Source organism: Chloroflexota bacterium (assembly GCA_016219275.1).
Taxonomy (GTDB): domain Bacteria; phylum Chloroflexota; class Anaerolineae; order UBA4142; family UBA4142; genus JACRBM01.
Genome location: JACRBM010000105.1, coordinates 1 through 97,301 on the forward strand (window position 1 = coordinate 1; position 97,301 = coordinate 97,301).

73 protein-coding genes are annotated in these 97,301 nt (G+C 57.3%); 51 read left to right on the top strand and 22 right to left on the bottom strand.

The window, feature by feature from the left end:
- Positions 1-172 precede the first annotated feature (172 nt).
- The 6 genes from tkt to pgl all read left to right on the top strand — a co-directional run bounded on the left by tkt (position 173) and on the right by pgl (position 8,535).
- Positions 173-2,233, top strand: coding sequence for a transketolase (gene tkt / locus HY868_27200; protein ID MBI5305845.1), 2,061 nt, complete (start codon positions 173-175; stop codon positions 2,231-2,233).
- Between the two features lie 69 nt (positions 2,234-2,302).
- Positions 2,303-2,629 (top strand): NIPSNAP family protein, encoded by a 327-nt coding sequence (locus HY868_27205; protein MBI5305846.1) that lies wholly within the window; start codon positions 2,303-2,305, stop codon positions 2,627-2,629.
- A gap of 81 nt (positions 2,630-2,710) precedes the next feature.
- Positions 2,711-3,163, top strand: coding sequence for an RpiB/LacA/LacB family sugar-phosphate isomerase (locus HY868_27210; protein MBI5305847.1), 453 nt, complete (start codon positions 2,711-2,713; stop codon positions 3,161-3,163).
- A gap of 99 nt (positions 3,164-3,262) precedes the next feature.
- The gene (locus HY868_27215; protein MBI5305848.1) at positions 3,263-6,055 is read left to right on the top strand and encodes a bifunctional transaldolase/phosoglucose isomerase; all 2,793 of its coding nucleotides are present in this window, start codon (positions 3,263-3,265) and stop codon (positions 6,053-6,055) included.
- Positions 6,056-6,108: 53 nt separating this feature from the next.
- Entirely contained in the window at positions 6,109-7,641 is a 1,533-nt protein-coding gene (zwf, locus tag HY868_27220) for a glucose-6-phosphate dehydrogenase (protein MBI5305849.1), read from the top strand.
- A gap of 96 nt (positions 7,642-7,737) precedes the next feature.
- Positions 7,738-8,535 carry a 6-phosphogluconolactonase gene (gene pgl / locus HY868_27225; protein ID MBI5305850.1) on the top strand — a complete coding sequence of 266 codons (798 nt, stop codon included), beginning with the start codon at positions 7,738-7,740 and terminating at the stop codon, positions 8,533-8,535.
- A 57-nt stretch (positions 8,536-8,592) separates the two neighbouring features.
- Here the strand turns inward: pgl and HY868_27230 are convergent, their stop codons facing one another.
- Complete coding sequence (locus tag HY868_27230) at positions 8,593-11,415, bottom strand: helix-turn-helix domain-containing protein (protein ID MBI5305851.1); 2,823 nt, start codon at positions 11,413-11,415, stop codon at positions 8,593-8,595.
- 321 nt (positions 11,416-11,736) lie between these two features.
- Here HY868_27230 and HY868_27235 point away from each other — a divergent pair, with 321 nt between their 5' ends.
- From HY868_27235 to HY868_27295, 13 genes are all read left to right on the top strand, one after another.
- Entirely contained in the window at positions 11,737-11,940 is a 204-nt protein-coding gene (locus tag HY868_27235; protein ID MBI5305852.1) for a helix-turn-helix transcriptional regulator, read from the top strand.
- 14 nt (positions 11,941-11,954) lie between these two features.
- A complete protein-coding gene (locus tag HY868_27240; GenBank protein MBI5305853.1) occupies positions 11,955-12,170 on the top strand; it encodes a hypothetical protein in 216 nt (71 codons plus the stop codon).
- On the top strand, positions 12,167-12,643 hold the full coding sequence (locus HY868_27245) for a hypothetical protein (GenBank protein MBI5305854.1): 477 nt from the start codon (positions 12,167-12,169) through the stop codon (positions 12,641-12,643). Before HY868_27240 ends, HY868_27245 begins: the two co-directional genes overlap by 4 nt.
- Positions 12,644-13,052: 409 nt before the next feature.
- The gene (locus HY868_27250; GenBank protein ID MBI5305855.1) at positions 13,053-13,871 is read left to right on the top strand and encodes an ABC transporter ATP-binding protein; all 819 of its coding nucleotides are present in this window, start codon (positions 13,053-13,055) and stop codon (positions 13,869-13,871) included.
- Positions 13,872-13,919: 48 nt separating this feature from the next.
- Positions 13,920-14,468 carry a GNAT family N-acetyltransferase gene (locus HY868_27255; protein ID MBI5305856.1) on the top strand — a complete coding sequence of 183 codons (549 nt, stop codon included), beginning with the start codon at positions 13,920-13,922 and terminating at the stop codon, positions 14,466-14,468.
- On the top strand, positions 14,465-15,031 hold the full coding sequence (locus tag HY868_27260) for a GNAT family N-acetyltransferase (protein MBI5305857.1): 567 nt from the start codon (positions 14,465-14,467) through the stop codon (positions 15,029-15,031). The genes HY868_27255 and HY868_27260 overlap by 4 nt, the downstream gene beginning before the upstream one ends.
- Positions 15,032-15,189: 158 nt before the next feature.
- Entirely contained in the window at positions 15,190-16,014 is an 825-nt protein-coding gene (locus tag HY868_27265; protein ID MBI5305858.1) for an ABC transporter permease, read from the top strand.
- An 86-nt stretch (positions 16,015-16,100) separates the two neighbouring features.
- Positions 16,101-17,315: an MFS transporter gene (locus HY868_27270; protein MBI5305859.1), complete on the top strand. Its 1,215-nt coding sequence runs from the start codon at positions 16,101-16,103 to the stop codon at positions 17,313-17,315.
- A gap of 153 nt (positions 17,316-17,468) precedes the next feature.
- A complete protein-coding gene (locus HY868_27275) occupies positions 17,469-18,437 on the top strand; it encodes a hypothetical protein (protein MBI5305860.1) in 969 nt (322 codons plus the stop codon).
- 86 nt (positions 18,438-18,523) lie between these two features.
- Positions 18,524-19,474, top strand: a complete 951-nt coding sequence (locus HY868_27280) for a GNAT family N-acetyltransferase (protein ID MBI5305861.1) — start codon at positions 18,524-18,526, stop codon at positions 19,472-19,474.
- A gap of 29 nt (positions 19,475-19,503) precedes the next feature.
- The gene (locus HY868_27285; GenBank protein MBI5305862.1) at positions 19,504-20,853 is read left to right on the top strand and encodes a GNAT family N-acetyltransferase; all 1,350 of its coding nucleotides are present in this window, start codon (positions 19,504-19,506) and stop codon (positions 20,851-20,853) included.
- A 98-nt stretch (positions 20,854-20,951) separates the two neighbouring features.
- Complete coding sequence (locus HY868_27290; GenBank protein ID MBI5305863.1) at positions 20,952-22,598, top strand: ABC-F family ATP-binding cassette domain-containing protein; 1,647 nt, start codon at positions 20,952-20,954, stop codon at positions 22,596-22,598.
- A gap of 95 nt (positions 22,599-22,693) precedes the next feature.
- Entirely contained in the window at positions 22,694-22,918 is a 225-nt protein-coding gene (locus HY868_27295; protein ID MBI5305864.1) for a hypothetical protein, read from the top strand.
- Between the two features lie 180 nt (positions 22,919-23,098).
- Here the strand turns inward: HY868_27295 and HY868_27300 are convergent, their stop codons facing one another.
- From HY868_27300 to HY868_27325, 6 genes are all read right to left on the bottom strand, one after another.
- Positions 23,099-23,881, bottom strand: coding sequence for a 2-oxo acid dehydrogenase subunit E2 (locus tag HY868_27300; GenBank protein MBI5305865.1), 783 nt, complete (start codon positions 23,879-23,881; stop codon positions 23,099-23,101).
- A gap of 57 nt (positions 23,882-23,938) precedes the next feature.
- The gene (locus HY868_27305) at positions 23,939-25,129 is read right to left on the bottom strand and encodes a hypothetical protein (protein ID MBI5305866.1); all 1,191 of its coding nucleotides are present in this window, start codon (positions 25,127-25,129) and stop codon (positions 23,939-23,941) included.
- 214 nt (positions 25,130-25,343) lie between these two features.
- Positions 25,344-26,171: a carbon-nitrogen hydrolase family protein gene (locus HY868_27310; GenBank protein MBI5305867.1), complete on the bottom strand. Its 828-nt coding sequence runs from the start codon at positions 26,169-26,171 to the stop codon at positions 25,344-25,346.
- A gap of 115 nt (positions 26,172-26,286) precedes the next feature.
- The gene (locus tag HY868_27315) at positions 26,287-28,407 is read right to left on the bottom strand and encodes a RecQ family ATP-dependent DNA helicase (GenBank protein ID MBI5305868.1); all 2,121 of its coding nucleotides are present in this window, start codon (positions 28,405-28,407) and stop codon (positions 26,287-26,289) included.
- Positions 28,404-28,814 (bottom strand): PIN domain-containing protein, encoded by a 411-nt coding sequence (locus HY868_27320; GenBank protein ID MBI5305869.1) that lies wholly within the window; start codon positions 28,812-28,814, stop codon positions 28,404-28,406. Before HY868_27320 ends, HY868_27315 begins: the two co-directional genes overlap by 4 nt.
- Positions 28,811-29,161, bottom strand: coding sequence for a ribbon-helix-helix protein, CopG family (locus tag HY868_27325; protein MBI5305870.1), 351 nt, complete (start codon positions 29,159-29,161; stop codon positions 28,811-28,813). Before HY868_27325 ends, HY868_27320 begins: the two co-directional genes overlap by 4 nt.
- 160 nt (positions 29,162-29,321) lie before the next feature.
- Between HY868_27325 and lysA the strand changes: the two genes are divergently transcribed.
- From lysA to HY868_27340, 3 genes are all read left to right on the top strand, one after another.
- The gene (gene lysA, locus HY868_27330; GenBank protein ID MBI5305871.1) at positions 29,322-30,656 is read left to right on the top strand and encodes a diaminopimelate decarboxylase; all 1,335 of its coding nucleotides are present in this window, start codon (positions 29,322-29,324) and stop codon (positions 30,654-30,656) included.
- A 109-nt stretch (positions 30,657-30,765) separates the two neighbouring features.
- Positions 30,766-32,367 (top strand): hypothetical protein, encoded by a 1,602-nt coding sequence (locus tag HY868_27335; protein ID MBI5305872.1) that lies wholly within the window; start codon positions 30,766-30,768, stop codon positions 32,365-32,367.
- A complete protein-coding gene (locus HY868_27340) occupies positions 32,364-33,890 on the top strand; it encodes a UDP-N-acetylmuramoyl-L-alanyl-D-glutamate--2,6-diaminopimelate ligase (protein ID MBI5305873.1) in 1,527 nt (508 codons plus the stop codon). The genes HY868_27335 and HY868_27340 overlap by 4 nt, the downstream gene beginning before the upstream one ends.
- A 73-nt stretch (positions 33,891-33,963) precedes the next feature.
- Here the strand turns inward: HY868_27340 and opgC are convergent, their stop codons facing one another.
- The 3 genes from opgC to HY868_27355 form a co-directional block, all read right to left on the bottom strand.
- Entirely contained in the window at positions 33,964-35,109 is a 1,146-nt protein-coding gene (gene opgC, locus HY868_27345) for an OpgC domain-containing protein (GenBank protein ID MBI5305874.1), read from the bottom strand.
- A gap of 254 nt (positions 35,110-35,363) precedes the next feature.
- On the bottom strand, positions 35,364-37,505 hold the full coding sequence (locus tag HY868_27350) for a bifunctional (p)ppGpp synthetase/guanosine-3',5'-bis(diphosphate) 3'-pyrophosphohydrolase (protein ID MBI5305875.1): 2,142 nt from the start codon (positions 37,503-37,505) through the stop codon (positions 35,364-35,366).
- 76 nt (positions 37,506-37,581) lie between these two features.
- Positions 37,582-37,815: a hypothetical protein gene (locus HY868_27355; protein MBI5305876.1), complete on the bottom strand. Its 234-nt coding sequence runs from the start codon at positions 37,813-37,815 to the stop codon at positions 37,582-37,584.
- An 88-nt stretch (positions 37,816-37,903) separates the two neighbouring features.
- On the opposite strand from HY868_27355, the gene HY868_27360 reads away from it, so the two are divergent.
- Positions 37,904-38,902 (top strand): hypothetical protein, encoded by a 999-nt coding sequence (locus HY868_27360; protein MBI5305877.1) that lies wholly within the window; start codon positions 37,904-37,906, stop codon positions 38,900-38,902.
- 65 nt (positions 38,903-38,967) lie between these two features.
- On the opposite strand, the gene HY868_27365 is transcribed toward HY868_27360, so the two are convergent.
- Positions 38,968-39,309 (bottom strand): STAS domain-containing protein, encoded by a 342-nt coding sequence (locus HY868_27365; protein MBI5305878.1) that lies wholly within the window; start codon positions 39,307-39,309, stop codon positions 38,968-38,970.
- 278 nt (positions 39,310-39,587) lie between these two features.
- Here HY868_27365 and HY868_27370 point away from each other — a divergent pair, with 278 nt between their 5' ends.
- Positions 39,588-41,591 (top strand): carbon starvation protein A, encoded by a 2,004-nt coding sequence (locus tag HY868_27370; GenBank protein ID MBI5305879.1) that lies wholly within the window; start codon positions 39,588-39,590, stop codon positions 41,589-41,591.
- Between the two features lie 70 nt (positions 41,592-41,661).
- Here HY868_27370 and HY868_27375 read toward each other — a convergent pair whose 3' ends face one another.
- Complete coding sequence (locus HY868_27375; GenBank protein ID MBI5305880.1) at positions 41,662-42,306, bottom strand: hypothetical protein; 645 nt, start codon at positions 42,304-42,306, stop codon at positions 41,662-41,664.
- 125 nt (positions 42,307-42,431) lie between these two features.
- Here HY868_27375 and HY868_27380 point away from each other — a divergent pair, with 125 nt between their 5' ends.
- From HY868_27380 to topA, 5 genes are all read left to right on the top strand, one after another.
- Positions 42,432-42,719, top strand: a complete 288-nt coding sequence (locus HY868_27380) for a hypothetical protein (GenBank protein ID MBI5305881.1) — start codon at positions 42,432-42,434, stop codon at positions 42,717-42,719.
- Positions 42,720-42,746: 27 nt separating this feature from the next.
- Entirely contained in the window at positions 42,747-43,037 is a 291-nt protein-coding gene (locus tag HY868_27385; GenBank protein MBI5305882.1) for a hypothetical protein, read from the top strand.
- Between the two features lie 108 nt (positions 43,038-43,145).
- Positions 43,146-44,117: a TRC40/GET3/ArsA family transport-energizing ATPase gene (locus HY868_27390; GenBank protein MBI5305883.1), complete on the top strand. Its 972-nt coding sequence runs from the start codon at positions 43,146-43,148 to the stop codon at positions 44,115-44,117.
- A 12-nt stretch (positions 44,118-44,129) separates the two neighbouring features.
- Positions 44,130-45,113, top strand: a complete 984-nt coding sequence (locus HY868_27395) for a TRC40/GET3/ArsA family transport-energizing ATPase (protein ID MBI5305884.1) — start codon at positions 44,130-44,132, stop codon at positions 45,111-45,113.
- 367 nt (positions 45,114-45,480) lie between these two features.
- Positions 45,481-47,748, top strand: coding sequence for a type I DNA topoisomerase (gene topA, locus HY868_27400; protein ID MBI5305885.1), 2,268 nt, complete (start codon positions 45,481-45,483; stop codon positions 47,746-47,748).
- A gap of 514 nt (positions 47,749-48,262) precedes the next feature.
- Here the strand turns inward: topA and HY868_27405 are convergent.
- Genes HY868_27405 through HY868_27425 form a run of 5 tightly spaced genes read right to left on the bottom strand, consistent with a single transcriptional unit; the run spans position 48,263 to position 55,935 of the window.
- Positions 48,263-50,962 carry an Eco57I restriction-modification methylase domain-containing protein gene (locus tag HY868_27405; protein MBI5305886.1) on the bottom strand — a complete coding sequence of 900 codons (2,700 nt, stop codon included), beginning with the start codon at positions 50,960-50,962 and terminating at the stop codon, positions 48,263-48,265.
- Positions 50,963-51,015: 53 nt separating this feature from the next.
- Positions 51,016-51,507, bottom strand: a complete 492-nt coding sequence (locus tag HY868_27410; GenBank protein MBI5305887.1) for a hypothetical protein — start codon at positions 51,505-51,507, stop codon at positions 51,016-51,018.
- Positions 51,504-52,658, bottom strand: coding sequence for a hypothetical protein (locus HY868_27415; GenBank protein MBI5305888.1), 1,155 nt, complete (start codon positions 52,656-52,658; stop codon positions 51,504-51,506). Before HY868_27415 ends, HY868_27410 begins: the two co-directional genes overlap by 4 nt.
- Entirely contained in the window at positions 52,655-54,175 is a 1,521-nt protein-coding gene (locus HY868_27420; GenBank protein ID MBI5305889.1) for a radical SAM protein, read from the bottom strand. Before HY868_27420 ends, HY868_27415 begins: the two co-directional genes overlap by 4 nt.
- Positions 54,176-54,201: 26 nt before the next feature.
- Positions 54,202-55,935 (bottom strand): DUF2207 domain-containing protein, encoded by a 1,734-nt coding sequence (locus HY868_27425; protein ID MBI5305890.1) that lies wholly within the window; start codon positions 55,933-55,935, stop codon positions 54,202-54,204.
- Between the two features lie 204 nt (positions 55,936-56,139).
- On the opposite strand from HY868_27425, the gene HY868_27430 reads away from it, so the two are divergent.
- From HY868_27430 to HY868_27450, 5 genes are read left to right on the top strand one after another with little or no spacing between them, the layout of a single operon-like run.
- On the top strand, positions 56,140-57,084 hold the full coding sequence (locus HY868_27430) for a glycosyltransferase family 2 protein (protein ID MBI5305891.1): 945 nt from the start codon (positions 56,140-56,142) through the stop codon (positions 57,082-57,084).
- Positions 57,085-57,134: 50 nt separating this feature from the next.
- Entirely contained in the window at positions 57,135-58,304 is a 1,170-nt protein-coding gene (locus HY868_27435) for a glycosyltransferase (GenBank protein MBI5305892.1), read from the top strand.
- Positions 58,291-59,283 (top strand): flippase-like domain-containing protein, encoded by a 993-nt coding sequence (locus tag HY868_27440; GenBank protein MBI5305893.1) that lies wholly within the window; start codon positions 58,291-58,293, stop codon positions 59,281-59,283. The genes HY868_27435 and HY868_27440 overlap by 14 nt, the downstream gene beginning before the upstream one ends.
- Positions 59,276-61,195 (top strand): glycosyltransferase family 39 protein, encoded by a 1,920-nt coding sequence (locus HY868_27445; protein MBI5305894.1) that lies wholly within the window; start codon positions 59,276-59,278, stop codon positions 61,193-61,195. The genes HY868_27440 and HY868_27445 overlap by 8 nt, the downstream gene beginning before the upstream one ends.
- Complete coding sequence (locus tag HY868_27450) at positions 61,192-63,807, top strand: hypothetical protein (protein ID MBI5305895.1); 2,616 nt, start codon at positions 61,192-61,194, stop codon at positions 63,805-63,807. Before HY868_27445 ends, HY868_27450 begins: the two co-directional genes overlap by 4 nt.
- A gap of 74 nt (positions 63,808-63,881) precedes the next feature.
- Here HY868_27450 and HY868_27455 read toward each other — a convergent pair whose 3' ends face one another.
- Positions 63,882-65,381 (bottom strand): hypothetical protein, encoded by a 1,500-nt coding sequence (locus tag HY868_27455; GenBank protein ID MBI5305896.1) that lies wholly within the window; start codon positions 65,379-65,381, stop codon positions 63,882-63,884.
- Between the two features lie 173 nt (positions 65,382-65,554).
- On the opposite strand from HY868_27455, the gene HY868_27460 reads away from it, so the two are divergent.
- The 15 genes from HY868_27460 (at position 65,555) to HY868_27530 (ending at position 90,169) form a co-directional block, all read left to right on the top strand.
- Positions 65,555-67,501, top strand: a complete 1,947-nt coding sequence (locus tag HY868_27460; GenBank protein ID MBI5305897.1) for a DUF2079 domain-containing protein — start codon at positions 65,555-65,557, stop codon at positions 67,499-67,501.
- 66 nt (positions 67,502-67,567) lie between these two features.
- Positions 67,568-68,857: a glycosyltransferase family 39 protein gene (locus HY868_27465; protein ID MBI5305898.1), complete on the top strand. Its 1,290-nt coding sequence runs from the start codon at positions 67,568-67,570 to the stop codon at positions 68,855-68,857.
- Between the two features lie 1,806 nt (positions 68,858-70,663).
- Positions 70,664-71,422 (top strand): glycosyltransferase family 2 protein, encoded by a 759-nt coding sequence (locus tag HY868_27470; protein ID MBI5305899.1) that lies wholly within the window; start codon positions 70,664-70,666, stop codon positions 71,420-71,422.
- The gene (locus HY868_27475; protein ID MBI5305900.1) at positions 71,422-72,426 is read left to right on the top strand and encodes a site-specific DNA-methyltransferase; all 1,005 of its coding nucleotides are present in this window, start codon (positions 71,422-71,424) and stop codon (positions 72,424-72,426) included. The genes HY868_27470 and HY868_27475 overlap by 1 nt, the downstream gene beginning before the upstream one ends.
- Positions 72,427-72,481: 55 nt before the next feature.
- Positions 72,482-73,117 (top strand): restriction endonuclease, encoded by a 636-nt coding sequence (locus tag HY868_27480; protein MBI5305901.1) that lies wholly within the window; start codon positions 72,482-72,484, stop codon positions 73,115-73,117.
- Positions 73,118-73,162: 45 nt separating this feature from the next.
- The gene (locus tag HY868_27485) at positions 73,163-74,155 is read left to right on the top strand and encodes an NAD-dependent epimerase/dehydratase family protein (GenBank protein MBI5305902.1); all 993 of its coding nucleotides are present in this window, start codon (positions 73,163-73,165) and stop codon (positions 74,153-74,155) included.
- Positions 74,156-74,191: 36 nt separating this feature from the next.
- A complete protein-coding gene (locus HY868_27490) occupies positions 74,192-75,295 on the top strand; it encodes a DegT/DnrJ/EryC1/StrS family aminotransferase (GenBank protein MBI5305903.1) in 1,104 nt (367 codons plus the stop codon).
- Between the two features lie 88 nt (positions 75,296-75,383).
- A complete protein-coding gene (locus HY868_27495) occupies positions 75,384-75,779 on the top strand; it encodes an EamA family transporter (protein MBI5305904.1) in 396 nt (131 codons plus the stop codon).
- A complete protein-coding gene (locus tag HY868_27500) occupies positions 75,776-78,169 on the top strand; it encodes a glycosyltransferase family 39 protein (protein MBI5305905.1) in 2,394 nt (797 codons plus the stop codon). Before HY868_27495 ends, HY868_27500 begins: the two co-directional genes overlap by 4 nt.
- Before the next feature lie 171 nt (positions 78,170-78,340).
- Positions 78,341-79,579 (top strand): hypothetical protein, encoded by a 1,239-nt coding sequence (locus HY868_27505; protein MBI5305906.1) that lies wholly within the window; start codon positions 78,341-78,343, stop codon positions 79,577-79,579.
- 81 nt (positions 79,580-79,660) lie between these two features.
- Positions 79,661-80,719: a hypothetical protein gene (locus HY868_27510; GenBank protein MBI5305907.1), complete on the top strand. Its 1,059-nt coding sequence runs from the start codon at positions 79,661-79,663 to the stop codon at positions 80,717-80,719.
- Between the two features lie 66 nt (positions 80,720-80,785).
- A complete protein-coding gene (gene ltaE / locus HY868_27515) occupies positions 80,786-81,826 on the top strand; it encodes a low-specificity L-threonine aldolase (GenBank protein MBI5305908.1) in 1,041 nt (346 codons plus the stop codon).
- Positions 81,827-82,097: 271 nt separating this feature from the next.
- Positions 82,098-83,699: a hypothetical protein gene (locus tag HY868_27520; GenBank protein ID MBI5305909.1), complete on the top strand. Its 1,602-nt coding sequence runs from the start codon at positions 82,098-82,100 to the stop codon at positions 83,697-83,699.
- Positions 83,696-88,810, top strand: a complete 5,115-nt coding sequence (locus tag HY868_27525) for a GAF domain-containing protein (GenBank protein MBI5305910.1) — start codon at positions 83,696-83,698, stop codon at positions 88,808-88,810. Before HY868_27520 ends, HY868_27525 begins: the two co-directional genes overlap by 4 nt.
- A 231-nt stretch (positions 88,811-89,041) precedes the next feature.
- Positions 89,042-90,169: a GGDEF domain-containing protein gene (locus tag HY868_27530; protein MBI5305911.1), complete on the top strand. Its 1,128-nt coding sequence runs from the start codon at positions 89,042-89,044 to the stop codon at positions 90,167-90,169.
- A gap of 48 nt (positions 90,170-90,217) precedes the next feature.
- Here the strand turns inward: HY868_27530 and HY868_27535 are convergent, their stop codons facing one another.
- Positions 90,218-91,060: a DUF333 domain-containing protein gene (locus HY868_27535; GenBank protein MBI5305912.1), complete on the bottom strand. Its 843-nt coding sequence runs from the start codon at positions 91,058-91,060 to the stop codon at positions 90,218-90,220.
- Between the two features lie 111 nt (positions 91,061-91,171).
- Between HY868_27535 and HY868_27540 the strand changes: the two genes are divergently transcribed.
- On the top strand, positions 91,172-91,921 hold the full coding sequence (locus HY868_27540) for a corrinoid protein (protein ID MBI5305913.1): 750 nt from the start codon (positions 91,172-91,174) through the stop codon (positions 91,919-91,921).
- A gap of 6 nt (positions 91,922-91,927) precedes the next feature.
- Positions 91,928-92,818 carry a DMT family transporter gene (locus HY868_27545; protein MBI5305914.1) on the top strand — a complete coding sequence of 297 codons (891 nt, stop codon included), beginning with the start codon at positions 91,928-91,930 and terminating at the stop codon, positions 92,816-92,818.
- 399 nt (positions 92,819-93,217) lie between these two features.
- On the opposite strand, the gene HY868_27550 is transcribed toward HY868_27545, so the two are convergent.
- The 3 genes from HY868_27550 to HY868_27560 form a co-directional block, all read right to left on the bottom strand.
- Positions 93,218-94,129 carry a universal stress protein gene (locus HY868_27550; protein ID MBI5305915.1) on the bottom strand — a complete coding sequence of 304 codons (912 nt, stop codon included), beginning with the start codon at positions 94,127-94,129 and terminating at the stop codon, positions 93,218-93,220.
- Positions 94,130-94,286: 157 nt separating this feature from the next.
- Positions 94,287-95,606: an Nramp family divalent metal transporter gene (locus tag HY868_27555; protein MBI5305916.1), complete on the bottom strand. Its 1,320-nt coding sequence runs from the start codon at positions 95,604-95,606 to the stop codon at positions 94,287-94,289.
- A gap of 156 nt (positions 95,607-95,762) precedes the next feature.
- Positions 95,763-97,181: an IS701 family transposase gene (locus HY868_27560; protein MBI5305917.1), complete on the bottom strand. Its 1,419-nt coding sequence runs from the start codon at positions 97,179-97,181 to the stop codon at positions 95,763-95,765.
- Between the last annotated feature and the right edge of the window lie 120 nt (positions 97,182-97,301).

Here is a 97,301-nt window from a genome sequence, read left to right on the forward strand (position 1 = left end):
CGTATCACGGCGCGGATGGCTTTGAGCGCTGGGTCGGCTGGGGCATCTTGGTCGCTAACTTGGTCGTCATTGCCCGAACACTGCACAAGCGGCGGCACCGCAAACGTCATGCTCAAAACTGAATTTTCCAACAAGAACTAATTAGGAGAAATAGATCAATTTTGGAGAACCTATGACCACCCAACCACCCCCCCAGCTCGACCAACTCTGCATTAACACGATTCGCTTTCTCGCGGTGGACGCGATTCAAAAAGCGAACAGTGGACACCCTGGCTTGCCGATGGGCGGCGCGCCAATGGCGTACACACTCTGGACGCGTTTTCTCAAACACAGTCCCAGCAATCCGCAATGGTTCAACCGCGACCGGTTCGTCCTGTCCGGCGGACACGGCTCGATGTTGCTCTATTCGCTCTTGCACCTCACCGGCTATGGCGTCTCGCTCGACGACCTGAAACAATTTCGCCAGTGGGAAAGCATCACGCCAGGTCATCCCGAACGCGGACTTGCACCCGGCGTCGAAACGACGACGGGACCTCTCGGACAGGGGTTTAGCAACGCGGTCGGCATGGCAATCGCGGAAAAATTTCTCGCGGCGCGGTACAACAAACCGGGACACGACATCGTCAATCACTTGACGTACGCGATGCTCGGCGACGGCGATATGATGGAAGGCATCACCGCCGAAGCCGCGTCGCTCGCCGGTCATCTCAAGCTCGGCAAGTTGATTTGTCTGTACGACAACAACTACATCTCGCTCGCCGGCGCGGCGGCGCTCTCGTTCAGCGAAGACCGCGCGAAACGCTTTGAGGCGTACGGCTGGCAAACGATCAGCGTAGACGATGGCAACGATACCGCCGCGATTGAGCGCGCGATTCGCGCCGCGCAAGCCGAAACGACCATGCCGACCTTGATTCTCGTCCGCACGATCATCGGCTTTGGCGCGCCGCACAAACAAAACACGTTCGAGATTCACGGCGCGCCGCTCGGTCCCGATGAAGTCAAGGCGACGAAAGCAAACCTGGGATGGAATCCGGACGAATCGTTCGTCGTGCCCGGCGAGGCGCTCGAACATTTCCGCGAAGCAATTGACGCCGGAAAAAAATCGGAAAACGAATGGAACGCAAAATTCGCCGCGTACGCGAAAGAATTTCCGGAACTTGCGTCCGAGTTGCAACGCGCGCTCAAAGGTGAACTGCCGGCGGGTTGGGACGCGAACATTCCGATTTTTCCGGCGGACGCGAAAGGTCTCGCGACGCGCGCGGCAGGCGGTCAAGTGCTGAACGCGATTGCGAAAAATATCCCAACACTTATCGGCGGCTCGGCGGACTTGAATCCCTCTACGAATACCGCGATGAAAGGTCTCGGCGATTTTCTCCCACCCGGACTCGCGAACGGCGACACACAAGGCGCGGTCGGCGGCGGCATCGGTTACACAGGACGCAATTTGCACTTTGGCGTGCGCGAGCACGCGATGGGCGCGATTGCGAACGGACTGGCGGCGCATGGCGGCATCTTGCCCTTCACCGCGACGTTCCTCACGTTCAGCGATTACATGCGCGGCGCGATGCGCCTCGCCGCGATTATGGGGACACACGTCATTTTCGTTTTCACGCACGACAGCGTCGGCGTGGGCGAGGATGGACCGACGCACCAACCGGTCGAACACTTTGCCGCGTTGCGCGCGATTCCGCACCTCACTGTGATTCGCCCCGGCGATGCGAACGAAGTCGCGGTCGCGTGGCGCGTCGCCATCGAAACAAACGCGCCGGTCGCGATTCTGCTCACGCGCCAAAACCTCGCGACATTGGATCGCACGCAGTACGCATCGGCGGATGGCGTGCGACGCGGTGGGTACATACTCGCCGATGCCGCAAGCGGGCATCCTGAAATCATTTTGATGGCGACCGGTTCCGAAGTGCCGTTGATCGTTGGCGCGCAAAAGAAACTCGCCGAGCAGGGCATCGCCGCGCGTATCGTCTCGATGCCATCCTGGGAATTGTTCGACGCGCAACCGAAAGAATATCGCGATGCGGTTTTGCCGCCGAGCATTCGCGCGCGTCTCGCCGTCGAAGCGGGCATCACGCAGGGCTGGCACAAGTACGTCGGACTCGACGGCGATGTGATCGGCTTGGATCGCTTTGGCGCGTCCGCCCCGTTCGCCGTGATTTTCGAAAAGCTGGGATTCACGGTGGATAACGTTGTCGCTCGCGCGAACAAGTTGTTGGGACGTTAGATAGTTGGATAGTTGAATCGTTGGAATAGCCAACGACCCAACTATCCAACTACCAAACAAAGGTAAAACATGATTTACGAATTGCGAATTTATCACGCCACGCCGGGCAAGCTGCCCGCGCTTATCAAACGATTCGAGACGACGACGCTCAAGTTCTGGGAGAAACACGGCATTCGCCAAGTCGGTTTTTGGACCTCCATGATCAGCGAGAGCAATCAGGATTTATACTACATGCTCGAATGGACCGACCTGGGTGAGCGTCACAAAAAGTGGGACGCGTTTATGAGTGATCCGGACTGGAACAAGGCAAAAGCCGAAACGATTAAAGACGGCGAACTTTACACACACATCTCGAATGTCATTCTCGCGCCGACCGCGTTCTCGAAATTAAAATAATAATTTCACTGCGAAGGCGCCGAGGCGCGAAGAAGATGAAAAAAATCTTTTGCGTCTTGGCGGTAGAAGTTTGAGGTCGAAATGAAAATAGCAGTTGGCGCTGATCACGGCGGCTTTACGCTCAAGCAAACGGTGATTGACGAACTGACCAAACTTGGGCATACTATTGTGGATTGCGGCGCGCGCGCGTACGATGCCGCCGACGATTATCCGGATTTCGCGCGCGCGGTCGGCGCGGCGATTCAACGCGGGCAAGCCGAACGCGGTATCGTGTTGTGCGGCAGCGGCGTTGGCGCGGCGATTGCCGCGAGCAAAATGCGCGGCGTGCGCGCGGGGTTGTGTCACGACACGTACTCGGCGCGGCAAGGCGTCGAGCACGACCACATGAACGTGCTCGCGCTCGGCGCGCGCATCATCGGCGACGAACTCGCGCGCGAATTGGTGCGCGCGTTCGCGTCCGCGCAATTTTCGCTCGATCCGCGCTTTCAACGGCGGCTCGACAAGGTTATTGCACTCGAAAAGGAAAATTCTTGATTTTCGAGTGCCGATTTTCGATTACCAGACCAAAATCGCAAATCAAAAACATCGTCCTGAGCAAAGCGAAGGATCGAAAATCGAAAATAGGAGAACACGATGTCAACGAATCCACTTCTCGACCTGAAACAACTTGGACAATCCATCTGGCTCGACAGCATCCGCCGCTCGCACATCACGTCGGGCGGACTCAAGAAATTGATTGACGACGACGGCGTCGCCGGCGAAACGTCCAACCCGAACATTTTCGAAAAAGCGATTGCCGGCAGTCACGATTACGATGACGATGTGCGTGACCTGATCGCGGCGGGCAAGCGCGCACTCGAAATTTACGAAACGCTCGCGATCAAAGATGTTCAAACCGCGTGCGATGTGTTTCGCCCGGTGTACGATGCGACCCAGGGCGGCGACGGATTTGTGAGTCTCGAAGTCTCGCCGAAACTCGCGTACGACACCGCCGGCACGATTGCCGAGGCGAAACGTTTTTTCAAAGCGGTCAATCGTCCGAACGTGATGATCAAAATTCCGGGGACGCCCGCGGGCGTCCCCGCGGTTGAAGAATGTCTTTATAGTGGGTTGAATGTCAACGTCACGTTGTTGTTCGCGGTCGAAGCGTACGAGCAGGTCGCGTGGGCGTACGTGCGCGCGCTCGAACGCCGCGCGGCGGAGGGAAAACCGATTGATCGCATCGCGTCGGTCGCGAGTTTCTTCGTCAGCCGCATTGACACGCTCGGCGATAAATTGCTCGCGGACAAAATGAAAGCGACGACGGATCCCGCGCTCCAGGCGAAACTCGAAGCGTTGGGCGGCAAAGCCGCGATTGCGAATGCGAAGCTCGCGTACCAACTGTTCAAGAAAATTTTTGGCGACGCGCGTTTTATCGCGCTCAAGTCGAAAGGGGCGCGCGTGCAGCGACCACTCTGGGCGAGCACGAGCACCAAGAATCCAAATTATCCCGACGTGCTGTACGTCGAAACGTTGATCGGTCCCGATACGATCAACACCTTGCCGTTGGAAACGATTGACGCGTACCGCGATCACGGCAAGCCGCGCGTCACGATTGAAGACGCTATCCCCGGCGCGTTGCGCGTGTTGCAAGACCTGAGTTCGGTCGGCATCCGCATGCAAGCGATCACCGATCAGGTGCTCGACGAAGGCGTGGTCAAGTTCGACCAAGCGTTCGATCAATTGCTGGGTAGCATCGAAGCCAAGATTACCGCGGCGGCGAACGCGCGCCACAGCGCGAACCTCGGCAAGTTTGCGCGCGAGGTGGACGAGGCGCTCCGCGTCGCGCAGAACTCCAAGATCGTGCCGCGCATTTGGCAAAAAGACCCGGCGGTGTGGAAAGCGAAACCCGCGGAGCAACATGAAATCGTGGACCGTCTCGGCTGGCTGACGGTTGCAACGGAGATGCGAAAAAATATCGCCGACCTGCGCGCGTTTTCGGACGAAGTGAAACGCGCCGGGTACAAATCGGTCGTGCTGTGCGGGATGGGCGGCAGTTCGCTCTGCGTCGAAACGTTGCGCGACACGCTCGGCGTCGCGCGCGGTTTTCCGAAAATGTTCGTGCTCGATACGACCGATCCCGCGACGATTCGCGCGCTCGAACGCAAACTCGATGTCAAGCGAACGCTGTTCATCATCGCGAGCAAATCGGGCGGCACGGTCGAAACGTCGTCGCACTATAAATACTTTGCGAAACAAGTGTCCGCGCAAAGTTTTGTCGCGATCACGGACGCGGGCACCTCGCTCGATCAACTCGCGCAAGCGCAAGGTTTTCGCCACGTGTTCCGCAATCCCGCGGACATCGGCGGACGCTACTCGGCGCTCTCGTTCTTTGGTCTCGTGCCCGCCGCGTTGATGGGGATTGACTTGGATCGTCTGCTGACACGCGCGGAAGAAATGGCGCGCGCGTGCGCGAGCGACGCGAATCCTGGGTTGTGGCTGGGTGTGGTGTGGGGCGCGCTTGCGAAACACAAACGCGACAAGATCACCGTCATCACCTCGCGTGGTCTCGAAACGTTCGGCGCGTGGGCGGAGCAACTCATCGCAGAATCTACCGGCAAGGAAGGCAAGGGGCTGACGCCGGTGGACGGCGAGCCGCTCGCGCCGTCGTCGCAGTACGGCGATGATCGCGTGTTCGTTTATTTGCGATTGGCTGGCGCGAAGAACGCCGCGCTCGACCGCAAAGTGACCGCACTCGAAGAAGCCGGGCAACCGGTCGTGCGTTTGCACATGCGCGATGTGTACGATGTGGGCGCGGAATTTTTCCGCTGGGAATTTGCGACCGCCGTCGCCGGCGCGCAGATCGGCATCAACGCGTTCGATCAACCGAACGTGCAAGAATCGAAAGACAACACCAAGCGCGTGCTGGCGACCAAGAAACCCAAAGCCGAAAAACCGGTTTGGAAGAACAAGCAGTTCGAAGTGTTTGCGACCGAAAAAATGTCCAAGGTCAAAACGCTGCGCGACGTGTTTCGCGCGTTCATGGCGCACGCGCAGCCGAACGATTATTTCGCGCTAATGGCGTACGTCGAGCGGTCGCCGAAAAATCATCGTGCGTTGCAAGCGATACGGGTCGGGGCGCGCCGCGCGGGCAAACTCGCGACGACGTTGGGTTTCGGTCCGCGCTTTTTGCACTCGACAGGACAGTTACATAAGGGCGGCGCGAACACCGTCCTGGGTCTGCAAATCGTCGCCGACGACGCGGCGGACGCGAAAATTCCCGGCGAGGCGTACTCGTTCGGCGCGCTCAAACGCGCGCAGGCGCTCGGCGATTGGCAAGCGCTGCAAAGTCACAAACGCCGCGCGTTGCGGGTGCGCGTGAAACGCGGCGGGTCGCTCGCGCAACTGGCGAAGGAATTTGTAAATGCGTTGAAGGAGCGGAAATAAATTGTAGGGGCGGGGTCACCCCGCCCCTACAACTTGACGGACGAGGTAATTAGATGAATCCAACCGATAGCACTGTCACACCGCAACTGCGCGTCGGCATGACGCCGCAACGTCTGCCGCCGCCGGCTGCGCTCGTCATCTTTGGCGCGACCGGCGATTTAACGCAACGCAAACTCGTGCCGGCGTTGTTCGATTTGTATTGCGACAAACGCTTGCCCGAAGGATTCACCATCGTTGGATTTGCGCGCCGTGAAAAAACGAGCGACGAGTTTCGCGCCGAAATGCGCGAGGCGGTCGCGCAATTTGCGCGCAACAATTCGATGAACAATCCCAAGTGGGATGTGTTCGCGCAAGGATTGTTCTATCATCAAGCCGAGTTCCACGATCTCAACGGGTGCATCTCGCTTGCGAAATTTTTAGAGCGCGTGGCGACCGAGCGCGGCACCGGTAGCAATGTGTTGTTCTACCTCGCGACCGCGCCGGAATACTACGCGCTGATCGTCGAGCAACTCGGCGCGGCGAAGCTGGCGCGCGCCGAGTACGGGTGGCGGCGCGTCATCATCGAAAAACCGTTTGGCACGGATCTCGCGAGCGCGTACGAATTGAATCGCGAGGTCCTCGCCGTCTTTAACGAGTCCCAGGTCTATCGCATTGATCACTATCTCGGCAAAGAGACGGTGCAAAATATCTTGGTCTTTCGCTTTGGCAACGCAATTCTCGAACCGTTGTGGAATCGCAATTACATTGATCACGTGCAAATCACCGCCGCCGAATCGGTCGGCGTGGAAGGGCGCGGCGGGTACTATGACGCCGGCGGCGCGTTGCGCGACATGGTGCAATCGCATCTCTTACAGTTGATGGCATTGACCGCGATGGAACCGCCGGTGTCGTTCGACGCGACGGCGGTGCACGACGAAAAAGTCAAAGTATTGCGCGCGATTGATATGCTTTCGCCCGATGAAATCAACAACCAAATCGTGCGCGGGCAGTACTCGGTGAACGGCGCGACCCCAGGTTATCGCGAAGAACCGCGCGTGGATCCAACCTCGTGCACCGAAACGTTCGTCGCCTTGAAACTCGCGATCAATAATTGGCGATGGGCGGGCGTGCCGTTTTATCTTCGCACCGGCAAACGTTTGCCGCGCCGCGTCACCGAAATCGCGATTCAATTCAAAGCGGTGCCGCATCCCTTGTTCGCGCAACAAGTCGCCGAGGGCGTCGAGCCGAACGTCCTCGCGATCCGAATTCAGCCGGACGAGGGCATCCACTTGAAATTCGCGGCGAAGCAACCGGGGCAAGCGATTCGTCTGCGCGATGTCAACATGGATTTTTATTACAAGACCGCGTTCGGCAGTGTGCCGGGCGAAGCGTACGAAACGCTCTTGCTCGACGCGTTGCGCGGCGACTCGACGCTCTTCAATCGCAAGGACGAAGTGGAAATCGCGTGGTCGCTCGTCACGCCGATTTTGGAGCAGTGGCAAAACTCGCCCTCGCCGACATTCCCGAATTACGCGGCGAATACCTGGGGACCACGTTCGGCGGATAACTTGCTCGCGCGCGATGGGCGCGTCTGGCGAGAACCGTGAGGCGGATTTGCGATTTGCGATTTCTGATTTCTGATTTTTCAATCGCGGATTGCGAATTGCAAATCACAAATCGAAAATCAAAAATCGAAAATTGTAATGGACGATCCCGAAATCCAAATTGTTTCTGATCGCGGTGCGCTTGCGCGGAATGCCGCAACACGTTTCGTGTCGCTCGCGCGCCAAGCGATGGACGCGCGCGGGCAGTTCGCAGTCGCCTTGTCCGGCGGTTCGACGCCGCGCGATTTGTACGCGTTGCTCGCGACGCCGGAAATTTCCGCGCAAGTAGATTGGTCGCGCGTGCATGTTTTCTTTGGCGACGAGCGCGCGGTGCCGCCCGATCACGCGGACAGCAATTTCAAAATGGCGCACGATGCGCTCTTTGCGCGCGTGCCGCTGCCCGCTGAAAACATTCATCGCATCCGCGCGGAACTCGCGCCCGATGTCGCCGCGCGCGAGTACGAAAACGAGATGCGCGCGTTTTTTTCTCCCTCCCCTGCAGAGCGAGAGAGACTTGGGATGGAGGTTGAAACTCCCTCCCCTGCGGAGCGGGGGAGGGTCGGGGTGGGGGTTCTTGATTTGGTTCTTCTCGGTCTCGGCGCGAACGGACACACCGCGTCGCTGTTTCCGCACGCGCGCGCGTTGCGCGAGACGGAACGCTGGGTCGTCGCCGAGTACATCGCCGAAGTGAAAATGAACCGCATCACGTTGACCGCGCCGGTCATCAACGCGGCGGCAACTATTCTGTGGCTCGTCGCGGGCGCGGACAAAGCGACGACGGTGCGCGAGGTTATGCGCGGCGCGTTCCGTCCAGACGAATTGCCCGCGCAATTGATTCGCCCGCCGAACGCGTCCGTCGTGTGGCTGCTCGACCAGGCGGCGGCAAGTGAGTTGTAAAAATACCGGGAGGATCAAAAAACCAGGTTTCTCCAAGAAACCTGGTTTTTGTTGGTTTTACATCCAGATCATTTGCGGCAATTCGATCAACGGCGGTGGCTGGTTCGCCGCGTGGAGCAATCGCTCCGCGCGTTCCGCGTTGTAGAGCAAGCCCGCAGCGCGCGCGCGTTCGGCAACCTGGGTCGCGATTTTATTCACGCGCGCCGGGTCGCGTTGCGCGAGCGCGAGCGCGGCAAGCGCCAACTGCCGATCCAGTTCCATCCATAGCGGCACATCCCCCGACGGTTTGGCGAGCAGCGGCGCGGCGTGGTCCGCCTTGCCGTCCGCGATCAACGCGAGCGCGAGCGTCGTTTGCAAACGCAGACGCACGGCGATCTCTTGTTGCGCGGGCGGCAGTGCGAGCGCGGCGCGCAACGTCGTCTGCGCTTCGCTTAGTTGCCCCTTGAGCATTTGCGTGACCGCGAGTTTGTCGCGCAAGTAACAGCGCATCCGTCCTTCGAGCCAGCTCTCCGAATCGCGCACGACGCGCGCGATCAACGCGTGCGATTCGTCCACGCGCCCAAGCGCGATGAGCACGGTCACACGCTGATTCTCCGCGAGCGTCAGACCTTCCTGATCCTTCATCTGCCGCGCGAGATCGCACGCCTGATCGAGCCGCGCGAGCGCGGTCGCGTAATCGGTCATCGCGCGATAATTGTTCGCGGTGTGGGTGAGGAACGTGACCACCGCGTACGTGTCGCCCAGCGCCTCCGCGCGCGCGAGCGCGTGATTCCGCATCTGCAACGATTCCGCGACCTGACCCAGGTCGTAGAGCATTCCCCCGACGCTCCCTAGCGCGCTGATTTCAAGATGCGCCAACCCGACCTGGTTCGCCAATTCGCCAGTGCGTCGCCAGAGATCAATCGCGCCGGCGTAATCGCCGCGCGAGCGTTTGAACGATCCCAGTTCATAGTACGCGCGCGCGCGAATCTCATCCGCCAAGCGCGAGGAGACGCGCGCCAACTCGTTCGCCAATTGCAGCGCCTCTTCCGCACACTGTTCGCCTTCGTCCATCCGCAGCAGTGAATGCAAGTAACTGCTCGCGCTGATTGCCAGGCGCGCGCGCAACAAGGTGTCGTGCGGCGAAATCAGTTCGAGCGCGCGCGCGGTGAGTTGATACGCTTCGGCGCGTTGACCGCGTTGGCTCAACCGATTGGCGAGCCGGCGCATGATGTCTGCGCGCACCGCCGGCGCAACATTCGCTTGCTCCGCGAGCGCGAGCGCGTCGCGATAACTGGCTTCCGCGTCCGGCGCACGCACGGTGAGCAAAAGCAAATCGCCGCGCGCAACCAACAAGCGGCGGCGCGTTTCCGGTTTGAGCGCGGCGTGGCGCGGTTGTTTGAGCATCGCTTCGATCACTTGTGCGGCGGCGAGCGCCTGACCGTTTTGGAACAAGGTCTCGACCTGATTCGAAACCAAGTCCACCGCGAGCGTGAGTTGCCCGGCGTGAACGCGATGATGCGCGGCTTCGAGCACATCGCCGCGCGCATCGTACCACTCGGCGGCGAGGCGATGCAAGCGGCGGCGGCGCGGTAGATCGGCGACGAGCGCGTGATAAAAATGATCGCGCACGAGTGGATGCAACGACGCGTGCATCGGATGTTGAATCAGATGACGGCGTTGTAATTCGCCGACCGCGCGGCGATAATCGAAATGCTCATCTGTGCCGCGCAACAACTCGACCAGACTTTCGTCACCCAGGTCAACGGGCTGGCGAAAGATCGAGAGGAGCGACGCGAGCCGCGCGGTATTCGCGGGCAAGTGGCGGAGCACCGCGTCGAGCAAGTACGTCGCGACCTGGGGTTGACGTTCCAGGTGCGCGATAAATCGCGTTGCGTCCGCGTCGCCGCGCGCGCCGCGCAATTGTCCGACCGCGAGCCGAATCAACATGGGACTGCCGCCGGTCTTGTTCCACAAACGTTCCACGAGATCGGGCGTGAGCGCGCCGCCGATCAACGCGATGAGCGCGTTGGCTTCCGTCGGCGCGAGTCCTTCCATTGGCACGGTGATGACGTTGGGTAGCGGCACGTCTTCGCGGCTGATGAACAGCAGATTGCAAAACGCGGACGCGATGAGATGTTGAAAAACCTGGGTGATATCCGAATCGTTCTGCACGAGTTGCGCGTTGTCGAAACAGAGGAGCGGGCGGAGCGGCGTCAAGCCCGCGCTGATCAAACTGATTTTTTGATCGAGGCGCATCGGCGTTTCGCGGCGTTCGCGTAAGATCGGCTCGGCGCGCGATTGTCCGCGCGCGACGAGAAAGAGCGCGAGGCGCCGGAGAATCGCGTCCACCGAAGTCGTGACCTCGGCGGTGAATGTGAGCCAAAAGACGGGTTGCGTTTGCGCGCACTCCCGCGCGAGCGCGGCGGACAGCGCGGTCTTGCCGAGTCCCGCCATCCCGACGAGCGCGAGGCGATGATGCAGGCGCAGTTGCGCGCGCAGATTCGCGAGCGCGGCATCGCGCGGAATGTTGGGCGTGGGCGGCGCGGGAATATCTTCGAGCGCGCCGAGGTCTTCAATCGTTTCGGTTTCGGATTGAACGATGGTGCGCTGAATCGTCAGACGATTTGTCCGCGCGGGTGTGGCGGCGAGTTGCATCAAGCGCGCGGCGAACGCCGGTTCGTTTTGCAAATCGAGCGCGGGCACGAACAACGCGGCAATCGTCGCCTGGTCGGGTAGCCAGCGGTTTTGCTCAAAGCGGCAAATCTGCGCGACGCTGTACCCCGCCGCGGTCGCCAGCTCTTGTTGCGTGAGTTGTGCGCGGCGACGCAGAAAGCGCAGCAGTTCGCCAAACGTGTCGAAGGATTCGGGTGTGATTGCCGATTTGCGGGTGGTTGTCATTGGAATGGCGATATTTTCTACATTTGCGAATGAATTGTCAAACGATTGGCGTTAGAAAGCCGCAAGAAAAATGGTGGGCGGGTGACTATGAAAAAAATGTCAACTATCGCGCCGCGAATTTTGGTATAACACAGGCAGATTGTAGGGCAAGTTTCTAACTTGCCCAGGTAGGGACAAGTTGGGAACTTGCCCAGGTAGGGACAAGTTGGGAACTTGCCCAGGTAGGGACAAGTTGGGAACTTGCCCAGGTAGGGACAAGTTGGGAACTTGCCCAGGTAGGGACAAGTTGGGAACTTGTCCTACATTTCGGAGGAGGGCAAAATGAATCACCTTAGTGCGCGCGAACGCGAGATCATCGCCTTGGTCGCGACGGGCGCGAGCAATAAAGAGATCGCGTACCAACTTGCGCTTAGTAGCAAGACAGTGACGAATGTGCTGACGCGCGTGTTTGCAAAAACGCAAACGCGTTCGCGCACCGAATTGGCAGTGCGTTGGGTCCGTTCGGCGCCGATGGCGACCGGCTAGAAAGGATGCTGGCGATGGCGCGAGTCATCCGGCGGGTACGCAAGCTCGTGACGACGGAAACGTGGACCATCACCTGGGACGACGCCGGCGAATCGTTCATCGCGATTGCGTCTCCCGTCCATCACACCCGCGTCTCTATCGAAATTATCGAACTAGGCGATCCTGCCGACGATCAACCACACTGGTTCGACGCGGGAGTACCAATCACACAGGTGGAGGAGGTTCTATGAATGGCAAGTTTTTTCTCGTTGCCTTTGTCGCGTTCATCGTGATGTCCTTGAACGCATGTGGTGTGTTGAGCGGCGCGAGCGCGGCAACGATCAACGACGTGCCGGCGTATCCCGGCGCAAGCGAGTTGAAAGCGGGCGATAGTCGCGTGGGCGATACGCTCGCCAAGAACATGCAGGGCGATGCCGCGCTGCGGCAAGCGATGGGCGCGGGCGGCAAGATGGAGCAAAAAGGTTTCGTCATGCCGAAAGAGGCGACGTGGGACGCCGTGAAAAGATTCTACGACGACAAGTTGAAAGCGGCGGGCTGGGGCGACAACGGTATGGTGAGCAACGTGCTCGCGCAGGTGAATCAGCAAAACGAAATGACGCAAACCGCGCTGTACTTGCGCGGCAATCAAAACCTCGCGGTGATCCGCATCGTAGATCCGATCTCGAAAGACGCGATGTTGATTGTGTCGCTTTCAACACGGTAACGGGAATTCCAAATCGGCGCGTAGTGGCGAAGCATTTGCATGAAACTCTTGGCTTGGGCAGATTGCTTTTCAAATGGAAACCGGCTTGTTCAAGAATCAAATCGTGGCAAATGCTTCGCCCCTCCAAGACCTATTTGACTTGGCAGGCAATCTGAGTATAATGCGGTCATTCTAACGAAAGGAGCAATGGGATGGTGTACTACAACCTTATCGGCGGTCTGAAGGGAGTTTTCACCCTGCCGTAGTGCGCCCATTGCCGGAATGATGTAACGGTTTCGCCGTGGGTCGCATTACGCCCACGGCGATTTTGTTTTTTGCGCTATTTGCGCGCGTGTTTGCCGTGGGTTCTCTGTGACTCACGGTTTTTTTATTCCTGCGTGTCCAACGCAGGGTCCGTTGGAGGTTTACGATGTCAATCGCGATTGCTCTCGAAATGCAGAACGTCTCCAAAAGTTTTGTAACCGCCGGCTGGAATCCGTTCAAGCGCGGCGATGCCGCACACAAACCGGTGCGCGCGGTGGATAACATTTCGATTCAAGTCCAACGCGGTGAAATCCTCGGCGTGCTCGGACCGAACGGCTCTGGCAAATCCACATTCATTCGCTTGATTTCGACTCTGCTCGTGCCCGATACCGGACGCGTGACGATTTTCGGTCACGATGTCGTACGCGAGGAACGCGCGGTGCAGAAACTGATCAACCGCGTGTCGGTCGAAGCCGCGTTTTTTAAGAAACTGTCGCCGCTCGAAAATCTGATGTACGGCGCGCGCTTGTACGGTTTGGACGGTACGGACGCGCGCGCGAAAATCGCCGCGATTCTCAAGCGCCTCGATGTGCGCGCGGGCGCGATCAACCAGCCGATGGAAGAAATGTCGCGCGGGATGCAACAAAAGGTTGCGATCGCGCGCGCGTTGCTCACCGCGCCGGTCTTGCTCCTGCTCGACGAACCGACGACGGGACTCGACCCGCGCAGCAAGCGCGAAGTGCAAACGCTCGTGCGCGAATTGCGCGACCAGCACGATGCGACCATCGTCCTGACGACGCACGACATGAGCGAAGCGGACGCGCTGTGCGACCGCATCGCGATCATCGCCGACGGCAAAATCGTCGCGCTCGATACGCCGGACGCGCTCAAACGATTGGTCCATCGCAACGCACACCCGCCGACGCTCGAAGACGTGTTTATGCAATTGACCGGCAAGCAACTCAAAACAGAGAGTGACGTGTGACGGGTGGCGCGTAACGAGTGACGTAACAAATATTTTCGGAGATTCAAAATGCAAACACAACTTTTTCAAGGTACGCTCATTCGCCTCGGCGCGCTGGATGCCGACCGCGACGCGGAGATCGAATCGCGCTGGACGCAGGACGCGGAGTACGTGCGGATGCTGGGCGTCGCGCCGATTCGCCCGCGCTCGCCCAATCAAATCAAAAAGCAGTACGAAGAAATCGCGAAGAACGAACGCCAGTTTCATTTCGCGATTCGCGCGTGCGACGACGACCGGATGATCGGATTCGTGCGGCTCGCACGCATCGAGTGGACGCACGGCATCGCACTGCTCACGTTCGGCATCGGCGACGCGGACGCGCGCGGCAAGGGCTATGCGCGCGAAGCGTTGACACTCGCCCTGCAGTACGCGTTCGACGAACTTAACTTGCATCGGGTCGCCGCCCAAGTGCCCGATTACAACGCGCGTGCCAAACAGATACTGGAACGCGCCGGGTTTGTGCTCGAAACGCGTCGCCGCGAGGTGATTCATCGCGATGGCAAACGGTGGGATTTGTTGGGATACGGCATTTTGCGAAATGAATGGAGTCAAAAATGAATTCGACATTGTTGCAAGGTGAACGCGTGCGACTTGCCGCGGCGAACGCGGACAAGGATGCTGAAGTGGTGGCGCATTGGTCGCGCGATTCGGAATACGCGCGCTTGCTCGATACCGACCCGGCAACACCGCGTTCGACTCCGCAGACCAAAGAGAGCATTCAAAAGTGGATGGAGAACGACGATCCCACCAGTTTCGGTTTTATGATTCGCACGCTCGCCGATGACAAGCTGATCGGTTTTGTCGGTTTGAGTGGCATCAGTTGGTCGTCCGGCGATGGCTGGGTCGGTATCGGCATCGGCGAACGCGACTATTGGGGCAAAGGGTACGGCACGGACGCGATGCGTGTGCTCCTGCGTTTCGCCTTCACCGAACTGAATCTTCATCGCGTTTCGCTGAGCGTGTTCGGTTACAACGCACGCGCCATGCGCGCGTACGAAAAAGCCGGTTTTCGGGTCGAAGGGCGTGCGCGCGAACTCATGCGCCGTGAGGGTGGGCGGTACGATGTGATCTGGATGGGGATTTTGCGCGCAGAATGGGAAGTGGTAAATGGTAATTCGTAATTACCATTTACCTTTTACAACACCTTCGCCAAAATCATAAATTCATCCGCGAATAACGCGAATGAATTTAAAAATTAGCGGAGATTCGCGTTATTCGCGGATAAAAAAACGGGTGAAAACGATTTGGCGAAGGTATTGTTTTACCAAGAGGATAAAAAATGACGGCACTCGTCTACGAACTCAAAGCAAGTTACGCGTTCATCGAACGCAATATCAATATCGTGAAACGATACTGGGCGTGGGAGATCGTATGGTTGTTCTACTCGATCACCAACTCGCTCTCGGTTGCGTTCATCGCGCCCGGCGTCGGCGCGTTGAGTAACGCGGCGGTGGACAGTCACTATCTCGTGCTGTATCTCATCATCGGCACGATTGTGTGGCGCTACCTCTCGGTGATTTTCTATTGGCTCACCGACATCATCGGGATGGAACGCTGGGAAGGCACGATCGAGTACACGCTGATGGCGCCGATCACGCGTCTCACGCATCTCGCCGGGCACACCGCGTTCGCGGTTGTGTACTCGATGATCCACACGGCGGTCATTCTCGGCATCACTGCGCTCTTCTTCGAGATTGACCTATCGAAAGCGAATCTTATCGGCGGCACGCTCGTGTTGCTCGTCGGTAGCATTTCGTTCATCGGCGTCGGCGTCGCGGTCGCGATCCTGCCCTTGCTCTTTCCGGAAAAAGGACAACAGATGACGCACGTCATCATCTCGTTGTTGTTGCTCGTGTCCGGTGTGTACTATCCCGTGACGGTGTTGCCGGGCTGGTTGCAAGTCTTCGCGCGTTACTCGCCCGCGACGTACGTGCTCGAAGGTTCGCGCGCCGCGTTGCTCGACGGCGCGCCCACGCTCGCGCTATGGCAGTACATCGCGCCGCTCATCGTGATGGGCGCGTTGCTCGTGCCGCTCGGCTTGTGGATGTTCCGTACCGCGGAGCAGTACGCCAAGCGGACGGGGAAACTGAAACGAAATGGATAGTGAACAGTATTCAGTGTTCAGAATTCAGTATTCAGAACTGGGTGACTGAACACTGGACACTGAAGACTGAAGACTGAATACTGGGAATGAAGAAACCAGACGCCTACACAACCTACTTGATGATGAACGGCGCGGATGGCGCAATCTCGTCGCTGATCTTCACCGTGAATATGATCTATCAAGCGACGGTGGTCGGACTCGATCCGTTGCAACTCGTGCTCGTCGGCACGACGCTCGAACTGACCGCGTTCATCTTTGAAGTTCCAACCGGCGTCGTCGCCGATGTGTACAGCCGGCGACTCTCGGTCATCATCGGTTACATCCTGATCGGCGTTGGTTTCATCATCGAAGGAGTGTTTCCGGTTTTCGGCGCGGTGCTGATCGCGCAAATAGTCTGGGGCATCGGTTACACGTTTACCAGCGGCGCAACCGAAGCATGGCTCTCGGATGAAATCGGTGAGGCGAACGCGGGACGCGCGTTTCTGCGCGCATCCCAGGTCGGACGATTCGGTACGCTGATCGGCATCGCGGCGAGTGTCGTGCTGGGAAATGAACGTGTCAACTTGCCAATCATCGCAGGCGGTGTGGCATTCATCGTGCTGGGAATTCTTCTCGCGTGGTTCATGCCGGAAACCGGGTTCGCGCCGACGCCGCGCGGGAACCGCAACTCGTTTCAACAGATGTGGCACACGTTCCGCGCAGGCATCGCGATGGTTCGCAAACGTCCTGGGTTGACGCGAATTCTCGGCATCGGTTGGTTTCACGGTTTGTACAGCGAAGGCGTGGACCGGTTATGGACGCCGTTCCTGTTGGTGTTCACCGTTCCAACTTTCGATGGGCTGACGACGGTGACCTGGTTCGGCATCTTGCGTGTCGGCGGGATCGTGCTCGGTATCGCGGCGAGCGAAATCGCGCACCGTCGCGTCAAGATGGAGGATGAAAACGCGATTCGGCGCGCGTTGTTCGCGATCAATATCGCGATGATCGTCGCGCTCGCCGCGTTCGCGGCATCGTTCGATTTCTGGTTCGCGGTCGTGGCGTACTGGTTGTGGTCGGCGTTACGTCGCACGTTCGGCAGATTGTATACCGCCTGGGTGAATCAACAACTCGACTCGCAGGTGCGCGCGACGGTGCTCTCGATGAGTAGTCAGGTGGACGCGCTCGGGCAGATCGTCGGCGGTCCGCCGGTCGGTTTAATTGGCGATCTCGTTTCATTGCGCGCCGCGCTCGCGGCAAGCGCGGCGATTCTGTCGCCCGCGCTCGCGTTGTTCGCGCGCGCGTCACGTAGGGCAAATTTCTAATTTGCCACAATCAATGGGCAAATTGGAAATTTGCCCCACAGGAGGAAACTATGCAAGCGGAAGAACAATTTCAATTCGACGTATCGATCAACCAAACGAATTGGGCACGGTGATGTTGAACGAAAGCACCGCCGTGCTGACGGGGCTTTCAAAATGAATTTCGACACAACTCGCGAGGCGTATCTCGACGACGACGAACCAAACGCGCGACACCATCAACGCAAAGGCAAACGCGTGAGCAAGCCACCGAAACGCGCAGACGCGCCGCTCGGCAACGTGACGATGTTCGACCCAGTTGCACAACTCGGAATCGAGACCGAGTTCAATCCGACGTTTCACGCGTCGCGCTTTGAACGCGCGTGGATTCTCGAATACCTGGGTCCGTTCTACGAAGACCACTACATCGCGGATGTGTTGCGCCAGGTCAAGGGTGGCAAGGAAGCGACGGTGTATTGTTGTCTCGCCGATCCGCGGATGGAGCTACAACACCTCGCGGCTAAAGTGTACCGTCCGAAAATCTTTCGCACGCTCAAGAACGACGCCGAGTACCGGCAAGGACGCATGATACTCGACGAAGAGAACCAGGCGATTCGCGGGCGGCGCGAAAAACTCGCGATGCAAAAAAAATCCGGCTATGGGCAAGGACTGTTGCACGATGCGTGGCTCGCGAACGAATACCAGGCATTGGTGAAACTGCATGCCGTCGGCGTCGAGGTGGCGAAACCGATCGCGCAAGGCGGCAACGTTATCTTGATGGAATATCTCGGCGAAGCGCAGATGCCCGCGCCGACATTAAACGCGGTCCGTCTCGCGCGCGAAGAAGCGCAGCCACTGTTCGACCGCGTCGTTCACAACGTCGAAGCGATGCTCGCGCACGCCGTCGTGCACGCCGACCTGTCCGCGTTCAACATTCTCTACTGGGACGGTGACATTCGCATCATTGATTTTCCGCAAGCCGTAAACCCGTACGTCAATCCGCAGGCGTTCGCGATGTTCGAACGCGATGTCGCGCGCGTGTGCGAGTACTTTGCGCGGTACGGCGTAGAGGCGAACGCGCGGCAACTCGCGCGCGAACTGTGGAAGCGGAACGTCAAGCGCGATTCGAGCGAGGTGTTTTTATAAGCCACGACTGCCGACCACTGACCGCCGACCGCCAATTTCAAAAGCGGCGGTCGTCGGTCGGTTGTCGGCGGTCAAAGGAAGATAATATGCAAATTCGCGGCTTCACACCGAACGATTACGCCGCGATTGCGGAAATCAACAACACGTTTTGGACAGAAGAAAAACTGACGCCAGAACAATGGCAGAGCGACGACGCGAATCGTCCGCCGCACTGCGCGCACGCGCGCTGGGTCGCCGAGGTGGATGGTCAGGTTGTCGGGATGGGCGAGTACGATCAAATCGCCGGGCGGTATCATCCCGACAAGTACTGGCTGCGCGTCGAAGTGCTCCCGGCGTTTCAACGACGCGGCATTGGCGCGGCATTGTACGACACCGTGATGAACGCGGTGACGCAACGCGATCCCTGGCTCGTGCGATTCGCGCTGCGTGAGGATATGGACGCGAGTGTGCGTTTTCTCACGCAACGCGGTTTTGCCGAAGAGTGGCGCTCGTACGAATCGCATCTCGATGTCACGCGCTTTGATCTCGCGTCACTCGCCAACGCGGAGGACAAACCGTACACGCGCGGCATCGCGATCAAAACGTACGCCGAACTCGCGCACGACCCGGCGCGCGATGAGAAACTGTACGACCTGTTCGAGGACACGCGCGCGGATACCGCGTTCATCGAACCGCTAACGCGCACCGAGTACGCGCGCTGGCGCGAAATGTTCCTCACGAATCATCGCGCGAACCTTGCCGCGTTTTGGGTCGCGGCGCGTGACGGCGAGTACCTGGGTTTGGCGATGCTCGCGGCGGCAGAGCCAGGCGAACAAATTGACACGCGCTGGGTCGGCGTGCGGCGCGACGCGCGACGATGCGGCATCGCGCGGGCGTTCAAGAAACGGATGATCGCGTACGCGCAAGCGCACGGGCATCCAAAGATTCTGACCGTGACGAATTCGCGCAACGCACCGGTTATCGCGATGAACCAAAAACTGGGTTACGTGGATCAGCCCGCATGGGTGTACTACATTAAAACCTTGCGAAGGATGTGAAACCTTCGCAAGGTTCTGGAGAAATCACAATGAGTCTCAAAGCACAAACCTTGCAAGCCCAAATCCAATTCGGATTGATTGAACTGCCGCGTCCACTCGGCGACGGTTTGGTTCTACGCACGGCGACGCTTGCCGACGTTGAGCCGCTCGCCAAGTTCAGCGGCGAAGTGTTTGGACGCGATCACTTTGACGAAAATGCCGCGGCGTTCACGCGCGAGTACATCACCGCGCATCCCGCGGTCGGCGCGTCGAACGTCTTCCTCGTCGAGGACACGGTCGCGCACAAAATCGTTTCCACGATGTTGTTGATTCCGCAGACCTGGTCGTACGCCGGCATTCCCTTCGCCGTCGGTCGCCCGGAAATGGTCGCAAGCGATCCGAACTATCGCCGGCGCGGCTTGGTGCGCGAACAGTTCGACACGTTGCACGCGCTCAGCGCGGCGATGGGACATCAGTTGCAGGGCATCACCGGCATTCCGTACTTTTATCGCCAGTTTGGGTACGAGTACGCGCTCGACCTGAGCGGCGGCAAGTTGCTCACGTTCGACGCGATTCCCGGACTGAAAGCAGGCGAGCCGGAACCGTACCGTTTGCGCGCGATGACGTACGACGATCTTGCGTTCGCCCAGTCGCTCTACGCGCGCGATTGCGCGCGGTCGCTCGTCGCGTGTCCGCGCACCGACGCGTACTGGCGATACTTGCTCGACGTATCGCCCGATTCGTACTGCAAGTGTCCGTTCAACATCATCGAAAACGCGGAAGGACGCGCGGTCGGCTATGTCGTGACCACGCGTGAGTTGGGCATGAATGCGTGGTATGGCACGTTCGAGTTCGCGGTGATCGAAGGACAATCCATGCGCGCAGTGATGCCGACGGTCTTGCGCGCAATGAAAGTGATGGCGCTCGACGAGGGCAAAAAGCAGAACAAGGAAATCAAGGGACTCTACCTGAACCTGGGTCGCGCGCACCCGGCGTACGACGCGATGCCGGAATTGCCCACGCGCATGCGCTCGGTGTACGGCTGGTACATTCGCGTCACCGATGTGCCGGCGTTCATCCATCACGTCGCACCTGCGCTCGAAACGAATCTGCAACAATCCGCGTTCGCGGGTCATACCGGCGAAATCAAGATCAACGAGTATCGTGGTGGGATGCGCTTGATTCTCGACAAGGGTAGTGTGCGCGCGGAGACATGGCAACCCATCGAGCACGAAGCGGACGCAGGTTTTCCGCCGCGAGTGTTTTTGCAATTACTGTTCGGTCGCCACTCGATGACGGAATTGCGCGAGGTCTATCCCGACGCGTGGGCAAAGGACGATGCGTGGTTCTTGCTTGACGCGTTGTTCCCGAAGCGCGGTTCGTTCGTGATCCCGGTGTGATAGGGCAGAATTCAGAATTCAGAAATCAGTGTTCAGTATTCGGTATCCAGTTCTGGATACCGAATACTGAACACTGAACACTGGCAACTGGAGATGCGATGCTCCAAATGACGCGCCTTACCAAAACATACGGCATCCAAACGATCCTCGACGACGTGTCGTTCATCGTGAACGCGGGCGAACGCGTCGGGTTGATCGGACCGAATGGGTGCGGCAAGACGACGCTGCTACGAATTATCGCGGGCATCGAGCAACCGGATCGCGGCGTCGTGAGCGTGCGCGCGTCGCTTGGCTATCTCGCGCAAGGCATCGCGCTCGACGACACGCGCACGCTGGGCGAGTTCGTGCGCGAGGGCATGCCAGGATTCGACGCGGCGCGTGCGCGCGTCGAATCGCTTGCCGCGCGGATGGCGCAATCGTCGTCGGACGAACTGCTCGCCGAGTACGGCGACGCGATGGCGCGGTTCGACGCGCTCGGCGGTTATGCAGTCGAGCCGCGTTGCGAAGAAATTCTCGCAGGGCTGGGTCTGGATGTGCCGCCAGAGACGCCGCTTGCCAAGTTGAGCGGTGGGCAACGTACGCGTGCGGGGTTGGCACGATTGCTGCTCGCCGAACCGGCGTTGCTGTTGCTTGACGAGCCGACGAATCATCTCGACATGGACGCGCTCGAATGGTTGGAGCGATTCATCGTGCGGTATCGCGGTGCAGCGCTCATCGTTTCGCACGACTGGGCGTTTCTCGACGCGACGGTGACGCGCATTCTCGAACTGGACGACAAGACGCATCGCGTTACCGAGTACGCCGGCAACTATAGCGATTACGTCGAAGCGAAAGCGCGCGCGCGCGAAAAACAATTCGAAGCGTGGCAAGACCAGCAAGACGAAATCGGACGCTTGCAAAGCGCGGCACGGCATTTGCGCGGCATCGCGCAGTTTCGCAAGGGCGGCAAGGCAGACAGCGGCGACAAGTTCGCGAAAGGATTCTTTGCGAATCGCGGTCTCGAAACGGTTCGCCGCGCGAAACAAATCGAACGACGCGTCGAACACCTCTTGACGGATGAACGCGTCGAGAAACCGGCGCGCACGTACGAAATGAAGTTGGATTTCGGCGCGATGCCGCGCGGCGGACAAATCGGCGTGACATTGGACGACCTGGGATTTGCTTACGACGAACGATGGTTGTTTCGTCACGCGAATCAAACGTTGCGACACGGCGAACGTATCGCGCTCGTCGGCGCGAACGGGTCGGGCAAGACGACGTTGTTGCGCGTCATCGCGGGCGAACTCGCGCCGACGGAGGGGAGCGTGCGAATCGGTGCGAATGTGCGGCTGGGTTATATGCCGCAGGAACAAGAAACCCTGGATGCAGACGCGACACCGATTGAACTGATTCGCGCGCTCAAGCCGATGGACGAAACGGCGACGCGCCACTTGCTCCACTTTTTCTTGTTCACCGGCGACCAAGTGTTTACGCGCGTTGGCGCGCTGAGTTACGGCGAACGCGCGCGCTTGCTGCTTGCGCGTTTGGTCGTATCGGGTGTAAATTGTCTCTTGCTCGACGAGCCGATCAATCACCTGGATATTCCCTCGCGCGCGCGGTTCGTCGCCGCGCTCGACGCGTTTCCGGGGACGGTGCTCGTCGCGACACATGATCGCGCATTCATTGATCAATTCGCAACCGGCATCTGGTCGGTGCGTGAAGGAACGCTCAAAAAATATCTCGACCGTGCGGAAATGAGTCGCTAGGTTCGTAGGGCAATTTTCCAAATTGCCGTCCTGGGTTGAAGCGCGGACGAAGCAGGCAAGTTGGAAACTTGCCCCACATTTTCAAAGGAGTCGCCATGCAATCATTGGTTACCGGGATCATTTTCACCGTTATCGGTATTGTCGGAGTTGCCGGAGGAGTGCTGGGTTGGCAAATCCTGCTCAATCCCGCGCACAACTATAGTTTCATTCGAAGTCTCGGACCGACCGGTATTCGTGCGTTTTATATCGTCATCGGATTGTTCATCTTCGGCGTCGGCATTGCGCTGTTGTTGGGCGTGTTGCAGTTTACAAGCCGGTGATCCGCGCGCATCTCAAAAAGTGAAAGCGATTCTCGTAGCGAGAACCGCTTTTTATTTGCATGACGTTATCCGGAATCTCCTGGTTGTCCACGAAGGACGCGAAGAAACACGAATTTACTGTTTCAGTTTGGTGTCCTTCGTGTCCTTCGTGGATGAAAAAATCCTGATTTCGGAGCATGTCTATAAATCCAATCCGTCCGCGCGCTCGACGCGTTCGCCGAACGCGCGCGCGAATCGCGCGGCGGGCGCGCCGTCCACAATATCGTGATCGAAACTCAACGTCACGTCGAGGTACTCGCGCGCTTCGATTCGTCCCTCTACGATACCTGGCTTTGCCGATACACTGCCGACCGTCAACGCGAGCGTGTGCAACGGCACGATCCCAATGCCCCAGCCGGTAGTACGCGCGAACATTCCAATCGAAGTGACCAGGGTCGTGCCCGAGGTTCGCTTGAGCCACTGTGGATTGCGCGCAGCGATTTGAAAGAACCAGCGCCGGAGAAAACTGGGGACGTACAGACCCAGGCGCATCAATCGCCCCGAGCGTTGTGCGCTGCGCGCCGGACGCTGTTGCACCGCGCGCAGTTCGTCGTGAATCGCGCGGAACGATTTGCGATTCGCCGCGCGGACGATGTGCGGAATCGCGACGCCGCCGGCTTTTGCTTCGATCAACGTCACGACATCCACGTCGTCGAACACGATGAGGCGATTGCGCCAATCGCGATACGCCTGCACGTACTTGTGTTCGACGATTGTCTGTGCGAGGCACGCGACGAGAAACGCGGTAAACGAAAACGATTCGCCTGTCTCGGTTTTGTGATCGCGCATCCACGCGCGGACGCGCGTCACATCTATCTCGACCAAGCCGTGAACGATGTGTCGTTGCGCGCCGACCGCGAGCGCGTCCACAATCACCGCGCGCTCGCGCGAAAACGGCATGATGGTGAATTTGTCTTTGCCCATATTGGTTGTTTGGTGATTGGGTAGTTGGGTGAACTATCTAACTACCCAACCACCCAACTACTTCCACGTCTCATTGATCGCCGCGACCCAGTCCGCAACCGCGCTCCGCAACGCGATTTTTTGTTCGATGTGAATGAACTTGCCGGTGTAACTCGACGCCGGCAACTGGCAGACCTGATTCGCGGGTACGTTGTTGAGCAATCGTCCGGTGACGTTCTCGGTCGCGTAGAGCGTGCACGGCGGTTGTTCGCCAAAAACCGTCACAGTCCATTTCGGTTGGCGCTTGAGCACGTTTGCGCGCAGTTCGAGCATTTTGTCGCCGGGCTTGGGCGCGACCTGGACGCCGTAACTCATAAACGCATCCACGTTCGGACAGGTGGACGCCGCCATCCCGTGAAATTGAATCGCGACCCAATCGGATTTCGCGGGCGTGTAGAAATCGAACAACGCTTCACTCGTGGCTTGGAAAAAATTTGCCGCGTTGTGCGTTGCATCCGCTTCGCCTTCACTCGTGTTCGAGCAGGCGCTTCGCTTGGTGTTCGCATCGCGATGGGAACCGGCGAGCAAATACGTGCGCGCGTTCGTCCCTTTGAAAACGCCGATGGCTTCTTTGTCGGTGTCAATATCCGCAAGTGGGTGCGGCGCTTGAATGTTCAACTCGCGCGCGGGTTTGTTGTTGACGATGAACGTGCCCCAGCCGCGATCAATCGTGCCGTTGCTGTTCTCGTCGAGCACTTCGAGCGCGACACAGTAACTCGCGTTGTTCGCTTTGTCTTTGAATGTCGCCACCGAATAAATTTTGTCGAGCAGCGCCGGCAATTTGATGTCGTCGCACTTGCCCGCCAACATTTGCGCCGCGACTTGTTTCCAGTCGCTCAACGCCGTGTCGCTCGGTACGCTAAATCCTTGCGTGTCGCGCCGTGGCATTTTCGCCACGACGCACGCGATCAATTCTTCGAGCGTGCCTTGCGTCGCGCACACCGCGTTTGGCGCGAACGTTGGCGCGGGCGATGCCGCCGCGACGGTCGTCGGCGTGACGACGCGCGTCACAGTCGGTGAAACCTGGGTCGCAGTTGGCGCGACAGTGGGTACAGTCGTCGCGGTTGGCGGAACCTGGGTCGCGGTCGGTGGCACGCGCGTCGCGGTTGGTGGAACCTGGGTCGCGGTCGGCGGAACAGGTGTCGCGGTTGGCGTCGGCGCGCACGCGGCGAGCAGAACGATCAGCAAAGTAATTGTGATGCGGTTCATGGATTGATCTCCCCAAAACATGTTCGTCGTGATCGGTTTGGGCATTGTGGTGTTCGCAAAACGGAGTTGTCATTGCGAGGGCGATTTTTGCCCGAAGCAATCCCCAAGCAACTAAACTCCAGAACGACGTGGGGGTTGCTTCGTCGCAAACTGCGCTCCTCGCAATGACACATTCACGCGCACTATCGCACTATCAAACTATCGAACTACCCAACTAATAATTTCGCACTACCGCGCGATACGTCGCCGGCTGACGGCTCTGCATCGTTTGCAATTCCTCGCGATATTTTTTTACGTGGTCGAGATCAATTTTCGCAATCGCGTACGCTTCTTTCGGACGATCATTCTCGTCGCGACCGACGTGCGCGTACGTCTCGCCGCGCGGACCCATCACGACACTCTCGCCGCCGAACGCGTACGTGTACTCGTCGCCGATGCGATTCGCGCCCGCGACGAACACCGAATTTTCGAGCGCGCGCGTTTTGATGTACGTCTTCCACTCTTCAATCGTCGCGTTCTCCCAATTCGCCGGCACGACGATCAACTCGGCGTTGTCGAGCGCGAGCGACCGCGTCGCTTCGGGAAACGCAACGTCCCAGCCGAGCAACATGCCAACCATGCCGAACGAGGTTTCGAACACCGGAAATTTATAGCCGCCGCGAAAAATCGGACGTTCTTCCGGTTTCAAGTGGACTTTGTGGTACTGTCCCGTGACTTCGCCGTTCGGATCAATGAGCACCGCGCCGTCGTAGACGACGCTCTCGACCTTGTGCTTGATGACCATGCCGAACGCGATGTAGGTCTGGTACCGTTCCGCGCGCGCGCCCAGGTCCTCAATCGTGAATCCTGGGATTTGCTCCGCGAGTTCGGTGAATTTGACGCCGCACTCGTAGCCGGTCGTCGCGAGTTCCGGCAACACGATCAGGTTGACTTTTTGCGCGGCGCAGATGTGGTCCACGATCTCGCCGATGCGCGTCAGGTTTTTATCCGGCTCGCCGAGACGTGGATGGAATTGCGCGATCGCCACAAACACTTCACGCATCGTATCCTCCGTGGGTTGATTTCAGTTGCTCGCATTCTATCACAAATAGCACAGATGTTCAAAAGTGGTGGGGCAAGTTTCTAACTTGCCATCAATCGCAAGTTGGAAACTTGCCCTACTTTTTCTTTTCCGCCGCGACGACCAAGCGAATCTGTTCGTACGTGATGGCGGCGGGCAATCGCGCTTTGAGATCCGAAAGCCATTGTCCATTCCACTCGCGCATGCCCGCGCAAATCTGTTCGCGCACATCTGCCGGCACCAGTTGGTCCGCGAGAACCTTGCCCTCCGTGACGAGTTGTTCGAGATGTCCGTAAATCGTACTGATCGCCAAATCGCGTTCTTGCGCGATCTCTGCCGGCAACTTGCCTTGCTGTACGAGCGCGAGCGTACGCGCGACCGTGCCGCCGGCTTGGCGCGTGTGATGCGTCTCGGCGCGCGCGGTCGGCGATGGCGCGCGCGGCAACTCGATTGCAATCGCGGCGCGCGTGTTGACCGTCTCTTCACCCAACGGCGTGATCTGCGCGACCGGATATTTGCCGCCAATCGTTTTCAAATAACCTTGCTTCAGCAATTGCTCGATCACGTTTTCGATTTCGCCGACGCGATAATCTGCGAGTTTACCGTAGAATTTATGGCGCGTGTATCCGAATTGGAGAATTTCCTGCGCGTGCGAGCCGTGCAAAATTTGCGCGAGTTTCTGCGTGCCGACCTGGCGTTGCAACGTGCGCGCGGTTTCGAGAATCACGAGTGGGACCCACTCCTCCGCGCTCTCCGCGCGCCGCGTCGGCGCGGTCGTCGCCGCGCGATGATTGTCGCAACAGTCCGGCGCGTCCGCGTTGCCCGCGTCGCCAAAGTAGCGGAGAATAAATTGCCGGCGGCATTGATTCGTCTCCGCGTACGCGATTATCTGCGCGAGCAGTTTGCGCCGGTGTGCGCGGCGCTTTTCGGTTTCGGCTTCGCTCTCTGCCAGGTTGAGCGTCACGTTGGGCGTGACCTCGACGCCGATCAAGCCGCGCGCATCGCCCAAACGTTTGAGCGCGCCGGCAAGTTCGAGTTGGCGCAACGCGAGTTGCAATTTCGAATCATTCAAGTTGGTCGCGCGCTGCAAATAACCGGGCGAGACCCAGTTCTTGGCGCGTTGGAGAATTTGATACAAGTGCGCGACCTGGCGTGGCTCGGGCGCGTCGTTCTCGATGAACCATTCTTGCAGTTCGCGGTCTTTCGGTGAATAGAGCAGAACGACGCGCGCCGGTTCGCCATCGCGTCCCGCGCGACCGATCTCTTGATAGTACGCCTCGACCGTGCTGGGAATCGCGTAATGAATCACCGCGCGAATGTCCGGCTTGTCCACGCCCATCCCGAACGCGTTCGTCGCAACAATGATTTTGATCTTGTCGCGCATAAACGCGTCTTGCACGCGCGTGCGTTCGTCGTCCGCCATGCCCGCGTGATAGAACGCCGCGGGCGCGCGTGTGACCTCGCCGCAAAACGCGCTGATCTCTTCGGTCCCGCGGCGCGTGCCGGCGTAGATGATCGCGCTCCCGGTATGCTCGCGCAGTAGCGCGGCAAGCTCGCGGCGTTTCGCGTCATCGTCCGGCGTGTAGCGCACGCGCAACGCGAGATTCGGACGATTGAATCCGGTGACGATCTTGATGGGTGCGCGCAAACCGAGTTGCGCGATAATGTCGGTTTGCACTTGGGGCGTCGCGGTCGCGGTCAACGCGATCATCGGCGGGCGATTTAGCGCGTCGGCGAATTCGCGAAGCCGCAAATAGTCCGGGCGAAAATCGTGACCCCACTGCGAAATGCAATGCGCCTCGTCCACCGCGAGCAGGGCGACGCGCGTGTGCTTGAGCGCGTCGAGAAACGCCGCGTTGCGTAATCGCTCCGGCGCGACGTAGACGATCTTGTACCACCCGCGCGCGAGAATGTTCAGTTTGTTTTGTTGTTCCTCGGCGGAGAGCGTGCTGTTGATATAGGTCGCGCGTTTGCCGCGCGCGACGAGCGCGTCCACCTGGTCCTTCATCAACGCGACGAGTGGGGAAATGACGAGCGTGGTGTCGGCAAGCAAAAGCGCGGAGAGTTGAAAGCAGAGCGATTTGCCGGAACCGGTCGGCATCACGACGAGCGCGTCGCGTGCGGAGAGCGTCGCGTCGAGCGCGTCGTGTTGCCCGGCGCGAAACGCGGCAAAGCCAAAGTGGTGGTCGAGCGCGGTGTGCAGGTCGGGAACAATCATGGCTTGACCTCGAATCCCATCACGCGAAAGTCGTCGTCGAACGCGAACGCGGTTTTGATTTTATGTGCGCGCATCAATGCGAAACTCGTGCAGTCAACGAATGAAAAATTTTGGTCAGCGTATTTTTCGAACATACGCCATGCCGCGTCAAAGATGGTTTGGTCAGCCCACGATATACGGAGCAACTTTTTTTCTTGCGCTTCGATCACGAGACGATGAAAATGTACGGCTTTGTGATGCCCGACAGAATAGCGAAGGTGGGTATACGTTTCTGCTAAAATAAATTGCGATGTGACGACGGGCGATGTGCTCTGGATCACGTCAATATAAGACTCGCGCGCCTCTTGATGATGGCGGTCTGTTTCATCAATGATTGCAATCCAAACACTGGAATCCACAAAGATCATTTGCGTTTCCTTTTTTCGTATTCAAGCAAATAATAATCGTGGTTCTCCGCCAAATCGCCAAGACCGCTATTGGCGATGCCGATCATTTGATAAAGCGGATTGTCTTTTAACTCGCGCGTGACACGGCGGGGCGTTTTCTTGCTAACGATTTTTTTCGCGCGACGTGTTCTCGTTGGCAACGCGCGCGGTGCGTACGTCGCGGTTTGCTCGCGCGCGACGCGCGGTTCGCCGAGGTGCGTTTCGAGCGCCTCGCGCGCGATTTGCGCGATGGACTTGCGTTGCTCGAACGCGGTGCGGCGCAAGGTTTCGTACAGGTCGTCGCTGAGATAGATTTGCGTGCGTTTCATCGTGTTCTCCCTCGATGGCATTATAGCGTCATGCCGCCATAACGTCAAGAAAGACCCGAAGGGTTCGCCTGCGGCGGAAACTCTTCGGGTCTATCGCGTTTGCCAACTTGCAATACCTGTGCTAGAGTCGCGGCATTCCCAAACGTAGAGAAATGCAGACATGAATCTCGATCTTTTTTCTATGCACGCGCGCGTCAACGCGCGCAACCATCTCGAAATCGCCGGCTGCGATGCCATCGCCCTGGCGCGCGAATTCGGCACGCCGCTCTATGTGTACGATGACGCGCATTTGCGAACGCGCGCCGCGGAATTGCGCGACGCGTTTCGCGCGCGCTGGCGCAATTCACTGATCCTGTACGCGACCAAGGCGTACTATTCGCCGTACCTCGCGCGCATTTTCAAAGAAGCGGATCTCGGCATTGACGTGACCTCCGAAGGCGAATTAGAAATCGCGCGGCGCGTGGGACTCGACCCGGAGAGAATTTATTTGCACGGCAACAACAAGACGCTGGCCGAAATTCGCGCCGCGTTTGCACTCGGCGTGACGCACGTGGTCGTTGACAATCTCGACGAGATCGAATTGCTCGCGCAGATCGCCGACGCGATGAACGTGATGCCCCAGGTGCTCTTGCGTCTCGCGCCCGCGATTGATCCGCACACGCATCGTTACATGGCGACCGGCATTGCCGAATCGAAATTTGGTTTGCCGATGCAGACCGGCGCGGCGATGCAGGCGGTTCACCGCGTTGCCGCGCTCGCGCCGCGCGTGCAACTCGTCGGCTTGCACGTTCACATTGGTTCGCAAGTGTTCGAACTCGAACCGTATCGCGATGCGGTGCGCGCCGTGTTCGATTTCGCGGACGAACTACGCGATGCGGTCGGCGTCGAACTGCGCGAGATAGACCTCGGCGGCGGTTGGGGCGTGCCGTACTCTGACGCGCAATCATCGCTTGCGGTTGCAACCGTCGCCGAAGCAATCGTATCCGAAATCGAAAATCGAAAACCCTTGCACCGCCCGCAAGGGCAGGTGTCGAAAATCGAAAATCCCCAATTGCTTTTTGAACCTGGGAGAGCGTTGGTCGCGCAATCCGCGGTCGCGCTGTACACGATTGGCTCGATCAAGGAAATCGCCGGCGTCCGCACGTACGTCGCGGTGGATGGCGGGATGGGCGACAATGTGCGTCCCGCGTTGTACGGCGCGCAGTACACCGCGCGAGTCGCGAACAAGATGAACGACGCGCCGACGCAACGCGTTGCGATTGCCGGGCGGTACTGCGAGCAAGGCGACCTGCTCATCGAGAATGTAGATTTACCGTGCGTCGCCGCCGGCGATCTGCTCGCGATTCCGTGCGCGGGCGCGTATCAAATTCCGATGTCAAGCAATTACAACCTGATCCCGCGTCCGGCGGTGATCGCGGTGCGCGATGGCAACGTGCGTGTGATTCGCCGGCGTGAGACGATTGACGATATGTTGCGGTGTGAAGTTGATGAGTGAGTATTTTGGAAAAATGGAAATAAGGGTAATGAAGGAAATAAGGGAAAAGAGGGAACTAAGGGAAATAAGGGAATTCCTTCATTTCCTTCATTTCCCTCTTTTCCTTGTATTGCTACTCGCGCTGACCGCGTGCGCTTCGATCACGATTCCGCGTGTCGAAGATACACCAACGCCCGCGCCGACCCAGGTTCGCAAAGCGATTGCGCCCACCGCGATCTTGCCAACACCTACACCCGAATTGCCGGATGGCGGCACGCTCGCGATCGGTGTGGTCGGCAAAATGACACTCGAACTCAATGTGATGCCGGGCATCGTACAAGAAACGGTTTTCGATTCGCTGTTGCAAGTCAACGCGACGACCGGCGCGCTCGAACCCGCGCTCGCCAAATCGTTCCAGGTTTCGGAGGATGCGACGACGTTTACTTTTCGATTGCGTCAAAATGTGCGGTGGCACACTGGCGACGCGTTCACCGCCGACGATGTGGTGACGGCAATCAACGCGTTTGCGTCGCCGAATTTTCGCGGTACGCCCGTCACCGATTTCGGCGTCAATCCGCGCGTGATCGCGCTTGACGATGCGACCGTGCAAATCACGTTCGGCGAAGGTTATTGTCCGGCATTGACGAGCGTCGGCACATTGCCGATTGTGCCGCGCGCGGTTGCACGCGCGACAAATTTTCCGCGTCTCACCCCCGCGCAAATGATCGGCACGGGTCCACTCAAGTTCGTCGCGAGCACGAACGGCGAAATCAAACTTGAACGAAATCCGGATTATTGGCGCGGCGCGCCGCATCTTGATGGCGTGACCGTTCGCATATTTACCGATTCCACCGCGTTGCGCGTCGCGTTCAACACCAAACAACTTGACCTGATGTTCGCCGCGCCGACCGAGTTCGCCGCGATCAAGACTATCGCGGACGCGCGACGCGTGGCGGTGGACGCGCCCGAAAGTGTGATGCTTGTTTTCAACACCGAGACGGTTGGGCTGAACGATGCGCGCGTGCGGCAAGCATTGAATTACGCGATGGATCGCAACGTGTTGTTAAATGATGTCAGTGGACAAGGACGCGTGCTCGACGCGTTGGTTTTGCCGGGATTCTGGGCGCAAACGACATCTCTGCCGCGCTATGCGTTCGATCCGGCTAAAGCCAAGCAGATGCTTGCCGAGGCGGGATGGACAAACGGGAGTGACGGACTTGTTCGCAAGAATGGCAAACCACTGCGCCTCGAACTGTGGACCGAAGCCGATCACCCGATCCTGGAACCGGTCGCGTTTCGTCTGCGCGAACAACTCGCGGCGGTTGGCATCCAAATCGTTTTGCAGTTGAACGATCGCGCGGGCTGGATGACGCGCGCGTTCGATCATCGCTTTGACTTGTTGCTCGTCTCGCGCAAAATTCCGCTCGATCCCGATCAACATTGGTACTGGCAGTCGAATCAAAACGAAAAGGGGAACGGGCTGAACATCGGCTCGTACACGAGCGCGCGTGTGGATGCGCTTTTGAAAGATTCGTTACGCGTCAATGCGTGCGAGTCCAGTGCGCGCGCCGCTATCACGAACGAGATCAACCGCGTGCTCATTGGCGACGCGCCCGCCGCGTTCTTGTTCGCACCGAAACGATATTGGCTGGTCGGCGAGCGGGTGGCTGGGTTCGCGCCCAGCTCGTTCGCCGGCGATTTTTGGAATATCGAGCGGTGGGGCGTGCGATGAATCTCCTTTCTCTTCTTCGCGCGCTGCCCGCGCAAGCCATTCAAGACGAACGCGATATTGAAATCACCGCGATCACTTGCGATTCGCGCGCCGTCATTCCCGGCGCGCTTTTCGTCGCGATTCCCGGCGTGAATGTGGACGGCGCGCGTTTCATTCCCGACGCGATTCAACGCGGCGCGGTCGCCATCGTCGCCGAATCCCCAATCCCCAATCCCCAATTACCAACTACCAATCTAATTCTTGTCCCCAACGCTCGCTCTGCGCTCGCACACCTCTGCGCCGCGTGGCACGATTTTCCATCGCGCAAATTACGCGTGATCGGCGTAACCGGCACGGATGGCAAGACGACGACGTGCGCGCTCGCCGCGTCCATCTTGCGCGCGGCGGGACACCAGGTCGGCGCGATCACGACCGTGGGCGCGACGATTGGCGACGCCGAGTTGGACACCGGCTTGCACACGACGACGCCGGACGCGTCGGACGTGCAACACTATCTCGCGCAGATGGTGGATGCGGGGATGCAGTACGCGATCATCGAAGCGACCTCCGAAGGACTGGCGCAACGTCGCCTCGACGCGGTCGAGTTCGACATCGCCGCGGTGACGAACATTACGCACGAGCACTTGTATTATCACCAGACCTGGGAAAATTATCGCGACGCGAAAGCGATGTTGTTTCGCGCGCTCGCAACCGCGTACCGCAAACCGCGCACGGCGAAGGTCGCGGTGTTGAACGCGGACGACAACGCACGCGGCGCGTTCGATTTTTTGCGCGCGATTCCGGCAGAGGAACGAATCATCTACAGCGCAAATTTGCAATTTGCAATTCGTAATTTGCAATTCGTAATTGCGCGCGATATTCTTCACGATACGCGCGGTTTGCGGTTTGTGGTTGATACGCCATTTGGCGAATTACCAATTACCACTCCCCTCATCGGGCGATTCAACGTGTCGAACATTCTCGCGGCGATTGGCATCGGCATCGCGCGGCGCGTGCCGTTCGACGCGATGCGCGAGGGAATCGCGCGCGTGAGTGGCGTACTCGGCAGAATGCAAGTGATGCAGGATGCGCCATTTACGGTGATTGTGGATTTCGCGCACACGCCGAACGCGTTGCACGTCGCGCTCGATACTGTGCGCGAGTTTGCGCGCGGACGCGTGATCGTCGTGTTCGGTTGCGCGGGACTGCGCGATGTGGCAAAGCGCGCGATGATGGGCGAGGTCGCGGGGAAACTCGCGGACAAGATCATCGTCACTGCTGAAGACCCGCGCACCGAATCGCTCGCGGCGATCAACGCGCAAATCGCGGAAGGGTTGCAACGCGCGGGACGACGCGAACGCGAGGATTATTTCATCATCGAGGAGCGCGGGGACGCGATTGCGTTCGCGATTCAAAGCGCGCGTGCGGGTGATGTGGTGATCGTCTGCGGCAAGGGACATGAACGTTCGATGTGTTTCGGCGCGACCGAATTTTCGTGGAGTGACCAGGACGCGGTGACGACCGCGCTCGCCAAAATAAAATGAGCCAGAGAGCAAAAACTCTCTGGCTTTTAGTAAATCGCGAAGCAAGACTTGCGCTTGTTTCGCGCGGGATTGGTCAACGCGGGATGTGCTTAAACAGAAATCTCTTTTGGATCATTGCCCAAATCAGTAATACCGCGGTCAACTGCACGCTCGTGTTGACCTCGGCGTTCATACTCACTCCCGCCGGCAGTACCATCCGCGCGATGTACCACATTGCGATCACGCCAACGTGGATCGTGTACGCGTAGAGCGCGTTCTGCCCGAGTGGCATCAACAGCCAACCCAGCGCCGACCAAATCGGTTTCCACCCCAAGGTCGCCGTGAGGTACGCGAACGAAAACAAAATAAAACCTGCGCCCAGTCGTCCCGGCGCAACCGCGCTTTTGACAAAGAGCACGGACATGGCAGAATCCGCATCCAGTTCCCGGTGCAAGCCGAGTAACAGCAACGCGAACGTGCCAAGCAGAATGAGCACTGGTGCGCGTGGCAAGCCGATCAACATCCGTTTGATTTTTTCGCGATGATAACCCAGCGTCATCGCGATAAAAAAGACCAGTTGCCATGCCGCGAAATTGAATGTCGGGTTATCCACGATCTGCCAGGGGATTTGCGCGTGCCCGATTTGAAACGTTAGCCACAGCACGCTCGATCCGCTGACCAACACAAGCGTGTGACGTTGATGTAACAACCACAAGGCAAGCGGCGTGGCGAGCATCAGAAAGGTGTACAACAACATCACATCGGACAAATACATCGTCTGCCGGAGCAGGAGCACATTCAGGGTAAACGTAAAGGGATTATCCATCGCCGCCGCGTTGACCCAGGGCAAGCGGAAGAGAAATGAAACGTTAGCGAGCAACAACGTCAACACCACCGTAAGTTTGTAGAGTGTCCATGCCCGTCTGATCGCCTTGCCCTGCGCCGCGCGCAATCCTTCTTCCAACGCGATTCCACTATAAACCATGCCCATTGTCAGACCGGAAATGAACACGAATGCTTCCGCCGCCGACACGAAGAAAGCATCGCCGCCGGTAACGAGGAAAAGCCACGACGCGCCGCCAAAGTGATTGACGACCATCATAAAAACAGCCAATCCGCGTAAGAGGTCTATCCGCAAATCGCGTTTGCCCGCGATGGAATATGACCAATCGTGCGGAATTGCACGCGGCAAGACGCGAATCATCTTGAGCGGAAATGCCAGCCCGTGTAGTTGCACCATTCCCTCCTCCTGCTTGCGTACATAGCATACCCGCCTACCATCAAATCATCGTCAAATTGTCGCAAAAAAAGACCTGCTCACGGCAGGTCTGATAAAAACTCGCGCATGGCTTTCAGTATGGTGCGATGCGCGTTGCCATTCTCAGGCATTCACTCGGCGCAAACAAAAAACCAGATTTCCAAAGAAACCTGGTTTTGTGATTCCTAAAGCAAGACCCGAAGGGTTTCCGCACAAGCGACCCTTCGGGTCTTGGTTTATCCTGTCACGCGCCGCGCTTCGATGACGTTTGGCACGCGGTCAATTTTCGCGAGGATGCGCGTCAGTTGGTCCGCGCTCGAAATCTCCAACGTCGCGGTAATGTTCGCGATGTGATCCTTGCTCGTCATGACATTCGCCGAACTCATGTTGACGCCGTTCTCTGCGACGACGCCGGAAATATCGTGCAACAAACCCGCGCGATCAAACGCGCGAATCTGCACGCCGACCGGATAGATCGCTTTGTCCGATTTGTGCCAGTCCACCGTGATCACGCGCTCGCGTTCCAAATCCATGTTCAACATGTTCTTGCAATCGCGACGATGGATCGTGATGCCACGTCCGCGCGTGATAAAGCCGATCACTTCATCGCCCGGCAGCGGATTGCAACAACGGGCAAGGTGATGCAGCAGGTTGCCGACGCCGTCGAACGCGATTTTTGTTTCTGGCGGTTTCGCGATCAGGGGCGCGCGCGTCGGCAACGGCTCGACCGGCGGGGCGTGCTTGGCGCGTTCGGCGTCGAGCAGTTTGACGCTCACGGTCGTGATGCTCAAGTCCGCGTGACCGAGCGCCTCGAGAAAATCGTCTACGTTCTTAAAGTTGAACGTCTTGGCGACGTCGTCGTAATTCGTGTTGCGAATATCGAAACCGATGCGCCGTAGTTCGCGTTCGAGCAATTCGCGCCCAAGCGAGATCGCCTCGGCGCGCTCTTGATGCTTGAACCAGTTGCGAATTTTTTCGCGCGCGCGCGCGGTGCGGACGAGACCCAGACTGGGATTGAGCCAATCGCGGCTGGGACCGCCTTTTTTCGCGGTGAGAATTTCGACGCGTTCGCCGTGCTTGAGCCGGTAATCGAGCGGGACGATTTTGCCGTTCACCTTCGCGCCGCGACAACGATTGCCCACCTCGGTGTGAACCTGATACGCAAAATCAATCGGCGTTGCGCCCGCCGCCATTTCGATAATGTCGCCCTTGGGCGTGAACACGTAAACTTGATCTTGGAAAATGTCGGTCTTGAGCGAATCCACAAAGACGCGCGCGTCCGCGATGTCTTGTTTCCATTCCATCAACTGGTGCATCCAGTTGATTTTTTCTTCGAACGCCGCGCTGTGCTTGGCGCCGGGTTCTTTGTAACGCCAGTGCGCCGCCACGCCGAATTCCGCGATCTCGTGCATCTCCGCCGTGCGAATCTGCACTTCGAGCGGCTTGCCCGCCGGACCGATCACCGCGGTGTGCAGCGATTGGTACATGTTGTCTTTGGCTTTGGCGATGAAATCGTCGAACTCGCCGGGAATCGGCGTCCACAAACTGTGGACCACACCCAGGACGAGATAGCACTCGCGCAAATCGCGCACGATGATGCGAATCGCGCGGATGTCGTAAATCTGATTAAAGTCGCGGCGCTTGCGCACCATCTTGTTGTAGATGCTGTAGATGTGTTTGGGGCGTCCGCTGATTTCAACCGATTCGAGTCCTTCTTCGGCGAGACGTTCGCGCAGGATGGTGATGGCTTGCGCGATGTACGCTTGCTGGTCGTCCTTGTCGCCGGCGAGCAGGTGTTCGATTTCCTCGTACTTGGCGGGATCAATGTAGCGCAGCGAGAGGTCTTCGAGTTCGCGGCGTAGGTGGTAGATGCCGAGACGGTTGGCGAGCGGCGCGAAAATTTCCATCGTCTCGCGCGCGATCTTGCGTTGCTTTTCCACGGGGCGCGCGTACAACGTTCGCATGTTGTGTAGGCGATCCGCGAGTTTGATGATGACGATGCGAATATCTTCCGCCATGGCGAGAAACATTTTGCGGAGCGATTCGGCGCGCGTTTGTTCCGTGCCCATTCCCAGGCGTAATTCGGAAAGTTTCGTCACGCCGTCCACGCGTTTGGCGACCGTGTCGCCAAACTCTTTCTGAATCGTCTCCAACGTCACCGACGTATCTTCGGGCACGTCGTGCAGCAGACCGGCAATCAACGTATCTTCGTCGAGATACAAGTCGGCGAGAATGTTGGCGACCTCGACGCAGTGGGTCACGTACGGATCGCCGGTCGAACGCATTTGCCCGGCGTGCGCGGTCGCGGCGAGATCGTACGCGCGCTGAATGCGCCCGAGATCCGCCTGCGGATTATATTTGCGAACTTTGGTTAGCACGGTCAGAATATCAATCACCGTAACCCCTATGGTTCGGATTTTACTCTAGCCGCCGCGTTTTGGCAATCGCGTCTTTTCAATCGCGCGCGATCCATTCCAGTCCTTTGAAAAACAACCACAGCAAGACAATCAATCCGCCGGTGAGCGCGAAACACCCCAGGGCAGTGATGAGGGCGCTGCCGCCCCAAAAGAACGCGATCAATCCACCGCCGACGATCAGCGTGATGAGAATGCCGCCAACGATCAATTCGCGTTCGAGTTGACCTTGATACTTGCGCGTGTTGAAAGGGCGTTCCGGTTTTCCAGCCATCGTGGTCTCCTTTGTGATGGCGATTATACCACGCCGCGCCCGCGCGCGTCACTTGTCACGCGTGCGCTCTTGCGGTAAAATGTTGGCGATGGCAAGTTGGTTATCCTTCAACGATTTGCTCGCGGTGCAACGGCTGCAAGCGCGCGGCGTCCAGTTGGATTTGGAACGCGCCGTGCTGTGGCCCCACAGTGCGACCCAAGCCGCGCTCGCCGCGCATGTACCGTTCAGTTCCGTCGCCGCCGAGACGATTGTGCAGTACGCGTCGGCGAGTCGGCGCGCGCGCCCTCTCGGTTTTTTGCAGTTGCGCGCGCGCGGCGGTCGCCCCGAAGCGGATGTCGTTTTCATATCGCCCGCGCTCGATAGCGGCGGCGATATCGTTTCGATTTGGTATCGTTTGCTCGCGGAATGCGCGAAGGAAATCGGCGGTCGCGGCGGACAGCGTTTATTCGCGCAGGTCACGAGCGGCAATGGCGTCGAAGAAGTGTTTCGCCAAGCCGGGTTTATCGCGTACGCGCATGATGACGTGTTTCGGCTCGACGCGCTGCCGGCGAATCTGCCCAAGACCGCGCCCTTGCGTCATCAACGCGTGCGCGATGGCTGGGATCTGTTGCGTCTCTATGCCGAGTTTGCGCCGCGCTCGGTGCAAATCGCGGAAGGGATGCTTTCACCCCAGGGGCAAGGCGGCAAACTGGGTGACTGGTGGGATCAGTCCGGCGGGGCGGGTTATATTCTGCCGGTGGATGGCGACATTGCCGGGGCGGTGCGCGTGCGGCGCAGTTCGGCGGCGTACTGGTTGCGCTTTTGGTTGCATCCGCAAGCGGAAGAGTACGGCGAAACGTTGATCCTCGGCGCGTTCGCCTTGTTGCGCGCCGCGCCGCCGCGCCCGATCTATTGCAACGTGCGCGAGTACGAAAGCGGTTTGCGCGGCGCGCTCGATCTCCTGGGCTTTCGCAATTTGCAAACGCGCAGTTTGCTCATCAAGCACACGACCGCGCGCGTCAAAGAACCGCGCCTCACCTTGATGCCCGCGCTCGAAAAGCGACCGGAGCCGGCGCACAGCGCGACGCAACACAACAGCCCGGTGTAGACAAACAGGCAGACAAGCGAATCCTTTTCACTTGTCTGCCTGTTGGTTAATGCCGCGCCTACGCGTTAGAAACTGCCGACCGCATCCACCGGGTTGTCGAACGATTGGAACACGTCGAGCAAGCCGGCAAGTTCGAATGCCTTTTTCACTTTGGTGGTGAGACCAGCGAGGCGCAGATCGCCGCGATTGAAACGGCGCACTTGTTTGAGCGCGGCGAGCAACGCGCGCAGACCGGCGCTACTCATAAAATCGGTCTCGGACAAATCTACGACGATGCGAAACCGACCGTCTTTGATAACGCGATTCAACGCCTGGTCGAGTTGGGGCGCGGTGCTCGAATCAATGCGACCGCTCACTTCGATAAGGTCCACGCGTTTGTACTGTTTGTTACTGATCTTGGTCGCCATAATTCCTCCTTGAAAATCGTTACGATGGCAGGATTATAACACACACACGTCAGCGCGACAAGGGGTGCGCGGTATTTTTTTCTCAAGTCAGGTATTGCCAACGCCTTCATCGCGTAGTATAATTATGTCATCACTTATTCAGTTTTCGGCATTCAGAAATAAACAAAGGAGGTGGTGCCTAGCAGTTACGTTTGAATTCTGCACGAGTCCGACGGTTCACTCTATTGGAAAGACTGTCGCAGTGGTGCGACAGATTATTCGAATTTTGGAGGTCAATGATGGACATCCGTCTCGTCGTTCTCTTGCTCATTTTGATCCCGCTGATCGTAACGGGCGCTATCGCCGCATCGGGCATGGCGATGAACACGTTGCTGATCGTCGTCCTGGGCGGTGTGATGATCTATCTCACCTACAATTTCTATTCTCGCCGAATTGATCGTGAGATCATCCAAGCCGACCCCAAAAAAGCGACGCCGGCAAAACTGTACATGGATGGTGTGGACTTTATGCCCACCAGCCGGAATGTGTTGTACGGTTATCACTTCAAGTCCATTGCCGCGGCAGGTCCTATCACGGGACCCATCGTTGCCGCGACATTCTGGGGCTGGCTCCCCTCTCTGCTTTGGCTCGTCCTCGGTGTGACATTCATCGGTTGGGCGGCGGATTATTCCGCCATCATGCTCTCAGTGCGCAATGATGGCAACTCGCTTAGCGCGATCACGTACCGCCTGATTGCTCCACGCACGCGCACAATTCTGTTTGTGTTCATCTTCTTCTACTTGCTCCTGGTCGCCGGCGCGTTCATGGGCGTGATGACCGCGTTGATGGCGGCGCGCCCGGATGTTCCACTCGGCTTGTTTACACTCGCCGTGATGGGGTTGCTGGCTGGTCAAATGCTCTATCGCTGGAAGATGGACTTGATCATGGTGACCGTGATTACGGTCACGCTCACCATCGCCGCGATGGCGCTGGGTCCGCTCGTCACAGGTAAAGATGCGGCAGGCAAGGATGTTCAACCCGTCGTCCAAGCCGTGACTGGTTTGAACGCCGCGATTGATGGTCTCACTAACAAACAGCCGCTCTTCGTCGTCGTTGATCCGACGCGCGCCGATCCGCGCACGCCGGCAATCGGCGCGGATGGCAAACGTCCCGAGACCGTGGCGTACGATGCCAAGAACGATGCGATCCGGACTTTGCCGAACTATCTCTTCTGGGCGATCTTCCTGCTCGCGTTCAGTTACCTGGGCACGAACTTGCCGATCTGGCGATTCGCACAACCGGTGAACTATATCGGTTTCTGGATCATGTTGTTCACTATCGGCTTGAGCGCAGTCGGCGGCTTGCTCGCGCCGTTCCTCGCGCCCAAGGTTGCCACGTTCACTCTGCCGGCATTCAAGCCGAACGTCAATCTACCTAACGTGTACGACCTGGGCTTTACCTTCGTTGCCGGCAAGCAATGGCAACCGCTGTGGCCCATGCTCTTCGTCACGATTGCGTGCGGCGCGATTTCCGGCTGGCACTCGCTCATTGGCTCGGTCAACACCTCGCGTCAGTTGGAGTACGAAACCGACGCGTTGCCGGTCGGCGGCGGCGGCATGTTGAGCGAGAACACACTCGGCTTGCTCGCGCTGACGGCAGTCGCGATTACCGGTCTGGCTGGTGTCGGCGCGTTCGCCACTGGCGTCGGTCGCTTGCTCGATGTGATCTTTGGCGGCGGGAGTGGCGCGTTCGTCGCGTACGGTACCGCGCTCGGCTTTGGCGCGTTCATGGTCATCGTGTTGACGGTGGTGCAGTTGATCTTTCGCGTGATGCGTGTGACCTTGACCGAATGGCTCGGCGAAGCGGTCCCTCTGCTCAAGAACCCGCACGTGTCCACCATCATCTCGATGGCGATCGCGTTGTTCCTCTTGCTCACTGGCACGTGGGTGTACTTGTGGCAACTGTTCGGCTCGGCGAACCAGTTGATGGCGGCGCTCGGTCTGCTCATCGTCTCGATCTGGTTGCGCTCGACCGGACGGAATCCGATGTACGCGCTCGTTCCGATGCTGTTCATGTACATCACCACCATGGCGGCGACTATCGTCATCGGGTACAATCAATACGTCAACGTGCTCACCGCGCCGGCATTCGCCGGTCAAATGATCGTGCAAATCGGCGGTTGGACGCAGTTGATCATTTCCGCATTGCTCTTTGTCTGCGCGGCGGTCATTGCCTGGGATGCCTGGATCGCGTGGCAACGCTATTCCAAAGCGCCCAAGGCAGCGGGCGCTCAAGCAGAATAACTCACAACCGAATACAACCGAATAAACGAATCGTCCTCGCGAATTGATCGCGAGGACGATTCTCATTTTCTCAAGTGATGTCTTGCGCCAGTCTTTTCAAATTGGCAAACCAGTTGTTCGCATTGTCCTGGTTGCCGTCTGGCATCAGCCAGTGAACCTCCAGGTTCGGCACGGTGCGATGCACCGACAAGCGCACCAGTTTTCCGCCGGCTTTCGTTGCCAGGTCAATCAGCGGTTGCGCGTCGTGGTTGTCGCCGCCGGAGCGATACGCTTCGAGTCCTTGCGCGGTCAAGGGTACCGGCGTCCAATTTTTTTTCTTGACATCGCGTTCGGTGTGATGCGTCGTCCAACCCTTCGGGTCGAACACTTCGAGTTCAAAGCGCGTGGCGTTGTCCAATTGCGCGCGAAAGATCATCAAGTCGCGTCTGCCGCGCCAACGCGACCACAACCAATGCACAGGCACATCGCGCGGCTCGAAGACGAATAGAACTTCGGCGGTGCGAAACGGCGCGAACGACTTGGTGACCTTGATTTCGGCGACCGAGGAACCCAGCCAGCGCACCGTCGCGCGCTCGCCGACCAACGGCAAGCCGCCGCGCATCCACTTGATCACGCGATCCCCTTTGCGGATGTTCAAATGTGTGCCGATGGCGAACGCTCCTAGAATCACAACTGCGAAAGCGAGCAACAACGTAAATGTGATGTTATCCGGCATAACGAACCCATGTCCTTTCCGCGCGTCAGTGCGGCGATTATAGCACGGCGGATAGAGGGCGTCAATTTTTTGACAAGGCATCTTCACGATGCTATAATGACTATGATAAGGTAGGCGAATCCACAATGAGAGCCGTGGTGAAACACATGAGTTGGTTGCAAAAGGTGCGCGAGTTTTTGTATGGCTTTACGGCGTACGAATTCGAACAGCATTTTGTCGAAATGCGCGCCTCGCTCGAAACGCTTTTCATCGCGCTCACGTTTGGCGATATGCTCGGCTTGCCCATCATCCCTCCGTACTATTCATTGCGCTTGCTCCCCTTTGTCGTTCCCAGCATCAAAACGTGGAAGCGCCGCGTCAATCGTGAACGCGAACTGTTTGACGACCACGAACTCGATCTGCACGGATTATAAATTCGATTTCACACAAAGGAGTGTCCTATGCCAGAAGAAAAAGCCAAGAAAGAAAAGCGCGGCGGACTTGCTGGGGTTGTAGACAACCTCAAAGAAGTTATGTATGGAATGGCGGCGCACGATATGAGCCGCTATGCCGTCCGCACGCGCGCCTCGATGGAGCACCTGTTCATCCTCATCACGATGGGTGACCTGATCGGCGTCCCGATTTTGCCCCCGTACTACTCTCTGCGCTTGTTGCCGTACGTCGTGCCGAACATCGCGACCTGGAAACGCCGCATGTTGCGCGAAAAAGACATCAGCGACGCGATGTTCTAGCGAATGGCGAATAGCATATAGCAAATAGCCGATAGCAAATGGAAAGGTAGGCAATTTGCCATTTGCTATACGCCATCAGCCATCAGCCATCAGCCAATTGGAGTCTTCATGTCACTCAAAGATGTTTTTCAACAAAATCCCGACCGTCGCTACATCATGTTCGGCGGCAAAGGCGGTCTGGGGAAAACGACGTTTTCCGCCGCCACCGCGTACTGGCTGGCGTCGCAAGGGCACAAGGTGCTCGTGTTCTCCGTAGACCCGCAAGCCAGCTTGACCGATATTTTCCAGAAAGATATTTTTGGCAAAGGCGCGGTCAAGATCATGGACAACCTGTGGGCGCAAGAGATTGACGCCGACAGCCACATCAAGAATTACCAGAACGAAATCCGCAAAAAGATTCTCGACATGTACGGCTTTGACAAAGTGCCGGACGAAATCGAGGATTATATCCAAGCCGCGTCCGCCGAACCGGCGATGGAAGAGTCCGCGATCTTTGATGCAGTCGTGGACATTATGGTCGAGGGGCAGTACGATTACTACATCTACGACCTCGTGCCGCTTGGACACGCGCTGTACTATCTCTCGATGGCTAAAGTGTACGACGAGTGGATTAACAAGATCACCAAACTGCGCGAGGAAATGCGCGAGTACGAAACGATGGTGTCGCGCATCAAACGCGAAAAGGAAACCGACGAGGACAAGATCCTCGGCGAGTTGCTGTACATCAAAAAGCGCATCAACGCGTCGTCGCAGATCCTTACCGACAAGGTCAAGACCGCGTTCTTCTTCGTCGTCGTGCCGGAAGAAATGATCATTCTCGATACGCAAAAAGCCGCCGAGTTGTTCGCGAAATTCGACGTGCCGATTGCCGGGTATATCGTCAACCGCGTGTTGCCGCCCGAACTGCGTAACCAAGTCGTGCCGGCGTACTTGCATAATCGCTTGCAAATGCAGAGCGGTTACATGGACAAGATCAAGGAAACGCTGGGCGACCAAGTGCGCGGTTATGTGCCCGAGATGGAACGCGACGTCACTGGCTTGGCGATGATCGAAAAACTCGCCAAGATCATGTACGGGTAGGAGTGAAGCAAAATGGCTGGCATTGACAAATCAATGGCGCAGTACGTCAAGGACCGTCCCGGACTCAAGTACATTTTCTTCGGCGGCAAGGGCGGCGTGGGCAAGACCGTGATGGCAGGCGTTACCGCGATGTGGTTCGCGCAACAAGGTCGCAAGACGATGCTCGCGTCCACCAACCCGGTCCACTCGCTCTCCGGCTTGCTCGATCAAAACGTATTCGGGCAACCGACGGCGGTGAAAGGCGTGCCGAATCTGTGGGCGTACGAAATTGATACGAAGGAAACCATCGAACGCTCCAAAGCCGACATCAAGAACAAGATTCAATGGTTTTTGAAATTCGCGGAAATCTCGACGCAAGCCGATCAGTTCGTCGAATCGGCGACGATGAATCCGGCATTCGAAGAATCCGCGATGTTCGAGAACATGATCGAGTTGATGTTCAAAGACGAGTACGACGTGTACGTGTTCGACACCGCGCCGACCGCGAACGCGCGGCGCTTGCTCGGCATGAGCAAGGTCTATTCGCTCTGGGTCAACAAGATGATGAAATCGCGCGATGAAGCGCGCTCGTTGCGTGAGATGCTCTCGTTCACCAAGAAAAAAGAAGAAGACCCGCTGATGGATTACCTTATCAGTTTCCGCGATCGCATGGCTCACGCGCAAAAACTACTCACTGACAAGGCGCTCACCTCGTTCTTCTTCGTCACTCTCCCCGAGGCGTTGCCCATCGCGGTGATCAAGCGATTTATCAACTGGTTCCACGATTTCGGCATCCCGGTTGGTGGTGTGCTGGTCAACATGGTCATTCAAAAAGACCAGGTGCTCACATCGTCACCCGAATTCGTGCGCAACCGCGTCGCGATGCAAGATGCGTACATGGATCAAATCTGGAGCGATTTTAACGGTCAAGTGCGCGCGGTCATCCCGCTTCTCGATAACGAAGTGCGCGGCGTCAAAGGGTTGGAGAATTTCGTCAAGCACACGTTCGTCGGATAGAAATTGGAAGTTGGAGATTAGAGGTTGGAGGTACGCGTCTCCAACCTCTTTTATTTTGTGGTATACTCAAGCCAATCCAAAATCAGAAACCCTTGCACCGCCCGCAAGGGCAGGTGTCAAAAATCGGAAATCTAAAATGCCCTTCGAAGCTTATTGCGTCAAATGTAAAACCAAGCGCGAAATGCAAAACGCGCAACCGCTGTTCAACGCACGCGGCGCGGCGTACACTAAAGGCGTCTGTCCCGTCTGCGGTACGAACATCATGCGACTCGGCAACACCGAGGCGCACTCGGCGTTGGATCGCGACGCGATGATCGCGGAAGCGAAGGCAAAGAGCGAATTGCGAATAGCGGATAGTAAATCGCAAATGGCAGATAGCAAATTACAGGTCGCGAAAAAGCGATCTGCTATTCGCCAGTCGCCATCCGCCACCGGCAAGCTCGTCATCGTCGAATCGCCTGCCAAAGCGCGCACCGTCGGCAAGTTTCTCGGCGGTGGGTATCGCGTGCGCGCGTCCATCGGGCACATTCGCGACTTGCCGCAAAAGCAAATGGGCGTGGACATCGAACACGATTTTCGTCCGCATTACGTCATCACGCCGAAGAAGAAAGACGTAGTTAAGGAACTAAGGGAACTCGCGGGAAATGCGTCCGAAGTTTTTCTCGCGACGGACCCCGACCGCGAGGGCGAAGCGATTTCGTGGCATCTCGCCGCCGCGCTCGACCACGCGCTCGATGGCAAGCCGGTGCATCGCGTCGAGTTCCACGAAATCACGCGCGACGCGATTGACCACGCGTTTGCCCATCCGCGCACGATCAATCAGCCGCTCGTGGACGCGCAACAAGCGCGCCGCGTGTTGGATCGCATCGTCGGGTACACGATTTCACCGTTACTCCGCAAAAAAATCAACACGAAAAATTTGAGCGCGGGGCGCGTCCAATCCGTCGCCGTGCGGCTCGTCGTTGAACGCGAGCGCGAGATTCAAGCGTTCGTGTCAGTCGAGTACTGGAGCATCGAAGCCGAGTTGGCGAAACAGTCAACCGTCCAACTATCCAACGACCAAACTTTCCGCGCGAAACTAATCAAGGTTGGCGATAAAGATTTCGAGTGCCACACCGGTGACGACGCACTCAAGTTAAAAGAGATTCTCGAGCAGTGCGCGTATCGTGTGCTCGATGTGCGGCGCAAGGACGAACGTCGCAATCCGACGCCGCCGTTCATCACTTCGACACTTCAACAAGAGGCATCACGTAAACTGGGTTTCAACGCCAAGCGCACGATGGCAACCGCGCAACGTTTGTACGAAGGCGTCAACGTCGGCGAAGGCAGCGTCGGCTTGATTACGTACATGCGGACGGATTCGACGAACATTGCGGAGAGCGCGGGCAAAGAAGCGTGGGCGTACATCAAGGAAAAATTCGGCGACGCGTACTTGCCGCCGACGCCGCGCATCTATAAGAAAAAAGTCGCGGGCGCGCAAGAAGCGCACGAAGCGATTCGTCCGACGAGCGCGTTCCGCGAGCCGAACGCGATCAAGGAATTTCTCGAACTTGATCAATTCAAACTGTACGACCTGATCTGGAAGCGTTTCATCGCGTCGCAAATGGCAAGCGCGATTTTCGATACGACCGCGGTGGACATTGGGGCAAGCCAAAACGCGAATAGTAAATTGCCAATGGCAGATGGCAAAACCGAATCTCCGATTGTAAACCATCAGCCATTCGCCAATCGCGGTCAGCCAGATTTTCTCTTCCGCGCCAACGGCTCGATTCTCAAGTTCCCCGGTTTCCTCGCGGTCTATCGCGAAGGCAAGGACGACGCGAATGACGAGGATGAAACGAATCGCAAACTGCCGCCGCTTGAACGCGACGAGCCGCTCGATTTGCTCGGCATTTTTCCTGAGCAACATTTCACCGAGCCGCCGCCGCGTTTCACCGAAGCGACGCTCATCAAGGCGCTCGAAGCGAATGGCATCGGTCGTCCGTCCACCTACGCGCCGATTCTCTCGACGATTCAGGAACGCGGTTACGTTGATCGAATGCCGGACCGCAAACTCAAGCCAACCGACCTGGGTTTCATCGTCAACGATTTGCTCGTCAAACACTTTCCAAACGAGGTGGACGTACAGTTCACCGCGCAGATGGAAGAACGTTTCGACAAAATCGCGGATGGCGAAGCGAACTGGGTGCAAGTTCTGCGCGATTTCTACGCGCCGTTCAAAGCGACGCTCGACCGCGCGGCAAATGAGATGCCGAATGTCGCGTTGCCGGTCGAAACGACGAACGAGGTGTGCGACAAGTGCGGCGCGCCGATGGTCGTCAAGCGCGGACGCTTTGGCAAATTTCTGGCGTGCTCGCGCTTTCCCGAATGTAAAGGCACGCGCAATCTTTCGGCGGGCGGTGGCAGCGCGAACACCGGCGTGCAATGTCCCGAATGCAAACAGGGACAAATCGTCGAAAAGAAATCGAAAAAGGGTCGCGTGTTTTATTCGTGCAATCGCTATCCCGATTGCAAGTTCGCACTGTGGGACATGCCCGCGCCCACGCCCTGCCCGCGTTGTGGTAGTCTGATGACGCTGAAAGGCAAGAACACCGTCAAATGTACGAAATGCGATTACATTGGTCAAGCAACGTAGGGCAAGTTTCTAACTCGCTAAAACCAGGATGCAGTCGAGCATCCGCGCGAGATGACGTTGACGGGGCTGAATGAATAAAGAAAAGACCCGAAGGGTTCGCTTGCGCGAAAACCCTTCGGGTCTTGTATATTATGGTTGTATTTATTTCTTGGATTCCAATTTGCTCCCAGCCAATAGCCCTTTCTCACGAATCATCTTTTCCGAAATCCCCGATTTCACTTGTATCCCTTTGTAACTCCAATTCGTGAGAACAGTTCTGGCTTCCTTGGGAACGACGATAGCGTCTACTGGATGACCACGGCGCGTTTTTGGGTTGTAATTCCAAACGAGAATCACTATTCGGTACGGGAGGACGCCGGTTTGAGCCTCCTGTTCAGTTAGCGGGGCGACTGTAAATGTCTTGGTTGTCCGATCTAATCGCACACTCTTAACATCGAAATTTAGCGGCTCGCCGTAATCGGGAGTCCTACTGTCATTGCGCTGGAAATCGAAACCTTTGGCGCGGCAAAACTCTTCAACATCTTTCTCCCACAACTTGCTGTTGCCCTGACGCTCTTGTGGATTTCTGATCCGGATCGAACGCCCTGATCGAAGATAGTCCAGGATTAAGGTCTTGATTTCCTCCAGCGAAAGTTCCATGATTCTCCTCGTCGTCAGATTTGATGTTACTGCGCGTGCGTGTTTTGGTCCATCGAAACAAGACCGCTTTTTCTAGCGAAGTTGCGAGTTGGATCTGAGTTGCATCAATTGTGTCTATTGGGTACCCAAGAATTTGCAAGAACACACGATCAAGCTCATTCATCAGTTGTTTGGCTTGTTCTGAGCGACGATCCCGTACACTAATGATACGATCAAACAACTGGAGCAAACCCTGCTTGACGGTTGGGCTGATTGGTCCAAAATCCGGGCAAGGCAAATCCTGGAGATGGTTGACCTGAATCTTGAGCATGAAACTTCCATCGTATCGCGCCCGGTGCAATGCGTATCCCTCTAAAAGAAACCGCGCGAGACGACTACACAAAAACAGGTAAACCAGTTTGGTGGTTTCTTCGTCCGAACATTCGTCAATCGTTTGGAACTGATCGGTAGCGTAAACCCTTGCGCTATTCCAGAAAACTCCGATCTCGGTGTCCACGATGCACTGCACCGCGATTGCCGGTGGCTTGCTCAGAGATAGCGTGTACCATTCTGGGCGATGACCTTGATTCGACAAACGGTCCACCGGACGATCACATGGATTATGATGTTTGCGACACTCTGGGCACTGGGCGCACATTCCTCGATGTGGATAAAGTTCAGGATGCTGTTTGTGTTCCTCCACTGCACGCGCTTGGCATTGCGGGCAAGCGTAAGCGACTCCGTGCTGATGGATGTACTTAGCAACTCCCTTTAGTCGGTTCGTCGAAAAACCGCGCTCGACTTGGGCAATTTTTTCGCGCAGGTTCAATAAACGGTACTGCGTCGTAGACGGCAACACACATCCACGCACATCGCGCGAATTCCGTACAACCTTGATGAAAATATTTGCCGACTCTTCACGCGCTACTTGCGGAAACAAATCCGAATCAATCCGTAGTAAAAAGAACTCGTTGTCGCCCGATTTGATACCCATCCGCGCGATAGAATAATCACTGATCTTTTTGGGACAACGGCGTTCTATCTCAGAACGCAGTGGGTCTTGAAAAAGCGTCTGTGTCCAATTGGCGGAACGCGCCAGTTCATCACGATCTATAACATGCCCGTGCTCATCGGACAACGGTTCATTCCAGACGGTCAAATCTTGGAACCGCAAGGGTGTTAGCGGTGTCCGCCGCACAAGCGAAAGAATGACAGTATTGGCTTTAACCTTTAGACCCTGTTGCGTAAATGGATGGTCATGCAAGGTGTAGAGATGGCGCAATTCGACTTGTTGCGTTAGGAACCGGCGAATCGGTTTGCCATAGCGGGTGTCAAAAAAATTGCGGGAGGTAATGTACGCTAAAACTCCATTCGGGCGAAGCAGATCAGCGCCTTGCAAAATGAAAAAGTTACTTAGATCCGAAGTGGTGCGCAATTCATACTCTGGATGCCGCTTGTTCCAGTTTTCGATGAACGCGCGTTTTTCCGTAACATGATTGCGCTGGCTTAACGCGATAAAGGGCGGATTGCCAACGCAAATATCGAAACCGCCACGCGCCGTAAGAAATGCCTGGAGTGGATCGGCGGATTCCTCGACCAAAAAAGTGCTCTGCGTAGTGTGAGTGGATTGCTTCAATGCAACAAGCGCATCGCCGTGAACGAGATTGGGCAATGCCGGCAAGTTCTCCGAAGCGACGATCCCAATCAATTCCAGACTCGCCAACCACAATCGCATTTTGGCGATGTGAATGGCGGTCGGCATAATGTCCACGCCATAAAGATTGTGGCTGAGAATGTGTCGGACCAATGTCGTGTGTTCTGTTGGCGAAGTGGAAAGCGAGGAGCGGCAGAATAGTCTCAAGCGGTGGAGCGCCTGCAGCGCCGCGACGAGAAATGCGCCCCCGCCCATACTCAAATCAACCAAACGAATCTCTTCGAGGACATGTTCAAGCCATTGTTGTATTTCTCGCGCGTGATGATTGTCGAGAGGTGTACCCGTTTCCCATACGTGCAAAACGGAGCGCAAATGCTCGGAATGATCAAATTGGTTCTGATACTTTACTTCCAGCCATTCTTCCAACGCGTGGGTCACAATTGAATAGGCAAGTGCGTCCGCCGTGAAATAAGAACCGGTTTTGCGGTTATCAATCCAACGTTCGTAAATGTAACCCAGCACCCAACTTTTTACTACCGGCTTGGAGTCCGTTGCGGAATGTGAATTATCTGGTAGAAGCGAAAAACGGTAGCGCGGCATTATCTCACTAGCCAGTTCAGCAATGCCTTCACGTTTGATAGAACGTGGATTAAGCAATGAACCCAGAGTCAGTTGGTCATTTAGAAAATCCAGTGGTGAAGAATCGGGAACAGAATTTGTAAGCGATTCGAATGGAAATCCTGTCTTGCCGAAAAACCCTGCCTCATCCAAAAAACGCACGAACAGAATTCGGCAGATCAAACCTGCTTCGGTTTGTGCGGCTTGAGCTGAATCGGACCCAAGCAACCTACCCCGCAGAGTCCAAATCGTTTTGAATAACTCCATTGAGGCGTCCGGCTTGGGCGCAGAATTGACGTAGGTTTGACCAACTAGATTATTCATATCACGCGCGAGTATAGCATACGCAAAACTCTTTGGCAATCATAGTTATCGCACTATTCCCTCACCAACTCCAACTTGCCGCCGCAGTTTGAACATTTCTGCAACGATTGTTTCACCGGAAAAGTCGAGCCGCAGTACGCGCACTTGCGAACCATCTTGTGTTCCTTCAATCCTGGGAATACGAAAACGGTTCGCTCGCCGCGCGGTTCGCGGCGACACTGTCCCTTGCTCATCAACTCGTCGAGCGCGGCTTGCGCGGCGGACGCTGGCACGTCGAACGCGGACATGACTTGCGCGAGCGCGAGTTCGCCATCGTTCTGCGCGGCGAGATCCGTGATGCTTGCGGACAGCGCGGCGGGCTGAACGCTCGCCCACTTGCGGTACGCCCACGCGCTCCATCCCGCGCCGCCCAAGCCAAGCGCGAGCAACACCAGCGCGAGCCACATTCGCTCCGGCACTGCCATCGCCGCGCAGAGGAACAGTACGCCAAACGCGAGCACCAAGACCGAAACTGCGAACACGCCAAAATAAATTACGCGATTCATCGGTGGCTCCATTTTGACATTGCGCTTTTCAATGCACCGTCGAGCGCGTCGAAATAACTCTTGATCTGCGGCGCGGTGAGTCGCGCGTCGAGAAACGGTTGTACCTGCTTGACGAAATCCTTGGGATGCTCGTGGTACACTTTTTCATCGCGCGCGACGAGCGCGAGCTCATCCCAGGTTTTACCAAATTCATTGATAGTGTCCGGCACATTGATATTGAGCGGCGCGAGAAATTGGTCGTGCCGATTCTGTTCGTCCATCAGCGTCTTGACGCTTTTGCTAAATCGCCCCAACCCATCGTCCACGCTTTTGACCACGCCGAGAATGCCGGCAATCGCGCCGAGCGCGGTTTGGTAATCGTCCGTCGCGTGGTTGAGCGCGACCATCGGTTTGAGCGCGGCATTCTCGGTCGGCGTCTTCAAGTTATCGAACACGAACGTGATCGCGCGTTGGCGCGCGAGCGTACCCGTATTCTGCGCGAGGAAATCGCGTTCCTGCCGAAGCGTTGCGACGCGCGTAGTTGCTTTTTGCCATTCCTCGCGCCAGCCACTCGTGTTCTTGTCCACCATCGCGCCCAGGTCTTGCCAATCTTTCCGCACCTTTGCCAACTGCTTTTCGATTTCTTCTAAACGACCCACCGCGCGAAATCGTTCGCGGTCAATCGCGTGAATCTTCCACGCGTTGAAGATAAATCCCAGCCCGTGCCCGAGTGTGCTCACCTGCGCGTTCAATTGATCGAGCGTACTTTTCCAACGTGCGCGATCGGTCTTGAGTTTTTCTTCCTGCTCGTTCGATTTGGGATTCAGCGCGCGCAAATCGGCTTGCTCTTTGCGTGCCTTGGCGATCAAGCCGTCCGCCAACTGAACTCCCTGCGTGATTTGCTTGTCGAGTTCGGCGATGCGCTCGGCGATCCATTGCTGTTCAATCGGCACGCGCGCATCAACCGGCTCGCGCAGCGAGGCGTCGAGCGTTGCCAGATCGAGTTGCGCCACGAGCGCGTTGAGCGTCTTGTCGTGATCTGTTTTGAATCGCGTGTACGCGCCTTGATAATCTATTTGAATCTCTTCAACTTCGCGATACGCGTTCGCAATGCGCTTGCGTTCCTTCTCCAAGAAATCGTGGAACGCGGGCGTGGTGTACGCTGGACTCATGACACTCCCATTCCTTTCACTTGACCGATCCAACGGCGCTTGGCTTGCCAGATCGCATTTTCCCACGCGGGCGCGCGACGCGGTGTCGCATTTTCGATTTCCGCAAAACTGCCCACCTCGTCCCAGTAGAGCGGACACGCGCCGCAACACAAATTCGCCATTTCGCACCCGCGACAGTCGGGCGGCAGAAATTCTTTGCGCCGCCAATATCTCGCCGTGCGCGTCTGCCAAATCGCGTCGAAATCGTCGCGCAGTAAATTGCCGATGCCTTGCTCGAAACTGGAGCACGGCAGAACATCGCCCGCCGGGTTGATCGAGAGCAGACCGTCCGCCGCCGCGCACGATTGCGAACCCAGCCCATGTTGCGCGGGATTGAACAAACAGTACGGCACCGGCGAGTACCACACGAATCGCAGTCCGCGCGTTTCGGAGTGCTTTTTCAACTCGAGGACGAGTTGTCCAATATCACGGTAGCCGATTTCCAAATTCGAAATTCTAAATTCGTGATTCGACCGAGCATCCGAATCTTGAATGTCGAATTTCGAATTTTGAAATCCGCCTTCCGCCTTCGGTAGTGCATCCGAATTTTTAATTTTGAATTCCGAATTCTTCCTTGCCACCGCGTTCCCCGTCCGAATCACCATGTTCATCGAAAGATATTCCTGACCCAGGGCGGCGAGAAAATCAATCAAGCCGCGCAGGTGATCGCGATTGTGCTGATTGATCGTCGTGTTCGTGTGGGTGTGAATCCCCGCCGCTTTTAAATTGCGAATGCCCTGCACGGTTTGCGTGTACGCGCGGGGATTAGCGACGATGCGATTGTGCACCGCTTCGTCCGCCGCTTCGAGACTCACCTGTGCCGAGTCGAGTCCCGCGCGTTTCAACTCGGCGACGAATTCGGCGTTCGCGCAGCGCGTCCCGTTTGTGATGAGATTGACGCGCATCTGTTTCGATTTCGCGTACGCGATGAGATCCGGCAAATCGCGATGCAAGGTCGGCTCGCCGCCGGTAAACGAAATCGTCGGTACCTTGGCTTGCGTCACGATCTTGTCAATGATGCGCTTGATTTCATCCGTCGTCATTTCCGGCAAGTCGTGCGCGCGGTCGGGCGCGCTCGCGTAACAAAACGTGCAGCGATTGTTACACCGATACGTCAACGCGATTTCGGACAGCACCGGAAATTTGATCGCGTGCGAGCCAAAGGGTGTACGTCGCACTGCCGCACCGCGCGTCGGTTTGTTCTGCAACATCCAACGCAAACTGTCGAGCAGTTTGTCGAGATCGTTTTCGATTTGCTCAAGTGGCGCGTGATAACGCGCGGCGATCTCGCGCACGACCGCGTCCGCATCCACGCGCTCGCGCGTGTAAAGCGCGTGCAACATTTCCGTTGCGGTCGCGTTGAGATGGTACGTTTTGTTCGGGCGCAAAATCAGCAGGCGATCTTCGGGACGAATAAAAATATACTCGCGCGTACTCGCGATAAAATGTTCCGCAAATTGTGAAAGCCGTTCGTTCATCGTTTTATTTTCTAGCGGGTGGGGGTCTAGAACTTACTCACACACGCACTGTGACATGCCGAGTGGCACGCGCTATGACAGTTGCACGCGGAGTGGCACGCATCGTGACAGTTCGAATGCACGCACGCGCTGTGACACGCGTCGTGGACGCACGCGGAGTGACACGCCGAGTGGCACGCGCTGTGGCAAGCCGAGTAACCAACTTGCTCCGGTGTACCCTCTTTCGGCGCGCCACCCGTGAGCGTCGCGGCGACCTGCTCCATCTGCCGAGTTGCGTTACCCGCGATGCCTTCGAACACACTCGCGAGTTGATGCGCGCCAGCGACGAGCGGCGGCAACGTTTCGCGCTCGCGCGAGGACGAGCCGCCCGCGCTCGCACCGCCGCTCTCTTCGAGCGGGCGATAATCGTGCGACAAGAAAATCCAGGGATAGTTGTGTTGCACGATCACCGGGCGGTGCGTCGGCGTGGCGCGTTCGTAATCGCGCCAGGCGTCGTCCGCGCGTTGTTGGTACGCCTTACGCGTCGCGCGCGGATCCGCGTTCCAAATTTTCGTCGCGAGTTGCGCGGACACTGCCGCGATGATTTTCGTTTGCGCGTCCGCTGGGATCGTCCCATCGTCCGCGATGCCGGTCACGAGCACGCGCTCGTAATCGTTCGCCGCTTTCGTCGCGTCAATCACGGCTAGTTGCAACGGTTTGCGATTCACGATTTCGAGCGCGCCGCGTTCGACGAGCGATAACACGATCAACGTGATGACCTTGGTGTTGTTGCCGACGTACAGCGCGGCTTCTATCGCGTCGAGGTCGGGCACCTTGCCTGGTTTCTCGAACGTTTCGATTTCGATTTCGGGCGGTTGGTACACGACTGGCTCGCGGCGTGGGCGCGCGCCGCGATACATCAGGAAACCAAAGATGAGCGCGATGAATCCGCCGATGGCGACAAAGACCGCCCCGACCATAGCGAGAACCCAGGTTGCATCTATTTCGACCGGCGCGGAGGTCGGTTGCGTCGCCGGCGCGACGGGCGCGCGCGTCGCATTCGTATCGGCTTGGAGCGCGGCAAAGTAGCGCGCGGGAATGTACAAGCGCGCGGTGAGTTTGCCTTCGACCGGAATATTTTTCTTCGACGTGAAAATCGAAAGATAATTTTTGCCGCTCGCGAGGTCGGGCGTCGGATAGTAAATCCAGCGGTCGAACGACGATTTGCTCGCCGAGTCCTCGACGATGCCGGCTTGGCGCACGATGTCCTGGGTCACGTGTTCCGGTTGCGTGATGTTCGCGGGCAATTCAATCGGCGCGATGAACGTGATCGTCTGTTCGCCAATTGGCAACCCCCACTGCGGCGGCGACCAATTCACGACGCGATAATCCGCGCCGTCGCGCCGCGTCGTGTCGAGCGCGCGCTCGACGCGATAGCGCACGGTGAACGTGTACGTTTTCCCCGGCTCGGTCGTGAGCGCAAAGTTCGCGCGATATTTGTTGTCGCCGAGACTCGTGAGTGTCACGCGCGAACTGCCGCGTGCATCGTCGAGCGTTGCGTCGGCGATTTGATGTTGCGGATCGAGCGGACCGAACGTGGTGATTTGATTGCGCGGCTCGTTCTCGAAAAAGACGAGTTGATAACGTACATTCAACTTGCCGTCGCTGAGAATCGTCACTTGCGAGTGAACGCTCGTCAGCGTCGGCGCGGCGAGCGCAATCAGCGCGAGTGACGCGCCGAGCGCGCTCGCCAAGATTAGCGCGGCGAAAATTTTCTTCATCGCGATCACCTGCCTGAAATAAAAACGCTCATGGCTGGCACGTGCGGAATCACGTCCAGCCCTGAGCGTTGCGCGAAATTTTTGTTGGCGTTTTGGCATCGTTGCCTCTCGATGTTAGTATACAACGTTCCGCGCTAAAAATCCAAATACGCCATCGCGCGTTTGCCTTGTCCAAATCTGGGCTTGATGTTATAATCGCCCGCGATGCAAATTTCCGTCTTTATTCCGGCGCGCAACGAAGCCGGTAACATCGCGTCGTTGTTCGAAAAGATCGCGCGCGCGTTTGCCGATTTGAACGTCGCTGGTGAAATCATCCTCGTGGACGACGGCTCGACCGACGCGACCTGGGACGAAGCGAATATCTGTGCGGCGCGTTATCCGTTCGCGCGTTTGTTTCGTCACCGCAAGTCGCTTGGCTTGACCGAGGCGATGCGGACCGGCTTTCGCCAGTGTCGCGGCGAGGTCGTGATTTTTCTCCCCGCCGATCTCGAATCCGATCCGAGCGAAGACATTCCCAAGTTGTTTGCGAAAATCAACGAAGGGTACGATGTCGTCGCCGGTTGGCGGCAAGGACGACGCGATGGCAAAGTGTTCGCGTCGGCGATTGCGAATGTCGTCTCGCGACGATTGTTCGGCTTGACCGTGCACGATATGAACTGGATCAAGGCGTTTCGTCGCGAGGTCGTCGAAAGCATTCACCTGCGCTCGGACTGGCATCGCTACATTTTGATTCTCGCCGCCGCGCAAGGATTTACGATTGGCGAAGTGCCGGTCAATTATTATCCGCGCACGCGCGGCAAATCGCATTACGGCTTGGGACGATTGCCCGTGTCGTTTCTCGATGTGCTCGTCGTCCGATTTCTGCTAACGTTTTCGCGCAAGCCGATGCTCTTTTTCGGCGGCATCGGTCTCGGCATTGTGGGCGTGTCGCTTGCGACGTTTATCGCGTTGGTCGTAATCTATCTCGCCGACCTGGGTCAGCGTCGTCCGATTTTCGATTTTGCCGGCGTGTTGCTTCTCGTCGGCGTGCTCTTTTTCGTCGTCGGCTTTCTCGCCGAGTTGATCGTAAATCAGAACGAGCGCGTCGAAGAACTCGAAGCGCGCTTGCGCGATTTTGCCGAGTCGCAAAAAACAGAGCATCCAAAATAGTTCTCGCTCGCGACCGCCGACTGCCGTCAGCGGTTGGCGGTCAAATCGGTATGCGCGTACTCTTCCTCGCTCACGTCTTTCCGCGCACCCTCGATGATTCGATGGGCGCGTTTCTTTTGCAACTCGCCGACGCGCTCGCCGCGCGTGACATCGCGGTCGAGGTGATCGCGCCGCACGCGCCCAACCTTGCAGACGAGGAGATGTTGGGTGCGACGCGTGTGCGTCGTTTTCGCTACGCGCCCGCGCGCTGGGAACGGCTTGCCTACGCTGGGACGATGCACGAGTTTGTCGCGCGCGGCATCGTCAACAAAATTCTGTTTGCGTTGTTCACGCTCGCGTTTTTCGTAAAGACGCTCGCCGTGGTTCGAGCGGCTCGCCCGAACATTCTCCACGCGCACTGGTGGTTGCCGGGCGGATTAGTCGGCGCGTTCGCGTCGCTCGTCACGCGCGCACCGCTCGTCGTCACCACGCACGGCACCGATGTCGAGATGCTGCGCCGCACGCGTTGGGCGCGCCCGCTCGCGCGTTTTGCATTCCGACGCGCGCGCGTGATCACGTGCGGGTCAACGTACTTGCGCGAGCAATTGTTGGAACTTGGCGTTGCAGACGCGGAAACGATCCAAGTCATTCCAATGCCGGTACGCTCAGGATTTCAAGTTGCGAATTACGAATTACGAATTACGAATTTAGTCTTGACCGTTGCGCGCTTGACCAAGCAAAAAAGCATTGATACGTTGATCGAAGCAATGGCATTTGCGCCGAACGCGCATTTGAAAATCATCGGCGATGGACCCGAACGCGCGGCGCTCGAAAAGCAAGTGGACGAACTGGGTTTGCGCGAGCGTATTGAGTTTCTCGGCGCGTTGCCGCCCGCCGAATTGCCCCGGCATTACGCGACGTGCGCCGTGTTCGCGCTCCCCTCGATTCGTGAAGGAATGGGCATCGTGTTCGCGGAGGCGTTGCTGTGCGGCGCGCCGATCATCGCCGCGAATTCCGGCGGCGTCACCGACATTGTGCGCGACGGCGAAACCGGCGTGCTCGTGCCCGAACGCGACGCGCGCGCGTTGGCGAACGCCATCGAAAAACTTTTGAACGACCGCGTGTTGGCGCAACAACTCGCGTCAAACGGTGCGGCGTGGGTGCGCGAGCGGTTCACTCGCACACGCGTCGCCGAGCAGTTTGAGCAAATTTATCAGGCAGGCATAAATGGAACTAGATAAATCCAAAATTGAAAATCCAAAATCAAAAATCGGAAATCTTCCCTGGCGTCGCATCGCCGGCTATATCCTCGCTATCGCCGTGCTCTTTTTCCTGGGTCGCATTCTCGTGCAGACCTGGGGCGATGTGACTGCGTCGGGCTTTGAGTTCAAGTTCGATTTGCCGCGCCTCGCGCTCTCGCTCGTCTTGCTCGTCGTCGCGCGCGGATTCGCGGTTGAAGCGTGGCGGCGCATTCTGATCGCGCTCGGCAATCGGCTGACGTTCGGCTTTGGCGCGCGCGTGTGGTTTCTCTCGAATCTCACGCGCTATATTCCCGGCAACGTGTGGCAAGTCGCAACGATGATGGTGATGGTGCAAGAAAAGGGCGTGAGCAAGACGAACGCGTTTCTCAGTCAGGTCGTGTACACCGCGCTTGCGCTTTCCATTGCTGGTTTGCTCGGCTTGATGTTTTTCTTGATTCGTCCCGAGCTTTTACAGGGCATGCTCGACCCAACCATCGCGGCGTACGCGCCGGCGATTGCGGCAATTCTGTTCACCTTGTTGATGATGTTCTTTGCATTGCCGCCGGTCAATCGCATTCTCATCGCGATCACTGCGCGCGTCACACGCCGCGAGATTGACGCGCCGGTGCCGACCTTTTCGCGCGGACTAGTCCCGCCGATTTTTTCGCTGTTGATGTGGCTGACCAACGGCATCGCGTTCTATCTGTTCACCGATTCGATCACGCCCGTGTCGCCGACCGATTTGCTCGCGTTTATTTCGATGAATGCGGGCGCGTATTGGATCGGCTATGCGTCCTTCTTTACGCCGAGCGGTCTGGGTTTTCGCGAGGGCGCGCTCGCGTGGATGCTCAGTCACTTTTTCCCCGCGCCGGTCGCGGTCGTGCTTTCGCTCGTCACGCGCTTGTGGACGACGCTCGGCGAATTGTTCGGCGTGTCGCTGATCTGGTTCGGCGCGGCAATTCAGAAATCGCATGACTGATCGTACGCTTGCCGCGTGGCTGGGTTTGTTGTTGTTCGGAATTTATTTGCTGTCGTTCAGCGGACAGTTGTACTCGCAAGACAGCATGTCCATGTTTTCGGTCACCGAAAGTTTCGTCAAGCGCGGTGAGTTCAACACCGATCAACTCTGGACGCTCTTCAAAGCGCGCGATGAAATTGCGCGGGACGGTGAATCGTACGCCAAGTACGGGTACGGCATGTCGCTCTTCGCCGCGCCGCTGTACGCGCTCGCACTCTGGCTCGACCTGGGTCTTGCGCAGACCACTCTGCTCACGAGTAGCATCGTCATCGCGATGTCAGGCGCGCACGTGTTCCTGTCTGCGCGGCGATTGAAATTCACGCGCGGCGTTAGTCTCATCGCTGCGCTCTTGTACGGACTCGCGACGCCTGCCTGGGTCTACGCCAAACAATTTTGGAGCGAACCATACTCGCTCTTTACGCTCTTTGCCGCGTTCTATTTTCTTCAATGTTTTCGCGATGAAAGACGCGCGCGCGATGGATTCATCGCCGGCGCGATGCTAGGCGTCGCCGTCGCGACGCGCGTGACGAATGCCGCGTTGATCCCAGTGTTTGCGTGGTACGCGTTTTGGGATTTTTACCCTCACCCTAACCCTCTCCCTACAAGGGAGAGGGGACGCGGCATCGTCGCATTCGCATTCGCACTCGGCATCATGCTGTTCTCGATTGCGGGGTACGATTGGATGCGCTATGGCAGTCCGCTCGCGACCGGTTATCGCGCGGACGAAACGTTCAACACGCCGTTTCTGCTCGGCGCATACGGTCTGCTGTTCAGCCCAGGTCGCGGTCTATTTGTCTACGTTCCCTTCCTCGCCGCACTCGCGTTTTCTTGCGCGGTTTTCTTTCGCCGCGCGCGTCGCGAAACAAATTTGTTTTTCGCGATTTTCGTGTTCTATGTTTTGATTTTTTCGACTTGGTATTATTGGTGGGGCGGCACGAACTGGGGACCGCGCTTTCTCGTGCCGACGATTCCATTTCTCGTGCTCATGATTGCGCCCGCTATCGAACTGGCGCAGAAACAAAAATGGTTCGCGATTATTTTTTCTGTCCTGTGCCTTTTATCTTTTTGCTTTCAACTTTTCGGCATCAGTATTCCCTCGCTCGCGTATCGCCAACGCATGTTGCGCGTCTTGCCGAACGCCGACTGGGACACGATTTTCATTCCGCAATTCTCGCCGCTCGTCGGCTACTGGAATATGCTTCGTCCCAGCACGCTTGATTTCGCGTGGGTGCGCGTCGTAGATGGCATCGCGCAAACAGATTGGCTCATCGTCGCGTTGACCGTCGCGTTCATTGCATTCTGCGCGTTGTCATTGCGAGCGATTTTAGCGAAGCAATCTCCAAACTGGTTGAGGATTGCTTCGTCGCGAAAAGCGCTCCTCGCAATGACAATCGCCATTGCCGCGCTCGCGCTATTCTCAATGTACCGTTATCGAGATGATCCGCGTCTCAGCGCGGGCGAAGGGTATCGTGCGCTGATGCAAACGCTCGCGCGCGAAGAGCACCCGCGCGATGTGATGATTCTGAACGACGATGCGCGCGCCCCGGCATTTTTGAACGCGAACCGCGCGCGCCTGCGTTGGTACGGCTTGAGCCGCGATCCGAAACAATTCGACGACGCGACGCGCGCGTTGCTCACGCGTTTGTCGCATCAGTACGCGCGCGTGTGGTTCGCGTACGACGACATCACCGCCGACCTGCCCGACCCGACACGCGACTGGCTCGACGCGAATTTGCGCGGCGTGAACGAACGCGATTTGGGCGAGGGCGTGCATCTTGTACTGTACGCGACTGACAAACCATATGCCAGGATGCAGAGGCAATCGCTCTCCTTTGCTCCTCTGCTCCCCTGCTCCCAAACAGATTTTCGATGAAGCATCCACTCCGTACCGACACGATGATCCTGATTACCTATGCAATTCTCGCGCCGCTGCTCACCTATCCGCTCATCTCACATTTCGATTCGCACGTGCCGGGGCAACCGATTGACGCGCCCGCGCTCGCGTGGAATCTGTGGTGGTTCAAGTTCGCAATTTTCAATCTGGGTGCGAGTCCGCTTACGACCGATTTTTTGTACTATCCGCTCGGCGTGAATCTCGTTGCGAACACTTCGACGTTTCTCAATGGCTTGATCGTGTTGCCACTGACCTTGCTCTTCGGCGCGATCATTGCGCAGAATCTCGTCATCTTTTTCGCACTCGTCATCGGCGGCTATGGCACATTCCTGCTCGCGCGTGAAATCCTATCGCGCCACAGCAGCGAGTCCGATTTTGCATGCGCGCTCGCCGGCGCATTTTACGCGTTCGGCGCGTGGCACATCAACTATGTTTCCGCTGGGCACTTTATGCTGTTGAGCAACGAGTGGATTCCGTTCTTCACGCTCTACCTGATTCGTTTTGAGCGCGCGCGTTGGCGCAATGGCGTACTCGCCGGTTTGTTTTTCGTGATGACCGCGTGGACCGAATTGACGTTCATTCCGTTTGTGGTGGTGCTCGCCGGGTTGTTTGTAATTCTTGTTCTGATTTCAAGCGCGGCGTCAAGAAGACAGGGCAATAAGGAAATAAGGAAAATAAGGGAAACAAGCAGCGTCGTCTCGAATTTTGTTTCGCTGGTTGTTGTCGCCGCGCTCGGCATCGCGCCGCAACTCATCAGTCTGCTCGCCGACACGTTGCGGTACGGCTATTACATCGCGCCGGGGCAAGGACGCGCGCAAGTTTTTTCCGCCGAGCCGATTTCGTTCTTCGTGCCGTCTGCCGCGCATCCGATTTTAGGCACGGCGGCGAACGCGTTGACGAACGCGAACACGAGTTACGCGTTCATCGGTTACGCCGCGCTGATTCTCGCGATCCTGGGTTTTGTGTTTCATCGCGCGTCGCACGCCGCGCGATTCTGGGGCGCGACCGCGCTCTTCTTCGCGCTCGTTCTCCTCGGACCCACGTTGATCGTCGGCGAACAAAACACGAACGTCCCGATGCCGTTCGCGCTCTTGCGCGCGCTTCCCTTCGTCAACGCGAATCGTTACCCGGTCCGCTACAACGCGATGGTGATGCTCGCGCTTACGCCGCTTATCGCGCTCGGCGCGGCGCGCTTACAACAATCGCGTCGCGCGATCTTGGGTGTGCTCGTCGCGCTCCTCGCATTCGAGCAACTCGCGTTCCCCGTCGTGCTCACCGATTTGCGCGCACCTGACTTGGTGCGAGCGATGCGCGACGAGCCGGGCGATTTCACCGTGATGGACTTGCCGCTCGGCTGGCGCGACAGCGTGGCGATTCTGGGCAAGATTGATTACGTCGCGCAATTCCTGCAAACGTACCACGAGAAACGTTTGATCGGCGGCTTGGTCTCGCGGCATCCGAATTTCAAATTCCAGTACTATCTCGAACAACCGGCGCTCAACTCGCTCATCGCGTTGGAGAATGGGCGGACGATTGACGACGCGCAACGCGCGCGCGACCGCGAACTTGCGCCGGACGTTCTGCGTTTCTTCAACGTGCGCTACGTCATCGCCACGCGCGCGCTGACCGATGCGAGCGTGCTCGATTATGTGCGCGAGGTGTTTCCACTCCAAGAGATTTATCGCGATGACGCGCGGATTATTTTTCGCGTGACGAGCACGCCCGCGCGACTCGAACGTGTTGACCTGGCGGATGAATCCGCGCGACTGTACTTTGACGACGCGTGGGGACGCGTGCAATTTTCGCCGGCAGGATCCGCGTATCGTTGGAGCGCGCGCGGCGACGCGACGATGTGGTTGCCGCTCGACCCCGGCGCAACGGACATCACGTTGCGTTTGCGCGGCGCGTCCGACCAGCAAGCAATGAACGTGTACGTGAATGGACAGTTCGTCGCCGAGATTCAACTGTCGAATACCTGGGAGAATTATACGATTCCGCTTCGCCAACCGATTCTGCGCGGGGACCTGAACGAATTTGTTTTCAAAACCGACACGCGCTCGCTGAGTGTGACCCAGCAAGACAATTACGCGATTGGCGACACGGGCTTGGTCGCGCCAGTGGACATTGCCGCGACTGGCGCGGGGTTTGATGCCGGGCGCTTCGGCGAAATTTTTGTCGCGGGGAAAAATGTCATCGAGAGCAAACGCGGTTATCATCTCGCCGCGCTCAACGCGCAGACCGGCGCGGTTGAACGCGTCGCGTCGTTCGACACATTCGCCGACGAGCAAGAATCGGCGCGGCTCGCGCAGTTCATTGCCGAGTTGCCGGTCGGGACGATTGTTGCCGGCATCGCGATTGATGACGTGTCAAAAAATTTGCAACCGAACGCGATGGACGCGTTGCATTCCATCGGCGTCGAAGGCGATTTGCGTTTTCAGTTTCGCGCGGGACACGCGTTCATCGGTGTGAAAGGTGCGCGACCGGGACAAGCGTTGGAAAGCGTGGACGGACGTTTGCCGGCGAATGTGTCGGCGGGGAAAAATGTCGCGAGCGATCGTGTGGGGTTTGCGCTGGCGAGTGTTGAGTACTAAGTTAGCGTTAGCGTTAGCGTTAGAGTTAGAGTGGTGAATGTTACTCTAACTCTAACTCTAACGCTAACGCTAACTCAGTAACTCACCGACCAAATACTCCACAGTTGATTGTCGAGCGAGGTTGAGAACTGGGTGAGCGGTTGAAACGTGACGCCATTGTGCGTTTGCGTTTCAAATTGCGCGAGGTACGGGAATTTCGCTTTCACAAATGCGTTGCCAACTGGATAAATGACGAAACGTAACTTGTACTCGGTGATGTATCGTTCCGGCACATCGTCCGGCGCAAAACGAAAATCGTAGAGCGCAAGCACGAGTCCCCGTTGTTGCGTAAAGTAATTGAGCGCGCCGGCGACGCCGGTGTACGCGAGCATGTTCGTCGGTTGATTTAGCGGAACGATTCGCGCGAGTTCGTCCGCGACCTCACGTTGCGACGCGTAACTGTTGTAGAGATAGCGCATCCCGGTAGTACCGTCGCGATAACCGAACCATGCTAAAACCGCGATGAATAAAATCATTGCCGCGTATGCGAAGGTACGCGAGTTCTTGATGACCGCACCAGAAAACATAGCAATCCCGTAGCCCGAGAAAATCAAAAGCGGCAAACCGGGGTACATTAGGAAGCGCACTTCGAGTGTTGTATAATTGAGCCACACGAGAATTTCAAAAAACAGGATATAAAGTACTATCGTGGCGGTAAAAAGCCAGGTCGCGCGTGAACGATAGTTGCGGAGCGCAAGAAGGATGCAAACTGCGCCAAGCGGTGCAGAGGGAATGACGTTCGGATACCGAGTTATGAAAAACGCGCCACGATTCCAGAAATCGCCGGGCGCGAACACACGCAGCCAGATCGCAGCCATAGATTGCGCGCCGATAAATTGCAGTGCATTCCCGGTCGCCGCCCAGCCGACGACAACGAGTGTGAGCGGAAACGCAAGTGTGAGCGCGACACAGGCGACCCAATCATCGCGATGAAATTTACGTGCGCGCCAATCGCGAATTGCGAGCGCGCCGAACGTGAGCGCGATGAACACGACGCCTTCGTACCGCACGAGTGAGGCGAGTAACGCAAACAGCGCGGCGAGCCGATAGCGCGATTGCAACAACGCAAGCAAAACTGCGAGATACAACGCGAGGAACGTCGTCGAGGAAAGAATCGCGACGCTTTCCCAGAGGAACGTCGGCGCGAACGCGAGGAGAATCGCCGCTGCCCATGCCGCGATGTTGCCATACGCGCGACGCACCAACTCGAATATCACGATCACCGTGACACACGCGATTAGCGATGATGCGAGTCGCGCGACAAAATAAAAATCTATGGATGTTGGTGTAAGAACTCGCAAGACAACAAGCAAGAGCATGTAGAGCGGATGCAGGATAAAGCGGTCCACCAACTCGCGCGGAATTGCGCCCAGTCCTTGCGTTTGCCAAATCGTCAGTGTTCGCACCGCCTCAAAGCCGTCCTGTGACAACTCGATGTCGAACACGCGCAACAAGTACAAGCGCGGCGCAAGCGTGACGAGCGCGAGCGCAAGCCATTCCCAGTGTCGTTTGAGCGCGCGATAAAATTCCAGCATCGCGGCGCATTATACATGCAAAGCATAAAACGTAAAAAATGATTCCAGCACAAAAACAAATATCATTGTCATTGCGAGGAGCGCACTTTGCGACGAAGCAATCCCCGCCCCTTCCCTCACCTTCCCCCGTCAAAGACGGGGGAAGGCAGGGGTGGGGGTTCGCCTCGCTCGCAATGACAGCGCGTAAGAATTACGGTCTGCTCATAGTCCTCGCGCTGATGATCGCGTACAGTGCGTACTTTTCCGCGTACTCGATTCAACTGCACAACACGTTCCGCACGCACGCGTCCGACATGGGGCAGATGGACCAGGCATTGTGGAACACGTTGCACGGCAGAATTCTGCAAGACACGCGACCGAACGGACAAAATTTGCCGCGCCTCACCGATCACGTCGAACCGATTTTTCTCGTCCTGCCCATTGCGTTCTTGATTTACGATGGCATCGAAACACTTTTTGTTTTGCAATCTATCGCGATTGCGCTCGGCGCGTTGCCGATTTTCTGGATCGCGCGGCGACGCTTGCAAAGCGACTGGACAGGCGTCGCGTTCGCGGCGATGTACCTGATGTATCCCGCGCTCCAAGCCGCGAACCTCACCGAGTTTCACGCGATCACGTTTGCGCCCGCGCCGTTGATGTTCGCGTTCAACTACGGCGAGCAACGCGCGTGGAAACGGTACGTCTTGTTCTCGCTCGTCGCGCTCGCGGTGAAGGAAGAAGTCGCGCTGTTGGTGTTCGCGATGGCGGTGTGGTTTGGAATTCGGAATTCAAAATTCAAAATTCAAAATTCCAGCGCCAGATCACGAATTGCGAATTACGAATTACGAATTACGAATTACATACCGATCGCCATTACCGCCATCGCCCTTGCCTGGTTCCTCGTCGCCGTCTTTGTCATCGTGCCGCACTTTTCGCCGCGCGGCGAATCGGTGTACGTCGGACGGTACACCTGCGCGAGTCAAGCGATTCGCAATCCGCTCACCGCGATTCCCGATTTGGTTGGCTGTGTGCTCATCCCGGCAAAAATCGAGTACGTGATTGAACTGCTCGCGTCGGTCGGTTTCCTCGCGTTGCTCGACCCAATCACGCTGCTCGTCGGCGCGCCGTCGCTCGTGCTCAATTTACTGAGCAGTTACGCGGCGCAGTACTCGGGCGCGTACCACTATTCCGCGCCCGTCGCGCCGTACTTTGTGCTGGCAGCGATTGGCGGAGCGGCGAGAATTCAAAATTCAAAATTCAAAATTCAAAATTCTCTCGTCATTGGATTGGCATTTCTCATCGCGCTCGGCTATCACGCGCTCGCCGGTTACACTCCGATTGGCGGCGCATTTGTGTGGCACGAAGTCACGGAACATCAGCGCACCTTGTCGCGTTTTCTCAAACAGATTCCACCCGACGCGCGCGTGTCCACGACCTCGTCGCTTTTTCCACACCTGAGCCATCGCGAAAAGTTGTATCGCTTTCCGGCGATCCTCGACGCCGAGTACATTTTGCTCGACGTGTCGCAATCGAACATTACCAACCCGGTGGACTATCGCGAGAATTATCAGCGCGCACTCGATCAAGGTTTCGGCATTCGCGACGCGCTCGATGGGTACATCTTGTTGCAGCGTGGCGTCGCGCAGAAACAATTGCCGGAAGGATTTTACTTGTTCTTGCGCGAATGCAATTGCGCGTTGCCGCAAAATGTCGTCACGATTGATTTCGAAAACAAGGTGCGTTTGCTTGGGTACGATGTGTTGCAGGACGATTGGCAACGCGTCTACTTGCGAACGTACTGGGCGCGCTTATCCGGACTCGACAACAATTTCGCGCTGTTTCCATTTTTCCCGGACGAAGACGGCAATCCGCGCGCGGACGCGCAATTGCCGCCGTTGCTCGTGCACTTTTGGTATCCAACATTGCAGTGGCGACCGGACGAAGCGGTTATCGCGGACACGACGCCGATGGATGTCGGCGCGCGCGCGAAAATCGGCGTGGGCGTGTTTTTCGGCGCGACCTGGGACGCGCCGGAATTTGTGCTCAAGCCGCAAACCGATTTGCCAATTTCGGCGGATGGTCGCTGGGTGTTGCTCGGCGAACTCGTGCGCGATGGAAAAAAGTACAAGGTGGTCAAATGAATGTACAAATGATTTTGCTCGAATGCCTGTCCTGTGCTAAGATGCCGCCACGTTGGGAGTATGTCTTTGCGTCGCATCGCTCGATTGACCCCGCCTGAAATAATCATCCTCGTCGCGTTCGGACTGCGCGCGTTTCGTCTCGACTGGCAAAGTTTGTGGTACGACGAGGCGTTCAGCGTGTATCTCGCGCAGTTCAACCTCGCCGACATCACCGCGCGAACTGCCGTGGATATCCAGCCGCCGTTGTACTATTATCTTTTGCATTTCTGGATTTCGCTCGCGGGCGGCAGCGAATTTTCCGTCCGTTTCTTGTCGCTCGTCTTTGGCGTGTTGATGATTCCGTTGATGTTCGTCGCCGCGCGGCGTTTGTTTGATCGCAACGCTGCGTGGATTGCCGCGATCATCGCCGCGTTCTCGTCGCTCTATGTGTGGTACTCGCAAGAAGCGCGGATGTATACGTTGCTGACGTTCTTGTTGTTGTTGTCGAGTTATGCGCTGTGGAGGGAATGCGAAGGGAAGAAGGGAAATAAAGGAAATCAGAGAACTGAGGGAAATCAGGGAACTAGGGGAAATTGGGGAATTGTTTTTGCAGTTGCGAATGTCGCAGCGTGTTACACTCACTATTTCGCGTTTGTCATCGTCGCGTTCCAATTCCTATTTACCATTTACCATTTACTTTTCACGCATCACGTTTTACGCTTCGCGCGATACTTTGTCGCCATCTTCGCCGCGTTCCTCCCCTGGACGCCGTTCGTGCTCGCGCGCTTTGGACAGGACGCGAGTTATTGGCGCGGCGCGCTCAAACTCGACGAGGCATTGCGCCACATCGCCATCAGTTTCACCGTTGGCGAATCGGTGCTTGAGAACATCGCACAACCAATCGCGATGGGCTGGTTGATTGTTTTGATGATTGGTTTGGGCAGTTGGTTTCTGTATCGGCGGTCAGCGGTCGGTGGTCAGTGGTCGTCAATAATCTTTTCGATGTTGTACCTTGCCGTGCCACTCGTCCTGCTGCTATTTCTTTTCTCGCGCAATCCAAAATTCAACGCGCGCTATTTGATGATCGCGTCGCCCGCGTTCTTTCTCTTGCTCGCCGCCGGACTCGCGGCAGTTTTACGTATTTCGCAATTCGCTTTTTATTTTGACTTTCGGCTTTTTACTCCTAACCTCCGCCTATGCCGTGAACAATATCTACACCGACCCCGCATTCACCAAAACCGATTTTCGCGGTGTCGCTCGGTACATCGAAAAACACATTGCGCGCGACGAAGCGATCATTCTCACCAGCGGACACTTGTTTCCTGCGTTCAACTATTACTATCACGGCGACGCGCGCCAGATCCGCTTGCCCGATGAACCAACGCTCAACGCCGAGCGCGTCCTGGGTTACGATGCCGCGCGCACGCTGAATCAAACACTCGCCGGCGCGCGCGGTGTGTGGGTCGTCGAGTGGCAGAACGAAGTCGTTGACCCAAACGGATTCGTGCCGATGCTGTTGACCGCGCGCGGCAAAGAGCAGAAAATCGCAGACGCGAGTTTTTACCAGGTCAAGTTGCGCCATTGGTCGCTCGAGGCGAACGCGCGCTTTACCGACATGGCGCAACCTGGGACGCGGCGCGAGGCGAATTTCAAAGACAAGGTGAAATTGCTCGGGTTCGATGTGCCCGCGCCGACGCCGGCTGATGTTGGCGCATCCTTCAATTTGTACTGGCACGTGCTTGATACATTCGAGGACGATTACCTCGTCGCGTTGCGCGTGCGCGATGCCGCCGGAAATTTGTGGGGTAAGGTGGATCGTCGCCCGGCGGGATACAATTATCCGACGACGCATTGGAAAAAGGACGAGCAACTCTTTGGTGCGTACACCGCGCCATTGCTCGCGGGCACGCCAGCGGGTGAGTACTTTGTCGAAGTCACGTTCTATACGGCGAACAATCCATCCGGACTCGATGTACTCGCGCCGAATGGCGCACCGATGGGAAAGACAGTCCGCGTTGGACCGATTCCGGTTTTGCCGGCGACCCAACCTGCCATGCTTGCATCGCTGAACATTCAGAATACAATTAGCGAACCGCTCGGCGCGTTCACCCTGCTCGGTTATCAACTCGGACGCGACAAGGCGAGCGCGGGCGAATCTATCCCGATGACATTGTTCTGGCGCGCGGATGAAAAGCCGACAAGTGATTACACGTTCAAGATTCAATTCGGCGATGTGGCAGGCGACGCGTTTCCAATTTCCAATTTCCAATTTCCAACTTTTTCCTGGCGCGCCGGCGAAATCGTGCGCGGACAATATCAAGTTGCGATACCAGCAACCGCGCGTGATGGTGCAAACAATTTACGCGTGATCCTGCAAGATGGCAGGGGATTCGTAATTGGTAATTTGTTCCTCGCGCCGTTCACTATCGAGAAAACCGACCGCGTCTTTATCAAGCCGAACGCGCAATTCATTCAAGATGCGAATTTTGGCAATGCAATCGCTCTCGCCGGTTACCAATTACCACTTACCAATTACCGCCCCAGCGACACGCTGAAACTTACCTTGTTCTGGAACGCGCGCGCGAAGATGGACAAACCCTACACCGTGTTCGTGCATCTGCTCGACCAGGATAACAAGGTTGTCGCGCAACAAGACGCGCAACCGGCGAACGGCGCGCGTCCGACGACGGGCTGGATCGCCGGCGAGTACGTCGAAGATAATTACCAATTACCACTAACCAAGCTCCCACCAGGCATTTATCGTATTGAAATCGGTTGGTACGACGCACAAGATTTTTCGCGGCTCCAGGTGCTCGATGCGAACGGTATCCCGACTAGCGACCATATCATTCTGCAAACAAGTTTACTCGTGCAATAGTTGCGAACCGACAGCTGTCCTGCGTAACGTTTTGAGCTTTTGCGAACGCTCACTCATCGTTGCACTAATGGCGGTTCTAACCGCCAGCTCATCGTAGTGATCGTTGTTGAAAAACTCGGTTTTTACGCTCGAAAACGAAGATTCTGAAATAGCGGAAGGTGAAAAACCTTTACGATGAGCTGTCGGTTGCAAAGGTACGAAAGCTACACGATGAGCTGTCGGTAAAATCGTTACGATGAGCTGTCGGCTCGCAACTACTTGAATAGTTGAACTATGCAACTATCCACCCATCTAACCACCCAACTATGAAACCCAGCATTAGTGTTTTCTTTCCGTGCTACAACGACGCGGGCACGATTCCGACGATGGTCATTCGCGCGATTCAGACGTTGCGCGAGATCACCGACACGTACGAGGTCATCGTCGTCAACGACGCCAGCCCGGACGATTCCGCGCGCGTGCTCAATGAACTCTCGTGCATTTTGCCGCCGGAATTTCGACTCATCACGCATCCGGAAAATCGCGGGTATGGCGGCGTGTTGCGCACGGGGATTGCCGCCGCGAAAATGGATTGGATTTTCTACACCGACGGCGACGCGCAGTACGACGTGCGTGAGTTGAAACTGCTCGCCGAAAAAATCTCGGATGATGTGGATTTCATCAACGGTTGGAAAATCAAACGGCGCGATCCCTTGCATCGGATTTGGATTGGGATGGCGTACCAGTACTTTGTCAAGGTGATGTTCGGCTTGAAGATTCGCGACGTGGATTGCGATTTTCGTTTGATGCGCCGCGCGATCTTCGATGTGGTGCAACTCGAATCCGACACTGGCTCGATCACATTCGAGATGGTGAAAAAAGCGCAGGACGCCGGTTATCGTTTCGTCGAGGTGCCGGTGCGCCATTTTTACCGGCAGTACGGCGAATCCCAGTTTTTCAATTTCCCGCGTGTCGCGCGCACGCTCGTCGCGCTGATGCGTTGGTGGTGGCGACTCGTCGTCAAACAAGAAGCGGTGAAAGAGTATCGCGCGAAACGTGCAAGCCAAATGGTGGAGAGCAGGTAATGAAGGATATGCCACTCTTTGTAAGAACAAAACAAATTGAAAACCACTTCAGGGTTGACGCAAAGATTGTTTTGTATCACGGCGCGGTCGAAGATTTTCTTGTCACGTTGCCAGATGCTACAGCACAACTCATTATCACTTCACCACCATATAATTTGGGCAAAGAGTACGAAAGCCGCGTCTCAATCGAAAAATATCTTGAAACGCAATCCCAAGTCATTACTCAATTATGCCGCGTTCTTCGCGACGACGGGAGCATCTGTTGGCAAGTTGGCAATTTTGTCGAAGATGGCGAAGTATATCCGCTTGATATTTATTACTATGGCATTTTCAAAAAATTAGGGTTGGCTCTACGCAATAGAATCGTATGGCATTTTGAACACGGCTTGCACGCGTCAAAACGTTTTTCAGGACGATACGAAACGATTCTCTGGTTTACCAAAAGCGACAGATATGTTTTTAATCTAGATCCGGTTCGCGTCCCATCCAAGTATCCGGGCAAGCGTCATTTCAAAGGTCCGAACAAAGGCAAACCATCGGGTAATCCACTTGGAAAAAATCCTTCCGACATTTGGCAAGTTGTCGCGCAGGATTGGGAAGAAGAACTTTGGAATATCCCAAATGTCAAAGCGAATCATCCCGAAAAAACCATTCACCCGTGTCAATTCCCCATTGAACTAGTTGAACGTTGTGTTCTCGCGCTGACGAATGAAGGTGATTGGGTTTTCGATCCGTACGCCGGCGTTGGCTCAACGCTGATTGCCGCGATAAAACACAATCGTCGCGCGATGGGGAGCGAAAAAGAAAAGGAGTACGTGGATATTTCTCACGAACGCATAGCAGCGTATTTCAACGGTGAATTGAAAATTCGTCCGCTGGGCAAACCTGTTTTTGTACCAACAGGAACAGAGAAGGTTGCACAGATCCCTGATGAATGGAAAAACCTTGCCCACAAGAAACTCATGGAGAAGAAGTCAGCATATAAACGAGCAAGGCAAAAATAACTTGATTGGAATTTGCCAAGCAAAAACTCAAACGATTCACAAGGAGTCTGACGAGATGAAAATCGCACAGAAATATTCTCACTTGAATGGCGAAGAGTACTTGATCGTTCACCACAAAAAACTTTATGATGAAATAGTTCAAACCATCGAAAATGTTGACGCGAGAAAGGTCTTGACCAAGGTAAGTCAAGAAAAAACGATGCTCGGACAATTGCTTTACAGTCCTGTGGAACTCAACAAAGCATTTGATGACAAATTATCCAAACTCGGATGGAAAGAAAGTAGATATCAGTACTACGTCACAACTGACCCAAAATTGATGCAGACATTGATTCCACTTTCATATGCGGAGCAAAAGAAACTGCACGAGTCTCACGGAGTCAAAGACCCCATCTCATCTTACAAGCAAACAGATTTCGTGAAGGAACAGATTGCGATAGAAGTCCAATTTGGAAAATATGCTTTCGTCGCATTTGATCTTTTCGTGAAACATTTACTATTCTATTCTGGGGGATTAATCAATCTTGGCATCGAAGTATTGCCTACGAAGAAAATGCAAGCAAAAATGAGCAGCGGTATCGCTTACTTCGAAGGCGAGGTTTACAATATTTTGAGACATGGTCGCAATAATCCAGCCGTACCGCTGCTGATATTGGGCATTGAGCCACCAGAACTGAGCGAAGTCAAATAATGGATCGGCGAAGTGATCATTGATCGGCAACCTGTGATTGGATCTATGGACTATTCAACTACCCTGACTAACAAAGACTGCCTCATTACCGGCGGACTCGGCTTTGTCGGCTCGAACCTCGCGCGACGCTTGGTTGATCTCGGCGCGCGCGTCACGCTGGTGGACTCGCTCATCCCGGAGTACGGCGGCAACCTGTTCAACATCGCCGGCATCGAGGACAAGGTGCGCGTGAACATCGCCGACGTGCGCGATGAGTACTCGATGGACTATCTCGTGCAAGGACGCGATTATCTCTTCAATCTCGCCGGGCAAACCTCGCACCTCGATTCGATGCGCGATCCGTACACCGATCTCGAAATCAACTGCCGCGCGCAACTCTCGATCCTCGAAGCGTGCCGCAAACAGAACCCGCGCGTCAAGATCGTCTTCACCAGCACGCGCCAAATCTACGGCAAGCCGGATTATTTGCCGGTAGACGAACGTCATCTTTTGCATCCGACCGATGTGAACGGCATCAACAAGATGGCGGGTGAGTGGTATCACATCCTCTACAACAACGTCTACGGCATTCGCGCGGTGTCATTGCGAATGACGAACACGTACGGTCCACGGATGCGCGTCAAGGATGCGCGCCAGACGTTCCTCGGTGTTTGGATCAAACGATTGATTGACGGCGAGCCGATTGAAATCTGGGGTGATGGAATGCAGATTCGCGATTTCAACTACGTGGACGATTTTATTGACGCGATGCTTTTCGCCGCGACGACCGACGAGGTGAACGGACAGATTTTCAACCTGGGTAGCGAGGAGACGATCAACTTTCGTGACCTTGCTGAGTTGTGCATCGAGATCAATGGCGGCGGAAGTTACACGATCATTCCGTACCCTGCTGACCGCAAGCCGATTGATATTGGCGATTATTACGCCGACTATCGCAAGATTCGCGGTAAACTGGGTTGGACGCCGCGCGTGAACTTGCGCGCAGGACTCAAACGTACGCTCGATTTTTATCGCGAGCACAAAGAACGTTATTGGTAATTACCAACTACCAATTACTATTTCCTCCGGGGTGTTATGATTCCATTTTTCGATCTTACCAAACAGTACGCCTCGATCCAATCTGAACTTGACGATGCCGCGCTGCGCGTGATGAAGAGCGGCTGGTTCATTCTCGGACCCGAAGTCAGCGCATTCGAAAAAGAATTCGCCGAGTACATCGGTACGCACCACACGATTGGTGTCGGCTCGGGCACCGAAGCGATTCACCTGGCGTTGCTCGCGCTCGGCGTCGGCGCGGGCGACGAAGTGATCACCGTACCGAACACCGCGGTCGCCACCGTCGCGGCAATCGAACTGACTGGCGCGCGCGCGGTGCTGTGCGATGTACTCCAAGACACGATGTTGATGGATGTCGCCTCGCTCGAACGCGCGATCACACCGCGTACGAAAGCGATCATCCCTGTTCACCTGTTCGGGCAGAGTTGCGATCTCGATCCAATTTTCGAACTCGCGCGCGCCAAAAATATTCGCGTGCTCGAAGATTGCGCGCAGGCGCATGGCGCGACGTACCTCGGTAAACGCGTTGGCTCGCTGGGTGACATTGCCATATTCAGTTTCTACCCGACGAAAAACCTGGGTGCGTACGGCGACGGCGGCGCGATCACGACGAACGATGCCGCGCTTGCCGAGCGCGTCAATCTGTTGCGGCAGTACGGTTGGCGCGAACGCTACGCGAGCGACATCAAAGGGATGAACTCGCGGCTCGACGAAATGCAAGCCGCGATCCTACGCGTGAAACTGCGCCACCTCGATGCGTGGAACGCGGCGCGCCGCGAACGCGCGGCGCTCTACACAGAACTGCTGCGTACCGTCACGCCGCCGCGCGAAATGGCGTACGGACAAGCAGTGCATCATTTGTACGTGATTCAATCCACGCGCCGCGACGAACTCGGCGCGCATCTCAAAGCGCGCGGCATCGGCACGGCGATTCACTATCCGCAAATGATTCATCGCCAAGCCGCGTACAAAAACCTGGGTTATGGGCAAGGCAGTCTGCCCGTGTCTGAAAAACTTGAGCGCGCGATTTTATCGCTTCCGCTCTATCCCGAACTGCCGCTCGACGATGTACGCCTAGTGGCAAATGCAGTTAATCAGTTTGATAATTCGGTAGTGCGATAGTGTGATGGTGCGCTAGTGCGGTAGTTGAATCTTCCAGACTATCGCACTATCGTACTATCCAACTATTGCACTTGTCTTGGAGGATCCTTTGTCTCGTGAAACCCTCACCGCCTTGCTGTGGCTCATTCCCGCGATCCTGTTCAGCACGACTGGCGAATTATTTTTGAAACGCGGGATGAACGAAATCGGCGCGCTCGATTTCACCTCGGTCGGCACGATCATTCCCACCTTTTTGAGGATGGCGCTGAATTACAACTTGTGGCTTGGGTTCGCTGGGTTTATGGGCGGTTCGATCTTTTGGCTCTCGGTGATTTCGCGCGTGCCGCTCTCGCTGGCGTACCCGATGCTCGCGTTGAGTTACGTCATCGTCGTCATTGAGTCGTGGATCATTCTCGGCGAGGGCTTGCATCCGCTGCGACTCATCGGCTCCGTTGTCGTCGGTATCGGCGTCGCGCTCGTTGGGTTGAGCGGAGCGGAGCAGTGAGCGTTGACCGCCGCCGACTGACCGCCGACCGCCGTCTGCCTTTTGCTTTCGGCGGTCATTTGTTTGCGCCTATCGCGATCTATACTATTGTGCTCGTCGCGTTCTTTTTGCGCGTCTATCGTCTGGGCGACCAGAATGTTTGGTGGGACGAGGGCTGGAGCATCTGGCTTTCGCAAAAAGATTTTGCGTGGATCGCGTGGCGCACCGCGATGGACGAGCATCCGCCGCTCCATTACTGGTTGCTCCATTTTTGGAATTTCGTCGCGGGGACAAATGTGTTCGCGGGGCGATTCGTCTCGGTCGCGTTTGGCGTGCTTACGATTGCGTTGATCTATCGCATCGGCAACCTTGCGAAGGTTCTAAAACCTTCGCAAGGTTGGGTGGTTGGCATGCTCGCCGCGTTGTTTCTCGCCACCGCGCGGTTTCACATCTGGTGGTCGCAGGACATCAAGAATTATACGCCCTCGATTTTCTTTGCGTTTGTCGCGGTGTGGTTTGGAATTGAAAGTTGGAAATTGGAAGTTGGAAATTGGAGAGCGCGCCCAATCTGGCGACCCATCATCGCCTACGCGCTCTGCGCCGCGCTTGCAATGTGGACGCACTATCTCGCCGCGCTCGTTCTGATCGCGCTCAATCTCTACGCGGTCTTGGTCTTCGTCCGCGCATTTTACGTTTCACGTTTCGCGCATCGCGCATTTCCCAATTTGCCATTTGCCATTCGCAATTGGCTGATTGCCAACACACTTGCCGCGGCGCTTTTCGCACCCTGGATGTACCTATACCTACAAAACGCCGCGTCGTGGAGCGCCGCGCCCGTATTCGATTTCGTTTTGTTCCTCCAACTGGTCGCCACCGTCCTCCCGCTCGGCGTCACGACGAACATCGAGAATTATACCGCGCTGACGATTGGCATGACCATCATTGCTGGGCTAGGGATTTTTGTGAATTCACAATTCGCAATTCGTAATTCAAAACCCGACCGCGCGAACACGAATTCTAAATTACGAATTACGAATCACGAATTGCTCTTTGCCCTCATCGTCGTCATCCCGCCCCTTCTCGTCTACGCGCTCTCGCTCACACCCGTCGCGTTCTTTGCGCCGAAAATCCAGGCGCGCTATTTGCTCGTGCTCGCGCCGGCGTACGCGATGCTTCTCGCGTTCGGCGTCGCATTTCTTTCGCGATTTTCGCGTGCTTTCGCGATTATCGCGATCCTGTTCGTCCTGGGCGCGAACGCGTTTGTGCTGAACGATTACTATGCCGAGCGCCGGTTGCGCGATGAATACGCGACGCTCGCGAACACGATCAACGCGTTCGCGCGGCAAGGCGATTTGATTTTGCTCGACACCGATCAGGAATGGCCCACGTTCCTGTACTATTTGCGTTATCCGCTCGACTGGCTCGGCGTACCGAATGGCAAGCCGATGAACGCAAGCGATGCGGACGCGCTGGTGCGCCGCGCCTTGAATCGCAACCGCGCGGTCTGGCTCGTCTCGAATCCGGACGCGCTCGTGACCGATCCGCAGAAATTGCTCCAAGCGCGACTCGCACACGAATTGCCCAAGCAACTCGAACGTACGATTGGCGACAAACGGCTGGTGTTGCACGCGCCGGACACGCGCGATTGGGTCGCCATCGCGCCGGAGAATTTCGCACCGCAGTATGCGCGCGTCGAAAAAATCAACGACACTTTACAATTGCTGGGTTTTGATCTGCCGACGCGCGAGGTCAACGCCGGCGACACGCTTCGCCTTGTCACGTACTGGCGCGCGAGGTTGCCGGCGCAAGTGTCGGTGCGCGTGACCGGTCTTGTCACAACATCACTGCAAATGCCAAGCGGCGAGTACTTGCGTTACGAAAACGATTTTGCGATTCCCCCCAACGCGTTAGGCGAGTTTGCGTTGATGGTCAATCAACTGGAACTTGCGCGCATCCACATCGAACCACGCGCGAGCGCTACGCGTGTGAACAACATCGCGCATCCAACCAATTATCGTTTTGGCGATTCGCTTCATCTCGCCGGTTACCAATTACCGATTACCAATTACCGCGCGGGCGACACAATGCCAATCACCTTGTTCTGGCGCGCCGATCAACACATCGAAAAGAGTTACACCGCGTTCGTGCATCTTGTCGGCGCGCAGTTCAATCCCAAGCACTCTCCGAGCAATCCGCTGTGGGGACAGGTGGACCGTGTTCCATCGCCGCCGACGAACGCGTGGCTACCCGGCGAATTCGTTCCCGACGCGTATCGCATCGCGATTGACGCGGACGCGCCGCCGGGCAAATATCAAATCGAAATCGGTCTATACGATCCGGCGACCGGCGCGCGCTTGCCGACGGACACGGGTGATGCGGTCGTCATTGCAGGAATAGAAATAACACGATGACCCACCCCCAGCCCTCCCCCGTTCGCCACGCTTCGCGCCAGGCGAACAGGGGAGGGAGCAAGTTCCCTCCCCTGCGAATGCGGGGGAGGGTTAGGGTGGGGGTTCGCTTCATGCACGCATTGACCGATTGACTAAAAATCCAATTAACCTATACTTGGCTCGGAGGCAAGGTTGTTTCGACAAATCGTTGCAATCATTTTTGTTTTGCAGATGACAAGCGCGTGCATGTCCGGCGCGTTGCTCGACAACGTGTCGGTCACGCCCGACGCGATTTCGCCGCGCGCGGGGAGTGACAATGCCGCGGCGGCGATTCATTATCGCGTTGGACGCGAGGCAACCGTTTCGATTTACCTGCAAGACGCGCAAGGCAAGCAACACATTTTCCGCGCGGCGCAACCGCGCGTTGCCGGCGAGTACGACGCGACCTTCACCGGCGCGATCAACGACCGCGTGCTGCCCGATGGCAAGTACACGATTGTGATCGAAGCGAAAGACGCGGCGGGGCAAATCGCGCAAGCTGCGAAATCGCTCACGATCACGCAAGCCGATTCGATTGCGCCCGAGTTGCAAAACTTTACGGTTTTCCCAGATACATTCACGCCGAACCAGGATGGTATTGCCGACCGCGTGATCATTCGCTATTTTCTCACCAAAGCGGCAAAGGTAGACGTGTATCTCAGCGACGGCAAACAACGCTATGAGGTCGCGGAGAAAAAGACGACGCTCAATATCAAGGACGGCTATACCCAGCCCGGCGCGCACGAGTACGATTACGACGGCGGAATTGATTTGCTTGCGACGCCGCCGCCCGACGGCACGTACACCGTCATCGCCGACGCGGTGGACGCGGTGGGCAATCGCGTGCGCGCCGAAAAAAAGTTGACGATCAAGGACAGCGGCATTCCGCGCGCGACGATTTCTAACGGCGGCGTCGAGTGGGGACCGAAGGGATTGCCGAGTTTGAGAATCGAGCCGACCGCGATTCTCGTGCCGCTCGGCGAAACGGTGACATTCACCGTGACGGTACAAAACGTCGGACCCGTACCGCTTCGCACCAAAGGTCCGGAGCCGGGCGCGCTCTACACGACGAGCGAAAATTTCAACACGAAGAAATTTTTCGAAGAGCCGGGCGTGTGGCGCGTCGGTCTCGATTACGATGGAAACAGCGCGGGACGTTCGTATCCGTTCCGTTGGCAAATCGGTTCGAGCAAGGAATTGACGCGTGTCGTGCTGGATGGCAAAGAGTATTTTTATCTGATGCCTGGTCAACGCGTCACGGTGAGCGGCTCGCTGCGCATCGTGGACAAACCGCCGCGCGTGAACGTATATCACTGGGTCGGGTTGATTCAAGAAGATGTTCGTATCGTGGAAGACCGCGTGGAACCGAAACAAGTGACCGTGGAATTTTAGGGTTTGAAAAAGAACAGAGCAAGGAACAAATGACAAAAGCCAATTGTTGGACCTTGGTCATTTGTCATTGAAAGGAGTCTCATGTCTTTCCTCTCTTCGCTTTTCGATTTGCTCGCGCGTCTTTTCAATCCTTCGCCGCCGCCGCCGCCGCCGCCGCCGATACCGCCCGAAGCGGGCGAGTTGACGCCGCTTGCGCCGCGCGTGTTGATGATTACGTACAATCCGACAGTCAACCCGGCGACCGGCAAGAAATTGATTCAGGAATTGAACTGGAACGATCCTGAAACGCTCGCGCAAGGATACATTACGGATTTGCGTGAGAGTAGCGGCGGCTTGGTGAATTATCAAATCGTCGAGCGCATCGAGGTGGACGAGTTTCCGAAAAAAGAAAGCGGATTCGTCTACGATCCGCAACAGTTCGTCAGCGCGTATCGCGCGGGCGGCGCGGGACTCGATCCTGGGATGGTGGACTATCAAGCCATTCTCGCCAAGTTCAACATCCTTGCGCGCGTGGCGAATAACGAGATAGATGAAGTATGGATTTGGAATTTTCCGGGCGCGGGCTTTTACGAATCTACGATGGGTGGCAAGGGCGCGTTCTTTTGCAATTCGAATCCCCTGCCTAACACCGAGACGTGCCCGCGTCGTTTTGTGGTGATGGGTTTTAGTTTCGAACGCGGCAACGGCGAGATGCTGGAAAATCTCGGACACCGCGCCGAATCCATGCTCGCGCGCAAGTTTCATGTGGAAGGATTTGTTGCCAAGACGTATAACGCGGCGGAACGCACTCCCGCTCTGGGCGCGAGTGCGCGCAACGTGTTCGAGCGATTCTTGCTGTTCGATCTGATCGCGCCGGGGCAATCCAACATCGGCACGATTCACTACGCGCCGAACAGTCCTGCGGATTACGAGTGGGGCGTGATGTCGCCGGTGCAATCGTGTTGCGATGATTGGTTGCTGTATCCCGCTTTGCCGAACCCGCCGGTGTTTCGCACGGTGGACGCGCGCGAGTGGGGGAGCGGCGATATTCGCGAGCATCACAAGTGGTGGTTGCGTCACTTGCCCAAAGTGGCTGGCGTGACGAGCGGCATCGCGAATAATTGGTGGAAGTACATTGCGGATCCGAATCAAGTCAAATAATAGAATCCAGGTTTCTCAAAGAAACCTGGATTCTAGTGAAGCTATGGATAAGGAGAATCTACAAAATTGAAACGCATTGATCTGCGGAGCGACACGGTCACGTTGCCGACGCCGCAAATGCGCGCGGCAATGGCAAACGCGGAACTGGGTGACGATGTGTATGGCGAAGACCCGACGGTCAATCGCCTGGAAGAATTGGCGGCGGAACAAATGGGCAAGCCCGCCGCGTTGTTCGTCGCGAGCGGGACGATGGCGAACCTGGTCGCGTTGCTCACGCATTGCGCGCGCGGCGACGAAGTGATCGTGGGCAGTAAAGCGCACATGTTTATCAACGAGGTCGGCGGGATGGCGGCGCTCGGCGGCATTCACCCACGCACTCTGGCGAATCAACCGGATGGCACACTGGTGCTCGACGAGATTGCCAACGCGATTCGCGGCGACAATGTGCATTGGCCCCGCACGCGACTCATCGCGCTGGAGAATACGCACAACCATTGCGGCGGCGCGCCGTTGCCCATCGCGTATCATCGCGCCGTGTTCGATTTGGCGCGCACCCACGATTTGCGCGTGCACATTGACGGCGCGCGCATCTTCAACGCAGCAGTCGCGCTCGGCGCGACGGCGCGCGATTTCGCGCAGTACTCGGACAGCGTATCGTTTTGTCTTTCGAAAGGTTTGAGCGCGCCGGTTGGCTCGCTCTTGTGCGGCGCGCGTGAATTCATCGCCGAGGCGCGGCGCAATCGTAAAATGGTCGGCGGCGGAATGCGCCAAGCCGGCATCCTCGCGGCGGCGGGCATCGTCGCGCTCGCCACGATGGTCGAGCGGCTCGCCGAAGACCACGCGCACGCGCGCTATCTCGCCGAACAACTCGCCGATCTGCCCGGCATAGACCTGGATCCGACAAGTGTCAAGACCAATATCGTGTTCTTTGATTTGACCGGCGGTCTGACGGCGGCGCAAGCGGAAAAGCGGTTGGCGCAGGAGGGCGTGTTGATCGGCGCGTCGGGTGCGCGGCGAATGCGCGCGGTGACGCACTATGGCATCGCGCGTGCGGACATTGAGGATGTGTTGGGCGTGATCCGACGTGTGATGCAGGGAGCGGTTTGAACATCGGGGACAAGTTTGCGCGACTTGTCCCCGCTTGCGTCTTGAGGGAAGAAAAAGTCGAGCACTAGGAACAATGGCTGACTCGACTAGGAATTCTTGTGGATTGGCAAGTGAGGCGTTGCGTGCGATGATGGCAGAGTGGTACAACCGTGACTAGCGCGAATTCCGGTTTGGTTTACAGTATGGTAAAGACGTTCGCGAAGCGTGCAACGTCTCTACGATACCGACCGCAAATCAAGATGGAATCTGCTCTAGTTCAAGGAGATGGGCGATGTTAAGCTTTTCGTTCCGTTCAACGCGGCTATCTCGCGCGCTTTTCGTTCGGTTAAGTTGGGTGCTTTTTGTGCTGACGCTGGTCGCGTGCGCGAATAATCCGTTCGCGCCAACGCTCGCGGTCAAAGGCGGCGACGGCGAATTTCGCGTGGTGTTATTCACCGAGCCGGTGAGTCTCAATCCTAATTTGCGTTCGGACGACGGCGCATTCAGCGTCGCGCAGAACGTGTACAACAAACTGCTCACGCTCGACGCGGACTATCGCGTGATTCCCGATCTCGCGGAAACCTGGGAGGTCTCTGCCGATGGTCTGACGTACACGTTTCATCTTGCCAAGAATGCGCGGTGGCACGATGGCAAGTCACTCACGTCCGCCGATGTGAAATGGACGTTCGAGGCATTGCGGCAATCGCAGGCGTCCGGCGGCGAAGCCGCCAACCGCATCCTCGCGATCGAAACTCCGGACGCGCAAACGGTGGTCATGCGTTTGAAGCAGGTGTGGTCGCCGTTCATTCCGACGCTCGCGTGGTACGGCACCTTTGTTTTGCCGTCGCATGTTTTTGCCGGCGGCGATTGGACGAAAAATCCGGCGAACGACAAACCGATTGGCACCGGACCGTTCAAATTCGTCGAGTGGGTCAAGGGCGATCACATCACGCTCGCCGCGAATCGCGATTACTTCAAGCGCGGTCCGTACCTCGACCAGGTGACGTACCGGGTGCTCAAAGACTCGTCCACCGCCGGCGATTTGATCGCGCGTGGCGAAGCCGATTACACGTTGGCGCGTCCCGCGTTCGAAACCATCCGCGTGTTGCAAAACGCGCCGGCAGTAATCGTCAAAACCTTTCTGCACCCGGCGCGCTTTTACGCGGGCTTTAATTTCCGGCGCAAGCCATTTGATGACCTGCGCGTGCGCCAGGCGGTTAGCATGGCGCTGGATCGCCCGATGATTGTTGATCGCGCCGTGCTCGGATACGGTATCCCCGGCGAGGGTTTCTACACCCCGGCGATACCCTGGGCATTCGATCCCGAGGCGCGTGTGCCGGATGGCGATATTGCCGCCGCCGAAAAATTGCTCGACCAAGCCGGACTCGCGCGCCACGCGAACGGCACGCGCGCGCAATGGACCTTGCTCGCGTTTAACGCGTCGCCGTTCAAAGAAATCGCGCTGGCGATGCAAACCGATTTGCAGCGCGTCGGCATCGAGCTGGAACCTGTGTTACTCGCGACGACCGATTGGAACGCGCGCGTGTTCACCGAAAAAAATTTCGATCTCGCGCTGACGAACGGCAGTCAGGGTCCCGACCCGGACAATTTGAACTATCGGTTCGGTTCCAAGAGCGGGTATCAGTTTATGGGTTATGCCAATCCAGAGTTGGATGCCGCGTTAGACGAAGGCGCGCGGCTGACGAAATTAGAAGACCGCGCGCGCGCGTATTTTCGCGCCCAGGAAATTCTCGCGCGCGATCTGGTGTTTCTGCCGATCATGGAAAATGTCCAGTTCATCATCTATCGCGCCGACGTCACCGGCTTGCCGCAGGTTCAGGCGCGTGGATTAGTTACCTTTCAGGATTATAGTCTGGTGCGTTTGAAAAAATGATTCGGTTGCTGTCTCGGTTGAATTGGCGTAACTTGCCCCTGGTAACCCAACTTGCCATCCTACTCGTGGCAATGGCGATTGTGCCGCTTGTGCTGGTAACGCTCTACAATGGCGCGGCGCATCGCGACGAATTGTTGGTTGCCGCGCGCGAACGCAACATCTTGCAAGCGCACAATGCCGCCGACGAGATAGACGAATTTCTCGACGATACGCTTGCCGATCTGAGCGTCCTCGCGCGCATGCCCGCGGCGGTCGAATTCTTGCGCGATCCGCAAAATGCCGCGGCGCGCGATGAATTGGCGTTGATATTTGACGAAACGCGCCGCGCGCATACCTACCGCGCAATTCTCCTGACCGATCAAGCCGGTCGTGTGCTCTTCGCGATGCCGACCACGCGGGTCGGTCAAAGTTATCTGACCACACCCGCGTTTCAATCCGCGATTGCCGGCAACACCGCGTTCGACGAGCCGCATAGCGACCCCTTGGAAGATGTGCCTCATTTGCATTTCTCCGCGCCTGTGCGCGCGAATGATGGCGTCGTGTTGGGTACGCTGATCGGCGGATTGCCGATGACGCGTTTTGACGAACTCGCGCGCACACGCCTCGAGTACATGGGGCGCGGCAGTTTCGGTCTCTTGTGGAACGACGCGGGAATTTTACTGAGCGATACCGCGCACCCCGAGCGGCGGTTTCGTCCGCTAGCGCCATTGCCGGCAGATGTCCTCGCCAAGATGATCGCGGAGGAACGCTGGGGACCTGAGACGCGCGAGCGGCTCACCGCGCCATTGAATCATCCCCAACTTGTGGAACGTTCGCGCGAAGTGTTGTACGACGCGACGGCGGACGCGCACGTGCGGGGCGCATTTGGCGATGAGGTAACATCGCATGGCGCTATCGCGCCGCTCCATGGCAAACGCTGGGTGTACGGCGTGTTTACCTCCGAGCCGGTGATATTCGCGGAATTGGACGCGCAGACGAATCGCTCACTCCAAACTGCCTTACTCGTCAGTCTCATCGCGATTGCGAGCGCGGTGCTGGGCGCGCGGTGGTGGGCGCGTCCGTTGCGCCGCGTGACGGACACGGTGCACGCACGTGCCGCCGGCGAGATGACTCGCCGCGTCGGTATGACGACCGGCGATGAAGTGGGACAACTGGCGACTGCCTTCGACGCGATGGCAGACGCGCTTGCCGATCAAGACCGGCAACTGCGCGCGCATGCCGCCGAGTTGGAGCAACGCGTCGCCGAGCGCACCGCGGCGTTGAGCGCGAGTGAAGAACGGTATCGCACGCTCGTCCAGGTTTCCCCCGACGCGATCTCGATGATTGCGGCGAATGGCACGATTCTTTTCTGCAACGATCAACTCGCGCACATTCATGGCTATGCCAGCGCAGACGAATTGATCGGTTTGAACGCGATCCAACTGGTGGCGAAGCAGGATCGCCAACGCATCATTGACAGCGCGCAGAAGCTGGCGCGCGAGAGGGGTGTCAGCACTCTCGAGTGTACCTTGCTCAAAAAAGACGGCACACAGTTTCCTGCCGAGTTACGTTGGACGGCGATGCGCGGTGAAGGTGACAAAACATCCGCCACGATTGGCGTCACGCGCGATATTACCTTGCGGAAGCAAGCCGAGGCGCAACGTCAACTCCAGGTCACCGCGTTGCAAGCCGCGGCGAACGGCATCGTCATTACTGACACGCGCGGAACGATCCAGTGGTGCAACGATGCGTTCGTCGCGATGACCGGCTACGCGATGGACGAAGCCATCGGCAAAGATCCGCGCGACTTGATTTGGTCAGGCAAACAAGCGCGCGAATTTTATCGCGACCTGTGGGACACCGTGCTTGCCGGTCGCGTGTGGTGCGGGCAATTGGTCAATCGGCGCAAAGACGGCGGTGAATACACCGAGGAGATGACGATCACACCGGTGCGCGCGGATGGCGCGGATATCACGCACTTGGTCGCGATCAAGCAAGACGTGACCGCGCGGCAACGCGCGGAAGAAGAGATTCGCCGTCGCGTCGCGTATCAAGCCGCGCTCAACGCGATTTTCACCGCCGCGGTCGAGTCTGCCGCGAACCTCGATGCCGTGTTGAACGTCGCGCTCGACGAGATTCTGCGCGCGCTGGATGCGCCGATTGGCGGCGTGTGGGTTGTGCCGACCAACGGACATGCGCGCGCTTTTGCAATTCGTGGCGTGCCCGCCGAGTTCGAGCAAGTGCAGACACAGATGCACGCCTTGAGCGGAATGGCGTACGAACAATTCGCCGTCGTCAACGATTGGAACCGCGTGGAGCATCCGGTCGCACAGACGATGCGACAATTCGGTTTTCACGCATCGCTGTTGGTGCCGCTGCGCGCACAAGGAAAAACCATCGGCGGGTTGAGTGTGTGCTTGCCGCAACCGCACGGATGGACGGAAGAAGAAACCACGTTTATGCGGACGGTCGGGCAACAACTGGGGATCGTGATCGAGCGCGTGCGGTTGTTCGACGACGCGGAATTGCGCGCCGAACAATTCGGTTTGTTGTATCAAGCCGGTCTCACGGTCAATCGCTCGCTCGATTCGCGCGCGCAACTGGAATCGTTGTGTCAAACCGCGCGCCAAGCCGTCCATGCGGATCACGTGGGTGTCTTTCTCATTTACCCCGCCGAGGAGATGGTGCAGTTTGAATTTGGCGTCGGACTCGATTTGAACCCGTCCACCATGCCTACCTGGGCTTTTCGCGTCGGCGAAGAACGGGGCATCGTCGGACTGGTGGCGAAAACCGGCGCGCCGGTGTACGTGCCCGATGTGACCCAGGATCCGCGTTGGATCAAGCACGGGACGCCGGTGCGTTCGGGCATGTGGATCCCTCTCGTCCACGAAGATGCCGTGCGAGGCGTGATCGTCGTGACGAGTCTCGCGGAAAATGCGTTCACCGCGCAAGACGAAAAACTCCTGACCTTGTTCGCAAGCCAAATCTCGGTCGCGATGGAGAATGCGCGGTTGTATCAAGAGGCGGTGAGCGCGGCGGAACGGCACGATGTTTTGCATTGGGCGAGCCAGGAAATCATCAGCGCAGGCATGGATTTGGAACGCGTCTATATCGCGATTCATCGCGCCGCCGCGCAACTGATGCCGTGCGAAGCGTTCGTCATCGGACTGCGCGACGAGGCGCACGCCGAAAATGTCGCGGTCTATTTGATAGATCGCGGCGGACGTTCGCCGGTCATTCGGACAGTGTCCGATCAGGGCTTGATGGGACAAGTGATTCCGACGGGCAAGCCGGTGCTGATTGACGATTTGCCCGCCGACAACGAGTTCATTCACTTTGGGGACGAGGCGCGTGTGCGCGCTGTGTTAGCCGTGCCGTTGCGCGCCGGCGCCCGCGTGACCGGGATGTTGTCGGTGCAATCGTACCGCCCGCACGTTTACACAGCAGACGACCAGGTGTTACTGGAGATGCTCGCGGCACACGCTGCCGGTGTGCTGGAAAACGCGCGGCTGTTTGAAGAAACGCGGCGGCGGCTTGCCGCGCTCGAAGCGTTGAGCCGAATATCCACCGCGTTACGCGCGGCGCAGTCACTCGATCAGATGATGGCGATATTGCTCGACGAAACGCTGTCCGTGCTTCACGCGCACGCCGCAACGATTTGGCTGTACGATCCCGCCAAGAATCAGTTGGTCCAAGCCGCCGCGCGCGGTTTTCCGGCGGATACGACGCCGCTGAAACCGGGCGAAGGCATTGCCGGGCAGGTTTTTGTGTCGGGGCAAGTGTATCTCTCATCCGATTTCAAGAACGACCCGCGCACCAGCGCGGCGAATCGCACGCGGGTGCCGGACAGATTGCGCGGCGCGGCAGTCCCGATTCGCACCGCGCAAGATTCCATCGGTGTGCTCTTTGTCTCGGTCCAAGAACCGCATCAATTGAGCGAGGATCAGGTGTACATTCTGACCACGCTTGCCGAAATGGCGGGGAGCGCACTGCATCGCCAACGTTTGCACAATCAGACCCAACGTCGTTTGGACCAGGTGCAGGCGTTGCGGACGGTGGACATGGCGATCACATCGTCCATGGACCTGGACGTGACGTTGAGCATTCTGCTTGAGCGCGCGATGATGGGACTGGGCATGGACGGCGCTGATATTCTCGCGTTCAATCCGCATCTGCACGCGTTCGAATTTCGCGCTGGGCGCGGCTTGGGCGTGCGCGACGGCGCGCGGGTCAGCGTGCGCTTGGGCGAAGAACTGGCTGGGACGGCGGCGCTCGAACGACGTGTGTTCGCGCTGGCGGATGTGTCGGCGTACATCAGCCGGCAAGCGTCCGCGCCGATGAGCACACTGACGCGCCATCTCCAAACTGAGTTTGGCGAGAACCTGGGCGCGTACTATGCCGCGCCGCTCATCGCCAAAGGTCAAATCAAAGGCGTGCTCGAATTGTTCCATCGCACGCCGCGCGGCTTGGATGCGGACGGGCAGAATTTTCTCGAAGCCATTGCGAATCAAGCCGCGATTGCGATGGACAACGCGCAACTTTTCCACGACTTGGAACGTTCGAATGTCGAGCTGGCACTGGCGTACGATACGACGATCGAGGGCTGGTCGCGCACGCTCGATCTACGCGACGAAGAGACGGAAGGGCACACGCAACGCGTGACGGAACTGACCGTGCGCCTCGCGCGCGCGATGGGCTTGGACGACGCCGAACTCGTGAACGTCCGGCGCGGCGCGTTGCTCCACGACATCGGCAAGATGGGAGTGCCGGATCAAATCTTGCTCAAGCCCGGTCCGCTCACGGACGCGGAGTGGGAATTGATGCGGCGGCATCCGCTGTACGCGTATCAGTTGCTCGCCCCGATCAAATTCCTGGGTCGCGCCTTGGATATTCCGTACTGTCACCACGAACGCTGGGACGGCGCCGGTTATCCGCGCGGACTCAAGGGCGAACAGATTCCGCTGACCGCGCGCATCTTTGCAGTAGTGGATGTCTGGGACGCGCTCACGTCGGATCGCCCGTACCGCCCGGCGTGGGAGACCACGCGCGTGCGCGAGTATCTTCTCGCGATGAGCGGCAAGCAATTCGACCCGCAAGTCGTCGCCGCATTCGTGCGCCTGATGGCGTGGTAGTTCCTTTCTATAGATGTTGAGATTTGCTTTTGGAAAAAGACGCCCCAAACCCGAAGGGTCTCGGAGACCCTTCGGGTTTGGGATTCCGATTCAATTTCCGCACGTCCAAGCCGCGGCGAATGTCAAAATTTTACTATACCGGACGCCGAATATTCTTGGAATAAATCTGGAAGCGCAGGCAAGAGCATATAGTTGTATGATCTAGGTTGAGGGACTAGTTTGGGAGCAGACATGGCTGATTCGTTTACACGGTGGCTCAAAAATGTTCGACCTGGACACTTTGTAGTAATCTCGATTCTGGCGGCGCTGGTTCTAACGGCAATTTCCAACTCGATCATCATGTTGCTGATGCAAGGCACGATCTCGCCGATCATTTTTTGGTTGGGTGAATTGGATGCCCTGGTCGTCTCGGCGATTATCGCGCCGATCATTATTTCGCGCGTGCGACGCGCGATGAATTTGGAGGACATTAACCAGGGACTCAAGTTCGAGATTGCGGAACGACAGCGCGCCGAAACCGCGTTGCGGCGCAGCGAAGACCGCTGGCGGACGTACATCGAGGAAGCGAACGATTTGATTTTTGCGCTCGGCGCGGACGGCAAGATCACGATGGTCAATCGCGCGGTGTGCCGCACGCTGGGCTACATGGTGCCGGACCTAGTCGGCAGGGACCCGCTTGATTTTGTTGTGCCGGAAAGCCAAGCCGAAGCGCGCGCGATGATGGAAAGAATTTTGCGCGACGCGTCGCTCGACCCGATCCTGATGGAAATGCTGACTCGCGACGGGCGGCGCGTGTCCCTGGAAGTGCGGGGGAGCACTTTTCGCGATGGCGAAGTGGTGACCGGCTCGTTTCACATCGCGCGTGACGTGACCGAACGCCGGCAAGCCGTGCTGCGTTTGGAGTATCTGGGCACGCACGATGCGTTGACGGATTTGTACAATCGCGCGTTCTTTGAAGAAGAACTAAAACGCCTGGAGCACAGCCGCTATTTTCCGGTCAGCATCGTGATGTGCGATGTGAACGGACTCAAAACGACGAACGACCAACAAGGGCACGCCGCCGGCGACGATTTGTTGCGCGGCGCGGCGAACGTGTTGACCGATGCGTTTCGCGGCGACGACATTGTGGCGCGGATCGGCGGCGACGAGTTCGCCGTGCTGTTGCCCAATACGTGCGTGGTCGTCGCACAACGTATGCTCGCGCGCGTGCGACAATCGCTAGCCCGTCACAATGCGGAGGTGACGCTACCGCTGAGTCTGGCGCTCGGCGCGGCGACAGGCGAACGATCCGGCACCTTGCTCAACGTGTTGCGCGAAGCGGACGCGCAAATGTATCGCGACAAGCACGGAGCGAATTGAAACCTTGCGAAGGCGCGAAGTGTAAACCTTCGCAAGGTCGCAGTACGCCTACGGATTGGGCGCAGAGGATTGCGCGCCAGTCACTTGAATCGTCACCGTAAATGTCTCTGCTTTCGGATCGTTCAGGTTCCACGGTTGTTTGTTCGCGAATTTCAACGTCGCGGTGCCCACGCTCGCCGCGGTGAATTTGAACGAGAACTTGCCCCCCGCACCCGGCATGTTCGAAGCAGAAGAGAATTTGAAATCCCCTTGTGGTTTCAGAACCACATCGTTACCAGATTCCAAGCCCCACAAATATCCGGTTGACCCAGGATTGCCTTCGAGCACCACTTCAATGGTAACGCCTTGCGCGATCTTAATCGTCTTGCCATTGTCGGCTTTGGTCAACTGCACCTGGGTTATTTTCGCGCCGGGTTTGCATTCACCGCGTTGGAACGCCCACTCTTCGCATTCGCTCTGGTCGGGGAACACGCAATAGCCGACTTCGCCTTTCGCATCTTTGCGAATCTCGGACTTGCCGCCTTGTTGGACGCAGTACACGGACGCGGGATTCGCCATCGCGGCGATTGGGGCAGTCGTCGGTTTCGCGCCGGGTTTGCACTCGCCGCGTTGGAACGCCCACTCTTCGCATTCGCTCTTGTCGGGGAACACGCAATAACCGACTTCGCCTTTCGCATCTTTGCGAATCTCGGACTTGCCGCCTTGTTGGACGCAGTACACGGACGCGGGATTCGCCATCGAAGCGGAAGGCGCTTGGGTCGGCGGAACCGGAGTTTGCAAATTCACGACGTTCACTGTCGCCGGCGCGGCAGGCGTCGGCGACGAACACGCCGCGATCAGAACGACGAGTAAAGCCAAACTCGCAAGCAAAAAAGTGATGCGCGCTGTCATTGTAATTTCTCCTTTTCAATCGTTGTCGGTAAAGCAGGTACGACGCATTGACCTGTTTCTGATTGTAGTGACGCCAGCGTAACACAATCGCGGACGCAGTGCGTCTGCCGGATGATAGATTTTTGTCTCAACAAAACGCGTACCCGCCACGTCACCGATTTGTTTAGCCCGCCAACTTCTGGTATAACAAGGACAAATCATTGGACGAATTGTTCACGTCTAAAGAGGTGCAATGTGTTCGAAGCAATCTACAAGAGCGTAGTCGAAGGCGACGCGAAGAAATGCGTTGCCGAAATCAAAGCGGCGCTGGATGCCGGGGCAGACCCTGCCAAGGTTCTAAACGAGGGGATGATCGCGGCGATGGCGCAAGTCGGTTGTTACTTTGAGCAGGGCGAGTACTATGTGCCGGAGATGCTCGTCTCGGCGCGCGCCATGCAAGAGGGACTCAAGTTGCTCAAGCCGCGGCTCGTCGAGGCGGATGTCAAGCCGGTCGCCAAGATCGTCATCGGCACCGTCAAAGGCGATCTGCATGACATTGGCAAGAACCTGGTCGCGATGATGCTCGAAGGCGCGGGATTTGAGGTGATTGATCTCGGCGTGGACGTTGCGCCGGATAAATTCGTGAACGCGGTTCGCCAGCATCAACCGCGTTTCATCGGCATGAGCGCGCTGCTCACCACGACGATGCCGATGATGGTGAAGACGGTGGACGCGCTCAAAGCCGCCGGGTTGCGTAACCAGGTTGTCGTGATGATCGGTGGCGCGCCAGTGACGGAACAATTCGCTAAGCAAATCGGCGCTGATCTGTTTGCGCCAGACGCATCCTCGTCCGCGAACCGCGCCAAAACGATGCTGGCGTAATCGTCCGTGTCTGCCAAATTATCCGGCTATGTTGCCGTCATTTTTGCCGCCGCGGGCTGGGGCACGTCCGGCATTTTCGTCAAAGCGATTTTGCTGGGCAGTGAAATCTCTCCGCTCGCGCTCGCGTTCTGGCGCGATCTCTGTACTGCGATTCTTTTGTTTGCCGGACTGTTCGTACTACGCCGCGACCGATTGCGTGTCGCCCCGCGCGATTTGGTGCGCCTCGCCGCGACCGGCGCGGGACTGGGTGCGTTCCACACGTTCTGGAATCTCGGCGTGTTTCTCAACGGCGCGGCAGTCGCCACGATTCAACAATCCGCGATGCCGGCGATGGTCGTGATCGCCGCGTGGTTCCTCTGGCGCGAGCCGCTGACGTGGCGCAAGATCGTCGCGGTATTGCTGACGTTTGCGGGGACCGCGTTCGTCTCTGGTGTAGACGCGCTGGGGCAAGTGAGTCTGACGACGAACGGGTTGCTCGTTGGCGTGTGCTTGCCGCTCGCGTATGCCGCGTGGAATTTGTTCGGCAAAAGCGTGCGCGCCCAGTACGACGCGATCACCGTCCTGGCTTATGCCTTTGCGTTCGGCGCACTCGCGTTGCTGCCGTTTCAATTCTTCGTGCCGTTTCCGCTGCCTGTCCCGGCAACATCATACTTTTGGTTTGCGGGGATGCTCGCGCAAACGATCATCGCGTTTTCGCTGTACACGTTTGGACTGGGACATTTGCCGGCAAGTGTCGCGAGCATTCTCGCAATGACCGAAATCGTATTCGTCACGATTTACGCGTACACGTTGCTCGGCGAGCGACTGGTGTTGCTCCAAGTACTCGGCGCGGCATTCGTCATCATTGGCGTGTTGTTGCTCGTCGAATGGCGCGCGCCAGTGGCGCAGGATGCTTGACCGCGTACATTTCAATTACCTCACGCCGCAAATGCAAGACCTCCGTTCGATAAGAACGGAGGTCGCTTTTTTTCATGACCTTCGGCAATTTGGAAAATTGCCCCACGATTTTCAATATCTTCACTAAACGCGAATTGGGTCTGGCAATTTGGAAAATTGCCCCACGATTTTCAATATCTTCACTAAACGCGAATTGGGTCTGGCAATTTGGAAAATTGCCCCACGATTTTCAATATCTTCACTAAACGCGAATTGGGTCTGGCATTTGGAAAATTGCCCCACGACTTTCAATATCTTCACTAAACGCGAATTGGGTCTGGCAATTTGGAAAATTGCCCCACGAATTGTTGACCACGTGACTATTTGACCGTTCGACCACGCGACTCTGAACTATCCAACTTACCGCGCCACTTCTTCCCCGGTCACACGCACCAACAGCACTGGCACGCTCGACCGCGATAACACCTTGGGCGTCACGCTGCCCGACCAAAACGCGTCCAGGTTTCCGCGTCCATGTGTCGCGAGCACGATCAAGTCCGCGTGCGTGCGTTCCATCGCGCTGAGAATCGCCGGCGCAACATCGCCGCGCGCGACGTTTGCCGTCGTCGGTATTCCATCGGCAAGGAGATGCGCCGCGAGCGCCTGCAAGTACTCCACCGCGCCGCGCTGAGCGAGATCGAGCATCGCCGTCATCGTCGTCGGCAGGAATGTCCCGATGCCGGATCGTTCGGCGGACAAGGTGCTCGTCGTCGGCACGACGGTGAGCAGATGCAAGCCCGCGCCGCACGCGCGCGCGATGTCGGTCGCGACGGGGAGCGCCGGTTCGTGAATCGCCGTGCCGTCGAGCGGAATCAAAATTTTCGCGCACGCGAATTGCTGGCGCAATTTATTCTCGCGCGCGAACAACACCGGCGTCGTCCCGCGCGCGACGACTTGTTGCGCGATGTTGCCGGTGATGCGATCGCGCCAACCGCTGTTGCCATGCGCGCACAGCACGATCAAGTCAATCGCGTATTCCGTCGCATGTTCGATAATACTTGCCGCGACATCCGCTTGGCGAACGGCGTGCACGTGTTTTTCAATCGCGACGGCGGGATGCGCGAGACGCGCGGCAACCTCGTCGAGGTACGCTTCCGCTTCCGCTGCGTTCGCGAGATGCCGTTCGCCGTGCACCGTGGTGCGTGCGTCTTGCTCGACGACGTGAAAGAGAAGCATGGTCGCGCCGAAACATTCGGCGAAGAACCGCGCGGTTGGCAACACCGATTCAGCGAGTTTCGATCCATCGAGGGGCACCAGAAATCGTTTGAACATGTTTGTGTCTCCGCCACAGGTGTCATTGCGAGGAGGTGTTCGCAAAGCGTGCCGACGAAGCGATCACTTCGCCCAACCCTCCCCTTGACAAGAGGAGGGCTGGGGTGGGGTTGGGGGTTGCTTCGCCGCATCGCGGCTCGCAATGACATAGGGCAAACTAGTCTCCGCCGAACAAAGTTTGGTACAGCAAAAAGATATTCAGCGCGACGATCAACGCGGCGACGATGCTTGCGACGATGGTCGTCGCGCGGCGATTGACGAGCACGCCCATAATGTCTTTGCGCGCGGTAAAGTAAACGAGCGGGATCACCGCAAAGGGCAAACCGAAACTCAGCACGACCTGGCTGATGACGAGCGTGCGCGTCGGCTCGAGTCCAATCGCGATGACCGCGAGCGAAGGCAACATGGTGACGAGACGCCGAATCCAGGGCGCGATGTGACGACGCAAAAATCCTTGCATGATCACTTGCCCCGCCATCGTGCCAACCGTCGAGGACGACAAACCGGATGCGAGGAGCGAGACGGCGAAAATCCAACTCGATGCGCTGCCGAGCAGAGGCGCGAGCGTGCGATGCGCCTCCTCGATCGAGCCAACGCTCGTCAAGCCCTCGCTGAAAAAGGTGGACGCCGCCATGATCAACATTGCCGCGTTGATGAATCCCGCCGCGCCCATCGCAATCACGACATCGAGTAACTCGAAACGGTACAGCCGGCGCAGCAGTTTCGGCTCGCGCGTGACGATGCGACCCTGGGTCAACGCCGAGTGCAAATAGATCACGTGCGGCATCACGGTCGCGCCGAGAATGCCGCTCGCCAGCAACACGCTTTCCGTGCCGCTGAACTGCGGCACGACGGCGTGGTACGCGATCTGTCCCCAATCCGCTTTGCCGATCAATGTTTCGGCGAGGTAACTCAGCGCGATCACGCCGACAAACCCGGTGATGACCGCTTCGAGCGGACGAAAGCCGTAGCGTTCCAGACCCAGGATCACGAACGTGATGATCGCGGTGAGAATACCGGCGGTGAACAGTGGTATATCGAACAACAGATAAAAGCCGAGCGCCGCGCCGAGAAATTCCGCGAGGTCGGTCGCCATCGCGACCAGTTCCGCGATCACCCACATGGCGATGACAACCCAGCGCGGAAAATGTTCGCGGCACTGTTCTGCCAGGTTCAACCCGGTCGCAATGCCGAGTTTCGCGGAGAGCGATTGAATCAGCATCGCCATCAAATTGCTCGCGACGATCACCCACACGAGCATGTACCCGAATTGCGCGCCGCCCTGGATATTCGTCGCAAAGTTGCCCGGGTCCATGTACGCGACGGACGCGATAAACGCGGGACCGAGAAACGGCAAGGTGCGCGCCAAAAATCCTTTTTTGCTTTGTCCTTCTAGAACCTGAATTGCGTCGTTCACGGTGACGGAATCGCCGTGTGTGATGGCGACAGCAACGTGGTTGTGGGAATCTTGTGACATCCTCAACTCTTTTTTGGGACTCGCTTGAGAATACCCCTCCCTAACCCTCCCCTTGCAAAGGGGAGGGAAGGGTGGGTCGTCCGGATTTTCATTCGACCGCGCGTGCGCTATCGGCGAATGAACAACTTCGTTGGTAACTACTTTGGCAATGTCAGATTAGGATGAATCGTTTTGTTCTTGCTGTTTTCTCAACCGGCTACTCGTGGACCGCGCTCGGTTGACGAGGTGTGTCACCACGAGTTGACGCGCACTCTCTGGCGTTAGTTGCGGTACAGGGAGTACGGACATTAACAAATCTCGCACATTCGCAGTAGAGAGCGCGGGCAACACTTCCAACTGGAATTGTTTCGCTAAACTGGGATCGCGTTGATAGGTCGTCTGCCATTTCAACTTGATGCTCGCGACAAACCAAGTCGCTGCGGCAGTCAATGCCATCTCATGTTCCCAGGCACGATACTTGCGGGCTTGGAAATCGTCCCAGCCCAATTCCGACTTGGCATCTTCATAGGTGCGCTCGGTGTAAAAGCGCCAACAACTGCGTTCAATCAAGGTGAACGCTGGCGTGTCGGCGACACCGTTCAATAGACTGTAGGTCATGCGCCCATCGGCATCGCGGCGAATCACGAGCCATTCGGCACGGACTTGCATCGTCGGCGTCAAGGTCCACACGCGCACGACTGCAAACTCGGCTTCCAAAATACCGCGTTCAAAGTGCCGGACTTGAACACGTTGCCAGACCGTCGCCGACCGTCGTCCTACGGCACATGCGGTATGCGGTTTGTGCCGGCTCTGCACACGCAGCTGGGTGTGTGGCCGCCCATGACCTTTGCGGCGCGGCACGCCGACTTGCGGTGCTTGCAGATAAACTTGCGTGTTCGCGGGGACTTGGGCGGCATAGTTCAAGTGCATTTCGTCCAATTTTGCCCGCAAGTCCCGATTGCGCCCATACAATTCATCGCAGGCAACCGTGTCAAAGGGCAAGCCATTGGCTTGGGCGCGCTGGATCATCGCGAGACCCAATGCCGGCTTGGTCGCAAAGGTGCGTTCGGGTGGCAGTCCGACCTCCTGGCGACGTGTCGCATACGCACGCGTAAACCAGCACGCCGGTAAAAACAATTCGCCGTCCACCAACGCCCAGGTGCGGGTCGCGGGATGAGCAAACGCCAAACACGTGGCGACCAAACTCAGGTCAATTTTGCCCAAGCGCCCGTTGTGTTGCCGGGCGGCACCGACGCTCTGGTCACCGGCTTTCGCATCGGCACTTTCATCCAGAATGACCAAGCCCCCGGTCGCCAATGCAGGTTCGTCCCGAATATCGTGTTGAATTTGCTCATACACGGGTTGGGCACGCCAGGGTGACTCGGACATGAAATGTTGGAGCGGTTGACCATCGCGCCGATTCAACCGGCGGTCGATATTCGCAAAGTTGCGTTGATCTTCCATAGTCAACTGCCCGCGCCAAAACGTGCGGGCACACTCGCTGGTATCGCGTGTGCGGGTGCGAAAGTAGGGGCGATAGTGTTGCCAAAAGGCGTCGAGATCATCGGCGAGTTGATCCACGGCATCGCTGGGCACGCCCCAGCCATCGGGATCGAACAGATTGGGCGAGAGTGAAGTAGCGTCATTCTCTAATCAATGCCACAACTCGCTACAATTGTCCAATTTAGAATGTTTGTCTAATCTGACATTGCCAAA

Coding starts and splice junctions, on each gene's coding strand:
- HY868_27265 (MBI5305858.1), top strand. CDS start 15,190: ATGACGGCACTCGTCTACGAACTCAAAGCAAGTTACGCGTTCATCGAA.
- lysA (MBI5305871.1), top strand. CDS start 29,322: ATGAATCTCGATCTTTTTTCTATGCACGCGCGCGTCAACGCGCGCAAC.
- HY868_27255 (MBI5305856.1), top strand. CDS start 13,920: ATGCAAACACAACTTTTTCAAGGTACGCTCATTCGCCTCGGCGCGCTG.
- HY868_27510 (MBI5305907.1), top strand. CDS start 79,661: ATGTCTTTCCTCTCTTCGCTTTTCGATTTGCTCGCGCGTCTTTTCAAT.
- HY868_27525 (MBI5305910.1), top strand. CDS start 83,696: ATGATTCGGTTGCTGTCTCGGTTGAATTGGCGTAACTTGCCCCTGGTA.
- HY868_27480 (MBI5305901.1), top strand. CDS start 72,482: ATGAAAATCGCACAGAAATATTCTCACTTGAATGGCGAAGAGTACTTG.
- HY868_27430 (MBI5305891.1), top strand. CDS start 56,140: ATGCAAATTTCCGTCTTTATTCCGGCGCGCAACGAAGCCGGTAACATC.
- zwf (MBI5305849.1), top strand. CDS start 6,109: ATGAATCCAACCGATAGCACTGTCACACCGCAACTGCGCGTCGGCATG.
- HY868_27235 (MBI5305852.1), top strand. CDS start 11,737: ATGAATCACCTTAGTGCGCGCGAACGCGAGATCATCGCCTTGGTCGCG.
- HY868_27440 (MBI5305893.1), top strand. CDS start 58,291: ATGGAACTAGATAAATCCAAAATTGAAAATCCAAAATCAAAAATCGGA.
- HY868_27360 (MBI5305877.1), top strand. CDS start 37,904: ATGGCAAGTTGGTTATCCTTCAACGATTTGCTCGCGGTGCAACGGCTG.
- HY868_27305 (MBI5305866.1), bottom strand. CDS start 25,129: ATGAACCGCATCACAATTACTTTGCTGATCGTTCTGCTCGCCGCGTGC.
- HY868_27420 (MBI5305889.1), bottom strand. CDS start 54,175: ATGAACGAACGGCTTTCACAATTTGCGGAACATTTTATCGCGAGTACG.
- HY868_27455 (MBI5305896.1), bottom strand. CDS start 65,381: ATGCTGGAATTTTATCGCGCGCTCAAACGACACTGGGAATGGCTTGCG.
- HY868_27530 (MBI5305911.1), top strand. CDS start 89,042: ATGGCTGATTCGTTTACACGGTGGCTCAAAAATGTTCGACCTGGACAC.
- HY868_27535 (MBI5305912.1), bottom strand. CDS start 91,060: ATGACAGCGCGCATCACTTTTTTGCTTGCGAGTTTGGCTTTACTCGTC.
- HY868_27540 (MBI5305913.1), top strand. CDS start 91,172: ATGATAGATTTTTGTCTCAACAAAACGCGTACCCGCCACGTCACCGAT.
- HY868_27295 (MBI5305864.1), top strand. CDS start 22,694: ATGCAATCATTGGTTACCGGGATCATTTTCACCGTTATCGGTATTGTC.
- topA (MBI5305885.1), top strand. CDS start 45,481: ATGGCAGATAGCAAATTACAGGTCGCGAAAAAGCGATCTGCTATTCGC.
- HY868_27285 (MBI5305862.1), top strand. CDS start 19,504: ATGAGTCTCAAAGCACAAACCTTGCAAGCCCAAATCCAATTCGGATTG.
- HY868_27445 (MBI5305894.1), top strand. CDS start 59,276: ATGACTGATCGTACGCTTGCCGCGTGGCTGGGTTTGTTGTTGTTCGGA.
- HY868_27340 (MBI5305873.1), top strand. CDS start 32,364: ATGAATCTCCTTTCTCTTCTTCGCGCGCTGCCCGCGCAAGCCATTCAA.
- HY868_27300 (MBI5305865.1), bottom strand. CDS start 23,881: ATGGGCAAAGACAAATTCACCATCATGCCGTTTTCGCGCGAGCGCGCG.
- HY868_27405 (MBI5305886.1), bottom strand. CDS start 50,962: ATGAATAATCTAGTTGGTCAAACCTACGTCAATTCTGCGCCCAAGCCG.
- HY868_27215 (MBI5305848.1), top strand. CDS start 3,263: ATGTCAACGAATCCACTTCTCGACCTGAAACAACTTGGACAATCCATC.
- HY868_27520 (MBI5305909.1), top strand. CDS start 82,098: ATGTTAAGCTTTTCGTTCCGTTCAACGCGGCTATCTCGCGCGCTTTTC.
- HY868_27320 (MBI5305869.1), bottom strand. CDS start 28,814: ATGATCTTTGTGGATTCCAGTGTTTGGATTGCAATCATTGATGAAACA.
- HY868_27385 (MBI5305882.1), top strand. CDS start 42,747: ATGCCAGAAGAAAAAGCCAAGAAAGAAAAGCGCGGCGGACTTGCTGGG.
- HY868_27435 (MBI5305892.1), top strand. CDS start 57,135: ATGCGCGTACTCTTCCTCGCTCACGTCTTTCCGCGCACCCTCGATGAT.
- pgl (MBI5305850.1), top strand. CDS start 7,738: ATGGACGATCCCGAAATCCAAATTGTTTCTGATCGCGGTGCGCTTGCG.
- HY868_27210 (MBI5305847.1), top strand. CDS start 2,711: ATGAAAATAGCAGTTGGCGCTGATCACGGCGGCTTTACGCTCAAGCAA.
- HY868_27450 (MBI5305895.1), top strand. CDS start 61,192: ATGAAGCATCCACTCCGTACCGACACGATGATCCTGATTACCTATGCA.
- HY868_27205 (MBI5305846.1), top strand. CDS start 2,303: ATGATTTACGAATTGCGAATTTATCACGCCACGCCGGGCAAGCTGCCC.
- HY868_27240 (MBI5305853.1), top strand. CDS start 11,955: ATGGCGCGAGTCATCCGGCGGGTACGCAAGCTCGTGACGACGGAAACG.
- HY868_27470 (MBI5305899.1), top strand. CDS start 70,664: ATGAAACCCAGCATTAGTGTTTTCTTTCCGTGCTACAACGACGCGGGC.
- HY868_27315 (MBI5305868.1), bottom strand. CDS start 28,407: ATGATTGTTCCCGACCTGCACACCGCGCTCGACCACCACTTTGGCTTT.
- opgC (MBI5305874.1), bottom strand. CDS start 35,109: ATGGTGCAACTACACGGGCTGGCATTTCCGCTCAAGATGATTCGCGTC.
- HY868_27390 (MBI5305883.1), top strand. CDS start 43,146: ATGTCACTCAAAGATGTTTTTCAACAAAATCCCGACCGTCGCTACATC.
- HY868_27355 (MBI5305876.1), bottom strand. CDS start 37,815: ATGGCTGGAAAACCGGAACGCCCTTTCAACACGCGCAAGTATCAAGGT.
- HY868_27410 (MBI5305887.1), bottom strand. CDS start 51,507: ATGAATCGCGTAATTTATTTTGGCGTGTTCGCAGTTTCGGTCTTGGTG.
- HY868_27270 (MBI5305859.1), top strand. CDS start 16,101: ATGAAGAAACCAGACGCCTACACAACCTACTTGATGATGAACGGCGCG.
- HY868_27250 (MBI5305855.1), top strand. CDS start 13,053: ATGTCAATCGCGATTGCTCTCGAAATGCAGAACGTCTCCAAAAGTTTT.
- HY868_27550 (MBI5305915.1), bottom strand. CDS start 94,129: ATGTTCAAACGATTTCTGGTGCCCCTCGATGGATCGAAACTCGCTGAA.
- HY868_27460 (MBI5305897.1), top strand. CDS start 65,555: ATGACAGCGCGTAAGAATTACGGTCTGCTCATAGTCCTCGCGCTGATG.
- HY868_27425 (MBI5305890.1), bottom strand. CDS start 55,935: ATGAAGAAAATTTTCGCCGCGCTAATCTTGGCGAGCGCGCTCGGCGCG.
- HY868_27365 (MBI5305878.1), bottom strand. CDS start 39,309: ATGGCGACCAAGATCAGTAACAAACAGTACAAACGCGTGGACCTTATC.
- HY868_27485 (MBI5305902.1), top strand. CDS start 73,163: ATGGACTATTCAACTACCCTGACTAACAAAGACTGCCTCATTACCGGC.
- HY868_27380 (MBI5305881.1), top strand. CDS start 42,432: ATGAGAGCCGTGGTGAAACACATGAGTTGGTTGCAAAAGGTGCGCGAG.
- HY868_27310 (MBI5305867.1), bottom strand. CDS start 26,171: ATGCGTGAAGTGTTTGTGGCGATCGCGCAATTCCATCCACGTCTCGGC.
- HY868_27415 (MBI5305888.1), bottom strand. CDS start 52,658: ATGAGTCCAGCGTACACCACGCCCGCGTTCCACGATTTCTTGGAGAAG.
- HY868_27280 (MBI5305861.1), top strand. CDS start 18,524: ATGCAAATTCGCGGCTTCACACCGAACGATTACGCCGCGATTGCGGAA.
- HY868_27490 (MBI5305903.1), top strand. CDS start 74,192: ATGATTCCATTTTTCGATCTTACCAAACAGTACGCCTCGATCCAATCT.
- tkt (MBI5305845.1), top strand. CDS start 173: ATGACCACCCAACCACCCCCCCAGCTCGACCAACTCTGCATTAACACG.
- HY868_27230 (MBI5305851.1), bottom strand. CDS start 11,415: ATGACAACCACCCGCAAATCGGCAATCACACCCGAATCCTTCGACACG.
- HY868_27325 (MBI5305870.1), bottom strand. CDS start 29,161: ATGAAACGCACGCAAATCTATCTCAGCGACGACCTGTACGAAACCTTG.
- HY868_27275 (MBI5305860.1), top strand. CDS start 17,469: ATGAATTTCGACACAACTCGCGAGGCGTATCTCGACGACGACGAACCA.
- HY868_27370 (MBI5305879.1), top strand. CDS start 39,588: ATGGACATCCGTCTCGTCGTTCTCTTGCTCATTTTGATCCCGCTGATC.
- HY868_27555 (MBI5305916.1), bottom strand. CDS start 95,606: ATGTCACAAGATTCCCACAACCACGTTGCTGTCGCCATCACACACGGC.
- HY868_27290 (MBI5305863.1), top strand. CDS start 20,952: ATGCTCCAAATGACGCGCCTTACCAAAACATACGGCATCCAAACGATC.
- HY868_27260 (MBI5305857.1), top strand. CDS start 14,465: ATGAATTCGACATTGTTGCAAGGTGAACGCGTGCGACTTGCCGCGGCG.
- HY868_27395 (MBI5305884.1), top strand. CDS start 44,130: ATGGCTGGCATTGACAAATCAATGGCGCAGTACGTCAAGGACCGTCCC.
- HY868_27245 (MBI5305854.1), top strand. CDS start 12,167: ATGAATGGCAAGTTTTTTCTCGTTGCCTTTGTCGCGTTCATCGTGATG.
- HY868_27375 (MBI5305880.1), bottom strand. CDS start 42,306: ATGCCGGATAACATCACATTTACGTTGTTGCTCGCTTTCGCAGTTGTG.
- HY868_27475 (MBI5305900.1), top strand. CDS start 71,422: ATGAAGGATATGCCACTCTTTGTAAGAACAAAACAAATTGAAAACCAC.